This is a genomic window from Bradyrhizobium sp. S3.3.6 (assembly GCF_040546905.1).
In the GTDB taxonomy this organism is placed as follows: domain Bacteria; phylum Pseudomonadota; class Alphaproteobacteria; order Rhizobiales; family Xanthobacteraceae; genus Bradyrhizobium; species Bradyrhizobium cytisi.
The window spans coordinates 115,344-229,902 of the sequence record NZ_JBEPOT010000006.1 but is presented as its reverse complement, the minus strand read 5'-3'; the positions used below and the strand labels follow the sequence as shown (position 1 = coordinate 229,902).

Genomic DNA, 114,559 nt, shown 5'->3' with positions numbered 1-114,559 from the left:
GACATGTCTGGATTTGGACTGTTCATCCGCTACATACTTCGGTTGAGGGCCGCTTCGTCAACTGAAAACGGTCAGCAAACGGAAAAGGGTCTGTGCGGCCTTTTGCCCTTTTTCGGACCATCTTCGCAAGCACAGCTTTAGACCATGTTGCACTGCCAAGGAACACTCATGCGTTTGGCCCTTTACACCGGAATAATACTGGCAGGCGGTTACGCCGGCCTGACACCGGCGCTCGCCGCCGATCCCACCGGCGACTGGCGGGTCGCCGACGGCGTCGCCAATATCCGCGTCGCCCAATGCAACGGCAGCATGTGGGGCGCGGTTTCCTGGGAAAAGCAGCCCGGAGGCCGCGACGAGAACAACCCGGATGTCTCAAAAAAGAACAGGCCGACGCTGGGCATGGCGACCCTGATCGACATGAAGAAAACGGCCGGTGCCGAGCAGTGGGAAGGTCAGGTCTACAACGCCAAGGATGGTCAGATGTATAGTGCGACCATCACGCCTGTCGGCACCGATCAGCTCGAGATCAAGGGCTGCGTGCTCGGCTTCCTGTGCGGCGGCGAGACCTGGACCCGCGTCGGTCCGCCGATTCCCTTGAGCACCGCCAGCGCCACGGCGAAGGGTGCGCCCAAGACGACAGGTGCGGCGCCCAAGGCAGCAGCGCCGGGTGCCGCGGCACCTGCGCCGACGGCGGCGGCTCCGAAGAGCGTCACCGCGGCCAAGCCCGGTCAGAAAGGTGCCGCCGATCCAGTCGGCGACATCTGCCTACTCCCGGAGATTGCGGGGTTTGCCCATTAGGGCCGGCTGAAACAGCAGCACTGCGGCAAGCGTCGTCACCAGAGAAAGTGCGAGCAGCTTGCCCATGCTGGAAGTGCCCGGATGGCTCGACAGCCACAGGCTGCCGAACGCGGTCGCCGTCGTCAGTGCGCTGAAAAAGATCGCACGCGTCAGGCTGGTCTGAAGCAGGTTTGTTCTGCCGGACCGCCACGCCACGACATAATAGATCTTGAACGCGACGCCCACGCCGAGCAGCAGCGGGAACGCGACGATGTTGGCGAAGTTGAGCGGCAGGCCAATCAGCACGCAGATCTCAAGCGTCACCGCGCCGGCGACCAGAAGCGGCACCAGCGTCATCAGCACGTCGACGATCCGGCGCAACGTGATCCACAGCAACAGGCCGATCACAAGCAACGCATAGATGCCGGCATGGATGAATGCATTCACCACGGTGTCGCCGGACTTCAGGATCGAGACCGGTCCGCCGATTGCGGTCGGCTCGGCCTCGAGCACCGCTGCCGCAAACTTGCGCAGCGTATCGTTGTCGTTGGGATCGCCCTTCGGCTGAGCTTCGACCCGGATGATTCCGTCCTTGCTCTTCCAGGCGTTCACGAGATCGGGCGGCAGTGATTTCAGGGTGACCGGCTCGGCCTGCATCGCGTTCCTGAGCTGGTCGAACACGATCTTCATCGGGGTGACGAACACGTCCTGCGCCTTGTTGCGGGTCGCCTCGTCCGAATTGGCGAGCTTCTCGAGCGCGTCCGCGAGCCGACGCGAGGCGACTGCGCCCGGGCCCTTGGCGTCACCGGCGGTGCGGCGCAGATTGTCGACCGAGGATTTCAACGAATCGACGTTCTCCTGATCCGACGGCGCCGGGTCGATCTGGTCGGGGTTGAGTGCGGGGTTCAGCACCTTGGCGCCCTGCGCGATCAGCTTCAGCTTCGGCTGCTGGTCCTCCGGCACGAAGCTGTCGAGCGACATCACGCGCAACACCTCCGGCACCTTCTCCAGCTTCGCTTCAACCTGCCTGGCCTGCTCCTCCGACCTGGTCATCACGTTGATGGCATTGGCGCCGGTGTTGGGATCCTTGCGCAGATCGAGGAACGTCGCGATCGACTGGGCCTTCGGGTTGCGCAGGTTCATCGGGTTGAAGTCGAACTTCAGGAAATAGAGCAGCGGCAGGCCGGCCACCGCGAGCAGCAGCGTGCCACCCACGACCAGCACCCGGTGCTTCTCGAGGAAGTAATCGAGTGGCGCCAGGAAGGCATAGCCGACCGGCTCCCTCTCGCCCGGCGGGTTCAGCAGCTTCAGCATCGCGGGCAGTACCGTGATGCTCGAGAGGAACGCCACCAGCATGCCGACGCCGGCGATCTGGCCGAGCTCGGAAATGCCTTTGTAGTCGGTCGGCAGGAAACAAAGGAAGCCGGCGGCCGTCGCCATCGCCGCCAGCGACAGCGGCACCGCGGAGCGCTTGGCGGCAAGCACCAGGGCATTGGAGAGATCGTCGTGCTTATAGCGCTCCGAGCGGTAGCGGACGCTGTACTGGATACCGAAGTCGACGCCCAGTCCCACGAACAGCACGGCGAACGCGATCGATAGCAGGTTGAACGAGCCGACCATCATCAGGCCGCCAGCGGTCGTCAGCGCAAGGCCGACGAACAGATTGACGAACACTGCGAAGATGATCTTCGAGGAATGCAGCGCGAGCCAGAGGATCAGGAGCACGACGACGACGGTGCCGACGCCGTTGACGACAGCACCTTCCTGGACGGTGGCGTATTCCTCGTTGGCGATCGGGACAGGGCCGGTCAGCCGCACCCGCGCCTGATATTTGGTCGCAAAATCGAGATCGACCGCGGCCTTGCGGATCGCGTCGGTCGCGCCCTTGCCGGGCTCCAGCGCATTGTAGTCGAGGACCGGCTTGAACTCGATGAAGGCACGCTTGTCCGAATCCGACAGCGGCTGATCGCTGACGAGCTCGCGCCAGGAGAAGCTCGCATTGCCCTTGTTGAGCACGGTCTCGACCGTCTGCGCGATCTGGTTGAACGGCCGCTCGGTGCTGTCGAGCTTGACCTGGCCGCGCTTGACGCCGGCGAGCCCGGTCTCCAGCGCGCCGGTCAGTCCGCGAATCGACGGATCGCCGGCCATGATCTCGATCAGGGGCGCCGCGGATTCGAACTGGCCGGTGATCTTGCCGACTTCCTCGGTCGGCAGGAACAACAGGCCGTTCTTCTCGAAGAACTCACCGGTGCCGAGCTGCTGGATCGACTGGAATTCGGTCTTGTTGTCCTTCAGCTTGGCAAACAGCGCGTCCGCGGCTGCGGTCGCCATCTCCGGCGTCCTGGCCTCGACGACCGCGAGAATCGTCGCGTCGCGGTCGAAAGCGCGGTCGAACTGCTGGTCGCGCTGGCGCCAGTCCAGATTCTGGGCAATCAGCGAATTGATGTCGGTGTTGATGGCGAAGTGCCGGGACGCGTAATAGCCCGCCCCCACTGCCAACAGGAGCCCGACAACGACGACGAGGGAGGCAAACCGGGTACAGGCCCTGACGATGGCAACGACTACGCTCTGCAGCACTTCTTTTCTTTCTAGTGTTAACAGCCTGCCGGAAACGCCCGCTGTTTATCGGAGTTCCCACGCGAAACCTATTGCTGTTTGAGTGGCTCTCGCGGGAACCAGGTTCGAAGTAAACTGCGGGAGACCATGGCAAAACCATGCGGAGCGGCCGGTATAGCCGTCGAGTTGAGGCGGTAAAGTGACGAAGGGGTGAGCACAAATCTCGCAGTCTTGCTCACGCGAAATGAAGTATTATAGTACCTCGAATTGGCCTAACGGGGAACCCTTAGACTCGTTCCGTCTTTCCTTAATGCCGATTTTTTGACACAAAGCGCTGTGCCTGCATGCGCCTGGGCAGAGATGGGGTGGGCGGTTACCGCGGTCGCGACACCAATGGTGCGGATATTGCAGCATTGGCCCGTATCGGGGTGCCGCCTGGGACAATTGAGCGGATTGGTGCAACTTGCGTGATGGGCGTCCAATGGAAGTTTATCTAGCGCAGCCGCGCGGCTTTTGCGCGGGTGTGGTGCGCGCGATCGAGATCGTGGAGCGGGCCCTGGAGAAATACGGCCCGCCGGTCTACGTGCGCCATGAGATCGTGCACAACAAATACGTCGTCGAGAGCCTGAAGAACAAAGGCGCGATCTTCGTCGAGGAATTGTCCGAAGTTCCACCGAAGGCTGTTACCGTCTTCAGTGCCCATGGCGTCGCCCGCAGCGTCGAGGAAGAGGCCGCCGCGCGCGACCTTCCGGTGTTGAACGCCACCTGCCCCCTGGTCACGAAAGTTCACAACCAGGGGAAGCGCTACATCACCAGGGGTCGCACCCTGATCCTGATCGGCCATTCCGGCCACCCCGAGGTCGAGGGCACGATGGGCCAGGTTGCCGGCCCCGTTCTGCTGGTCCAGAGCGTTGAAGAGGCCAGGGCCCTGGCGCTGCCGGCGGATACGCCAGTGGCCTACATCACCCAGACAACGCTATCGGTCGACGACACCAAGGACATTATCGGGGCCCTTCAGGCCCGATTTACAGATATTCAAGGCCCCGACATCCGGGATATCTGCTATGCGACACAGAACCGCCAATCTGCGGTAAGGGAATTGGGCAAACTGGTTGACGTGATTTTGGTGGTGGGCGCTGCCAATAGCTCGAACTCGAACAGGCTCCGCGAAATCGGCACCGAAGCCGGCGTCGCGAGTTATCTGATCGCCGATGGCCGCGAGCTCAATCCGGAGTGGTTGAAGGGTGCCAGAACCGTCGGCCTCACGGCCGGCGCCTCGGCGCCTGAGGTGCTGGTGGATGACGTGATCGAAGCGCTGCGGCGGATCGGACCGGTGACGGTCTCGGTGCTCCCGGGCCGCGAGGAAAACTCGAATTCAGGCTTCCGGCCCAACTGGCTGCAAGCTGACCTATCCGAATTTCAAGCCCAGAAAGAAACTTGTAATGGCAATCCCCTTCTTCAAGGAAATGCGTATCGGCGGCTATTTGCTCAAGCAGAAACTGCTTGGCCGCAAACGCTATCCGCTCGTGCTGATGCTGGAGCCGCTGTTCCGCTGCAACCTCGCCTGCGTCGGCTGCGGCAAGATCGACTATCCGGATGCGATCCTCAACCGCCGCATGACCGCACAGGAGTGCTGGGACGCGGCCGACGAGTGCGGCGCGCCGATGGTGGCGATCCCCGGCGGCGAGCCGCTGATCCACAAGGAGATCGGCGAGATCGTGCGCGGCCTCGTCGCCCGCAAGAAGTTCGTCTCGCTCTGCACCAACGCGCTGCTGCTCGAGAAGAAGCTCGACCTGTTCGAGCCCTCGCCCTATTTGTTCTTCTCCGTGCATCTCGACGGCCTGAAGGAGCACCACGACAAGGCCGTGTCGCAGCAGGGCGTGTTCGACCGCGCCGTCTCCGCGATCCAGGCGGCGAAGGCGCGCGGCTTCACCGTCAACGTCAACGCCACCATCTTCGACGGCCATCCGGCCGAGGAGATCGCGAAGTTCCTCGACCTCACCGTCGAGCTCGGCGTCGGCGTCTCGATGTCGCCTGGCTACGCCTATGAGCGTGCGCCGGACCAGGCGCACTTCCTCAACCGCACCAAGACCAAGAAGCTGTTCCGCGACGTCTTTGCGATGGGCAAGGGCAAGAAGTGGAACTTCATGCATTCCGGCCTGTTCCTGGACTTCCTCGCCGGCAACCAGGAATACGAGTGCACGCCGTGGGGCATGCCCGCGCGCAACATCTTCGGCTGGCAGAAGCCCTGCTACCTGCTCGGCGAAGGCTACGCAAAAACCTTCAAGGAGCTGATGGACACCACCGACTGGGAGACCTACGGCACCGGCAAGTACGAGAAGTGCGCCGACTGTATGGCCCATTGCGGCTACGAGCCGACGGCGGCGACCGCCGCTCTCAACAACCCGATCAAGGCGATGTGGGTGTCGCTGCGCGGCATCAGGACCACGGGCCCGATGGCGCCGGAGATCGACATGTCGAACCAGCGCCCGGCGCAGTACATCTTCTCGGAGCAGGTCCAGAAGAAGCTCTCCGAGATCCGCAAGGACGAGGCCGCCGCGGCGCAGGAGAAGGCCGCGCGGAAGGCTTCGACTGCCGCGTAAGCGCGCTGGGCTGCACCGAACAGAAAAGGCCCGATCGCCAATGGCGATCGGGCCTTTTGCTTTGTTCAGCTCAAGCACTTGGCACGACCAGAAAGCCGCCCCGCCTCTGCAACTATGTCTTTGGGCGTGCGTTTCGCTCTGCAATGGAGCGTCGATGCTTCAGAAAGGTGCTGTTCGGGACCCTCGCCCGTCAACCGCGACATTAAGCTCGGCCGCGGCACCTACCTGATGCATCTCGAGGAGACGCGTTACGCGCTCTACAGCCAAAGTATCGCGTTCCTCGCCTCCGAAACTCCGGCGTACCCGGCTGGCACAATCGCTCACCCATCAAAGCAGGAGCAAGCAAGGAGTTACACACAATGGATGAGGTGAAAGAGAAACAGAAGATCCCTGGATACGACTACGGAACCGACAAGGTCGCTAAATCGCCGATCACATTGGAGGAATGGGAGGAGTTAAAGAAATCGGCGCTCTTTTCCGAGGAAGATGTCGTCTACCTCCGAATGTCGGAGGAGATACTTGCCAATCAGGTTGATGATTTGCTGAAGGTTTGGCGGGGTGTCATTTTTGATCACCCTCATCTGCGCGCCTACGACGAAGATCCCAAGACGCATAAGGTCGATTCCGAATATGCAGGCGCCGTCGCAAAGCGATTCGGGCGGTGGGTGACCGATACGGCCCGTGCCAAGTACGATCAGGCCTGGCTCGATTACCAATTCGAGATCGGGCTGCGGCACCATCGGACAAAGAAGAACAAGACGGACCACGGGCACACGCTTGGCCACATTCGTGCACGTGATCTACTGGCATTTTGTTCCACCATCGTCGTGCCGATGCGGCCGTTTCTCGCCAAGCGCGGCCATCCACCGGACATTGTCAACCGAATGTACGATGCGTGGTGGAAGTCGGTGATCCTTCAGGCGACGCTTTGGGTGCAGCCATATATCCGGGAAGGCGACTTCTGATCGGCAAGCAGATCGAAATCCACTCCACAATGCGGGGGCGTGGTCAGCTAGACGGAGTGACGCAATGGACGAGAAGACACTGCCGAGGAACCTCGTTACCGCCGGGTCGACGCCGGTCGAACGGATGTACTTTGCCTGGAACGATGCGCTGTCGCATAACGATGCGGACGGATTGCTCGCGCTCTATGCCGATGACGCCTGGTTCGAAAGCCCGCTCGTGCCGCACCTTCTGGGCATCGACCGGGGTTATCTTCACGGGCGCAAGGAAATCCGGCCGCTGTTCGACATTCTCGCGATCCGCAAGCCGCCTGTACGCCAATATTTTCGGACTGGCTATCTCACCGACGGCAAGCGCCTGATTTGGGAATACCCGCGCGATGCCGGCAAGGGCGAGCAAATGGACTTCGTCGAGGCGATGGATCTCAACGACGATGGTCTCATTCAGCGCCATTGTGTGTACTGGGGTTGGTTCGGCTTCCGCGTCCTCCAGCGCAATGAATATCACAGCGGCCCCGGTGCATGAGAGTTGTACGGGACAAAGGCGAGAGCGGTAATCGACACGAGATGGGTTTCGCAAGGGCGCAATCCATCCTGCGGGCGGAGACCGTTTCAGTGCCGTCGCGTAGTTTCACCGCGATGACCGTGCTTCGCGCACTCCCTCATGGCCGGCCGCTTTCGCGGCCCTGACGAGCTTGCGATCGAAGGTGACGAAGCTCTCGCAATGTCCGGATCTTGTCAGACGCAGAGCATCCGCGAAATCCATTCCCTTCCCGGCAAGGTCGAGCGCCGCCGCAACCATCTGGCCGTCCTCGACTGTGACAGTCGGAAGCCCCGAGAAGAGGCGAAGCGCGCGCACGACGTCCGCGGCCTGATACTCGTACGCGCTTCGAAGCACCCATTCGACTTCGAGGAGCACCGTGATAGCGGCGAAGACTTTCTCGCCGTCGATTAAGGCGCGGGCAAGTGCGGATTGCGTGACGTGGTCCCCGGTCAGGTAGCGGACGATCAGGTTGGCATCAATCGCGATCATGCCGCCGCCTGGCTTCGGCAAGCACGCTTTCGTCCATCTCTTCCAGTGTTTTCGGCTTGCCGCGGTGGGCCAAGACGCCGAATACGTCCTCCGGCCGTGTCTCAGCAAAGGCCGGGGCCGGCTTCAACAGCACGCCCTCCGGGGTGTCCTCGACCGTGAGCCGCGTTCCCGCCTTCCATTCCCGCCGCTGGCGAATGGCGCTGGGCAGGATGACCTGTCCCTTGGTGGAAACGGTGGTGGTGAGCTTTTCCGCGCCGGCCATTGGCCTGACCTTCTTGATGTAAGACGAACGTAAGATAGGCGCGGGCTCACATTCAAGCCGTTCGGTGGCGGCGGTGCCGAGACCTCATTGAGTGATTGCGACCTCACCTGTGATGACGATTGCGGCAGCTCAAATAAAAAGCCCGATCGCCAATCGCGACCGGGCTCTTTCTCTTGTCAGCTCGAAGCACCCGCTCAGATCGTCTCTGCCACCAACGCCTCGCTGTCGACGAGCTCCGTGCCGATCAGGAAGTCGCGGCAGCCGCGCAACGAGCGCAGCGCGCGGTTGAAGTCGATGCCGGTCGAGACCAGCGCATGCAGCGTTGCCGGATTGCGCACGATGCCACGCAGGACCGCGGCGAGGTCGATCTGGCCGTTCGGCTTGATCGCGGCACGCGCGAGCGCCGGCAGCGCGCGGTGGGCGGGGTCGCTGATGACGCGGACCGCGGCGAACGGCAGGCCGGCCTCGGCGGCGTAGGCGGCCGCGATGTGGCTTTCCATGTCGACGGCGGAGGCGCCGGTCACGGAATGCAGCGCCGCCTTGCACGAGCTGCCCGTGACCACTTCCTCGGCGCCGGCAAGGGAACCGCGCACGACGCGGCGGCGGCCGGAGGTCAGCTTGTCGATGAGGTCGTCGCTGAGCGAAAGGCCCGCGGCCCAGCGGGTATCGCCCGAGAGCACCTCGGTCGCCACCACGACGTCGCCGGAGCGCAGCGTCGGGTCGAGCCCGCCGGCCACGCCGAACGAGATGACGCCACGAATCGTTTCGGGATCCACCACCGTCAGAAGCGCCCGCAATTGCGTCGGGCTGCTGGACGAGCAAATGACCGCCATCCCGGGCCCGGCAGCAATGCGGGCCTCCTGAACCAGACCGGTCACGATCAGTATCGGTCGCGGGTCAACGGCTTGACCCGCGGTAACATAGTCCCCCGTCCCCAAAGTCACATTCCGACCCCTACCACCCTGCTGTTGGTGTTCCGCAAGTTCCGATACCGCGCGAGCGCCCACAGCGGGAAGAACTTAGGGTAACCATGGTACCGCAGATAGAACACGCGGGGGAAGCCTGTGGCGGTGTAACGGCTCTCGTCCCACAGTCCTTTTTCGTTCTGTGTTGCAATCAGGTACTCCACCCCGCGGGCGACGGCCGGGTGATCAACCTCGCCAGCAGCCATCAGGGCAAGCAAGGCCCATGCCGTTTGCGAGGCGGTCGACGGGGCGGGTTCCCAGCCCTTGTAGTCCAACCGGTAGCTGACGGCGTCCTCGCCCCAGCCGCCGTCCTCGTTCTGGATCGAGGCCAGCCAGCCGGCCGCCTTGCGCATCATGGGATCGGTGTGGGAAATTCCGGCCATATTGAGGGCGCATAGCACCGACCAGGTTCCGTAGATGAAGTTCATGCCCCAGCGGCCGTACCAGGACCCTTCCGGGTGCTGGGTCTTCCTGAGGTAGGCCACGCCGTCGGCGACGTGCTTGCTGGTCTTCGCGGTCTCGCCAAGCTGGGCCAGCATCGAGATGCAGCGCGCGGTGACGTCCTCGGTCGGCGGATCGAGCAGCGCGCCGTGGTCCGAGAACGGGATGTTGTTCAGGTAATATTCGAGGTTGTCGACGTCGAAGGCCGCCCAGCCGCCGTCGTCGCTCTGCATGCCCTCGATCCACTCCCGGCCGCGGTCGATCGCCGCGTCATAGCCGGTCGCACCGTGTTCCCGGCGCATGCGATCCATCGACATCACCACCACGGCGGTGTCGTCGAGATCGGGGTAATGGGCATTGTTGTACTGGAACGCCCAGCCGCCCGGACGCACGCCGGGCCGTTTCACCGCCCAGTCGCCCTTCACCTCGAGCTCCTGCTTCGGGATCAGCCAGTCGAGGCCCTGCTTCGCAGCAGGCACCGCCTTGTCACCGCCGGCCTCAAGCAGCGCATGCGCGGTCAGGGTCGTGTCCCACACCGGCGAGACGCAGGGCTGGCAGTAGGCCTCCTCGCTCTTGATCACGAGCAGCTTGTCGATGCCCCGGCGCGTGATCGCACGCGGCGGAAAATTCTCGTCCTTGCCGAGCGCGTCATACATCATGACGATGTTGGCCATTGGCGGATAGATCGCGCCCATGCCGTCCTCGCCGTTGAGCCGCTCCTCGGTGAAAGCGAGCGCGGCATCGATCGCGCGCTGGCGCAGGCGCTTCGGAAACATCGGCTCGACGACACGCAGGATCGCGTCGAGCGCGCGGAACAGCAGGAACCAGGCCATGCTCTGATGCGGCGCCTTGGCGGTCATGCCGATCGAGCGCGGATCCTGCAAGAACAGCTCGTCGATGCCGACGCCCTTCGGATTCTTCGCGCGCGGCTTCAGCGCGGCGATGACCATCAGCGGCACCATGGTGGTGCGCGCCCAGTAGGAGATCTTGTTGAGGTGGAACGGCGACCAGAACGGCAGTAGCACGATCTCGATCGGCAGCACCGGCACCGCGCGCCAGCTCACCACGCCGAACGTCGCGAGCAGGAAGCGGGTGAAGACGTTGCTGTTGATCGCGCCACCGCGTGCGTGGATCGCCTCGCGCGCACGTACCATGTGCGGGCTGTCTGTGGAATCGCCGATCATCTTGAGCGCGAAGTAGGCCTTCACGCTGGCGCTCATGTCGAACTCGCCGTCATGCACCAGCGGCCAGCCGCCATGGGCGCCCTGGACGCGGCGCAGATAGTTGCCGATCTTGGCCTCGAGCACGGTGTCGACGGGCTCTGCGAGGTAATGGCGCAGCAGGATGTATTCGGCCGGGATCGTGCAGTCGGCCTCGAGCTCGAACACCCAATGGCCGTCGGATTGCTGCAAGCCGAGAACGCCTTGCGTGGCTGACGCAATGCTCGATTCCAGGGTGCTCGATTCCAAAGCTTCGCGGCTGGTCGCGTTCACCGAATCCATGTCGCTCGATTGCTCCGATAGTCGATTGAAAGTGACGGGGACATTGCCCGTCAGGGCCGCTTTTCAGGATCCTTTGGCGGCCAAAACCAGATCGGCGGCGCGATCGCCGGACCTGACCGATCCCTCGATCGTTGCTGGCAATCCCGTAGCAGTCCAGTCGCCGGCAAGGAACAGGTTTTTCAGTGCGGTGACCGGCCCCGGACGCAGGGCATTCTGCGCCGGCGTGGCCGCAAATGTGGCACGACGCTCGCGTACGATCTGCCAAGGAGGCAGTTCACCGGAGACGCCGCCGGCCTCGCAGACGTCGTTCCAGATCACCTGCGCGAGTTCCTCGCGCGGCATGTCGACGAGACGGTCGCCGTTGCTGATGGTCACCGAGAGCCGGTTCGGGAACGCAAACAGCCATTCCACAACGCCGCCGATCACACCCAGGATTGGCGCCGAACCCGGAGGCGGCTCAATGCGGAAATGCGCGTTGACGATGGCGCGGAATTCGGTCGGCGTCTTCAGGCCGGGCAGCAGGCTCGCAGCGGAGCGCGGCGGCACCGCCATCACGATGACATCGCCGACGCCAAGCTGGATCACGTCCTCACCGCCAAAATTGAGCGCGGTCACCTTGCCGTCATTGCTGACGAAGGACCGCAACTCATGGCCGAGCTGAACGGAGTGACCGCGCTCAGCCAAGAACTTCACGGCAGGCTCGATCAGCACGGCGCTGAGGCCGTCGCGCGCGATCAGCGGACGACAGGCCTGCCCGCCCGCCAGCAGCGTCTCGCGCACGATTGCGCCGGCAAGCCCCGCCGAACCCTCGGGGGGATCGACATTGAGCGCCGCGAGCAACAGCGGCTGCACCAGGCGCTGATAGAGAATGCCTTCGCAAGGAATGGATTTACCGACCAGCGTCGCTTCCGAGGCCCAGATCAGCGGCGCCAGCTTGAGGTAGTCGGTCAGACCGGTGTCGGGAACGCGGCGGCCCTCGTCGAGCACCCAGGTCGGCAGCCGGCCGGAACCGAGATCGATCTGCCAGCGCTGCCCGGTCTTGATATCGACGAAGGGAAACTGCGCGGTTTCAGGGCCGACCAGGCCTGCCTCGGTGCCGATCGAGCGCGCATAGGCGCGCGCGTGGCTGTTGCCCGACAGCAGCAGATGATTGCCGTTGTCGATGGTGAGATTGGTGGCGCCGTCGAAATAGGAGCGGCAGCGGCCGCCGGCCTGCTGCGTCGCCTCATGCACGGCGACCTTGAAGCCGGCATTGGCGAGCCGCACGGCGGCGGAGAGGCCGGAAATTCCGGCGCCGATGATGTGAGCTGTGTTTTGCATCAGATGAAAGCGTAGCGGAACAGGATCGCGAAGCGTGTGACCTTCGACACACGCACCGGCTCGCGCGGTGCGTCGAAGCCGCGCGCGATCAGGAGGTCCAGAATGGCGTGATAGTACTTCGACATGATCCGCGGCGCGCGCACCGCGCGGCGCTTGTTGCGGCTCATGATCTCGTCCGATTTCTCGAAATGCATCTTCGCGCGCTGCGTCAGCGGCAGGCAGACTTTCGGCAGAGCGCGCTCGGCGATCACACGGTCCGGATCGTTGGACGTGATGCCGGCATGCAGCAGCGCCTCGCGCGGCAGATAGAGCCGGCCGAGGCCTGCGTCCTCGTCGATGTCGCGCAGGATGTTGGTGAGCTGCAGCGCGCGGCCGAGGTGATGGGCGAGCAGGATGCCATCCTCTTCCGGCAGGCCGAACACCCGCACCGACAGCCGCCCGACGGCGCTGGCAACGCGATCGCAGTAGAGATCGAGCGTCGCCATGTCGGGGGCACGGATGTCCTGCGGCACGTCCATCTCCATGCCGTCGACAATGGCGAGGAAATCCTCACGCTTCAGCCCGAAGGTCTTCACCGAGGCGGCATAGTCCTTCAGCCGGGGCGGCGGATTGCCCTGGTAGAGCGCGTCGATGTCGTTGCGCCATTCCTGGAGCGCGGCGAGCCGCTCGTCGCGCGGGCCGTCGGAATCGGCGATGTCGTCGACCTGGCGACAAAAGCTGTAGATCTGGAACATCGCCTCGCGCTGGTCGCGCGGCAGGATGCGCATCGCGGCATAGAAGGAGCTGCCGGATGCGGTCGAGCCATAATTGGCGCCGGGCGTGGTCGCCTCAAGCGTCATGGGCAGTCCCAGGTCTGGAGATGGCCTTGCGGCCGATCGCGCGGCGGCCGATTTCGCCGATCATGCCGGCGAGGCTGAAGGTGAGCAGCTCAAGCTTGTTCAGATGCACGCGTTCGCGCAGGGGATCGCGCACCTTCAAGAGGCGCACGATGCGGTCCGCATAGGCCTGGATCACCGCGACGTCGACGCCGAGCCGGACATCCCTGATCTCCGCGCTCAGCGACCTGCCCTCGTTGAGCAGCGCTTCGTTGCGCACGGCGAGCCCCTGGAGGCAGGCCAGCATCGCCGGCGGCGAGTGCGCAAGTCCGAGCTGCTCGACCGCGGCGCCGCTTGCGGCCAGTGCATCGCGCGGCAGATAGACGCGATTGAGCTGGCGGAAATCCTTGCCGCAATCCTGGAGGTGGTTGTTGATCTGAAGGCCCGCGCAGAGCGCATCCGACGCGGCCCAGGTCGAGGTGCTCTCGCCATGGACGTCGAGCATGAAGCGGCCGACCGGCATCGCCGAATAGCGGCAATAGTGGATGACCTCGTCCCAGCTCTCGTAGCGCAGTTTTGTCACGTCCATGCGGAACGCGATGAGCACGTCCAGCGCGTGGCGCGGTGCCATGCCCCGCTCGGCCAGCGCGCGCCGCAGCGCGACGGCTTCAGCCTGGGTGTCGCCGCTGCCGAGCAGTTCCGCCTCGAGCAGGTCGAGATAGCGAAGCTTTTCGTCCGCCGGCAGGGTCGCGTGGTCGGCGATGTCGTCGGCCGTGCGGACGAAATTGTAATACGCCAGGATCAGCGCGCGATGACGCGGATGAATGATCCAGGACGCGACGGGAAAATTCTCGTCGCGGTCACCCTTGCCGGATCGCAATTCGCTCGCAGAGGTCATCGAGGGCTGATCAACAATCGTTTGGACAGGAAAGGCTTTTGCGCTCGCGCAGGCTCATGCCGGCGACGCCGCCGCGGCCCCCATATAGGGGAATACGGCCGCAAAACCAATCCTGTCTCTCGATGGCAGCCCCGCGGATCCGGCGTGAAAAAGGCGGCCCCACGGCCGCCTTTGTGGGCCAGCGGCCGAGCTTACTGATTGTGGTTCTTCAGGACCTGGTCGCAGGCCTGCGAGATCTTGGCCCGGTTCTCCTTGAGGCAGGCCAGAACGGTGAAATCGCCCTGGTCGATGACCGGACGGCAGAACTTCTGCACGTCGCGCGTGCAGGCCTTCTGCTCGGCGTCCGTGCCACGCCCCTGCTGGGCGAACGCAGCCGTGGACAGGGTTGCCGACAGCACGGTGAGAGCGACGAGAAGCTTACGCATTGTATTCCTTCATTCTGACGGCAGAATCGCACCAGTCCCGGACAGCACAGGGCGGACGACGGGAACGGATTGTTCTGATGGCAAGTTGCCGCGGAAGGGCGGCACCGGAGAAGGCACAAGCGCTGGCAAATGCGGCCAAATTGGCGCCACCCCTACCAAATCAGGTCTTCCCTAGGCCTTCATTGGCAGATGTAAGAGGTTGATACTACGTCATAATTCGGGCAGGTCACGTTTTGGACGGCACCTGTTGCAGAGCTGCATCTGTCCGATCCGCTTTTTCGACTGGAAACACATGGAAACAGAGGGAATCCGGGCTCGGACCAACGCGAGAGCGCTTTGCGCACCTGACATCGTGGGCGGTTAGGCTTGAACCTGACACGGGTTCGGAACACTAAACTTTCGATGTGGCGAGACGTCCTGCCATGAGCGGCGTCGTTCCAAAACGGGATATTTGAGATGAAGTTCTTTGGACGATCTGGACAGGCGATCAAGGCGGCCGGCATTGGCGCGGCGCTGCTCTTCTCGGTTTCGGCAAGCCACGCTCAGTCGTCCGGACCGTTCGCCGGTTTCGATGGCGCCTGGACCGGTACCGGCACTGTGGCGCTGTCCGACGGTTCCACCGAGCACATCCGCTGCAAGGCGGACTACAAGGTTGGCGGCACCGGCCTCAACCTGAAGCAAGCCCTGCACTGCGCCTCCGACAGCTACAAATTCGACCTCACCAGCGACGTGACCAGCCAGGGCGACCGCATCTCCGGCAATTGGAGCGAGTCCAGTCGCAACATCTTCGGCAATCTCCAGGGGACCGCCGGCGGCGGCCAGATCGACGTGTTCGTCGAGGCCAACGGCTTTGCCGCCAATTTGACGCTGCGCACCAACGGCACCAAGCAGACGGTGCAGATCTCGTCCAAGGGCGAGATCCGCGGCGTCAATATCACGATGACGAAGAGCTGATCGCTCTTCCCGCTTCCAAGAGGAACACGCCCCCGGTTTTTCGCGAGCCGGGGGCTTTTTACTGAATGAACCGATTTCGCAGACAGCTGCTTTGGGGACTAGGTTGGGGATTTGGGCTCCTCGCAACTCACCGGGCCTGGGCTAGCGATCAATCGCCAGCCCAAGGAGGACCGCAGATGCCGTCTTCGGCAATCAAGCCACGCCACGTGCTCTGTTTCCTCGGTAAGAATGAGAGCCTGTTGCATCCGCCGAAAGCGGCCGCAAACACGATCGCCGATTTCGGTTTCGAGATCGACCGCACCTATTCGCAAGCGCAGCCCGATCCGCATATGGCACGATCGTTCGCCGTGTGTTGGGACCGGGTCTTTCCCAATGCGTGGTCCACCGCCGATGAGGCCGCCGTCGCCAACCACAAATCCGTGCTCTACGTGCTGAGCCCGCCGATGGAGCAGCAGAAGGCGGTCGCCTATTCGGCCGCAGCCTTGCGCATCGTGGAGGAGATGATCGACGCCGGCGCGACCGCCGTGAAAGGCGAAAGCGCGGGCGTCGCCCACGGCCTCGAGCGGTGGATGCAACTCGCGGCCGAATGCAAGACGGCGGCGAAGACGAATCGGGGCCTCGCCGTCACGGCAGCCATGAGCCGGGCCTGCCGCCTCGCCCTTGCCAAGCGTCCGCTCGACGGCACGACTTACAATGAAAGCGTCGGCTTTCATCTGGTCGGGCTGCCGGAGATTTATGTCGCAAAATCCCGCGGCAGCGACCGCGATGCGGCGCGTCTCATCGACGAGATCGCCGACGCCATGACCGAACGCGGCATCGATGCGGCGCTGGCTGATCGCGGGCTTAGCCTTTCGCGACAATCGGACTACCCGGAGGACGATTTCAAGTTCAACCCTTACGGGATCGTCCGCATCGGTGCGTGAGACAGCCGGATCAATCCCTGCGCGCGACGCATTCGCATCGGCATCTGAAGTAGACCGCATCGGGATCGCGCCCCCAGGCGTCCCATCCGGCAAGGGCCGCCCCGATCTCGTCGTCGGTGGCCAGCCGCCTGCCCAGGAGCTGCGGCCCGAGGCCGAGAAGGCTCCGCCTGGCATCCGCGACTGCCTCGGCGCGGCTTGCCGCATCGGCGCTGTGGTTGACATAGCTTGCGCCGGCCCAGAGCGGCGTGAACCCGTGCGCGCGCAGGATCGAGCTCTGCCTGCGGCCGAAGCGAAGTGTCTTGGAATCGTCGTGACCGTACCAGCGTTGCCAGAGGTCGAGCGCGAGGCGCACGCCGTCGAGTTCGGGATGGAGAATATTGCCGCCGACATCGGCGTCACGTGTGCCCAGCACCCCGCCCGGCTTCAGCACCCGTTGCGCCTCCGCCAGCGTTCGCATCAACATCGCCTCGCTCTGATGGTAGAGCACGGCGTGAAAGAACACCGCGTCGAACGCGGCATCCTCGAACGGAAGCGCCGTCATGTCGGCTTCGACAAAGGCCAGATTGGTCAGGCCGGCACGCGCGGCCAGCTGATGCGCGGCCGCGATCGCGTTCGGCTCGATGTCGACGCCGATCGCCTTGGCAACGATCCCGGCAAGCGCAGCCGTGATGGTCCCCGGGCCGCAGCCCACGTCAAGCAGGGTCATCTTCGGCTTGAGAAACGGGACAAGGAAGGCGGCCGAATCGCCGCCCCGCTTCTGTTGAAACGTCGTGATGGAGCTGTCGTGTCGCACGTCACGCATGGCGCCTCCGAATAGCAGCCAGAGTGCTTGCGATTCGGTGGCAGCGTGATGACCCCGCTCAGATCGCCGGCTTGTCGGGCCCCTGAAGCTTGGCGTGCAGGTTGATCAACCACATCGCCGTCGGCCGGAGGATGAAGAGGTCGGCCACCAGCGCCGCCACCATCGAGAAGGCGCTGAGCCAGCCGAACAGCCGCAGCGAGGGCAGGTCCGAGAACACGGTGACGACGAGGCCGCAGGCCAGCACCAGCGTGGTCAGGATCAGCGCGGGGCCGACCAGCACGGTCGCCCGCTCCACCGCGATCGCCGAACCGACGCCGGGCTTACTCTCCAATCGCAGGCGATTGAGGAAGTGGATGGTGGCGCTCAAGCCCAGGCCGAACGAGACGGTGAGCGCGACGACACTGGCGAATTGCAAGCCCTCGCCCATTGCCCACAGCACCGTTCCCGACATCACCACCGGGAAAATGCCCGGCAGGATACAGGCGAACATCACCACCCAGGAGCGGAAGGCCAGCCCAATGAAGATCGCGACCATCGCGAATTCGACGGTGAGACCGCGGTTCAGCTTCTCGATCATGCCGGCCGAATTGCGCGCGGCGATGGCGGCAAGACCGGTGACGGCAACCTCGTAGCCGGGATGCTTTTTGCGGACGGCGTCGAGCTCGGTGTCGAGCTTGTCGACAATCGGCAGGAGCTGGCTGGAGTCCTTGTCCGGCACGCGGCCGGCCACGACCACCGCATCCTGCTCGGCATCGATGAACCTTCGCACCAGATGCTCGGGGATGACGTTGACATATTCCTTCAGCGTCGCGACATCGTCGCTGCCGGCCTTTTCCGCCAGCCAGCGACGCAGCGTCTCCAGCGACCAGACGTTACCGACGCCGGCCGCCTTCTCCACAGTCGCGTGCACGTCGGCGATGGTTTGCAGCGTCTCCGGCGAGTAGAGCGTTTCGCCCTTGGGGAATTGGATCAGCACGTTGACCGGATTGGCGCCGGTCAGCTTGGCATCGAGCCGGTTGCTGGCGGCCACCGCCTGGCGCTTGTCCGGCACCTGGTCGGCGAGCCGGTAGCGCGGCTGCAGATTGGCGTAGACGACGCCGAGGCTGGCAACGAACAGCAGTGCGATCAGGCTGAACAGGCCGGGCCGGCCGACCATGCGCACCGCGATCCAGTAGCAGAAATTACGCAGCGCCTGCACGCCTGCATCCGCGGTCTGGAACTTGACGGCAAAGAGCTTCTCGTTGCGCACGAACAGCACGCCGAACACCGGCACCAGCGATAGCACCGTGACCAGCGCGATGATGGTTGCGGCAAGGCCCGCCTCGCCGAATTTGCGGATCAGGTCGGAGTCCGAGAACTGAAGTGCGATGAAGGAAATGCCAGCGGTGCCGTGCGTCAGCACGCAGGCCGGGCCCACCACCAGCACCGCATTCCTGAACGCGGTGAACTTGTCCTGGCCCGCGATCAGCCGGTCGCGTGCGGCGAAGGTGAGCTGCATCGAGTCCGAGAACGAGATCACCATGATGAGCGGGGTCATCACGTTCAGGAACATGTTCAGGTTGAAATTGGCCCAGCCGAGCGCGCCGAGTGCGATCAAAATCGCGATCATCGGCGGGAACGCCGCCACCACCATGAACGAGATCTTGCGGAAGAAGATGATGGCGATGACGCAGCCGGCGAGAATGCCGAGGACGTTGTAGGTGAGGCCGTCGCGCTCGACCGCGTTGCGGATCTCGAGCTGCATCACCGGCACGCCGGAGAGCTGTACGCTGAGGCCGGTCTCGCCGAGATCCTCCTTCATCAGCGCGCGGATGTCGCCGACGGTCTTCGTGAGCTTGCTGGAGGCGACCACCTCGGGATCGAGCGACAGCACGATCAGCGCGAGCGTGCCGTCCTCAGACAAGAGCTTGCCGCGGATGATCTCGTTGTTTTTGACGGTCTCGATGAACTGGTCATAGGCCGCGCCTTCGGGCAGCTCGGCCGGGAACAGCGCGGCCGGCAGCTTGCCCGGCGCCGGCGCCTGGCGCGCGGAGAACAGCGAGACCAAACCGCGGGTGCCCTCGACCAGCTGCATGTCAGTGATGAAGTCGCGCAGCTTCTCAAGATTGTTTCGCGCCAGGAGGTTCTTGCCCTCGACCACGACGAGAACGTCGAATTCCTCGGCCGGGAATTTCTTCGTCACCGCCTCATACTGGCGGAATTCCGGCGTGTTGGAGCGGAACAGCTGGGACAGCGAATCGTCGATCTTGATCCGGTAGATGCCGAACACCGCGCCGACGATCAGCACGACCAGGATGATGCAGGAGACGATCGGCGCCCGGACCGCAATCAGCCCGATGCGCTCCAGCCCGAAGGCGATGGAGGACGCAGGCCCTTGCTCGACCTTGTCGACATGAACCTCATTCTCACGGTGCTTTTCGAGCATGCCTTGTCCAGTTCCTAAATCGGCTCGGTCAGTGAGCTTATTGCGCCCCGCGAACGGCTTGAAAATGCCATACGAATGGGAGGCTTGCCCTTTGAAAATGCGCGTAAAATCGCCGGCAGCGGTTTAGCAGGTCATGAGCCCGCCTCGCAAGCACGCCAAGGGTCTCCAAATCGATCAAGATGCGGCGATTTTACCGGAATGCCCGTCATTCGGGCAAAGCCGAGCCAATTCGACGCGGCGCCCGGTCGGCGCTCTCGTCCTTGAGCGCCACGCCCGTGACCTCCCGCGCCAGTCCCTCGCGGACCAGCCAGACGAGCTTGAGGGCGGCCTCACGATAGCTCAACCCGGCCCTGTGGATATTCGACACGCAGTTGCGCGCGGCATCGGTCAGCCCGGGCTTCGGTGCGAAGGTCAGATAGGCACCGAGGCTGTCGGGCGCGGACAGGCCCGGCCGTTCGCCGATCAGCATCAAAACCATGCGGGCGCCGAGGATGGCCCCGATCTCGTCGCCCAGCGCAACCCGCGCGCCTGAGGCGACGACGACATGGCCGATCGCGACAGCGTCGCCTTCGCGGAGCAGCGGTAGCAGGCTTTGCAGCAGCGCGACTGCATGGGCATGGATCGCCGCCGCCGACAATCCATCACCGATGACGATCGCAAGCTGGCACGGCGCAGTGGCACCGTCCGCCAGCGCCGCGGCAGAACCGGCATCGAGTTGCCGTCCAAGATCCGGCCGGCGCAGATAATCGCTGCGATCGGCGGCCCGGCTCGTCACCTCGGTGGCGTCAAGACCGAGCGCCCTCACCCCGGCAACCAGACCCGGTGCGTCGAAGGCGGCGTGCACGGCATCGCGGGCGCGGGCATGCGCCAGCGTGAAATCGAGCAGCGGTTTTGTCGGCAGGCTCGCGCCGCTGCGCCCGAGCGCGACGCGCGCAGGCGTGAACGATCTCAGGTCGACGGTCGGGCGTGCCGGAACGGGCTTGTCGCTCATTCGGCGGGAACGGACGCTTCGCGCAGCCGGATCGAATAGTTCGACGCGTTCTGCTTGCCGCTCGATGCCGCGCGCGCAAAGGTGATGAGATGATGCGCGATCATGGTGCAGCCGATCAGGCCTTCGATTTCACCACGGCGGATCCGCTCCAGCGCAAACTTCCAGAACACGCGCCTGTAGTCGCCGAGCACGCCGACCTTCCAGAAGATGTTGCGCAGCATGACGAGGCCGCGCCGGATATTGGTCCAGGTCTTCATCTCGTCCGGCACCGGCATCTTGAGGCGATGGGGATAAACCTCGTCGCATTGATACTGGAAGCGCGCGTAGACCTTCTCGGGCTCGTAGGCGACGCTCATGGCGTGCTTCCAGGATGCGACGACGTCGTCATAGGGCAACAGGAAGTTGACATTGGAATCGCGCCCCTCGTCATCGACCAGGCGCCCTTCCTTCTCCAGCCGGTCCCACAGCGGCGTCTTCGGCAGCGCCTGAAGCAGGTTGATGGTCAGCAGCGGAATGTGCGACTCCTCGACGAAGGCGAGCAGCGCCTCCGAGGTGTTCGGCTTGTCGGTGTCGAGCCCCATGATGATTCCCGACACCACCTCCATCCCGTAGGAGTTGATGGTGCGTACGCCCTCGAGGATCGGAACCATCATGTTGTGGTCCTTGTGCATCGCCTTCAGCGCGTCGGGGTCCGGCGTCTCGATGCCGCAGAAGATGGTGATGAAATAGGCCTCGCGCATCTTCTCGAGGATTTCGGGGCGCTTTGCGATGTTGAGCGTCGCTTCGCAGGCGAGCCGCACCACATAGCCGGTCTTCTTCTGCCACTCGATCAGATGCGGCAGCAGATCCAGCGCCGCTTTGCGGTTACCGATGAAATTGTCGTCGACGAAATAGACCGTGTCGGTCATGCCGCATTCGCGCAGGCGGTCGAGCTCGGCGATGATCTGCTCGGGCGATTTGATGCGCGGATTGCGGCCGTAGAGGCCGGGGATGTCGCAGAACTCGCACTGATAGGGACAGCCGCTGGAATACTGGATGCTGCCGAGGAAATACCGCTTCACATCGGCGAGCTCATAGGCCGGGATCGGAAACTCCGTCATCGGCACGCGGTCTTTGGTCGTCAGCACGACCTGTTGCTCGGGGCGAGACGTATCGCGCGACAGGATTTCGAGCAGCTGATTGGTGGCGTCGCCGAGTTCGCCGACATGGAGATAGTCGAATGACGGGTAATAGTCCGGGCAAGCGCTGACCGAGGGACCGCCGAGCGCAACCGGCAGGTCGAACTCATGGGCGCGGCGGCAGATGTCGTTCATCTGCTGGCGCTGGATGTGCATGCCGCTGACGAAGACCGCCTCCGCCCATTCGAACTCTTCCTTTGTCGCGCGGCGAAGATTCTCGTCGACGAATTTGACCTGCCACTCCTTCGGCAGATAGGCCGCGAGCAACAGCAGGCCCTGCGGCGGCATGAAGGCGCGGACGCCGTCGGTCAGCGGATAGGCATACTCGAAGGTGCCGAAAGACGACGTGTAACGCGGGAAGACACAGAGAATATGCCGGCTCGTTCCGTTGCTTTCAGCGCGCATCGAACTTCCCCCAACCACGTTCTACGAACGGTACTGACGAGGTCTCCAGAAACATAGCGTAACGCTGCGACCGGAATTCCTCAATATTGTGGCACCGAACTAATTCATGAGACGCACCAATGGTTTCCCCGGTTCACGCCGTCGGATGATGTTTTTTGCGGGACTTTCGCGTCACGCGATCAACCGGGAGGCGAAATCGGGCAACAGGCCTGCATCACCGGCAAGCCGGAAGTCGGCGCCCGCAATTCCGGTCTGGACCAGCCAGTCGTCGAACTCCGGCGCTCGGGCCGCGCCGAAGACGTCGCGCACATAGAGCGCATCGTGGAAGGAGGTGGACTGGTAGTTCAGCATGACGTCGTCGGCGCCGGGCACCCCCATGATGAAGGTGACGCCGGCGGCGGCAAGCAACGTCAGCAGATTGTCCATGTCGTCCTGGTCCGCCTCGGCATGGTTGGTGTAGCAGATGTCGGTGCCGAGCGGCAGGCCGAGCAGCTTGCCGCAAAAATGATCCTCCAGCCCCGCCCGGATGATCTCCTTGCCGTCATAGAGATATTCCGGACCGATGAAGCCGACCACGCTATTGACCAGTAATGGCGCATAGGCACGGGCCACCGCATAGGCACGCGCCTCGCAGGTCTGCTGGTCGACACCGTGATGGGCGTTGGCCGACAGCGCGGAGCCCTGGCCGGTCTCGAAATACATCACGTTCTCGCCCACCGTGCCGCGCTTCTGCGACAGCCCGGCTGCCTGCGCCTCCTTCAGCAGCGCGAGGTCGATGCCAAAGCTTCGATTGGCGGCCTCGGTGCCGGCGACCGACTGGAAGACGAGGTCGACCGGCACGCCCTGCCCGATCAGCGCCAGCGTCGTGGTGACATGGGTCAGCACGCAGCCTTGGGTCGGGATCTTCAGCCGCGCGATGATCTCGTCCAATAGCCGCAGCAATTGCGCGATGACAGCCGGATCGTCGCTTGCCGGATTGATGCCGATGCAGGCATCGCCGGCTCCTAGCAGCAGGCCGTCGAGGATCGAGGCGGTGATGCCCCTGGCATCGTCGAAGGGATGGTTGGGCTGCAGCCGCGTGCTCATCCGGCCCTTCAGGCCGATGGTGTTGCGGAAGGCGGTGATGACCTCGCATTTCCGCGCCGCCAGGATCAGGTCCTGGTTGCGCATCAGCTTCGATACCGCCGCCGCCATCTCCGGCGTGATGCCGGGCGCGAGCTTGCGCAAGACCTCCGCCGTGGCCGCGTCCGACAGAAGCCAGTCGCGGAAGGCTCCGACCGTCAGCGAGGCCACGGGGGCAAACGCCTTGGCGTCATGGCTGTCGATGACGAGCCGGGTCACCTCGTCGGCCTCATAGGGGATGACGGCCTCGTTAAGGATTTGACCGAGTGGGACGTCCGCCAGCGCCATCCGCGCGGCGATCATCTGCTCGGCGCTCCCTGCGGCAATGCCGGCCAGCCGGTCGCCGGAGCGCGGCGGCGTCGCCTTGGCGAGGAGGTCGCGCAGGTCGGGAAAGGTGTAGGTCGTGGCGTCGATGGCGTGGCGGTAGACCAAAGGCCCCTCCGGGGTTCGTCGGCCAGTGACCGACTCCAAAGCGATCTTGAAACTATACCTTTGGATCAAGGCGCTGAAATATCTTACCTTTCTTTCGACCTGGGGCGAAGGGGGCCAACGGCCGCGTTAACGCTGCGTCCATCTTCATTCTGCATAGTTTTGCATCAATTTTAGAAGACCGCGCAGTCCGGCCACTCCTGGCCATTCGGGCCCCCGCACCATGACATCAGACCGATCTGGGAATACCGCCGGCCTGGCAGGCCGTTTCTCGCTGGCCACCAAGCTCTATGCGATCTTCGCGCTGTTCGCCCTGCTCATCGCGGCGATCGCTATGCTGTCGGACTACAACAGCCGCCGCGGCGCCGAGTTGACCAGCGCGATCGAGACGGCGAATGCGGCGGCGCTGAACGTCGAGCGCGTCAACTCGCTGGTCTATGCGGTCGTGATGGAATCGCGCGGCGTCTACATGTCGACCGAACCGGCGGTCGTGAAGAAATACGGCGATGGCCTGCTCAAGTTCAACGGGCAAATCCTGAATGTCGTGAAGGGATGGGAGAGCATCGTCAAGGCTGACGACGCCGAGCAGTTCGCCACCTTCAAGAAGCGCATCGAGCAGTTCGTCGACTTCCGCAAGGAGTTGGTCCGCCGCGGCGTCGAGATCAATGCAGCCGCGGGCCGCGAATGGGGCGACAATGACGCCAACCGCGCCGTGCGCTCGGCGCTGAACAAGGATCTCGAGGCGCTCTCCAAGGTCTATGCCGAGCGCGCCAGGCAGATCGCGCGCGAGACCGAGACCAACCGTACGCTGTCCTTCGTGCTGACCTGCCTCGCCGGCGTGGCGCTGGCGCTGGTCGTGATCGGCATCATCATCATCGCCCGCTCGATCGCGCGGCCACTCGCCGCGATCACCGCGACCATCAAGCAGGTCGCCGACGGCGCCGAGAATGTCGTGGTGCCGCACGCCGGCCGCGCCGACGAGATCGGCGCGCTCGCGCGCGCCATCGAAGTGTTCCAGGACGCGATGGGGCGCAACCGCAACCTCGCCTCGCAGGTCTCGCAGGATTCTGCGGCACGCGAGCAGCGCGCGCACCACATCGAGCAGTCGGTCGAAGCGTTCCGCGAGGCGATCGGCGCGATCATGCGCGGCCTCAGCGACAACGCCACCGTCATGCGCGAGACCGCACAGACCATCACCCGTGTCACCGCGGATGCGAGCAGCCGCGCCGGCACGGCGGCGAACGCCACCGAGCAGGCCTCGCACAACGTCAGTGCGGTGGCAGGTGCGGCCGAGGAGCTGTCGGCATCGGTCGAGGAGATCGGCCGCCAGGTGCGGCAATCCGCGGGCGCGGTCGAGCAGACCGGCCAGCGCACCGAGAAATCGATCGCCGAGATCGAGAGCCTCGCCGCTGCCACGCAGCGCATCGACGGCGTGCTGACCCTCATTCAGACGATCGCCGAGCAGACCAATTTGCTCGCGCTCAACGCCACCATCGAGGCTGCGCGCGCCGGTGACGCCGGCCGCGGCTTTGCGGTCGTCGCGCACGAAGTGAAGGCGCTGGCGGGACAGACCGCGAAGGCGACCGCCGACATCGGCGAGAACGTCGCGATGATCCAGTCCTCCACCCGCAGCGCGGTCGATGCCGTCCGCGAGATCGGCGGCGCGGTGCGCGAGATCAACGAGGTCACCTCCGCGATTGCCGGCGCCGTCGGCCAGCAGGACCAGGCCACGCGCGAGATCTCCTCCAACGCGCAGAGCGCAGCCCAGGGCAACGAGACGCTGGTCGCCAGCATCACCTCGCTCCGCGACGCCATCGGCGAGACCGACACGGCGGCCTCCTCGGTGCTGACGGCCGCAAGCAGCGTGAGCGCGACGGCGGACACGCTGTCGCGCGAGGTGGAAAAGTTCTTCCAGAACTTGCGCTCGGACAGCCGCGTTGCCAAGGCGGGGTGATCGAGCGGCCGCCGTCCACAGAGCAGGCCCGCCTAAACCCAACACGCGAAAACAACCCCATGCACAGTAGGCAGGGTGAGCCTTGTCAATGGCCTGACCGCCAGCGTCACACGGCTGCTGATTTTACGAAATTTGTTTGACACGTCGGGCAAAACACCGGCATGATGTCACCATGGCGATGCTCCCCGAACCGAACCCCAGGGGGCGCCCAGAGACAACCGGGGACACGCGTTCCCAGGATGCCATCTGGTACGGCCCGGGCCGCATCACCCATGCTCGAACGGGCCGACTTCGCGGATGACCTGGCAGATCTGCAAAAATCCGCTGGCGTAGAATTCGGCATGGCCTCGCTTCATGGCTTCGACATGGTCGGGATGGGTCCGCCAGCCTTCGAGCGCCTGCTCCGAGGCGAAGCGAAAGACGGTGATCTCCTCCCCGTCATCCGCCTTGAATGATTTCACAGACAGAAATCCGGGAAGGCCGCTGACTATTCCATACATGCGCTCGCCCAGGCGATCGTACGCCTCGCCCGATGCGCCGTCCCGCAGCTTGAGATCTCCAATCACGATCACCTCACCGAGCATTTCGTCCTCCGCATTCAATTCCAACCCGAGAGAGAGTTCGCGGGCGCCCGGCCATTATTACGTTTCGGGATCAATAATTCCCATGTCCAACGACAATTTTCGTGATCCGAGCCCGGCCGCGCCGCACACAATCGTGAACTGAGACGCTTCCGGCCGCGCGTAACGAGCCCGGGAGTGCGGCCGTACTGCCAACAATGCATCGTCAAGGGCCGGTCAAATGAAAGAGCTAGCGAGAGCAACCTTCCATATCGCAGAGGATGGGGCGGGGTCCTATCGACCGCTGGCGATCCTGCGCTGGGTCATGGTCGTGATCTTCGTGTCGTTCGGCATGCAGAAGTTCACGCTGCAGTCGGCCCAGGGCATCGCGCAATTCATCAGCAACAGCCCGCTTGTCTCGTGGCTATCGGTCTTCGGATTGAGGGGCGAAGCCTATGTCCTCGGTGTCACTGAATTCGTGATTGCGGCCCTGTTGGTTGCCGGTGCATTCAGCCCGATCCTCTCGGCGCTGGGATCATTGATGGGAGTGGTCACTTTCGCCGTCACCTGGTCGTTCTTTTTCACCACGCCTGGCGTCGTGACATGGAGCATCTCAACCGACCCGATGGCCTGGAATCTGGCAGGCGAGTTCCTGTTCAAGGACATTGTGCTGTTTTGCGTCTGCGTCGTGCTGCTGCTGGCGTCACTGCCACAGGTCGTTACGCGGCTGCGCTGTTGAGAAGCCACGTGTCTTTCGGCACGAACACGTGTTAGCTTCTTCGAATTGCGGGACCACATGACATCCCCATGGCATGTGGCAGATCGTTGATGGACATACGACTTGATGAACAAGACCAATCGCGTGCTGTTTCTCTGCACGGGCAACTACTATCGAAGCCGCTATGCCGAGGAGATTTTCAACCATCAGGCCGGGCTCGAAGGGCTGGGTTGGCAGGCCTTCTCGCGCGGCGTCGCCGAAGATCTTCTCTTTCCTGAAAACGTGGGGCCGATGTCGCCCTACACGGTGAATGCCTTGCAAGCCAAAGGCATTGTGCCTGAAGGCGCTGCGCGCGATCCGGTGCTCTGCACGGACGACGACTTTGCGCAAGCGGCCCTTGTGGTCGCACTGAAGGATGCCGAGCATCGCCCCATGATCGAGCGCCGCTTTGCCGGTGTCGCCCATCGCGTCGAATACTGGAACGTGGACGATATCGAGTTCCTCGATCCGCCAACGGCGCTGGGCAAAATCGATGAGCTGGTTGGGCGGCTGATCGGGAGCCTGCAGAGCCGCCAGCGATAGTGCGAATATCCGCGTTCATGCGCGCTTCAAAATGAAGAGCCCCGATGCATCATCTTCGGATAGAGGTCGCCGAAGCCAGTGACGGAATCGCCGATGCTGTCGGTTCACACCAAGCCGAAGGGCGGCAGCGAAACGGATAGTGTCCCGTTGACGGTGGCGCCGTTGCGCCCGACGATCGCTGCCATCTGTACCGCCAACTGACCACCTAAAACCGGAGTTGCGAACGTGTAGCTCGGGACGAGCAATGCGAGGTCAGCATCGGCTTTCAGGGTCGCATTCAAATTGACGTTCAGGTTCGGATTCAGGCTGCCGATCTGAAGTCCGCGGGAACGCGCGACATCGGCACCAGCACTGACCGATGTATGATAATAAACCGTCGCGAACGCCCATCCCGGCTGCCCCGGCGCGGTCGCGAGACTGCCAAATATGCCCGGAAGCTAAAAACTGGTGCCGCTTTCATCGGCCCTCGAAACCGTCGCGGTGGTCGAAAGAAAGCCGGCGCATAAAAGGGCGATGGCTGCGGGAGTTCGCAGCGGCAACTAATTCATAACGACTCCTCTGTGTCGCTCAGGCTACACAGGCCACTGCAGGTTTCTTCGCAAGCATCGCTCGTCGATCGTGGACCAAGCTCTCGAGCCTATGGGCGGCGACATTCAGCGTCGCGTCGTCCACCGCACTCTCGTCTCCGCGCGCTGCTTTGGCGCGTTGCGCGCTGAGGATACCGTCGATCTCTTCCTCGATGTCGGAGAGTTCGGCTTCGGTGCCGGCCTTTCGGATACGGCGCCCCAGCGCATAAAGGGAATCCAGCGGACCCTCGCTTTTCGGGCTCCCAAGTCCCAGGAATTTCCAGGCCGCGGCGAGGACGGTCGCAGCGCCTCCCAGGATCATCGGCGTGAGGTAAATCCAGTTGCCGTACTCATCCATGAAACTCTGTTGGGTGGCGTTGTAGACGGCCGCCGCCCCGGGGTGCAGCGGAAGGTAGGCATCCTGGTCGGTGCTGGGCGCTGTGATCTGCGCGAAAATCGGATCCTCGGCCAAAAGGTCCCTGCGGACGCTCATGATCGTCTGGGTGAGCGTGGCGACCAGATCGGAACCAAGCTTCTTGTTCGCAACCAGATAGAGTGAAGTCCTCAAGGTTGTCAGGTCATCGTCCGGGACTGGCGGCGCTCCTCGCAGGGTGCCCTTTGGGACGTCGAAGCTCTCATAGGCACGCTCGGTTTCCGCGATTGCCGCGGCGGAATCGATCGCGATCAGGATCGGCAACGCTTTTGGCCCTTGCTGGGAGAAGCCTCGCACCAGTGACAAATATTTCTGGGCCAAAGGGATCACGACGAGCACTGCCGCAACCTCCTTGGACTGGATGGCTCGCCGGGCATCTGTCAAAGGGATATCCTTGAACACCTTCTGTCGATCCAGTCCGTATTCCTTGCTCAGCAGATCGGCGATTTTGGCATTGGTGTCTCCGCCGATCACCCCGATGCGCCGGCCTTTCAATTTGTCGATGCTGTCGATGGTCGATCCCGGCGGAGCAACGATGAGGACGACCATGTGGCTCACGACCACCACGGCTTTCGCTTGTGACAGGTCACCGACATCGCCGCGAACCACGGCAAGGTCCACCTTGCCGGCCGAAAACGCATTGGCCGCCTCGAGCGCCGTGCCGCTGTCGACAACCTTCAGCCGGACCGGCGCGTTGGTCGCGACGAGTCGGCTTGCCATGGCGGACATCATCTTGGCCGCTTCGCCATCAATGGAGCCGACCGCCACGCTCAGGGTCACCGGGCGCGTGTAGTATCGATAAGCGAACAGGCTCGCGCCTGCCGCAAGACCAACTGCTCCGACCAGCAGGACAAAACGAAGCCAGAGCGGCAAATTCGGCGAAGTCATGCCTGTCATCCCAAACACGTCGATCGATTGCCGCCGCTACGCGGCTGACTTTCGTTGTGTCCTTTTTCACGGCCAGACGGTTTTCAGGCCATTGGGCGTCTCATTTTCCTTCAAACGCGAATACGCGCTTCCAGTCATTCTTCCTGTCGACAATGGTCCAGCCCTCCGCCTGAGCGACATCGAGCGCCTTGTCGAGCTTGCCCACGGAAGAGTTGCGGTCGCGGAGATCGACGGGATGATCGGGTGGATTGAAAACGAGCGAACCCGCTTTCAGCATGTGGGGCAATGCACCCGGATAATCGTTCGGATCGGGAGCGATCTCGGCAAAGGTGACGTATCCCGTCACTTCAATGAATGCACGAAACTGCTGGTTCGTCACTGGCGTTCGATCGATCCGGAAGCTGTCGACCGCGACGCGATGGGCCGGCTTCTCCTCGGGATAATGCTTGTCCGATCCCATCCGGAACATGCCGCCGGGAACGAGCAGCATGTCGGCGTGTCGCTCAGCAACTGCCCACGTGCCTGCTTCGGAGAGACTCATGATACGCACAATCCTGCCAAGGCACACAAAACTACGCTCGTCCTGACGGCGCGCCAGGAAGCGGCCGTCGATCAATCACATGGCCGGCGCCTCAATGCGCGCCAGACGTCAATTGAACATCGAAGAATGCTAGAGCGATTTGAATCATCGTCCGATAGACATCAATGGTCCGGACGATTGTCTGCTACCGCACATTGCGCCTAACACGCTGTGGAAGCAAGCATGTTTGTCCTCGCACTCACGCGTGCGGCGGTCAGTGGAAATTCCGCGTGTTGATTTAAATCAAACCGGACGGCCGAAGTTCGGAGCAGTCGCGATGCAGTACGATCAGTTCTTGGGAAGCTTTCGCGCAAATTGTTGATCCTGAAGACAGGTCAACAATTCGACGTAACTGGGCGGCATCGCATTGTCGTCTGCCTTCTCGCCAACGGCCACCGACATACACATAGCGCGGTCAGACGCCAAAAAACCCGGCCATTGGGTCTGAAGCTGATCCTTCGCCCGCTGCTCGTCGTCCACACACCGCTTGATTGTTGCGGCCATACCGGCATTGGGATCGGAAGCCGACGCGCTGTCGACTTTGCAGCCCCGTTGAATGTTGAAGTTCGGCACGGTGTCGGCGACGTTGAAAATCAGCGGCAACGTAAGCAATACTGTCGGGATGTGCGCGAACATTTTGGTCCTCCTCGCAAGAGTTAAGAGTCAGAGACCTCAATTTCACGTCGTCGTACGAGCTGGCAGCGTGATCGACAGGACCCTACGCTTATGCGATCGCGAAACAATCGGATTCGTAAAATCATTCCGGAGGAATTCCTCGATCCGCCAACGGCGCTGGGCGAAATCGATGAGCTGGTTGGGCGGCTGATCGGGAGCCTGCAGAGTCGCTCCCGATAGACAGCGCCCTGCCCCGCCGTCACACCGTCAGCATCGTCTTGATCGCGCGGCGCTGGTCCATCGCCTTGTAGCCTTCGGCAACCTGGTCGATCGGCAGCGTGAGATCGAACACCTTGCCCGGCTGAATCCGTCCATTGAGCACCCGATCCATGAGATCGGGCAGGAACCGCCGCACCGGAGCGGGACCGCCCAGCATGCGCCGCTGCCCGAAGAACAACGCCTGGCCATCGAAGGTCACGCCATGGGGAACGCCGACATAGCCGATCGTGCCGCCCGGACGCGTGCATTCGAGCGCTTGTGACATGGCTTCCTGCGTGCCGACGCATTCGAGCACCGAGTCGGCACCGACGCCCCGGGTCAGCTCCTTGACGCGCGCGATGCCCTCGAGGCCGCGCTCGACGACGATATCGGTGGCGCCGAACTCCCGGGCCAGATCCTGCCGCGTCTTGTGGCGGCTCATGGCGATGATGCGCTCCGCGCCCATCCCTTTCGCTGCAAGCACACCCATGAGGCCGACCGCACCGTCGCCGACCACCGCGACCACGGAGCCTTGCTTCACATTCGCGGCGTCCGCGGCGTACCAGCCGGTCCCGAGCACGTCGGAGGTCGCAAGCAGATGCGGGATGAGATCGCGTCCCGGCATCTCGCTGGTCGCGACCAGCGTGCCATCAGCGAGCGCGACGCGCGCGTAAGGCGCCTGCGCGCCCGACATGAACTCACGCTGCTCGCACGACGACTGGAAACCGAATTTGCAATGCGGGCAGGTATTGTCCGAAAGGCAGAACGAGCCGACGACGAACTGGCCGGGCTTGATCGTCCGCACCGCGCCGCCGATCTCGACGACCACGCCGCAATATTCATGCCCCATATGCGCAGGGCCCTCACTGGGCTGTAGTCCACGATAGGGCCAGAGATCGGAACCGCAGATGCAGGTGGCCGACAGCTTGATGATGGCATCGGTCGGGCGAATGATCCTGGGGTCGTCGACGCTTTCGTAACGGACATCGCCGGGCCCGTAGAGGACGGTTGCCTTCATGGCTGGTCTCCGTTGGCGGCAGCCGCGCCATACTGTTCGTCTGTTACCTTTTCCATCCACGCGACCGGGCTGCCGTCGAGCGCTTCCTGGATGGCGATATGGCTCATGGCCGTGTTCGCTGACGCGCCATGCCAGTGCTTCTCACCGGGCTCGAACGAGACCACGTCGCCCGGTCGGATGTCCTCGATCGGACCGCCCCAGCGCTGCACGTGGCCGCGGCCGGACGTGACGATCAGCGTCTGGCCGAAAGGATGCGTGTGCCATGCAGTGCGCGCGCCGGGCTCAAAGGTGACGTGATTGCCGGCGACGCGAGATGGATCGATGGCCGGAAACAAGGGATCGATACGGACCGTGCCGGTGAAATACTCTGCCGGAGCCCGGGCCGACGCTTGCGAGCCTGCTTGCCGAATTTGCATGTCATGCCTCCGTTACTGCCAGTGTTTCAAACATTACGCGCGAAACCGCGTCACAAGGCACAAGCCGCGCATTGCGAGTTGGTTCTTGCCCTGCGACGAAAGATTCCAAACAAGATGACCGAGGACGAGAGCGCGAGGATGACGGCGCTGAACAGAAAGGTGGCCCGATAACCGCCACCGTCGAACAGCACGCCGCCGCCGGCGGCTCCGATCGTGATGGCAAACTGAACCACCGCGACCATCAAGCCTCCGCCTGCTTCCGCGTCGTCAGGCAATGCGCTGCTCAGCCACGTCCACCAGCCGACGGGCGCCGCCGTACCGACGAAGCCCCACAGGAACATCAGTGCAGCCGTTGCGCCGAGTGAGGAACCATAAGCCGTCAATGCGACCGCCACGACGGCCATTGCGAACGGCATCAAGACGAGAGACGAATAAAGGCGCTGGCGGATGACGAGCCCAATCAGTGACGTGCCGACAAGACCGGCCACGCCCATGACGAGCAGCAGAACCGAAATGGTCGTGGCGTCGACGCGCGTCACCATTTCGAAGAACGGCCGCAGATAGGTGAAGAGTGAGAACTGCCCGAGGAAGAACAGCGCCGCTGCGAGCATGCCGTAGGGAACTTCAGGGCTGCGCAGAACCTTGAACGCCGCCGCCGCGCTTGCCCGCTGCTGACTCGGCATGCGCGGCAACGTGAAGAATTGCCAAAGCAGGGTCAGCGCTGCAATCGGCACGACGCAAAAGAACGCGCCGCGCCAACCGATGTACTGGCCGAGGAAGCTGCCGAGAGGCGCGGCAATCGTCGTCGCGAGGGCATTGCCGCCATTGAGAAGCGCAAGTGCACGCGGCACATCCTTGTCCGGCGCGAGGCGGATCATCGTCGCGGCGGACATCGACCAGAAGCCACCGACGGCCATGCCGACCAGCGCGCGTCCGACCATGAAGACCGCATAACTGGGCGCAAAAGCAACGAGGATGCCGGAGACGAGGGTGATGCCGGTCAGCCACAACAAGACGGACCGACGATCGACACCGCGCGTAGCTGCCGAGATGAAGAGACTGGTGAGGATCGCGAACAGGCCGGATACGGAAATGGCTTGCCCCGCCTGGCCTTCGGTCAAATGCAGACTGTCCGCGATCGGCGTCAGCAGACTGACGGGCATCCATTCGGCTGCGACCAGCGTCGAGGCGCAGAGCGACAGTGCAAAAACTGCACTCCACGCGGCCACTGGCTGCATCGTCTTCTGATTTGTCGTGACGTCCATCGGGGATCCATATGTCGCGAAGCGCCCACACCGGCGCTGGTCACGGCAACACATAGCGCCGCCGACGGCATTCGATTAGCCGATATAATTTGCTTGCATTAATCGATGTGAGCCATGAATAGTGGCGGCCCATGGCCGCTCAGGATTTCAACGATCTGCTGGCTTTCGTGGCTGTCGCCCGCGAGCGCAGCTTCACGAAGGCCGCCGCGAAACTGGGCGTCGTGCAGTCGACGCTGAGCCACACGATCAAGCGCCTGGAATCGCAGATGGGCCTGCGGCTTCTCACGCGCACGACACGAAGCGTCGGCCTGACCGAGGCCGGCGAGCGGCTTCAGCAATCGGTTGCGCCGCGCATCGAGGAGATCGAACGCGATATCGCCGCACTGATGTCCCTGCGCGACAAGCCGTCGGGCACCATCCGGATTACGCTCTCGGACCATGCCCTGGAAAAAGCCGTCTGGCCGAAGCTGGCGCCGGTCCTGACGAAATATCCCGACATCAAGGTCGAGTTCAGCCTCGACACGGCCTTCCGCAACATCGTCGAGGACGGCTTCGATGCCGGCATCCGCCTCGGCGAGAGCGTCGAGAAGGACATGATCGCGGTGCGCATCGGTCCGGACTGGCGGCTCGTCGCCGTCGCCTCGCCCGCCTATCTGAAAGAGCATCCGAAGCCGAAGCATCCACAGGACCTCCTGAAGCATGTCTGCATCAAGCGGCGCGCGGCGGCCGGCGGTCATTATGTATGGGAGTTCGCCAAGAACGGTCCCGACCTCCGGGTACGGGTCGAGGGGCAACTGACCTTCAACGACTCCCGCGCCATGATCGAAGCCGCTGTCAAAGGCTTCGGCATCGCCTATCTTCCCGAAGATATGGTGACGCGGCACGTCCGGTCCGGCGAGCTCGTCATCGTGCTCGACGACTGGTCGCCGAAATTCGACGGCTATTACATCTACTATCCGACCTCACGGCAGAACTCGGCTGCATTCAAGGTGATCGTCGACGCGCTCCGCTACAACGAAGCGCGAAGAAAGCGCGGCTAGTCGCGCTGATATGCGTCCAAACGAAAAGCCCCGGCACGAGGGCCGAGGCTTGCGATGCAGTCCGCGTACATCCGGCGAACCAATCGTCACGTGGGAGACTAGCAACGGATTTTGAACAGATGATGACGGGGTTGGCGCGGACAAAATGTCGCCGTGGGGCGGAACCCAGCTCAACCGGTTTCGTCGCGAAGATAGATCTCCATCCGTTCGAGCAGATGATCGATCGAATCACTGGCGGTATCGAGCACCAGATGATCGCGATCCCATGGTTCATAATGGCGACTGACGATGTCGTGCCAGCTCGGCAGCTTGAGGCCGGCGATGTCGGACGTGCGCGCTTCCGCGCGCTGCCGGTGCAGAGCCACGTCGCTGCAGATCACTTCGATCTCGGCGATGCGCGCTGATGCTTGCATGGCCGTTTGCCGCCAACCATCACGGCTCGCCGGCACCGGATTGACGCAATCCGCGACAACCACGCGGCCGAGCCGCAGGTTCTCGGCCGCCAGTGCATTGGCGATGACGTAGCCCATCGGGCCGACATCATGGCCCGCCGCGCGCAGCGTCTGCTCGATCGCATCGACGCGGATGTAGCTCGCTGCAAACCGTCTCGTCAGCTCGCGTGAGAGCGTGGTCTTCCCGGTGCCGGGAAGGCCGCCGAAAACGATGAGGGTGGGTTGCCGGCTTGCCATGCCTCATCATCCATCGGCATGCTGCGGCCTGCAATGGGCGACGCAGAGCAACGGTCTCAAAGAAAGCAAAGCCCACGGCGGCATGATTCCAACCCGTTGTGCTGCGTCTCCTTCGGCTACAACGTTCAGCCGACCGGCCCAGGAGTCCAATCGTCGCCGGACAGCGGCCTGACTGTGACGTGAGGAAGGACTCCAAGCTCCATGCTCGGGTCGAAATGGCGCATCGTCCGCTCGTTGAGATCGATGATGCGGCCGGGCCTGAGCGGCCCCACGTCATTGATCTTGACGATGACCTTCTTGCCGACGGCCTCGACGAGCGCAAATTTCGGTCTCGCGCCGAACTGAACCCCGCCAAATTTCTGACGCAAGCCCGTCTTGATGGCGGCTGTCCAGACTGAGGGATCATAACGCTCGCCGGAGGCCGTTCTCGGGCCACCCTCCTCCTTGCCAGGCTTGAACGGATTATATGTCGATGCTGCGCCAACGATCACATCTCCACGGGCGGCATCGACGACGGTGCTTGAATGAACCCCACTTGTTTCACTGCGGGCAACGGTCACAGAAACGGCAAGCGCAACCAGGGCGCCGCAAATTGCGGCGCTCGAGCGGAACACCATTATATCTCCTTTGATTTTTCGTGCGGTTCCCGATGCCGCAGAACATGGCCAAGCGAACGCGTCAGCGTTTTTCGACTTGCGCCAGTCTCTTGCGGATTCGTGCCACCCCTGGCTTGCGGAACCGTTGCGAGAACCTGAGCGGTTCCGCATCGACTTTCGTTATCGCTGTCTAAGACAGGGAATGAGTCAGCAACATGACACCTGGAGCGATGAGTCTTGATCCCCGGAGTCTTACGTGCTCAGCGGTGAGGGCTCATCGCGCAACGCCCGTGAGAACGGCAATGGCGCGGAACTTCGGGACATCTGCATATCACCCCGCCGCGCTTTGATCAGCTCCTTGCCGATTGCGGCGAGGTGGTCCGGACCGTCGCCGATGCGGATGAAGCGGCTGCGGACTCGTACGGAATTCTACAAGCTGCGCGTTAGAACCCGCTCTCCGTTTGCGAGCATCGCATCAGTCTCAACGAATCCGATCGAACGATAGAAGTCTAGCGGACCGCCATCGCCGAGCACGACGCTCGTCTGCATTCGTCGGTAGCTGGCATCGCGGAGAAGATTGATCAGCTGCGTAATCGCCTGTTTTGCGTAGCCCATCTTTTGGTGGTTATGGTCGATCATCAACCGCCAAAGATAGGCAACTTCCGTCTCATCGGCTGGCTTCCACATCACGAAGCCAACCGGCACTTCGTCTGCGTAGACTGCCCTGAAGATGGCTCGCGGCTCGAAATATGCTTGCGCTATTGAGAGTGCGTTGGGGGCGACAAAGCGCTTCTGCTCCTCGCTCGTTTCCAAGGCGCAAATCACCCGCACGGTTGCAGCGGTTATCTCGCGGAGGGTTATCATGGACATCACGATGCGGATTTCCGGTTTGTTGCGATTAGCCGACAGGACAACGCACCATGGGCCGTTAGGCTTGGGGCCAAGCGCAGCCCATATGTCGTCGGCTCGACAGATGTCCGAAAAGTCCGCTGAGTGACGCCCCGGGCCGTGTAACAACGCAGCAACAGAGTTTCAAATACGTCTCCTGATGGGAGAATGAAAAGACGTGCGCTCGGTGGGATCTGGTATATCCAATAGCTGGATTTTTACTTCGAGCGTTTTTGATGAATGGAGGCTGCATGTCTTTTCGGATTTTCAGCGGTATTGCGCTGGTTGCACTCGCGGTATCCGCCACGGCGGCCCAGAGCGCCGATCTTGGCACGCGGGCTTACACCAAGGCACCGATGGCGCCGGCTCCAATTTCTGTTTGGAGTGGCTGCTACATCGGCGGAAATGTCGGCGGAGGCTGGGACCGCCAAGACTATACCAATGTCAATCCCCATCGGCTGCCAAACTTCGACTTAGGGTCAGAGCGCAATTCCGGCGTGCTCGGCGGCGGTCAGGTGGGTTGCGATTACCAGGTTGGATCATGGGTGATCGGCGCCCAAGGCATGTTTGAAGCTGCTGACCTTCGCGGCAGCAACCATGTGGTGCCTGGAGCCGCCGATCCCCAATTCCCGAACGTTTTCGACCTCAGCGCAAAGACGTCCTGGATTACGACTGCGACCATGCGCGTCGGCTATGCGGTGCTCCCGCAGGCCCTCATCTATGTCAAGGGCGGCGCTGCTTGGACCCATGCAAAACTTGACTACACGATCACCGGAATGGGTGTCTCAAATAACTCGGGTGCGGAGACACGGTCAGGTTGGGACATCGGAGGCGGTCTCGAATATCTCTTTGCGCCGAACTGGTCGGTATTCGTGGAATACAATCACATGGATTTCGGTACGCAGACGCTGAACACGCAAGATGCGTTTGGTTTCATCGAGCCTATTCGCGTTAGCCGCCGGATCGATACCGTCATGGCGGGCGTGAATTTTAGGTTCGGGCCGTGGGGTAGGTAAGCAGCACGGCGCGAAGAGCGCGCGCCTTTGCCCACCCTACGATTCCACCCCTGATGTCCCGCGCAGCAATTCGCTCGCCACGATCCAGTCGTTGCCGTCGAACTGGAGCATATAGCGGGCGGAAATCCTGCGGCGTGGTGTTGAGCGTGATGCCGCGCAAGAGCAGCGACAGCGGCACGCTCTTCAGGCTGGAGGCCTGCGCCATGATGTTTTCGCGTCGCGTTGCTGACGAGCTAGTGGCGCCGCCGCAGGCTGAGGCCCAGGCTGATCCAGCCGGCACCGGCCATGATGAGATCGATGCCGAGGAACAGGCCGAGGATATAGACGCTGTTGACCGGCCAGCGTGCCAGGATCAACAGCCCGAGCAGCAGCGTGACGATGGCCGACAGCGCCACCCAGACCCACGGGCTTTCGCGCTTCATGCTGAAGGCGAGAAACAGCCGCACCGCGCCCGAGGCCAATAGCGAGGCGCCGAGGAACAGGGTCAGCAGCGCTGCTGCAAACAACGGGTTCTCGAAGGTCAGGAAGCCCGCGATGATGTAGAGCGCGCCGAGCAAGGCCCAGAGCACGAACTTGCCCCAGCTCTTCATCTGGAAGGCGCCGATCACCTCGGTGAACCCTGCGACGATCATCATGGCGCCGACCACGATCACGCTTGCGACCGTCGCCATCACCATGCTGCCGAGCGCGACGAAGCCTGTGACGAGATAGACGACACCGAGGGCGACGATCCAGCCCCATTTGGCGTGCAGCGCGGCAATGCCCGAGCCCAGGCCGAGGTTGGGAGAGGTATCCGAAGCGCTTGTCATGACGGCCACTCCTGCATGTGAAGCCCCAGCGCACAGCGCAGGATAGCACCGATCGCGCCGGGACGACAGCCAGCCGAGCGGCCCCTGCGGGAGCCAACATTGAGGTAAATCAACCTCAAATGCGGCGCCTCACCCGCGCGCCCGCTCCATCTCGAGCTCGGCCTTGAGATCGTCGAGATCGCGGTTGATCGAGGCGACGGCCAGCACGCGGCCGGCCTTGATATATCGCAGCATGCAATCCCGTTTGGAGATGCTGCCGTCGATCTCAATGTGGTCGTAGCTGTCGGCGTGGCCCAGATAATTGATGACGACGTCAAAATGCTGGCTCCAGAAGAACGGCACGGCGTCGAAGCGCTCGCGCTTGCCCATCATGTTGCGCGCCGCGGTCTGGCCCTGCCGCTCCGCCACCACCCAGTGCTCGACGCGGATGGTTTGCCGCGAATGCGGATCGGGCCAGCGCGCGATATCGCCGGCGGCGAAGATTCCGGCGACGCTGGTCTCCAGATATTCGCTCACGCTGACGCCCCGATCGGCTGCGAGCCCTGCGTGCTCTGCCAGCGCAAGGCGCGGCTTGACGCCGATGCCGACCACGACGAGGTCGGCCTCGATCACGGCGCCGCTCTTCAGCGTGGCGCGGGTACCGTCGATTTTCTCCACGGTGTCGTTCAAGTGGAAGCTGACGCCGTTCTCCTCGTGAACCTTGCGGATGAAATCGCCCATCTCGGGACCGAGCACCTTCTGCATCGGCCGCTCCTCCGGCGCGACCACATGGACCTCGAGCTTGCGCGCACGAAGCGACGCCGCGACCTCGAGGCCGATGAAGCTCGCGCCGATCACGAGCACGCGCTTCGCGCTGCCCGCCGCCTTGATGATGGCACGGCTGTCGGCCACGGAGCGTAAGGTGTGGACATGCGGCTGATCGGCGCCGGGGATCTGGAGCTTGACCGGCTCTGCGCCGGTCGCGAGCAGCAGCCGGTCGAACGGCAGCTTGTCGCCATTGCCGAGCGTCACGCTGCGCGTCTTCGGATCGATCGCCGAGACGTTGGTGTTGAGCCGGAGATCGATGCTGGCATCCCCATAGTAGTCCTCGGGGCGCAACGGCAGATATTCTTCCGGCGCATTGCCGGCGAGATAGTCCTTGGACAGGTTCGGCCGGTCGGTCGGCATCGCGCCGTCACTGCTGAGCATCGTGATGCTGCCGGCAAAACCCTCGCGCCGGAGCATCTCGGCCGCCGCAAAACCGGCCCCGCCGCCGCCGACGATGACGAATTTTTCCGGAGTTGGTGCGGTGCGGTGGGATGCCGAAGGCTTCGGCATATCGCGCTTGCGCTGGACCATGATCCTGTCCTGATCGCGCGTCACCTCCCACACTGTCAGCGTATTGAGTGCCGGCGCACGCGTCGCCTCGCCGCTGCGAAGTGAGAAGCAGGCGTGATGCCAGGGACAGCGGATAGTGTCGCCGACCACCAGCCCTTCGGCCAGCGGACCATGCCAATGGCTGCATTCGGGCTCGATTGCAAACACATCGCCGGCGGCGTGCACCAGCAGGACGTCCTCCTCGCCGACATGCCCGAGCAGCTTACCATCCTTGAACTCGCGCAACGACACGCCCCTGGTCAGGTCGGGTCCGCCCGGCTTCTTGTCCTCGGTCATGGTCATCTCCCTGGCACCTCAACGCGCAGCTCAGGATTGGACGACGGCGACAGCGAAAAGTTCCTGCGATCGCGAAAATCAGGCTTTGGCCGCTCAGGATTCAGAAGCGCCGGCGGCGGCGCTTTCCGCTTCGCTCCATGCGGGCTACAAGAGCCCTACTTCTGCGGTCCGGATAGCGATATCTCGCGTTCGGCCCGGAACACGTTGCTGTAGAGATTGGCGATCCACTGCCGGCCGATCTCGGTCTTGTTGAGATAGCCGATCTCGGTCTGGATGTGCGGCGCGACGCTGTTCCAATAGAATTGCGGATAGCGGTTCACGATGTCGGCGGGCGAGTCGTAGCCGAGTTGGCGGTTCATGCCGACCTCCTCGAACTCGTAATAGAGTGCATTTGCCTTGCGCAGATAGTTGGGATCGCCGAGCTGCCCGATGAAGTCGGCGGCGCGCAGGATCGACGCCTCGTCGTCGTATTCCTGGCCCTCGCGGGCCGGGAAGCGCGTCCCCTCGATGGCGCGGGCGATGCGTTCAGGATCAAGCCCCGGAATGTGCCGCAACCGCCGCGTCACATAGAGCTTCGAGCGGTCGACGTGATACGTCATCAAGCTGGCGTCCGACGCACCGCGCGGCAACGAGATCTTGGTGTCGGCAGCATCGATCACGAAGCCGTCGATGTCATCCTCCTCGAACAGGCCGCGCACATAGCCGATATCGTGGGCGAGGCAGGCGATCAGGACGTGGACGTAGTCCTCAGCCGTCAGGTGGGTATGGAGGCTTCGGCCGCTGAGGATGGAATGGCCCGCCAGCGTCACCAGCATCGTATGCTCGATGTTATGGTAAAGGGCATCGCTGTTGCCGATGCATTCCATCGCCGTGCGGGTTGCGCTCTCGACTATACTCGCAGCGCTCTCGTCATACCGACGCCGCATGAACGTGCCCAGCAGCTTCTCCAGGGATTCAGCTGCCAGTCGCGGTAACGTCATCATGGATGCAGCCCCGTCCGTCGGTGGTGTCCCACGCTAGCCTCCTGACGCCTCATACTCGCCCTCGACGCAGGCTCAGCATAGCCCAATCTGGGGCGACTGGCCAAACCCGGGAGTGAAAACACGGAAATATGTTGCAGTTGTGCTCCGCGATATCGCGGTTGCGGTGAATGCTCGACACATCCCTGGCGGGCGTCGCCGGGACGGCAAAACCGCAATCAGTCCACCAGCTGCACGTCCACGGCGACGCCGAGCTTCTGCTTCGGGGAGCCGACGATGATGCCGTCCACCGGGGACACATCGGAGAAGTCGCGACCGACCGCCAGCACGATGTGGTCATTGGCGACCAGGAGATCGTTGGTCGGATCGAAATCGACCCAGCCGAGCTCCGCGCCGCACCACAGCGACACCCAGGCGTGCGTGGCATCCGCGCCCTGCAAGCGCGGCTGCCCTGCCGGCGGAATGGTGCGTAAGTAGCCGCTGACATAGGCGGCAGGCAGGCCGAGCCCGCGCAGCCCCGCGATCATCACATGGGCAAAATCCTGGCAGACGCCGTGGCGCTTGTCGAAGACCTCGTCGAGCGGCGTCGAGATCGCCGTCGCCTTGGGGTCATAGCGAAACCCGGTGCGGATGCGATGCATGAGATCGACCGCACCCGCGAGGATGCCCTTTTCAGGCACGAAGCTCTCGGCAGCATAGGCACTGACGGGACGCAGCACCGGCACCAGCGGGCTCGCAAAGACATAACCGACCGGCGAGGACGGCCCGAGGCTTGTCGCTTCAAACGCGAGGTCGCGGATGCTCTCCCAGGATGGGCTCGCGGCATCGCGCGCCGGCGGCTTCCGCGCGACGGAGACGCGCGAGCGCGAGTCGATGCGTAAATTGCGATGCGCGGCCTCGATCACGATGCTCTCGGTCAGCGTGCCGAAGAAATCGCGGCGGACGTGGCGCTCGGACGGACGCGGACGGATCTCGATCTTGTGCGAGATCAGCTCCTGGCCGTTGCCGTCCCTCGGCTCAAGCCGCAGCGTGCAGCGGGCGAAGCTGACCGGGCTCTCGTACCCGTAAGTCGTGACGTGCCGGATGTCGTAGATCACGCCAGCCCCGTCAGCTTTTCCGGCCGGCTCGCATTGGTGCCGTGCGGGAAATAATGCAACCCGATCGCTTCGGCGAGGCTGAGCAGATCCTGCTCCAGCGCGAACAAAGTCTTGACCTCGAGCTTCTCGGCTTCGGCGGTCGCCAGCATGGACTGCACCGCCACCGCAAGCCGCTGCGGCTGCTCGATCAGGCCATGCTCCTTCAGGCTCGGCAGTGCCGCGATATGCTCGTTCAGCGTCGTCACCTGGAACGCCACCGACCGCGGATTGTAGGGATCGAGCACGGCGAGGTCGCGCACCGGCGCCAGGATCGGCGCCAGCAGGTAGCGCGAGCGGTAGGTGATCTGGGAATCCACCAGCGTCAGCAGGATGTCGAGGTCCTCGTCGCCAGCCTCGTCATAGGCAAACTGTCGGGCAAAACGCGCGGTGTTGATGGCGCGCTCGGTGCGGCGGCCGATATCGAGGAAGCGCCAGCCGGCGGCGCGGTTCATGTTCTCCTGCGCGAGGCCTGCGAAGCTCGCAAGCTCCTGCAAGGTCAGCTCGGCCGCGCTCAACACGCTGTCGTCGTCCTCGACCTCGTAGGAGAGCCGATCGGCCATCTCGGTGATGACCTGCCAGGCATCGGGCGACAGCCGCTCGCGCAAGGAGGTTGCGGTGCGCTGCGCCGCGCGCACCAGCGACAGCGCCGAGCCGAAACGCGCCTCGCTCTGCAAGGCTTCGGCGACGATGCGCCCCGGTGCCGTGCGCGAGGTCTGCGAGATCGCACCCCAGGTCACCAGCAGGCGCTGGATCCGTTCGGCCGATTGCAGCGAGGCCGCGGTGCCCTTGTTGGGTCCGCTCGGCGAGCCCAGCGCGCGCACCAGCCGCAGCGTCGCTTCGGCGCGTTCGAGATAGCGGCCGAGCCAGAACAGATTGTCGGCAGCGCGGCTCGGCAGCACGCCGGCGATCCGGCGAATCCGGACCTTGTCTGTCGCCGGCAGCAGCGACGCGGTCGAGACCTTCTTGTCCGAGACCACCCAGACGTCGGCGGCACGCGCGCCGTCCCCCATCGACACCGCACGCGCATCGGCCTGCTCGGCGATCCGGCAGAACCCGCCGGGCATGATGGCCCAGCCGTCGGGCGTTGCCGCAGCAAACACGCGCAGCACGAAGGGGCGCGGCATGATCTGCCCCTGCTCCCACACCGGCATGGTGGACAAGCGCACCACCTCCTGGCCGACATAATCCATGCCGCGGGCGCTGATGGCATCGACCAGGCGCTGACGTCCGGCGGCATCGAGCCCGCTCGCCAGCACCGGGCCGTTGCTGTCGAAGCCGGGCACGCCGCGCCGGTAGGCACCTTCGATCGCGACCTCGTCGAGCCGCGACAGCACCTCGTCGCGCGCCGAGCGCTGGCCGCACCACCAGGTCGCGATGTGCGGCATCTTCAGCTCTTCGCCGAGCAAACGGCGGCTCAAGGCCGGCAGGAAGCCGAGCAGCGCCCTCGCCTCCAGCACACCGGAGCCCGGCATGTTGGCAACGACGATGCCGTCCTTGCGCAGCACATCGATCAGGCCGGGCACGCCGAGATGCGAGGAGGCATCGAGCTCGAGCGGATCGAGCGAGTTGGAATCGACACGGCGGAGCAATACGTCGAGCCGCTTCAGCCCCGCGACGGTGCGAATGTGGATGCGATTGTCACTGACGGCGAGATCGTCGCCCTCGACCAAGAGGAAGCCGAGATAGCGCGCCAGCGTCGCGTGCTCGAAATAGGTTTCGCTGAAACTGCCGGGCGAGAGCACGCCGATCCGCGGCTCGTCGCGATCGGCGCGCGCGCGAAGGCTATCGCGAAACGCCTCGAAGAACGGCGCGACGCGCGGCACATTCATCGACTTGTAGAGATCGGAGAAGGCGCGCGACAGCACCAGGCGGTTCTCCAGCGCATAGCCCGCGCCTGACGGCGCCTGCGTGCGGTCGCCGAGCACCCACCAGCGGCCATCGGGCCCACGGCCGACATCGGCGGCATAGAGCGAGAGGTAGCGCCCGCCCGGCGGCGGCACGCCGCAGACGGGACGGAGGTATTCGGGACTGCCGGCAATCGCGCCGGCCGGCAGCGCACCTTCCGCGACCAGCCGGCCTTCGCCATAGATGTCGCGCAGCACCAGCTCCAAAAGCTCGGCGCGCTGGGTGATGCCGGCGGAGAGCTGCTTCCAGTCGGCCTCGTCGATCAGCAGCGGCAGATGGCTGAGCGACCACGGCCGGTCGGCGCTGTCGCCGGGCGCGCGGTAGGTGACGCCGGCCTCGCGGAGATGGCGGTCGGCCATGCCGAAGCGCCGCTCGACCTCGTCGGGCGCCAGCGTGCCGAAGGCATCGAAGAAGCGGCTCCAGACCGCGCGCGGGGCGCCGTCGGGCCCCAGAAACTCGTCGGGGATGCCGGGCAGGCGGCGATAGTCGCGGACCCATTGCGCGAGGCGGCGCTGACCTTCTCGCTGACCCTGCGCCTTACCCGCCTTGTCCTGTTCGGCTGCGCCCTCGCCCATGCGCCTCTCCCTGCCCCACCATCATACTCATTGCAGGAGCGGTGTCCGCAAGTCGAGGGTCAGCGGGAATTCATTTGTGCGTTCCTCGGGCGGGGGCTGCATGGGGCCGGGCGTATGGCCGTGGTCCTGGAAGCGCGCCAGCCGCCGCGCCTCGGCCTCGTAGGTGTTGACCGGCTTGGTGTCGTAGCTGCGGCCGCCGGGATGGGCGACGTGATAGACGCAGCCGCCGAGCGAGCGGCCGTTCCAGGTATCGATCAGGTCAAACGTCAGCGGCGCATGGACCGGAATGGTCGGGTGCAGGCCGGAGGCCGGCTGCCAGGCCTTGAAGCGGACACCCGCCACGGCTTCCCCCGAGCGTCCGGTCGACGTCATCGGCAGGCGGCGGCCGTTGCAGGTCACGACATGGCGGCCCTCGACGAAGCCGTCGGCCTTGACCTGGAGCCGTTCGACGGACGAGTCGACATAGCGCACCGTGCCGCCGGCCGAGCCCTCCTCGCCCAGCACGTGCCAAGGCTCCAATGCCTGGCGCAGCTCCAGCGTCACGCCGCCATGATGGATGCGGCCGAAGGCGGGGAAGCGGAATTCGAGCTGGGCCAGATACCATTCCGGCTCGAACGGATAGCCCGAGCTCTTGAGCTCGGAGAGCACGTCCTGAAAATCTTCCCAGATGAAATGCGGCAGCATGAAGCGGTCATGCAGCGCGGTGCCCCAGCGCACGAACTTGCCTTGTTGCGGCTCGCGCCAGAATTTTGCGATCAGCGCCCGGATCAGGAGCTGCTGCGCCAGCGACATCCGCGGATCCGGCGGCATTTCGAGCGCGCGGAATTCGACCAGGCCGAGCCGGCCGGTGGGGCTATCCGGCGAATAGAGCTTGTCGATGCAGATCTCGGCGCGGTGGGTGTTGCCGGTGATGTCGACCAGCAGATGCCGGAACAGCCGGTCAACCAGCCACAGCGGCGTCTGATAGCCCGGCGGCGGCACGTGCGAGAGCGCGATCTCGAGCTCGTAGATGCTGTCGTGGCGGGCCTCGTCGATGCGCGGCGCCTGGCTGGTCGGGCCGATGAACAGGCCGGAGAAGAAATAGGACAGCGACGGATGCCGCTGCCAGTACAGCACCAGGCTCTTCAAAAGATCGGGGCGGCGCAGGAACGGCGAATCCTGCGGGCTGGAGCCGCCGACCACGACGTGGTTGCCGCCGCCGGTGCCGGTGTGGCGGCCATCGACCAGGAAGCGGTTGGCGCCGAGGCGTATCTTGCCGGCATCCTCATAGAGCCCGACGGTGATGTCGACCGCCTCGCGCCAGTTCTTTGCGGGCTGAACGTTGACCTCGATGACGCCGGGGTCAGGCGTCACCTTGATGACCTCGATGCGCGGATCGAACGGCGGCGCATAGCCCTCGACATGGACCTGGAGCTGCATCTCCTCGGCGGTGGCTTCGACCGCCGCGATCATCTCGAGATAATCCTCGATACGCTCGACCGGCGGCATGAAGGCGCAGATCACGCCGTCGCGGACCTCGATCGACAGTGCCGTGCGGACGGGGACGGACGTATTGAGCTTCTCGGGCGCGACCCGCGGCGACGCTGTCGGGCGCTCCGGGAGTGTGAACACCGGCAGCTTGCCGCGCGCCTCCAGCGGGTCCTGCTCGACGATGTAGGGATATTCACTGGGCGGGACGTAGCCGAGCGAACCGATCGGCAGGCGCAGGCCGAGCGGCGAATCGCCCGGCATCAGGAACAGATGATTGCGCCGGAGCTGCCAGCGCTCGCTGCGCCAGCGTGGCGGCGCGTTCCAGCGCTGCACCGGCAGCACGAAACCGCGTGGCTTGCGGAGGCCCTCATCGAACACCCGCGCCATGCGCGCGCGTTCCTCCGGATTGGACAATTTGGAGTCGGACGGATCGACGTTGACGGGAAGATCGGCCTCCTTCTGAAGCCAGTAGACGGTGTCCTCATAGGCCGGAATGACATAGCCGGGATCGAGCCCGAGCCGTGCCGCCGTGCCCTCCATGAAGTCTTCGGCGTCCTCGGTCACGGCGAGCTTGGGCTTCTCGATCCTGGCGATGAGGTCGCCATTCTTCCAGATCGGCACGCCGTCCTTGCGCCAGTACAGGCCAAAGGCCCAGCGCGGCAGGCTTTCGCCGGGATACCATTTGCCCTGGCCGTAATGCAGCAGGCCGCCCGGCGCGAATCGATTGCGCAGACGGCGGATCAGATCGTCGCCGAGCGCGCGCTTGGTCGGGCCGACCGCTTCCGTATTCCACTCCGCCGCTTCGAGATCGTCGACCGAGACGAAGGTCGGCTCGCCGCCCATGGTGAGCCGCACGTCCTGCGCAGCGAGATCGCCGTCGACCTGCTCGCCGAGATCGTTGAGCCGCGTCCAGGAGTCATCGGAGAACGGCTTTGTGATGCGCGGCGCCTCGCGGATGCGGCGGACGCTCATGTCGAAGGCAAATTCGACCTCGGCAAAGCCCGCGCCACCGGAGATCGGCGCGGCCGAACGATAATGCGGCGTGGCGGCAACTGGGATGTGCCCCTCGCCCGCGAGCATGCCCGAGGTCCCATCAAACCCGATCCAGCCCGCGCCCGGCAGATAGACCTCGGCCCAGGCGTGCAGATCGGTGAAGTCGTTCTCCACCTCCGGCGGCCCCTCGATCGGATCGATGTCGGGGCGGATCTGGATGAGATAGCCGGACACGAAGCGCGCGGCGAGGCCAAGATGGCGGAAGGTCTGGATCAACAGCCAGGCGGAGTCGCGGCAGGAGCCGGCGCAGGATGTGAGCGTCTCCTCCGGCGTCTGCACGCCGGGCTCCATGCGAATGACGTAGTTGATCTTCTGTTGCAGTTCCCTGTTCAGATCGACCAGGAAATTGACGGTATTCGGGGCCTCGCGCGGGATCGAGGCGAGATATTTTGCGAATGCGGGATCGGGCTTGATGATCTCGAGATACGGCGCCAGCTCGGCCTTGAGGTCTTTCGGGTATTCGAACGGAAAGCTGTCGGCGTAAGGTTCGACGAAGAAGTCGAACGGATTGACCGTGGTCATCTGTGCCGTGAAATCGACTTCGATCTTCAGCTCGGTCGTTTTCTCCGGGAAGACGTAACGCGCGATCCAGTTACCTAGCGGATCTTGCTGCCAGTTCACGAAGTGATTGGCCGGCGTGACCTTGAGCGAATAGCTCAGGATCGGCGTGCGCGTGTGCGGCGCCGGCCGCAGACGGATGGTCTGCGGTCCCAGATCGATCGGGCGGTCGTATTTGTAGTGCGTGACGTGGTGTAATGCGACGTAGATCGACACGGGGTGCGGTGCTCCAGCAGCTTTTTTGAGCAGAACACCGCTGGTGACCTCGATCAAGCATTAACAACGGGCAGACCGTGCCTATGGTAAGGGCGAATGGTGAGTGGCGAATGGCGAATTGCCGGGGGATCGCTCTATTCGCTACTCCCTATTCGCTATTCGCCCCTCACATCGTCGCGCCCAGCACCCAGGGCGCGAACTCGGCACCGCCGAAATCAAAGCTTTCGCTCTTGGTCGGCTGGCCGGATGCGGTCTTGAGGATGAGATCGAAGATACGCTGACCGCACTCCTGCACGCTCTCCTCGCCTTCGAGGATGGTGCCACAATTGACGTCCATGTCCTCTTCCATGCGCTTGTACATGGGCGTGTTGGTGGCGAGCTTGATCGAGGGCGCGGGCTTGCAGCCGAACACGCTGCCGCGGCCGGTGGTGAAGCAGACGAGGTTGGCGCCGCCGGCGACCTGGCCGGTGGCGGCGACCGGATCGTAGCCGGGCGTGTCCATGAACACGAAGCCGCGCTTGGTCACCGGTTCGGCGTAACGCACCACGTCGACCAGATTGGTGGTGCCGGCCTTCGCCATCGCGCCGAGCGACTTTTCCAGAATCGTGGTGAGGCCGCCAGCCTTGTTGCCGGGGCTCGGATTGGCGTTCATCTCGGCGCCCTCGCGCTCGGTGTATTCGTCCCACCAGCGCATGAGATCGACCAGCTTCTCGCCGACCTCGCGGCTGACCGCGCGGCGCGTGAGCAGATGCTCGGCGCCGTAGGTCTCGGGTGTCTCCGACAGGATCACGGTGCCACCGTGACGGACGATGAGGTCGCTCGCCGCGCCCAGCGCCGGATTGGCCGACACGCCGGAATAGCCGTCCGAGCCGCCGCATTGCAGCGCCACGGTCAATTCACTCACCGGCACGGACTCGCGCTTGACCTTGTTGGAATCCGCAAGAGCTTCGCGCACGAAGGCGATGCCGGCCTCCACCGTCTTGCGGGTGCCGCCGACCTCCTGGATGTCCATCGCGCGCAGGCGGCCGGCGAGCTTCTGCTCTTCCATGAGCCCACCGATCTGGTTCACCTCGCAACCGAGGCCAAGCACGATGACGTGGGAGAAATTAACGTGCCGCGCGTAGCCGCCGAGCGTGCGGCGGAGCAGCGCCAGCGGCTCGTTCTGCGTCATGCCGCAGCCGGTCTTGTGCGTCAGCGCGACGACGCCGTCGACATTGGGGAAATCGGCCAGCGGATTGTCGCCGGTGAAAGGATTCTTCTTGAAGACGTCGGCAACGAGACCCGCGACATGCGCGCTGCAATTCACCGAGGTGAGGATGCCGATATAGTTGCGCGTGGCGACGCGGCCGTCCGGGCGGCGGATGCCCTCGAAGGTCGCCGGCAGGTCGAAATTCGGCGTCGGCTTGACGTCGGCGCAATAGGCATAGTCCTTGGCGAAATCGCCCATGCCGATGTTCTGCACGTGCACGTGCTGGCCCGGCGCGATCGGAATGGTCGCAAAGCCGATGATCTGACCGTAGCGGATGACAGGCTCGCCCACTGCGATCGGCTTGATCGCGACCTTGTGGCCGGAGGGAATGCGCTCGACCGTGGTCACGCCGTCAGCCACCAGTGTCCCCGGCGGCAGGCTCGCGCGCGCGATCAGCACGCCATCAGCGGGATGCAGGCGGATGACGGGGCTGATGGTCATGGGTATCTCCTGTATCGAAACTATCGTGCCCCGGATGCTGCGCAGCGCGAAAGCGGTGCGCTGCTAAGCCGGGGCCCATGCGTGAGGTTGGCTTCTGGGTCCCGGCTCTGCGGAGCGGCACTGCGTGCCGCACCGCGTCCGGGACACAGAGAGTCATCAAGCCTTGCCGCCGGAATCCTTGCGGGTCGCATTCACCTGCATCTTGGCAAAGGTCGTCATCAGGCCGACCTCGTTCGAGAGGGTCACCAGCTTGAAGCCCATGTTGATGGCGCGCGCAGCACCCTCGGCGCCGCTGCAATGGATGCCCGCGTTGAGGCCGCGCTTGGCGCACTCCTTGATGATCTTGTCGTAGATCGCGAGGATCTCGGGCTCGCTGCGGTCGAGCTTCGGCTCGAGGCCGTAGGAGAAGCCGAGGTCGGACGGGCCGATATAGACGCCGTCGATGCCCTCGACGTCGAAGATCGCTTCCATGTTCTCGACTGCGGTCTTGGTCTCCATCATCGGCAGCAGCACGATGTCGTCGTTGGCCGTCTTCTGGTAGGAACCCGCGGTGCCGTACATGCCGGCGCGGATCGGGCCGTTGGAGCGGACGCCCTTCGGCGGGTATTTCGAATAGGACACAAGGTTCCTGGCTTCCTGCGGCGTGTTGACCATCGGGCAGATCACGCCATAGGCGCCGCCGTCGAGCACCTTGCCGATGATGCCGGGCTCGTTCCAGGGCACGCGGACCATCGGGGTGACCGGATGCTTGTCCATGGCCTGGAAGCACTGCACCATCGACTGATAGTCCTGCACGCCGTGCTGGATGTCGACGGTGACGCTGTCGAAGCCGCATTGCGCGATCATCTCAGCGGAGAAGCCGGAGGGAATAGCCAGCCACGCGTTGACCACGGCCTTGCCCGACTTCCAGATTTCCTTGACCTTGTTCGCCACGTTGCCTTCCTTCTCAGTTGTTCTCGCTCGCCGTCGTGCCGGCGAGCTGTTCGCCGAAGCTCAAGCGAAGCACTCCGGAACTTCTCTATTCTGACGCTCTGGATCGCCTCGCCTTTGTGCGTCTCGCGGCACTTTGAGCGAAAAAACGCGCGGATGTCCATGGTTCTCGCTGCGCGGGCGCGCATATCTGGTCTCACTCCTCGGCTGTTGTCTCGTCCGCGGCGCCAGGTGCGGCAAGACTGCGCTCGAGCTCGCCCAGCATCTCCTGCAACTCCGCGAGCTTGCGCGCGCCGAAGCGCTGCGTGATCTCGGCATAGATCGCTTCCGAGGACGGCGCCACGGAGGCCATCAGCCTCACGCCCTCCCTGGAGATCGAGACCATGCTGCGGCGCTGGTCCGCCTTCGCGGTCTTGCGCTCGATCAGGTTGCGCGCCTCGAGATCGCGCAGGATGCGTGACAGGCTCGGCCCAAGGAGAAACGCGGTGCGCGCGAGTTCCGTGACCTCGGCGGCCTCGATGGACGCGAGCGCACGCAGGATGCGCCATTGCTGCTCGGTCAGGCCGTGCTCGCGCAGCGATGGGCGAAATTGCCGCATCACCGCCTCGCGTGCCCGCAACAGCGACATCGGCAACGATCGCGAGAAATCGCGCATCGGCACCTGCCGCGCGGCAGGCGCGCTTGCGTTCGCGGAATCAGCCGGTCTCTTCGTCATGACGCCCTTTCAGACTGCAAAACGTTTGCAGTGCAGCAAGCCCGAATTGTGATTGACGCATTCACTTAACATGTTAAGTATCTCCGGGCACCACGATTTTGGTCGATCACCGATGGCGCTTTCCAAAGACGATATCCAAGCTTGCGCGAACCGTCTGCACCAGGCGGAGAAGACGCGCGTGCAGATCCGGCAGCTCTCGCAGGACTTCCCCGACATCACCATCGCCCATGCCTACGCGATTCAGAAGGCCTGGGTCGACATCAAGATCGCCGAGGGTCGCCGCGTCAAAGGCCACAAGATCGGCCTGACCTCGAAGGCGATGCAGAGCGCGCTCAATATCGACGAGCCGGATTCGGGCGTGCTGCTCGACGACATGTTCTTCGCCGATGGCGGCATGGTCCCGACCGAGCGCTTCATCGCAACCCGCGTCGAGGCCGAGCTCGCCTTCGTCATGAGCAAGCGGCTCGAAGGTCCCAACTGCACGATGTTCGACGTGCTCAATGCCACCGACTTCGTGGTTCCGGCGCTGGAGATTCTGGACACGCGGATCGAGCGCGTCGATCCCAAGACGAAAGCCACGCGAAAAATCTACGATACCATCGCCGACAACGCGGCGAATGCCGGCATCGTGCTTGGCGGCCGGCCGATCCGTCCGCTCGATGCCGATTTGCGCTGGATCGGCGCGCTTTGCTTCAAGAACGGCCAGCTCGAAGAAACCGGCCTCGCCGCCGGCGTGCTCAATCACCCCGCGACTGCAGTTGCGTGGCTTGCGAACAAGATCGCGCCGCTTGGGCTCGCGCTCGAGCCCGGCCAAATCGTGCTCGCCGGCTCCTTCATCCGTCCGATCGAGACCCGTAAGGGCGACACAATTCAAGCCGATTATGGCGCCTACGGCTCGGTCAGCTGCTACTTCGCTTAAGGCAATTAGACGACCCAGGGAGTGAAACCGCCATGCCGCATTTCACGATCGAATATTCGGCCAATCTCGATCACCGTGTCGACATCGGCGCCGTCTGCGAGATCGTGCGCAAGGCGGCAGTCGAGACCGGCATCTTCCCGCTCGGCGGCATCCGTGTTCGTGCCATCCGCTGCGAGCACTATGCGGTCGCCGATAACAGGCACGATTACGGCTTTCTCGACATGGTGCTGCGCATCGGTGAAGGCCGCGATCTCGCCACGCGGCAGAAGGCCGGCGAGCATGTCTTTGAGGCGCTCTCGAAACATCTCGATCCCGTCTTCGCCGCCAGCAAGTTCGCCTTGTCGTTCGACATGCAGATCAACGACAAGGACACGAGCTGGAAGCGCAACAACATCCACGACGCATTGAAAGTGGTGGCCGCCCATGGATAAGCCCACGCCGAAAGCCGATGTATTCCAGGCCAACCGCGACCGCGCAGCACCGCTGCTTAAAAGGCTGCAGGCGGACGGCATCGGCCACATGATCGACGGCAAGATTGTCCCGTCGATCTCGGGCAGGACCTTTGAGACAAAGTCGCCGGTCGATGGCGCAACGCTCGCGAGCGTCGCCCGCGGCAATGCCGAGGACATCGACGCCGCAGCAACGGCTGCTGCGCTGGCCTTCAAATCATGGCGCGACATGGGCCCCGTCACGCGGAAGAAGCTGCTGCATCGCGTTGCAGACGCGATCGAGGACAATGCTGAAGACATCGCCGTGCTCGAATGCATCGACACCGGCCAGGCCTATCGCTTCATGGCCAAGGCCGCGATTCGCGCCGCGGAAAACTTTCGGTTCTTCGCCGACAAATGCGCCGAGGCGCGCGACGGCCAGAACACGCCGAGCGACGAGCACTGGAATATCTCCACCCGCGTGCCGATCGGCCCGGTCGGCGTGATTACGCCGTGGAACACGCCATTCATGCTCTCGACCTGGAAGATTGCCCCTGCGCTGGCGGCGGGCTGCACCGTCGTGCACAAGCCGGCCGAGTGGTCGCCGGTGACGGCATCCATTCTGGCCAGGCTCGTCAAGGAAGCCGGCGTACCCGATGGCGTGTTCAACACCGTGCACGGTTTTGGCGAACAGGCCGGCAAGGCTTTGACAGAACATCCCGCCATCAAGGCGATCGGCTTCGTCGGCGAGAGCGCGACGGGATCGGCGATCATGATTCAGGGCGCGCCGACCTTGAAGCGCGTGCATTTCGAGCTCGGCGGCAAGAACCCCGTGATCGTGTTCGACGACGCCGATCTCGACCGCGCGCTCGATGCCGTCGTGTTCATGATCTACTCGCTCAACGGCGAGCGCTGCACGTCATCGAGCCGCCTGCTGATCCAGCAAAGCATCGCGGACAAGTTCATCGAACGGCTGACCGCGCGCGTGAGGGCGCTGAAGGTCGGCCACCCCCTCGATCCCGCGACCGAAATCGGGCCGCTGATCCACGAGCGGCACCTCGCAAAAGTCTGCTCCTATTTCGACGTGGCGCGCCAGGACGGCGCCACCATCGCCGTCGGCGGCAAGGCCTTTGACGGCCCGGGCGGCGGGCATTATGTCGAGCCTACTCTGGTGACCGGCGCGAGCGGCAAGATGCGCGTGGCGCAGGAAGAGGTGTTCGGCCCCTTCCTGACCGTGCTGTCGTTCAAGGACGAGGCGGAGGCGATCGAAATCGCCAACGACATCCGCTATGGCCTCACCGGTTATGTCTGGACCAACGATGTCGGCCGGAGCTTGCGCGTTGCCGACGCACTGGAGGCCGGCATGATCTGGCTGAACTCGGAGAACGTCCGCCATCTGCCAACCCCGTTCGGCGGCATGAAGGCCTCCGGCATCGGCCGCGACGGTGGCGACTATTCGTTCGACTTCTACATGGAAACCAAGCATGTCTCGCTGGCGCGGGGCACGCACAAGATTCAGAAACTGGGAATTTGATTGTCATTTCCGGGACGGCTCGAAGAGCCGAACCCGGAATCCATCGCGCAGCAGAGATCGTGGAAGAATGGATTCCGGGCTCGCGCTCCGCGCGCCCCGGAATGACAAATCCGAGGGGAAACGCAATGCCCGTACCGCAGCATATCTTCGAGCCGCCATTCAACATCATCCGCTCCAGCCACGTCGTGCTCGACGTGACCGATCTGAAGCTGAGCCGCGAATTCTACGAGACCGTTGTCGGCCTGCATGTCGAGGATGCGGACGACAAGTTCGTGTACCTTCGCGCCGCCGAGGAGCATCAGCATCACTCGCTGGTGCTGCGCAAGGCAGCCGTGCCCGCCTGTAACAGGCTCGGCTTCAAGGTCGGCAATGACGGCGACCTCGACAAGGCCGCAAAGTTTCTTTCCGAGAACGGTCTTGGCTACGCCTTCGGCGACCAGCCGTTCCAGGGCCGCACGCTGCAATTCACCGATCCCTTCGGCTTCCAGATCGAGCTCTATGCGTCGATGGACCGCAGACCGCATCTGCTCCGCCGCTACGACCTCTACAAGGGATGCCATCCGCAGCGGCTCGATCATTTCAACGTCTTCGCCGCCGAGGTGCAGGATACGGTCGACTTCTATGCGCGGCTGGGCTTCCGCCTCACCGAATATGCCGAAGAGGACGGACCGAACGGTCGTATCGCAGCGGCCTGGATGCATCGCAAGGGCAACGTCCACGATTTCGCGATCACCAACGGCAAGGGCCCGCGGCTGCACCATTTCGCCTATTGGACGCCGACGGCGATGAACATCATCCATCTCTGCGACGTCATGGCTTCCGCAGGTTTCGTGAAGAATATCGAGCGCGGACCGGGGCGCCACGGCATCTCGAATGCGTTCTTCCTCTACGTTCGCGATCCTGATGGACACCGCCTCGAGCTCTACACCTGCGACTACTTTACAGGCGATCACGACCACGAGCCGCTGCGCTGGTCGCTGCGCGATCCGCGCCGCCAGACCCTGTGGGGCGCGCCGGCGCCACGCTCCTGGTTCGAGCAGGGCTCGTCGTTCTCAGGCCAAGCCGTGCGTGAGCCAAAGTTCGTGGCCGACGTGCTGGTGGCGGATTAAGCGATGAAGCTCCCTCGCCTCGCCACCTATTCCGTCAAGGGTGCAACCCGGTACGGCGCCGTCCTGGAGGGCGGCATCGTCGATCTCTCCCCGCGCCACGCCAAGGACTATCCGACGCTGCGCGAGGTGATTGCGGCAGGAAAGCTCGCGGGCCTTGCCGAAGCGGCCGCCAGCCTTACGCCCGATCACGCGCTTGGTGACGTCATCTGGCTGCCGCCGGTGCCTGCGCCGGAAAAGATCATCTGCATCGGCGTCAACTATCCCGACCGCAATGCTGAGTACAAGGACGGCCAGGACGCGCCGAAATATCCGAGCATGTTCATGCGCTCGCCCCGCTCCTTTGTCGGCCACGACACGCCGCTGGTGCGCCCGCGCGCATCCGCGCAGCTCGATTACGAGGGCGAGATCGTGCTGGTGATCGGCAAGCCCGGCCGGCACATTGCGGAAGACGCCGCGCTCGATCACATCGCAGCCCTCACGCTCTGCAACGAAGGCTCGGTGCGCGACTGGCTGCGCCACGCCAAATTCAACGTCACGCAGGGCAAGAACTTCGATTCCAGCGGCAGCCTCGGGCCTTGGCTCGTGCCCTACACCAGGGAAGCGCAAATCGCAGACATTCGCCTCACCACGCACGTCAACGGCGAGCTGCGGCAGGACGACCGTACCAGCCGGCTGATGTTTCCGTTCCGCTATCTCATCAGCTATATCTCGACCTTCGCGACGCTGGTCCCCGGCGACATCATCGTGACGGGCACGCCGACCGGCGCCGGTGCGCGGTTCGATCCGCCGCGCTATTTGAAGCCCGGCGATGTCATCGAGGTCGCGGCCGAGGGCATCGGATCCTTGCGCAACGGCGTCGTCGACGAAGCCTGAACAACACCACGAATGGAATGATGCAATGACCACCCTCACCGGCGGCGAAGCGATCGTAAGCGGGCTCGTCGCCCACGGCATCGACACCGTGTTCGGCCTGCCCGGCGCACAGGTCTATGGCCTGTTCGACGCCTTCCACCAGGCTCAGCTCAAGGTGATCGGCGCGCGGCACGAGCAGGCCTGCGGCTACATGGCGTTCGGCTATGCCCGCTCCAGCGGCAGACCCGGCGTGTTCAGCGTGGTGCCCGGCCCCGGCGTGCTCAATGCCAGCGCGGCGCTGCTCACCGCTTACGGCTGCAACGAGCCGGTGCTGTGCGTGACGGGCCAGGTGCCGACGCAGTTTCTCGGCAAGGGCCGTGGTCATCTGCACGAGATGCCGGACCAGCTCGCCACCTTGCGCACCTATGTGAAGTGGGCGGACCGCATCGAGCATCCCGGCAATGCGCCGACGACCGTGGCGCGTGCGTTCCAGGAGATGACATCGGGACGGCGCGGTCCGGCGTCGGTCGAGATGCCCTGGGACATTTTTACCCAGCGCGCCGACACGGCCGCCGCGCAGGTGCTGGAGCCGCTGCCTGCGCCACAGCCGGATCCTGACATGATCAGGCAGGCCGCAGCACTCATCAAGAGCAGCAAGGCGCCGATGATCTTCGTCGGCAGCGGCGCGATCGAGGCGCGAGAGGAAATCCTCGAGCTTGCCGAGATGATCGACGCGCCTGTGGTCGCCTTCCGCAGCGGCCGCGGCATCGTCTCCAATGCGCACGAGCTTGGCCTCACCATGGCCGCCGCCTACAAGCTGTGGCCGAAGACGGATCTGATGATCGGCATCGGCTCGCGGCTGGAGCTGCCGACCATGTCACGCTGGCCCTATCGTCCCGACGGGCTGAAGAGCATCCGCACCGACATCGATCCTGTCGAGATGCGGCGCTTCATCTCTGATACCGCCATCGTCGCCGACGCCAAGACCGCGACCTCCGATCTCACTGCCGCCGTCAGCAAGGCGGGCTACAGCAAGACCGCCGGCCGCCGCGCCGCGATCCGCGAGGCCAGTGCAACCGCGCTGGCGGAGATCCAGCGCATCCAGCCGCAGATGGCGTATCTGAACATCCTGCGCGAGGTGCTGCCAGCGAATGCGATCGTCACCGACGAACTCTCGCAGTTCGGCTTTGCCTCCTGGTACGGCTTTCCGATCTACGAGCCGCGCACCTTCATCACCTCAGGCTATCAGGGAACGCTCGGGTCGGGCTTCCCGACTGCGCTCGGCGCCAAGGTCGCCAATCCCGACAGGCCGGTGGTGGCGATCACCGGCGACGGCGGCTTCATGTTCGGCGTGCAGGAGCTCGCCACCGCCGTGCAATTCAATATCGGCGTGGTGACGCTGGTGTTCAACAACAACGCCTACGGCAATGTCCGCCGCGACCAGCGCGAACGTTTCGACGGCCGCGTGGTGGCAGCCGATCTGGTCAATCCGGACTTCGTCAAGCTCGCGGAGTCCTTTGGCGTGGCGGCCGCGCGCGTGACCTCGCCGGATCAGTTCAAGGCCGCGATGGAGAGGGCGCTCGCGCATGGCGGACCGCATCTGATCTCGGTCGAGGTGACGCGGGACTCCGAAGTCAGCCCGTGGGCGTTCATTCACCCGCCGAAGCCGTAGGCGTCAGCGCGTCCTTCGAAACGTCAAGTTGATCCGCTTCCGGCCGAGCAGTGCGTGCTCGCCGTCGGCGAGCGGCGCCACGCCGTGATAGGCGAGCCTGGACGGACCGCCCCAGACCACGACGTCGCCATGGACCAGCCGGAAGCGGCGCGGCTTGTCGGCGCGCGCCATGCCGCCGAACAGGAAGGTGGCGGGCAGGCCGAGCGAGACCGAGACGATCGGTGCCGAATAATCCAGCTCGTCCTTGTCCTGATGCAGCGACAGTCGCGTGCCGGGCTCGTAGCGGTTGACGAGGCATGCATCAGGCGCAAAGTTCTGGAAGCCGCCCTGCTCCGCGGTGCGGCGAGCGAGATCGCGGAGCACTGGCGGCATCGCCGGCCATGGAGCGCCGGTTCGCCGATCGATGGGATCATAGCGATAGCCGGTGTGGTCGGCGATCCAGCCGCGCTCGCCGCAATTGGTCATCGCCACCGACATCAGATGACCGCCGGGCGTGGTCATGCGGCGGAACGGCGACTGCGCCACGATGGCGCGCACGGTTTCGATCAGCTCGCTCTCGATCGGCTTGACGAAGCCGCGCAGCAGCACCGCACCGTCCGCGATCTCCTCGCGTGACGGCTGCGCCTCGGCAACGCTGTCGAACAAATCAGCCGTCAATCGCCGCACTCATTTGGCATCGTGAAAGATCACACCCAGGGTGTGGCGCTGGCCGGACCTGATCCGGCTGACGCCATGACGCAGGTTAACGCGGTACGTGCCGCGTGTCCCCTGCACGGGGCGATGATGCACAGCGAACGCGACCGCATCGCCTTGAGCGAGCGGAACCACCTCGGCGCGGGACTGCATGCGCGGGCGCTGCTCGGTCAGCACGAACTCGCCGCCGGTGAAGTCGCGGCCGGGCTCGGAGAGCAGGATCGCGACCTGGAGCGGGAACACGTGCTCGCCATAGAGATCCTGATGCAGGCAATTGTAGTCGCCGGCTTCATACTGCAGCAGTAGCGGCGTCGGCCGCGCCTGCCCCGCCTCGTGGCAGCGCTTCAGGAAGGCCGCATGCGCTGTGGGATAGCGGATGTCGATGCCCATCGCCTCGTTCCAGCGGTTGGCGACGCCCTGGAGATGCGCATAGAGCGCCGGCCGCAGCTGCGTGATGAGATCGGGCAGCGGATAGGAGAAATATTTGTACTCGCCGCGGCCAAAGCCATGGCGGCCCATGACGATGCGGCTGCGGAAGTTCGCGTCGTCGGGATAGAGGGCGGCGACGGCACGGCACTGATCCGGCGTCAGCAGGTCCTTGAGGACAGCGCAGCCTTGGGAGTCGAGTTCGGCGGTGATCTGGGACCAGTCGAGGGCATCGACGTGGGCGGTGAGGTCCACCGACTGGGACCGAGGTGGTTTGCGTGCCGTTGCTGTCATGGCATTGACTCTCGCAGGACCGCCCCGCCCTCTGCCACCCGATTTCCGACTCTCTCCCCGTCATTGCGAGCGGAGCGAAGCAATCCAGTGTCTTTCCGCGGAGGGATTCTGGATTGCTTCGTCGCAAGGGCTCCTCGCAATGACGCCGAGAGAGCGTCGCTCGCAATGACGGCGGAGAGACTTTAGCCCCGCACCGGTAGCGTCATCACATTGTAGCCGTGCTTGATCGTGCGCTTCAGCACGGGGTCCTCCAGCTCGAACTCGAACCGATCCGCGGGGCGGATGCCGCCCTTGGCTGCAAAGGTGCCGCCGAACATGGCGCAACCGTCGGGGAACTTGCCGCCTTCAAAACCACGCGCGATGAGGTCGGCGACGGGCAGCATCGCGTCCAGCGTGCCCTCCTGGTAGAGCACGCGTTCGCCCTTGATCGTGGCGTAGGAGCGCAAAATCATCCTGTCCCAATGGCCGATGACGTCCTCGAGCTCCCACAGCGTGGACGCAACCGGCTTGTCGCACATCTGCTTGGAGACGGTGACGTTGTAGGCCTCGACCTTGCGGTCGGTGTGATCCGAGCCGCAGCCGACGAAGACGCGGCCCTGCCAGCCGATCAGCACGAACTCGACCTCGCCTGAGGAATCGCCGCCGCAGCATTCGATGCTGTCTTCCTGGGTCAGCCGCCGCGCCGAGGCGCGGTAGTAGATCGGCGTCGAGGCCGGCCGGGCGATGCCCATCGCCTCCAGCTCGGCGATGTGCTTGTCGCGCGCGATCGCGTCGCGGCCGGTCCAGCCCGCGATGACCATCTGGTCGACCGCCAGTGTCAGCGGCGTGGTGGTGTCCCGGGCGTCGACGGTGAAAGTCAGGTCAAACACGAATTACGGCCTCCATGCCGGCAGCAAGCTCAAAGATACGACGATCGGATCCACCCGCGCCTGCAAGCATCAGACCGACCGGGACGTCGCCCTTGCGATGTGCCGGCAGCGAGATGGCGCAGCCGTCGATCATGTTGATCAGGGTGCAATTCCGCAGCGCGCGCAGGTTCTGGGTGGTGAACGCCTTGTCGTCGGCGAGAGCTGAAATCTTCGGCGGCGTGTTGGCGGTGGTCGGCAGCACCAGGGCATCATAGGGCGCGATGCGCGCATTGACGCGGGCGATCAGCGAGCGGCGCTCGTTGAGGAGATCGATATAGTCGGCCGCGCTCTGCGCCTCGCCGCGCATGATGCGGACGGAGACACGGGGGTCGTAAACGTCGCCCTTGGACGTGATGAGGTAGCGATGCCAGGCATAGCTTTCGGACGCGGCAAAGCCGCCCTTGGCGTTCATCGGGCCGATGTCGTGGAATTCGGCCATCTCGATGCGGTCGATGATGGCGCCATGGTCGGCGAGCGATTTCAGCGCGCGCTCGAAGGTATCAGCCACGGGCGCGTCGAGATCGTCGAGCGCGATCGTGGTCGGCACCGCAAGCCGCATGCCTTTCACGGGGCGCGGCTTCAGGGGCACGATCGGCTCGTTCGCGAGCACGGCGTCGAGAATGGCACAGCAGCTGACCGATCGCGCCAAAGGCCCGATGCTGTCGAGCGAGAACGAGAGCGGCACCGCGCCGTCGAGCGGTACACGGCGCTGCGTCGGCTTATAGCCGACGATACCGTTAAAGGCCGCCGGAATGCGGCAGGAGCCGCCGGTGTCGGTGCCGAGCGCGCCGTGCGCCATGCCGTCGAGCACGGACACCGCCGCGCCCGAGGACGAGCCGCCGGGCACATGGCCCTCGGCCCGGTTCCAGGCGCCCTTCGGCGTGCCGTAATGCGGATTGATGCCGATGCCGGAATAGGCGAACTCGGTCATGTTGGTGCGGCCGATCACGACAAATCCGGCCCTGCGCAGCCGCGCCACGGTGGCGGCATCCTGCTCGGCCGGCGGGGAATCGTCGAGCGCGCGGGAGCCGGCACGCGTCACCTGGCCCTTGATGTCGAACAGATCCTTGATCGAGACCGGGATGCCGGCATAGCGCGACGGCGCGGCCTTGGCCTTGCGCAAACCGTCCATCGCATCCGCGGTCGCAAGCGCGGCGTCCTTGGCGACATGGACGAAGGTGCGCTGCCCCTCGCCGGCGGGATCGGCGATTTTGGCGATGCACGCCTCGACCAGTTTTCGGGAGGTGGTGCGACCGCTTTCGAGGTCGTCGGCGAGCTTCGCCAGTGTCGGAAAATCGGGCATGTCTGTCTCACGGAATATTGCGCGCGCAATCTATAGCGCCGGCTCAGTTCGACACAAGCATTGTGCGCATGATGGCATGCATGCTGCCTGCTGGACCGTTGACGCGCTATAGCCGATTGTCGCATCAAGATTGAAACAGGCGGGCATGAAGCCTGTCCCTGAGGAGGGCGTTCCGAGATGGCCGAACCGCAGCGCGCGCGACCGAAACCGACGCCGGAAACCCAGCATTTCTGGGACGGCACCAAGGCGGGCGAGCTGCGCCTGCAGCGTTGCGACGCCTGCGCGCATGTCTACTTCCCGCCGCGCCCGTTCTGCCCGTCCTGCGCCTCGCGCAAGGTTTCGATGTTCAAGGCGAGCGGCAAGGGCTTTCTCTACAGCTACGTGATCAATCACCGTCCCGCCGCGCCCGGCTTCACGCCGCCTTACGCGATCGCAGTGGTGGAGCTCGCCGAAGGGCCGCGGATGATGAGCAACATCATCGATTGTCCGCAGACCCCGGAGGCGCTTGAGCTCGACATGAAGCTCGAGGTCGCCTTCGAGGCACTCGACGACAAGATCACCCTCCCCGTGTTCCGTCCGGCGAAGGGGTAAACCATGCGCAAGAACCAGGTTGCCGTCGTCGGCGCGGCCGAGACCACCGAGCTCGGTGTCATCCCCAACGTCTCGCAGCTCCAGCTTCACGCGGATGCGGCGCTCAATGCCATCGCCGATGCCGGGCTAAAACTGTCCGACATCGACGGCTTCGCCACCGCGGTCGAGACGCCGCAGCAGGTCTGCCATTATCTCGGAATCAAGCCCACTTGGGTCGACGGCACCTCGGTCGGCGGCTGCTCGTTCATGCTGCACGTCCGCCACGCGGCCGCGGCGATCGAGGCCGGCTTGTGCAAGACCGTCCTGATCACGCATGCCGAGAGCGGCAAGTCGATGATCGGCAAGGCGCCGCGCTCGATCTCCGCCGACAGCCTGCAAGGCCAGTTCGAGGCACCCTACGGCGTCTACGGCCCGCCCAGCATGTTTCCGATCCCCGTGCTGCGTTTCATGAAGACCTACGGCATCACCCACGAGCAGCTCGCTTCGGTCGCGGTCGTCCAGCGCGAATGGGCGGCGAAGAATCCGCGGGCGATGATGAAGGACCCGATCACGGTTGCCGACGTCCTCAACTCGCGCATGATCGCCTATCCGTTCCGGCTCTTGCAATGCTGCCTCGTCACCGACGGCGGCGGCGCGCTGATCCTGACCTCGGCCGACCGCGCCAGGGATTTTCCGCGCAAGCCCGTCTACATCATGGGCACCGGCGAGAGCGTCGAGACGCCGATGGTCAGCCAGATGGAGACGTTCAACTCCTCGCGCGCGTTCAAGACCGCGGGGCCGTTGGCGTTCAGGGAGGCCGGCATCGCGCACAAGGACGTCGATCACCTCATGATCTACGATGCTTTCGCGCATCTGCCGCTGTTCGGCCTCGGCGACCTCGGCTTCATGCCGCATGAGGAGACCGGCCAATTCATCGCCGACGGCAACACGCGCCCCGGCGGCAAGCTTCCGCTCAACACCAATGGCGGCGGTTTGAGCTACATGCATTCGGGCATGTACGGCATGTATGCGCTCCAGGAGAGCGTGCGCCAGATGCGCGGCATCGCGCCGGCACAGGTGCCCAACGCGAAGATTTCGGTGTGCCACGGCGTCGGCGGCATGTTCGCCGCAAGTGGCACGATCGTGTTTACGAACGAGAGGTAGCGCACCGTCATTCCGGGGCGGCGCGCAAGCGACGAACCCGGAATCCATCGTGCAGCAGCCGAGGCGGAGAAATGGATTCCGGGCTCGCGCCGAGAGGCGCGCCCCGGAATGACAGCGGAAATTGGAACGGACAGCGGAGACACCCACATGAGCAAATCACTGCAGGACAAGGTCATCATCGTTACCGGCGCAGGCCGTGGCATCGGGCGCGAGATCGCGCTGCTCTGCGCGGCGGAAGGCGCCAAGGTCGTGGTCAACGACCCCGGTGTTGCCGCCGACGGCGCCGGCTCGAGCGCATCCCCCGCCGAAGAGGTGGTCGACGAGATCAAGAAGCGCGGCGGCATCGCCGTCCCCAATTTCGAATCGGTCGCGGAAGCCGTGCCGGCGAGTAAGATCGTGAAGACCGCGACCGATCATTTCGGCCGGCTCGACGGCGTCGTCAACAATGCCGGCATCTTGCGGGACATGATCTTCCACAAGATGAGCGTGGAAGCGTTCGAGGCCGTCATCAAGGTACATCTGATGGGCTCGTTCTACGTCAGCCACGCCGCAGCGCGCATCTTCCGCGAGCAGGAGTCCGGCTCCTTCGTGCACTTCACATCGACCTCAGGCCTGATCGGCAACTTTGGCCAGGCCAACTACGCCGCCGCCAAGCTCGGCATCATCGGGCTCTCCAAATCGATCGCGCTCGACATGGGCCGCTTCAACGTCCGCTCGAACTGCGTCTCGCCGTTCGCCTGGACCCGCATGATCGGCACCATCCCGACCGAAACCGACGCCGAGAAGGCGCGTGTCGAGAAGATCAAGCAGATGGGTCCGGAGAAGATCGCGCCGATCTGCGCCTATCTGCTCTCCGATGCCGCCAAGGATGTCTCGGGCCAGATTTTTGGCGCGCGCATGAACGAGCTGTTCCTGTTCAGCCAGAACCGTCCGCTGCGCTCGGTGCATCGCAGCGAAGGCTGGACCCCGCAGACGATCGCGGAACATGGCATGCCGGCGCTGAAGGGCTCGTTCTACAAGCTCGATCGCTCCGCCGACATCTTCCCGTGGGATCCCGTCTAGCCATATTTTTGGCATCCCTGCGCCGCGAACTCTGGTTGTCTTGTCCAGAGATCGCCCCGCTTTACGCCCGAATGCGGGCGAATGGTGTCCTCCCAACACAACTTTGGGAGGAAACCATGACAAGAATACTGACCAACTCCGACGACATCATTGCAAGCGAGCGCGGCGGTCTCGGCCGCCGCACGCTCCTCAAGGGCGCCGCGACCGTCGTCGCATCCACCCTGCTCGCCTCCAAGGCCGACGCCCGCGACTATGGCGCCAATGCCGAGCCGCAGCGCTATCCCGACCCCGACATCGTCGTCATCGATCCCAAGCGCTTCAAGGCCAAGGTGGGCAACACCTCGATCAAGCGGCTCTATACCGGCTGCCTCTGGGCGGAGGGACCGGCGTGGAATGCGCAGGGGCAATATCTCGTCTGGAGCGACATCCCCGCCAACCGGCAGTTGCGCTACCTCGACGATGACGGCCATATCTCCGAGCAGTTCCACAAGCCGTCGAACGAGGCCAACGGCAATTCGTTCGACACCGAGGGACGCCAGATCAGCGCCGAGCGCACCCGCCTCGTCCGCTACGAGCACGATGGCTCGGTGACGACGCTGGCCGAGCAGGCCAACGGCAAGCCGCTCAACGGCCCGAACGACATGGTCGTGCATCCCAACGACAAGTCGATCTGGTTCACCGATCCCGGCTACGGCGCGATCAGCATCTACGAGGGCAAGCTCGCCAATACCGGCTCGCTGCAGCCCTACCAGAAGGAAGCCGTCTATCGCCTCGATGCGCAGTCCGGCCAGCTGACGAAGGTCGCGGACGACCCGTTCAAGCCGAACGGCATCGCCTTCTCACACGACTACAAGAAGGTCTATGTCTGCGACACCGGGATCACGCATTATCCGCAGGCGGAAAACGTGGTGTGGTCCTACGACCTCGACGGTCAAAAGTTATCGAACCCGAAGCGGTTGATCGACATGAAGCTCGACGGCAAGTCGGGCTTCCCCGACGGAATGCGCGTCGACACCGAAGGCAATATCTGGGTCGGCGCCGGCTGGGTCGGCCCGGGCTATGACGGCGTGCAGGTGTTCGCATCGACCGACGGCGCACGGATCGGCCAGATCATGCTGCCGGAGACCTGCGCCAATCTGTGCTTCGGCGGCAAGAAGCGCAACCGACTGTTCATGACCGCGAGCCAGTCGCTGTACTCGGTCTATGTGGAGACGCAGGGCGCGCATTTCTGTTGAGAGCCCCGCTCCTCGTCATGGCCGGGCTTGTCCCGGCCATCCACGCGTTGACACACGGCACGAAGAACGTGGTTGCCCGGGACAAGCCCGGGCATGACGACAGAGTGCGAGGCGACCGCGTGGCTCCTGAACCTACCCCGTATTCCTCAGCCCCGCCGAGATGCCGTTGATCGTCAGCTGAATCCCGCGCAGCACCTGCTCATCCGGGTTCTGCGCGCGGTGCTCCCTCAAGAGCTCGACCTGCACGTGGTTGAGCGGATCGAGATAGGGGAATCGGTGACGCACCGAGCGCTCCAGCAGCGGGTTGCCCTGCAGCAGCCGGTCCTGATCCATGATGTCGAGCAACGTCTCGATGCAGGAATGCCACTCGCGGCGGATGCGGCCGAAGATCTTTTCACGCAGGGCTTCGTCCGGCACCAGCTCGGCATAGCGCGATGCGATCGCGATCGAGCTTTTCGCGAGCACCATGTCCATGTTCGACAACAGCATGCGGAAGAACGGCCATTCCTTGTAGAGTTCTTTCAGGAACGGCATGCCCTTGTCGGGATGCTCCGCGATCCATTGCTCCACTGCGCTGCCAAAGCCGTACCACCCCGGCAGCATCAGGCGGCACTGCGCCCAGGAGAACACCCAGGGGATCGCACGCAAATCCTCGATCGCGCGGGTCTTCTTGCGCGACGCCGGACGGCTGCCGATGTTGAGCGTCGCGATCTCGTTGATGACGGTCGAACCCCAGAAATAATCGACAAAACCGTCGGTCTCGTAGACGAGGCCGCGATAGGCCTTGAAGGCCAGATTTGAAAGCTCGTCCATCGCAGTGAGATATTCGCGGCGCGGCGCGCTCTGGCTCGGCTGCAACAGGCTGGCATCCAGCGTCGCCGCCGCCAGGATTTCGAGATTGTTGCGGCCGACCTCTGCGTTGGAATATTTCGACGAGATGATCTCGCCCTGCTCGGTGATGCGGATCTGGCCGTTCACCGCCCCGCCCGGCTGCGCAACGATGGCGTCATAGCTCGGCCCGCCGCCACGGCCGACCGAGCCGCCGCGGCCGTGGAACAGACGCAGGCGAACGTGGTGGCGCTCGAACACCTCGACGAGGCCGATCTCGGCCTTGTAGAGCTCCCAGCCCGAGGTGACGAAGCCGCCGTCCTTGTTCGAGTCGGAATAGCCGAGCATGACCTCCTGCACGCTGCCGCGGCTGTCGACGAGGCGGCGGTAATCGTGCAGCGACAGCATGCGATCCATGATGCCGCTGGAGGCCTGCAGATCCTCGATGGTCTCGAACAGCGGCACGATGTTGATGGCGCTGCGCCCGGAGGGATGGACCAGGCCCACCTCCTTCAACAGCACCGCGACCTCGAGCATGTCAGACATGCCCTTGCACATCGAGATGATGCATTGGGGAATCGCGTCCGAGCCGAACTTCGCATGCGCCTCCGCAGCCGCATGGAAGACGTTGAGCTCACCCATGGTCTCGTCGCTGTACTTGACGAATGGCGAAACCAGTGAGCGGATGCTGCGCAATTCGTTGGTGAGCAGCGAGATGCGCGCCTCCTCGCCGAGCGCGAGATAGGACATGCCGGGGTTTGCCGCGTCCATCAGCTCGGCGATGGTGCGTTCGTGTACTGCCGAGTTCTGGCGAATATCGAGCCGCGCCAGATGGAAGCCGAAGCAATCCACCGCGCGACGCAACAGCCGCAGCCGGCCGCGGGCGATGACGCGGGCGTTATTGGAGATCAGCGAGCGGTGCAGCACGTCGAGATCGGCTTGCAACTCCCTGACGCTCTCATAGGGCGCGCCCTTGCCGACGGGACGGCGGGTGATCTCGACCTCGAGCTTTTCGGCCGTGGCCGTCAGGCGGGCATAGATGCCGGAGACCGCGAGACGATAGGGCTCGCCGCTCCGGTGCGGCGAGGTATCGGGCGAACGCTCCGCCAGTGTGCGCAGCTCCCCCGAGACGTCGGCGAGATGCGCTGCGATCGACAGCTCCGAGCCGAGCACGTGCAGCTCATTCAGATAGAACTGCATGACCCGGCTCGACTGGAGCCGCAGCGTGCCGCGCATCACGTCGGCGGTCACGAACGGATTGCCGTCGCGGTCGCCGCCGATCCAGCTTCCCATGCGCAGGAACGAGGCGAGCTCGCTGGCGGCCTGCTCGCCGCCCTCCTCCAGCCGGTCTTCCAGTGCGTTGACCAACCGCGGCACTTCACGAAGGAAGGTGTAATCGTAGAACGACAGGCCGTTGGCGACCTCGTCGAGCACGGTGAGCTTGGTCCGGCGCAACAGATTGGTCTGCCACAGCGTCAGCACCTCGCGGCGAAGCTGCTCGTCGCTGGCGGCGGCCTCGTCCTCCGTCAGCGCAACCCGCTCGCGGCGGTCGAGCAGGCGAGCGACCTCCATCTCGCGGTCCATGGTGCTCTTGCGGCGGACTTCAGTCGGGTGCGCCGTCAGCACCGGACTGACCAGCGCGCTCTTGAAGAAATTGCGTAGCGTATCCGCGCCAATGCCCGCGGCCTTGGCTTTGGCGAGCGTCTCCGCCAGCACGCCGGAGCCGCCGCCCTTGCCCGCGCGCATCTGGCGGATGTTGTTCTGGTCCTCGGCGATGTTGGCGAGGTGGGAGAAATAGCTGAAGGCACGGACGATTCGCACTGTCTCCGAGGTCGACATGCCGTCGAGGATCTGCTCGAGCTCGCGGCGCGCAGGCCGGTCCTCGTCGCGGTGGAACCGGATCGAGGTCTGCCGGATGCGTTCGACCAGGTCGAACACATCTGCGCCCTCCTGGTCGCGCACCGTGTCGCCCAGGATACGCCCGAGCAGGCGGATATCATCGCGCAGCCGCGCATCAGCCTCCAGCGCCTGGGCGTCCTCAGGCCTGTTCGGGCGAAGATCGGCAGCGTCGGATGGTAGGGTCTGGAGGGACATGGCTCGCTCCTTTTGCAGAGCTCCCAATGGCTCCCCGGCCTACCAAGTGTGCAAGTTTTTTGCCGCAGCGCAAGATGAAGTTGGGGGCGGCGCACACAGGCCCGCGCCGGGCTCGAAGTGTGCCGGCAAGGTCAGGCTGGCACGATCACCTTGCCGATTGGCCAGAGCGCGATGCCTGCGAGCTTCAGATGGGCCCACGCAAAGGGAATGCCGATGATGGTGATGGCAAAGATCACGGCCGTCAGGACGTGGCCGAGCGCCAGCCACCAGCCGGCCAGCACGAACCAGATGATGTTGCCTATCACTCCGAGCGGGCCGGTTCCGATATCGCCAGCACCAGTGACCTCGTCGCGGCTGACCGCCCGCGAACCGAACGGCAAGAGCGCATAGACGGCGATGTTGAACGCCGCCCGCGCCCAAGGCAGGCCGATGATGGTGATGGCCATGATGATGGACGCCACCAGCCAGCCGAATGCCATCCAGGCACCGCCGATGAGAATCCAGATGACGTTGAGCAGAATGGAAACGGGGGCCATTAGATTCAGGAACCTTGGGATGATCCGGGGTCAATGATCGCGTTTGTATAACACAAATCCGAGCTAGATCTTCCGTCCCGCCTGCTCCCAATAGGGATCGCGCAGGCGGCGCTTGAAGATTTTTCCCGAGTCTTCGCGCGGCAGTCCCGAGCGGACCTCGATATGCTTCGGCACCTTGTAGTCGGCAAGCGAGCTCTTCAGCCGCGCGCGGATATCGGCTGCATTGAGCGTGGCGCCCGGCTGCGGCTCGACCACGGCCATCAGCGCCTCGCCGAATTCGGCGTCGGGGATGCCGAACACGGCGCAATCATGCACGCCCGGCACGGCGTGCAGCACGGATTCGATCTCGGCCGGATAGATATTGACGCCGCCCGAGATCACCATGTCGCGCTTGCGGTCGCAGATGAAGACGTAACCGTCCGCGTCGATGTAGCCGACGTCACCCGAGGTGATGAAGCCGTCGCGGTCGATCTCGGCGCGCTTCTCCGGCTTGTTGTGGTAGGTGAAGTCGGCCATCGCGGCCATGCGCGAATAGATCTCGCCGATCTCGCCGACACCAAGCACGCGGCCGTCATCGCCGATGAAGCGCAGCTCGGCGCCGGGCGAGATCTTGCCGACGGTGCCGGGCTTCTTCAGTGCGTCCTCGGAGGTCGCAAACGTGACCGCGCTGGATTCGGTCGAGCCGTAGAATTCGTAGATCACCGGACGCCACCATTCGATCATGGCGCGCTTGACATCGGCCGGACATGGCGCCGCAGCGTGAATGATGTGGCGCAGCGAGGAGACGTCGTATTTGCTGCGCACCTCCTCCGGCAGCTTCATCAGGCGGATGAACATGGTCGGCACCATGAAGATGGTGTCGATCCTGTACTGCTCGATCAGCTCCAGAAATTCTTCCGGCTCGAAGCGCGGCATCAGCGCCAATACGCCGCCGAGCTTGCCGGCGCGGATGCCGAACGAGTTCGGCGCGGAATGATAAAGCGGGCCCGGCAGGATCGCGCGAGCGCCGGGCTTCAAGCCATAGATCATCGCGCGAATGCGCTCGCCGGCGGCCTGCTGCTCCAGCGTCGGCGCATTGCGGCGCACGCCCTTGGGATGGCCGGTGGTGCCTGAGGTGTAGATCATGTTCATGGGCTGCGGCACGACCGGGCCGTCATAGGGCTGGAATTGCGCGAGCCAGGATTCGAAATCGATCGCGAATTCAGGAGCCGTCAGGTGATCGGGATCGATCTTGTAGTTGGACAGGATCTCCGGCGGTGTCGGCACGCTGAGCACCGTCACGCCTTTCGGGATCGCATCGCGCAAGGCGTGCAGCATGTCGGCATGTCCGATCAGCACGGACGTGCCGGTATCGCCAAGGATGTAGTTGATCTCCTCCGGCTTGAAATGCCAGTTGATCGGCACGCCATAGGCCCCGAGCCGCATCGCGGCGTAAGCGGCTTCGAGAAAGGCGATATCGTTGCGCATCAGCATGCAGACGCAATCGCCCTGCTTGACGCCGATTTTGGCGAGGCCGGACGCGATGCAGTCGGCGCGATTGGCGACCTCGGCATGGGCGCGACGGCGATCGCCGGAGACGATGCCGAGGAATTGAGACGCTTCGCTCATTTTTGTTTTCCGATGTTTCGTCGGGTTGAGAGAGGTGGGCATCACTCAGGCCGTCATTCCGGGGCGATGCGAAGCATCGAACCCGGAATCCATTTCACAGCGGACGATGAGGTGCGATGGATTCCGGGCCTGCGCCTGCGGCGCATCCCGGAATGACGAACTCAATCCGCAAACCTCGCCGCGCGCTTCTCCAGATTCGACCGCACCGCTTCGGTCTGGTTCGCGCTGCCGATCAGCTTCTGCTGCTCGACCGACTCTGCAAGCAACGCAGGGCCGGAATCGACCGAGAGATTGTTGAGCAGGCGCTTGGCGGCGCGGATCGCATCGGGGCTCTTGCCAGCAATCTCGCGCGCGACTTCGAGCGCTGCGACGCGCGGGTCGTCGCAGATGCGCGTGGCGAGGCCATACGTCATCGCCTCCTGCGCGGAGAAGATGCGGCCGGTGTAAGTAAGATCGCGCAAGATGTCATCGCGCACGAGCGAGGCCAGGATCGGCGTGCCCGCCATGTCGGGCACGAGGCTCCATTTGATCTCCATCACCGACATCCGCGCATCGGGGGAGAGGAAGCGCATGTCGGCGCCGAGCGAGAGCTGGAAGCCACCGCCAAAGGCAACGCCGTGCACGGCCGCAATCACGGGAACCGGAAGCTGGCGCCATCCCCATACCGCCTGTTGCGGAAAGTTCGCCTGGCCATGCGTGCGCTTGGTGAGATCGCGATTTTCGCCACCCGGAATTCCGTTGCCGCCATTCTCCTTCATGGCGGCAAAACGCCCCATGTCGAGACCGGCGCAGAAGGCGCGGCCCTGGCCGGACAGCACGACGACGCGCACGCCTTTTTCCTTCGAAAGCCGCTCGGTTGCCGCAACAAGGGCCTCGAACATGGCCTGATCGAGCGCATTCATCTTATCCGCGCGCACCAGGCGCACGTCGGCGACGCCTTCCGAGATCGAGATCGAGACGCGCTCTTCCATGGATGAATTCTCCCCTAGTTCTTGCCTGTTCTTGTTCGGTGCCGCTTTACAGAAAGCTGACCGCCGGATTTAGTCAATCGACCAATTAACTGACAATCCGTAAGGGAGAAACAGCCATGTTCAAGGAAAATCTTCTGGCTGGACGGCGCATTCTCGTGACCGGCGGCGGCACGGGCCTCGGCAAATCGATGGCGGCACGCTTTCTCCAGCTCGGCGCCGAGGTGCACATCTGCGGCCGGCGCAAGATCGTCTGCGACGAGACCGCGACAGAACTGATGGATCAGTATGGCGGCCGCGTCACCAGCCACGGCGTCGACATCCGCAATGCGCTCGCCGTCGAGGAGATGATCGAGAGTATCTTTCGCGACGCGCCGCTGACCGACCTCATCAACAACGCCGCCGGCAACTTTATCTCGCGCAGCGAGGAGCTCTCGCCGCGCGGCTTCGACGCGGTCGCCAACATCGTCATGCACGGCACGTTCTATGTGACGCATGCGGTCGGCAAGCGCTGGATCGCCTTGAAGCAGCCCGGCAATGTCGTCTCGATCACGGTGACCTGGGTGCGCAACGGCTCGCCTTACGTGGTGCCATCGGCGATGAGCAAGTCGGCGATCCATGCGATGACGATGTCGCTTGCGACCGAATGGGGCCGACACGGCATCCGTCTCAACACCATCGCGCCGGGCGAGATCCCGACCGAGGGCATGAGCAAGCGCATCAAGCCCGGCGACGAGGCCGGCGCACGCACCAAGGCGATGAACCCGATGGGCCGCGTCGGCACCATGGAGGAATTGCAGAACCTCGCGGTGTTCCTGATCTCCGGCGGCTGCGACTGGATCACCGGCGAGACCATCGCCATGGACGGTGCACAGGCGCTGGCCATGGGCGGCAATTTCTACCAGCTCCGGGACTGGAGCGACGACGACTGGAAGACCGCGCGCGAGAGCATCATGGCGCAGAACGAGAAGGACCGGGCGAAGCGGGGATAATCTCGTGCCCCGGACGCAGCGTAGCGCGCCGCCTTCGGCGTGGTGCGGGCGACAATTGAGGGAGCCGTATTGGGCGGGCAAGGATCGACGGGTGAATTGATTTCGTAGGGTGGGCAAAGGTGCGCTCTTCGCGCGCCGTGCCCACCGTCTTACTACGCTAGCCGGAAGCATGGTGGGCACGCTTCGCTTTGCCCACCCTACGAGTGCACAGATTGACGCTCAATGCTTCCCCGTCCCCATATACCCAAACAAAAACCCCGCCACCTTGCGCATCTGGATCTCCTCGCTGCCCTCGGTGATCCGGTAGCGGCGGTGGTGGCGGTAGATGTGCTCGAAGGGCTTGTGGCGTGAATAGCCCATGCCGCCGTGGACCTGCATGGCGCGGTCGGCGGATTCGCAAGCGAGGCGGTTTGCCCAGTAGTTGCACATGGAGACGCGATCGGAGAGCGTGCGCTCGATCTGCTCCTCATTGAGCTGGTCCATCTCCCAGGCGGTCTTGCGGATCAACAGGCGCAGCATCTCGGCCTGCGTGGCAAGCTCGACCAGCGGGAACTGGATCGCCTGGTTCTCTGCCAGCGCCCTGCCGAACGGCTTTCGCTCGCGCGCATATTTCACGCTTTCGTTGATGCAGTAAACGGCCGCGCCGAGCGAGCTCGCGGCCTGGCGGATGCGGTTCTGGTGCACGAAGCACTGCGCCAGCGACAGGCCGCGGCCGACCTCGCCGAACAGCGCATCCTCAGGCACGAACACGTCCGTAAAGCTGACGCGGGGATGATCGGTCGGCATGTTGAAGGTCCACATGTACTCCTCGACCTTCACGCCATGGCTCTTGGCCGGCACCAGGAAGCAGGTGATGCCGCGGGCATCGCCGTCATTGCCCGAGGTGCGCGCGAACAACGCGCAATGCGTGGCAACGTGCATGCCGGTGGTCCACATCTTCTCGCCGTTGATGATCCAGCCCTTGACGTTGTCGCGGGTCGCCGGCACAGCGCGCGTCTCCATGTGGGTGGCGTCCGAGCCGTGATTTGGCTCGGTCAGGCCGAAGGTGATGCGGTACTTGCCCCTGATCGAGCCGTCGATCATCGCCTTCTGGTCGTCGCGGCCGTAGCGATCGAGCATGGTGACGACGGGAAAGTTGCCGACGATGGAGTGCTCGTTCTGGAGGTCGTTGTGCAGGCCGAGACCCTTCGCGGCAAAATGCTCGCGGATCACGGCCATCCAAAGGTTGGAGCCATCCTTGCCGCCATACTGCTTCGAGACCGGAAAGCGCAGATGGCCGGCGGCGTCCGCGAGATCCTTCGCCTTTCGCAGCAGCGCTTCCCATTCGCGACGCGGCAGGCCGCCATTCTCGAAATCGGTGCGCGCCCATTCGCGGCGATGATCGAAGAAGCGGATGTTGTCGTCGGCCTGTTCCAGCGGCTTGATCTCGCGTTCGATGAAACGATCGAGCTCTCCGAGATAGGCAACGAGATCGGCAGGCAATGAGAAATCCACGGTTCTCTCCCGGATTTGATTCTATCGTTTTGCGTTAAGGCGCTAGGCGCGTTTTGCTTCGCACGATTAGGGTGAGAAGAGCGCGCTCAAGTCAAGCAAAGCGAGGCGCGCCAGACGCGCAAGGCACATTGCGCAATTCGATGGTGTTGAACGATGCCTCCGCGGTACTATGACGCCAATATTCCTTCACGAGAAAATGCGGGAGCGCGCGATGGAGCTGAAATTCTCAAAAGTGGAACGCAAGGGGCCGATCACGATCATCACGCTGTCGCGGCCCGAGGTCTACAACGCGCTGCACACCGATGCGCATTTCGAGCTGCAAAAGGTGTTTGACGATTTCGCCGCCGACCCTGCGCAGTGGGTTGCGATCGTCACCGGCGCCGGCGACAAGGCGTTCTGCGCCGGCAACGATCTGAAGTGGCAGGCGGCGGGAGGCAAGCGCGGCTGGGACAAGGGCGGTTTTGCCGGCCTCACCGCGCGATTCGACTGCGACAAGCCGATCATCGCCGCGGTCAACGGCGTCGCCATGGGCGGCGGCTTCGAGATCGCGCTCGCCTGCGACCTCATCATCGCCTCGGAGAACGCGACCTTCGCCCTGCCCGAGCCGCGCGTCGGCCTCGCTGCGCTTGCTGGCGGTTTGCACCGGCTGCCGCGCCAGATCGGATTGAAGCGCGCCATGGGCATGATCCTCACCGCGCGTCATGTCAGCGCCAAGGAGGGTTTTGAGCTCGGCTTCGTCAACGAGGTGGTGCCGCAGGGCGAAGCGCTTGCTGGCGCGCTGCGCTGGGCCGAGATGATCACCAAGAACTCGCCGATGTCGATTCGGGCGTCGAAGCAGACCATCCGGAAGGGCCTTGCCGTGTCGCTGGAGCAGGCAATCGAGGAGCAGCGCGAATATCCGGCGGTGAAGGCGATGGTCGCGTCGCAGGATTACATCGAGGGCCCGAAAGCGTTCTCGGAGAAGCGGCCGCCGAACTGGGTGGGGAAGTAGCTCAACGCGTCATTGCGAGCGGAGCGAAGCAATCCAGAATCTTCCCGCGGAGACAGTCTGGATTGCTTCGTCGCAAGGGCTCCTCGCAATGACGGAGGATGGGGCCACTGCCTACCCGCCCCGCCCCAGCTCGCGCTTGTATGACGCATAGTTCGGCTGATCCACCGCGAGCTTGTCCATCGTAGTCGCCCACAGATGCTCGGCCAGCCCCGGCGTTGCGAGATCCACCTCGCCCTTGGCGATACGATCCGCGAGTGCGCGGTTGAGGTCAGTTACCGCGCCGTCCATGCCAAGTAGCGCGCGCAGGCGCTCCACCTCCGCAGCATCGCCCCCCTCCTCCTGCGTCAACTGCCGAGTCACGAGGTCGAGGATGTTGACCGCCACCCGCAACTTGAAGGCCTGATGGCCCGAGACCAGCGGCGTAATGTCGTTGCGGAGGAAATCGGCGACTGCCTTGGTCAGCTCGATCGGTGTCGGTTCGTCCTGCATGCCTAACCTCCCCGCGGCGCGAGCAGCCGCAGCAGATCGATCTCGGTCTCCGAGGCGCGGCGGCCGATCATGCCGCGCTCCATCGAATGATCCGGACCCTCGCGGAACCGCTGCATCATGCCGCCGCACATGATGCCCCAGCGCAGCGTGCCCATCACTTCCCAAAATTTCACGCGCGACGGATCGACCTTGCGGCCGGCAGCCTCGTAACCGGCGAACAGCTCTTCGCGCGAGCCGAAACCGCCGACGGGCTTGTCGATCTCACCAAAGCGCCAGGAGTTCACGCAGACCCAGCCGAGATCCTCCATGGGATCGCCGAGATGGGCGAGCTCCCAGTCCAGCACCGCGCGAACGCCGTCGGCGTCGATGACGAGATTGCCGTTGCGGAAGTCGCCGTGCACCAGCGTGGTCTCGGCGGACGGACCGGGATCGTGGTCACGCAGCCAGCGCAGCGCCAGCTCGAACACCGGCTTTGGCCAATTCAGGCTGCGATAGTCGCGCTCGAACTCGGATATCTCCTGCGTCCCGGACCGGCTGCGCAACTCGGGCAGCTTGTCCTGCGGCAGCCTGTGCAGGCCCGCAAGCACGACGCCGATCTGCCGCGCGAGAAGCGGCCGCGCCGCCGCGAACTCCTCGTCGCGCAGGATCTTGCGCGCGATGGTCTCGCCCTCGACCCGCTGCATGATGAAACCGGTGCCGAGATTCTCGTCCGGCGTCAGCACGTGCATCACACGCGGCGACGGCACACCCGCCTCATAGGCGAGCTGCATCAGCTGCGCTTCCGCCGCAAGACCCGCTGCACGCGTTGGCGCTGCGCCATAGCCTTTCGGCGAGCGGCGCAGGATCGCGCCGATCGGCCCATCGGGATGGGTAATGTCGAAGCGCCAGGTCTCCTGACTGGCGCCGCCGGACAGCTTTGCCGCGCCGGTAACGCCGGTCGCTCCCTTGCACCAGCGCGCAACGCTGCGGGAGAGCTCCGCCTCGATCATTTGCCTTTGAACTGCGCCGGACGCTTCTCCAGGAAGGCGCCGACACCTTCGCGAAAATCCTGCGTATCGCCGGCGCGGAGCTGGCACTGGAATTCGAGATTGAGCTGGTCCTCGAAGGAGTTTTCCGGGCTGTCCCAATACAGCTTGCGGATCAGCGACAGCGCGACCGTCGGGCCGCTGGCGAGATCGCGCGCGAGCTTCATCGCCTCCTCCATCAGCACGCCGTCATCGTAGACGCGGTTGATGAGGCCCCATTCCAGCGCCTTTTCGGCCGGCAGCCGCTCGCCCATCAGCGACAATTCGACCGAGCGCGCCTTGCCGATCAGGCGCGGCAGCAGCCAGGTCGAGCCGCAATCCGGCACGAGGCCGATGCGGCGGAAGGCTTGAAGAAAGTAAGACGACCGCGCGCATAAAATCATGTCGCCGAGCAACGCGAAGCTCATGCCGGCGCCCGCCGCCGGGCCGTTGACCGCCGTGACGATCGGGCAATGCAGATTGCGGACGCGGCGCAGGAACGGATGAAAGCCGGTCTCGAGCGTCAGGCCGGCCTTGGTCTTCTTCGACTGGTTGTTGCGGCCCTGAAGATTCGCACCGGTGCAGAACGCCCGCCCGGCGCCGGTCAGCACGACGCAGCGCACCTCATCCTTTTTCTCCTCGATCGCGTCGAGCGCATCGGAGAGCCCGCCCAGCATGTCCACGGAGACTGCGTTCATCACCTCCTGATGATCGAGCCTGATGATCGCAACCGAACCATCGATTTCGAGCGTGACGTGTTTGAACTGCATCGTTTCCTCGTCGGTTGCGGCCCGCGTCAGTTTCGCAGACCGGAATTTGTTTGCCGGGGCGCATATTTGATTTTTGGCGCGGTCTTGTCCATGGTGACGAAAGCATACCCCACCGTCATATCGCATGATCTTGCGCGCACCGGCTGACGCGCGGCACACCAAGAAGCCTTGCCAAAAACAGGAAACGCGCCATGAATCTTTTCGACCTCTCCGGCCGCGTCGCGGTGATCACCGGCGGCAATGGCGGTATCGGACTCGGCATCGCGCAGGCGCTCGCCGGCCAAGGCTGCAACGTCTCGATCTGGGGCCGCAATGCTGACAAGAACAAGGCTGCTGCCGCGAGCATGGCGGGCCTCACCGGCAAGGTCGATACCCGCGTCTGCGACGTCACCGATCCAGCCTCCGTCAATGCCGCTATGAACGCGACGCTCGACAGCTTCGGCCGGGTCGACGGCTGCTTCGCCAATGCCGGCATCGGCGGTGGCGGCCGCAGGTCCTTCATCGAGCGCACCGAGGCGGAATGGCGCGCGATGTTTGCGACCAATCTCGATGGTGTGTTCCACGCCTTCCAGGCGGCCGCAAAGCACATGACCGACCGCGCCAATGCCGGCGATCCCTTTGGCCGGCTGGTTGCGACCTCGAGCCTCGCCTCGATCTTCGGCACTGCGCGCAACGAGCATTATGCGGCGACCAAGGCCGCCATCAACGCGCTGGTGCGCGCGCTCGGCGTCGAGCTGGCGCGCCACGGCGTCACCGCGAACGCGATCCTGCCGGGCTGGATCAAGAGCGACATGACATCAAGCATCATGGCCAACGAAAAATTCGTCGCCAACGTGATGCCGCGCATTCCGGTGCGGCGCTTCGGCGAGGCATCCGATTTCGGCGGCATCGCGGTGTATCTGATGAGCAAGGCGTCGTCGTATCACACCGCGGATACGTTCGTGATCGACGGCGGCTATACGGCGTTTTGAGATCTCGTGGGGTGGGCAAAGGCGCATCTGCGCCATGCCCACCATGAGCGCTTTCGACTACCGTGGTGGGCACGCTGCGCTTTGCCCACCTACGGTCTCTGGTTTTGCAAGCGCTGAGGGGATAGGGCAAATGTTTTCGCACATCATGATTGGCACCAACGATCTCGACAAGGCGAAGGTCTTCTACGACAATTTGCTGAACACGCTCGAAGTACGTCCGGCGAAGGTCGACGGCCATCGCATTTTCTACTTCACCAGGACCGGCGTATTCTCGGTGTCGAAGCCGATCAACGGCGAGCCGGCGACCTGTGCGAATGGTGGCACCATCGGCTTTGCCGCCAACTCGCCTGAGCAGGTCGACAAGTGGCACGCCGCCGGCGTCGCCGCTGGCGGAACGCCGATCGAAAATCCGCCCGGCATTCGCGAGGGCGCGGGAAACAAGCTGTATATCGCCTATTTGCGCGATCTCGACGGCAACAAGATCTGCGCGATGCACCGGATGCCGAACTGATTGAAGCCGCGGCTTCTCGGTTCAATCACTTCCGTCTCTGGAATACTGGATCGCCCGATTGAATCGGGCGATGACAGCGGAGAGCGCGGCGAGCACATCGAAACAGCGCTCCTCGATTCAAACAACATTTCAAACGCCCTTGCGAAATTCCATCGCATGGCATGGCTTGCGTGAGAAAATACGCGCTCGCGCTTTGGCCGTGCTGCGACTATTCTCCGGCCCAACGCGATCTCAGTGACCCCGGGAGGAACAATGACAAAGCACGCCTACATTCCCCGCACCACCAACTACACGCTCAATCCCGGCGACGAGCTCAACGATCTCCGCATGTCGGACCAGGTGCGGTCGCTCTACGATCACGTCAGGAAATTCATTCGCGAGACGGTCGAGCCGATGTCGATCGAGTTCGCCAAGGCCGGCGAAGGCAAACAGGATCGCTGGAGCTTCACACCGAAGCAGATCGAGGTGCTTGAGGTCGCCAAGAACAAGGCCAAGAAGGAAGGCCTCTGGAACTTCTTCCTGCCCGATGACGAGACCGGCCAGGGCCTGAAGAATCTCGACTACGCCTATATCGCCTCCGAGCTCGGCAAGAGCCCGCTCGCGTCGGAGACCATGAACTGCTCGGCGCCCGACACCGGCAACATGGAGGTGCTGGAGCGCGTCGGCACCAAGGAGCAGAAAGAGAAGTGGCTGAAGCCGCTGATGAACGGCGAGATCCGCTCGGCCTATGTCATGACCGAGCCGAACGTCGCCTCCTCCGATGCCAAGAACATCTCGACGACTGCAAAGCTCGTCGGTGACGAGTGGGTCATCAACGGCGAGAAGTATTACATCTCCGGCGTCGGCGATCCCCGCTGCAAGATACTCATCGTGATGGTGAAGACCAATCCGGACGCGGCGCCGAGCAAGCAGCAGTCGCAGATCCTGGTGCCGCGCGACACGCCCGGCGTCGAGGTGCTCGGGCCCATGTATGTGTTCGGTCAGGACCACGCGCCGCGCGGTCACATGCACATGCGATTCAACAATGTCCGCGTGCCCAAGGAGAACATGCTGCTCGGCGAAGGCCGCGGCTTCGAGATCTCGCAGCTCCGCCTCGGACCCGGCCGCATCCATCACTGCATGCGCACCATCGGCAAGGCCGAGAAGGCGCTCGACCTGATGGTGCAGCGCGGCCTCACCCGCGAAGCCTTCGGCAAGAAGATCGCCCATCTCGGCGGCAACATGCAGATCATCGCGCAGGCGCGCTGCGAGATCGAAGCGATGCGCTTGATGGTGCTGAAGGCCGCGAAGGCGATGGACGTGCTCGGCAACAAGGAAGCCCGCGTCTGGGTCTCCATGGTCAAGGCCATGGTGCCGGAGCGGGCCTGCAAGATCATCGACCAATCGATCCAGATGCACGGCGCCACCGGCATCTCGCACTGGACGCCGCTGGCCGAGATGTACCAGGACGTCCGCCACCTGCGCTTTGCGGACGGTCCGGACGAGGTGCACTGGATGGTGGTGGGTCGCCACGAGTTGAGCATGGCGTGAGGTCTTTCTTCCCCTTCTCCCCGCTTGCGGGGAGAAGGTCGGGATGAGGGGGAGTCTCCGCGAGGGACGATGGCAATTGGACTCGCGGAGACTCCCCCTCATCCGGATTGCATCTTCGATGCAATCGGACCTCTCCCCGCAAGCGGGGCGAGGTGAAGTGAGCACCGCCCTACGACGCAGCAGCCACTTCGCCGATCTTGTCCTGGGTCCTGGTCTCGAAATCGCTCGCGTCGTGGCGTTCGTGAAGCTGGCTGGCGGGGTCGCCTGAGACGCGGTTGACCATGCGGCCGCGCTTCACCGCGGGGCGTTTTGCGATCTGGTCGGTCCAGCGCTGCACGTTCTTGTAGTCCTGCACCGACAGGAACTCGCCGGCGCCGTAGACCAGCCCCTTTGCGAGCGCGCCGTACCAGGGCCACACCGCCATATCCGCGATGGTGTAGTCCTTGCCCGCGAGATATTCGTTATCGGCAAGGCGCCGGTCGAGCACGTCGAGCTGGCGCTTGGTCTCCATCGCAAAGCGATCGATGGCGTATTCGATCTTGAACGGCGCATAGGCGTAGAAGTGGCCGAAGCCGCCGCCGAGATAGGGTGCGCTGCCCATCTGCCAGAAGAGCCAGGACATGGCTTCGGTGCGGACCTTGATGTCCTTCGGCAGGAAGGCACCGAACTTCTCGGCGAGATAGAACAGGATCGAGCCGGACTCGAACACCCGGATCGGCTCCGGACCCGAGCGGTCCATCAGCGCCGGGATTTTCGAGTTCGGGTTGATGTCGACAAAGCCGCTGCCGAACTGGTCGCCATTGCCTATTCTGATCAGCCAGGCGTCGTATTCGGCGCCCTTGTGGCCGAGCGCCAGAAGCTCCTCCAGCATCACCGTCACCTTCACCCCGTTCGGCGTCGCTAGCGAATAGAGCTGGAAGGGATGCTTGCCGACCGGCAGCTCCTTGTCGTGGGTGGCCCCGGCAATCGGCCGATTGATGCTGGCGAACTGGCCGCCATTCTCCTTGTTCCAGGTCCAGACTTTTGGCGGCACGTAAGGGGTATCGGTCATGCGAGGGCTCCGGCGAAAAGATGCGCATGCATTAATTAGCCCGCTGACGGCCGATGACAAGCCCTGCCGGGTCTGCACGAGGCGCGGAGCTCACGTCCGGGTCATGCAACTTGACCTTGCCGAGGAAGGCCTGGAAATGGAGGCCGCCCTGCCGAGCCCCCGCGTGCGGCCTGGCACGCAGCACGGCGTGTGCACGCAAGATGCGTTGCCAAATCCGGATTGGCATTGCGCAAGACGATGGCCTAGCTTCGATGGCCTTCGCCCGAGAGACAACAACAGCAACGTGAAGGCCGCCGGGAGAGGATCATGAAATCGCCGATCTGCGACATGCTGGGCATCGAGTTTCCGCTGCTCGCCTTCAGCCATTGCCGCGACGTCGTTGCTGCCGTCAGCCGTGCCGGCGGCTTTGGCGTGCTCGGCGCCACCGTGCACACGCCCGATACGCTCGAACGCGAGCTGAAATGGATCGACGACCACATCGACGGCAAGCCCTACGGCATCGATGTGCTGATTCCCGAAAACATCTCGACCGCGGGCGAGAAGGACGTCACCTGGAAGAGCCTGGAGGCGCGCGTGCCGCCAGAGCACCGCAAATACACCAGCGATCTCCTGAAGAAGTACGACATCGAGCTGATGACAACCGATGTGGCCGACGACGAGCCGCAGCCGTTCGATGCCAAGACCGCGCTGGATCTGTTAAAAGTCTCCTTCAATCATCCGATCCGGCTGATCGCGAACGCACTGGGCGTGCCGCCGAAAGCGATGATCGAGATGGGCAAGAGGCACAACGTGCCCGTGGCCGCCCTTGTCGGCGCCAAGGAGCACGCGTTGCGCCAGGTCGCGGCCGGTGTCGATATCCTCGTGGTGCAGGGCACCGAAGCCGGCGGCCATTGCGGCGAGGTCTCGACCATGGTGCTGGTGCCCGAGGTGATCAAGGCGATCAAGAAGGTCCGCGACGTGCCGGTGCTGGCGGCTGGCGGCATCATGACTGGCCGGCAGATGGCAGCCTGCATGGCGATGGGTGCAGCCGGCGCCTGGACCGGCTCGGTGTGGCTTGCCACCGTCGAGTCCGAGACCAGTGAGATCTTTCGCGAGAAGATGATCGCTGCGTCGTCCCGTGACGCAATCCGCTCGAAGGGCCGCACCGGAAAGCCGGCGCGACAGCTCCGTTCGGTCTGGACCGATGCCTGGGACCGCGCGCCGGAAAGTCCCGGCGCGCTGCCGATGCCGCTTCAAAGCATCATCAGCCGCGATGCCTTCAACTCGATCGACCGAGCCGCGGCCGCCGGCAACGCCAAAGCGCGCGACCTCGTCAGCTATTTCGTCGGCCAGGGCGTCGGCCTGATCGACAGCGTGAAATCGGCCGGCGCCGTGGTGCAGGAGTTCAAGGAAGAGTTTGCCGAAGCCGTCGAGCACATGAATGCGCTGGTGGCGGAGTAACAACCACCTGTCATTGCGAGCGTAGCGAAGCAATCCAGACCGTCATCGCGGAAAGATTCTGGATTGCTTCGCTACGCTCGCAATGACGAAAACAATCGATATCGTGAATTGAGGCCATGACCGAAAAGACCATTGTTCCCGAAGACCGCATCCCCGTCATCGTCGGCATCGGCGAGATCGTCGACCGCCCCAAGGAGATCGCCGAGGGCCTCGAGCCGCTCGATCTGCTCGAACAGGCGCTGCGACGCGCCGAAGCTGACGCCGGCGCGAAGCTGCTCGGTGAGGTGCAATCGCTCGACGTCGTCAACTTCCTGAGCTGGCGCTATCGCGATCCGGAGAAGCTGCTTGCGCAACGGCTCGGCGTCTCGCCGGCGCATTGCTATTACGGTCCGGTCGGCGGCGAGAGCCCGATCCGCTTCATTCACGAGGCAGCCAAACGCATCGCGCGCGGCGAATGCACCGTCGCCGCGGTCTGCGGCGCGGAAGCGCAATCGACGGCAACCAAGGCCGAGCGCGCCGGCGTCAAACTGCCATGGACGCCGTTCGCCCACGATGTCCCGGAGCCGAAGCGCGGCGCTGCGTTTCAGAAGCCACTGGCTATCAAGCTCGGCGTGTTCCGGCCCGTGACCGTCTATCCGTTCTATGAAGCGGCATCGTCCGCGCATTGGGGCCAGACACCGCGCGAGGCGATGGCGGAATCAGGCACGCTGTGGTCGCGCTATTCGGACGCTGCCGCGCAAAATCCCAACTCCTGGCTGAAGCGGCGCTATGCGCCCGAGGAGATCACGACGCCGACCGCGGACAACCGGTTGATCGCCTGGCCCTACAACAAGCTGATGGTCGCCAACCCAAGCGTCAACATGGGCGGCGCGCTGTTGCTCACCAGCCTTGCCAGGGCGCGTGCGGCTGGCATTGCTGAGGACAAGCTGGTCTATCCGCTCGGCGGCGCGTCTGCCGAGGAGCCGCCCGACTATCTCGTGCGCGACCAGTTTTACGAGAGCCATCCGCAGAACGCGGTGCTGACGGCCGTGATGGATATCGCCGGCGGCGACGGTAAAAATTTCGACGCGATCGAGCTGTACAGCTGCTTCCCTTGCGTGCCGAAGATGGCGCGGCGGACGCTGGGGCTGGGCGCCGACGTGCAGCCCACGGTAACCGGCGGGCTCACCTTCTTCGGCGCGCCGCTCAACACCTACATGACGCATGCAGCCTGCGCGATGGTGCGGCGCCTGCGCGACGGCGACAAGCTCGGCCTGCTGTACGGCCAGGGCGGCTTCGTCACCAAGCATCACGCTCTGGTGGTGTCGAAGACGCCACCGCGCGAAGCGCTGGCGCAGGAGACCAGCGTGCAAGATGAGGCCGACCGCAACAGGCGCGCGGTGCCGGAGTTCGTCACGGAGGCGAGCGGAAAAGGCAAGGTGGAGAGCTTTACCGTGCTCTACGGCCGTGACAGCGATGCCGAGCACGGTGTGGTGATGTTGCGCACGGCGGATGACCGGCGCACGCTGGCACGGATTCCGGCGAGCGATAGTGCGACGCTGGCGCATCTATCGAACATGGATAAGACGCCAGTCGGCTCAATTGGCGAGATCACCCTGGCAGCCGATGGCACACCGGAGTGGCGGGTGGCGTAGCTAGCTCTCGTGTCCCGGACGCGGTGCGGCATGCAATGCCGCTCCGCTGAGCCGGGACCCATAAAGCAACACGGTACTTTGAGGAGAGATGGGCCCCGGCTCAGCAGCGCACCACTTCGTGCTGCGCTGCGTCCGGGGCACGAGACCGCCCTTAACTAGCTCTTCGGCGCCTGCTTTTCCGACGCAGTTGCCGGCTTGCCGCCGGCACCAACGACGCGAACCGCATCGCCATCAGACAAACCGTCCGGCGGGGCAGTGATGACGCGGTCGTCCGGTGTGATGCCCGAGGCTAGCTCAATCTCCTTGCCGAGATCACGGGCGATGGTCACGGTCTTGAACTGCACCTTCTCGTCCGCACCGACGGTCGCAACACGCAGGCCGCTGCCGTTGAAGATCAGGGCGCTGGCGGGAATGCTGAGCGGCGCGGTGTCGCGCTGGAGGTTGAGCTTCACGCTCGCATAGCCGCCGGGCATCAGCTCGCCGTTGGAATTGTCCAGCCCAAGCTGCATCCGCGTGGTGCCCGATGCGACGTCGACGGCCTGGGAAGAAGCTTCCACCGTCGCCTGGAAGGTCCGGTTCGGATATTCCGGCATCACGATGGAGGCCTTTGCGCCGATCTTGATCGCCGGCACGTAGTTCTGGGGAACGTTGACGTAGACGCGCAGCTTGGTGATGTCGGAGACCACGAACATCGCCGGCCCCGAGCCGCCGCCCGCGTTGATCAGCGCGCCAACGTCGGTGTCGCGCGCCGTGACCACGCCATCGAATGGCACCGTGATCTTCTTGTAGCCGGCCAGCGCCTCGAGACGCTCGACATTGGCCTGGCCGGAATGGACCGCGGCATTCTTGTTGGAGAGATCGGCGGTGCGCTCGTCGATTTCCTGCGCCGAGACGAAGTTGGAGGCGACCAGCGTCTTGCGCCGATTCAGGGTTGCTTCCGACAGCCTGGCGCTGGCTTGCTGGCTGGCGAGGTCGGCGCGGGCCTGCAGGAGCTGCTGGTCGAGGTCTGGCGCCTCGATCTCGGCGATCACCTGGCCGGCCTTGACGCGGGCGCCGATGTCCGCGCTCCAGCTTTTGAGATAGCCGGAGACGCGCGCGAAGATCGGAGCGCGGTAATAGGCCTCGAGCCGGCCCGGCAGATCGATGGTGGAATTGAGCGCCTTGGCGTTTGGCAGCGTCACCGCAACGCTGGGAACGGCCTGGTCGTCGGTCCATTCCTTCAGCTTGGAGCCTTGCTCCTCGCGGGCCCGGATGCCGGTGCCAACCACGAGGCCTGCCGCAATCAGCGCCACCACGCCGAAAATGCCCAGTTTCCGGTGCGACACCGGGGAGCGGGGTTCAGTGGGCGACATGCGGAGTCTCCGATCGGGCGGCGGCTTTGGCGCCTTGTTTCTTGTGTACCATACTGAACACCACGGGAACAAAGATCAGCGTTGCGAAGGTTGCAAAGATCAGGCCGCCGATCACGGCGCGGCCAAGCGGCGCATTCTGCTCGCCGCCCTCGCCCAGCCCGAGCGCCATCGGCGCCATGCCGATGATCATGGCAAGCGCAGTCATCAGCACCGGGCGGAACCGGACGAAGCCGGCTTCCAGCGCGGCCGCAATGGGATCGCCGAGCTCCTCATAGCGCTCGCGGGCGAAGGAGATCACTAGCACGCTGTTGGCGGTGGCCACGCCCATGCACATGATCGCGCCGGTCAGCGCCGGCACGGACAGCGTGGTCTGGGTCGTGAACAGCATCCAAATGATGCCGGCAAGGGCTGCCGGCAGCGCCGTGATGATCACGAACGGATCGGACCAGGACTGGAAGTTCACGACGATCAAGAAGTAGATCAGCACGACGGCGCCGAGCAGGCCGAACAGAAGGCCGGTGAAGGCGCTGTTCATGGTCTGCACCTGACCAAGCAACGCCACGGAGGAGCCCTTCGGCACCTCCTTGGCGGTGTCGGCGATGGCCTGGCGGATGTCGGTTGCGACCGCGCCGAGATCGCGGCCCGACGTCGTGGCAAAGATCTGCACGAGGTTTTGAATGTCGTACTGCGACACCACCGCGCTCGAGGTTGCACGCTTGATGTCGGCGATGCCGCCGAGGATTGGCGACTGCGAGGCGCCGGCCGCGGTGATCGGCAGCGTCTGCAACGCGCCGAGCGAATCGATCTGGTATTGCGGCGTCTGCATCACGATCGAGTAGGACACGCCGTTGTCCGGGTTGAGATAGTAGGTCGGCGCGACCTGTGAGGAGCCGGCGAGATTGACCACGAGGCTATTGGTGACATCGCGCTCGGTCAGGCCGACATATTGCGCACGGGTGCGATCGACATCGATATTGAAGGTCGGCAGGTTCGGTGATTGCTGGATGCGGGCATCGGCAATGCCTGGAATCCGGCGGACCCTGGCGAGCAACTTGTTGGCGTAGGCAAAGTTGCCGTCGAGATTGGCGCCGCGGATCTGGAGATCGATCGGCGCCGGCGCACCGAAATTCAGGATCTGGCTGACGATGTCGGCCGGCAGGAAGGCGAAGCTGACGCCTGGGAACAGCCGCGGCAATTGCTCGCGCAGCACCCGCACATGTTCCTCGGTCCGCTTGTGACCTTCCTTCAGCTTGATCTGGATGTCGCCGTCCTGCGGACCGATCACGCCGGTGTTGTTGTAGGTCATGTTGATACCGGAGATCGGCATGCCGATGTTGTCGGTCATGGTCTCGATCTCGCTGGGAATCAGCTTGCGCACCGCCTTCTGCACATCCGCGAGCTGGTTGGCGGCCTCCTCGACGCGAGTGCCGACCTGGGTGCGCACATGCATCAGGATGTTGCCGGCATCGACGGCGGGGAAGAAATTGCGCCCCAGGAACGGCACCAGCGCGAAGGAGGCACCGACCACGCAGAGGAAGCCGATCACGAACACCGCGCGATGCGCCAGCGCCATGCCGAGCAGACCGCGGTAACCGCCGCGAATACGCTCGAACCGCGCCTCGAATCCGCGCTGGAACCAGACGAAGGGATTGCGCGACTTCGGTGGCTCGCCCTCATGATGGACGTGCGCATGCAGCAGATAGTTCGCCATGGTCGGCACCAGCGTGCGCGACAGGATGAACGACCAGATCATCGCGAACATCACCGCTTCAGCCATCGGCACGAACAGGAAGCGCGCGACGCCGGTGAGGAAGAACATCGGCACGAACACGATACAGATACAGAGCAGCGAGACGAAGGCCGGCGTCACGATCTGGTTGGCGCCGTCGAGGATCGACTGCTCGACCGGCTTGCCCTGCTCGAGATGGTAATTGATATTCTCGATGGTCACCGTGGCGTCGTCGACCAGGATGCCGACCGCGAGCGCAAGGCCGCCGAGCGTCATGATATTGAGCGTCTCGCCGATCGCCGAGAGCATGACGATGGCACCGAGCACGGACAGCGGGATCGAGACCGCGATGATGAGGGTCGAGCGCCAGCTGCCGAGGAACAGCAGGATCATGACGCTGGTGAGCAGCGCCGCGATCACACCTTCGAAGGCGACGCCTTGAATCGCACCGCGGACGAACACCGACTGGTCGCCGATGAAGCCGATCTTCAGCGCATCCGGCAACTGATCCTTGACGTCGATGACCTTCTGCTTGATGCCGGCGATGATATCGAGCGTCGAGGTCGCGCCCGCCTTCAGCACCATCATCAGCACCGAGCGGTTGCCGTCGACGTGGACGATGTTGGTCTGCGGCGGATTGCCGTCGCGCACGGTGGCGACGTCGCGCACATAGACCATCGCGCCGTTGACGGTCTTGATCGGCAGATTGCCGAGCTCGTCGATCTTGAGCGGCGAGTTGTTGAGCTGGATGCTGTATTCGAAGGTGCCGATCTTCTGGGTGCCCACCGGCGTGATCAGGTTTTGGGCTGCGAGCGCATTGGCGACGTCCTGGCCCGAAAGGCCGCGGGCCTGAAGCGCGGTCGGGTCGAGGTCGATCTGGACCTGGCGCTGCTTGCCGCCGAACGGGTACGGGATCGCCGCACCGGGCACGGTGACGAGCGGCGTGCGGAGCTGGTTGATGCCGATGTCGGCGAGGTTCTGCTCAGTCAGGCCATCGCCCGACAGCGCCACCTGGATGATCGGGACGGTCGAGGCGGAGTAGTTCAGGATCAAGGGCGGCGTCGCGCCCGGCGGCATCTGCTTGATCAGCGTCTGCGAGATCGCGGTGACCTGCGCATTGGCGGTGCGGATGTCGACATTGGGCTGGAAGAATATCTTGATGATGCCAAAGCCGTTATAGGAATTGGCGGTGATGTGCTCGATGTCGTTGACCGTCGTCGTCAGCGCCCGCTGGAACGGCGTGGTGATACGGCCGGACATCTGGTCCGGCGGCAGGCCCGTGTACTGCCAGACCACGCCGATCACGGGGATGCGGATGTCCGGAAAGATGTCGGTCGGCGTCCGCAGCGCCGCGAGCGGTCCGATGATCAGAAGCAGGAGCGCCAGCACGACAAACGTATAGGGCCGGCTCAGGGCAATACGGACCAGAGCAATCATTCGTCAGGCAATTCCAAATACGGGGGACAAGTCCAAATACGGGGGACAAGGAACACGCCCCACCGGTTCCTCGGCTGATTTACCCGAACACCGCCGAAATGGCCAACGACAGCGTGTCACGCGCGGTCAATTCCCTGCTATCGCACAGCGAAATCGCATTCCAGATATGCAGCCTCTCGTCGAAAGATTACAGGAAGGGCCTTCAACCACGCAAAAAAGCGGCGCCCGGAGGCACCGCTTTCAGAACTGACATCTTCTTGAGGTCTACGCCGCCCGAACGTTGGTCAGGAACTTGCTGACCTCGGTTTTCAACCGGGTCGAGTCGTTCGACAGCATCTGCGCCGCCGAGAGTACTTGCGAGGAAGCTGTGCCGGTTTCGGTGGCGCCGCGCTGCACGTCGGTGATGTTGGACGAGACCTGCTGGGTGCCCTGCGCCGCCTGCTGGACGTTGCGGGCGATTTCCTGGGTCGCGGCACCCTGCTCTTCCACCGCGGCCGCAATCGCGGAGGAGATTTCCGAGAGACGCTCGATGGTCGAGGAGATCTCCTTGATCGCGCCGACCGAGTCGTTGGTCGCCGCCTGGATGCCGGAGATCTGCTGGCCGATCTCGCCGGTCGCCTTCGCGGTCTGTTCGGCCAGCGCCTTCACTTCGGAGGCGACCACCGCGAAGCCGCGGCCGGCTTCACCGGCGCGCGCCGCCTCGATGGTGGCGTTCAGCGCCAGCAGGTTGGTCTGGCCGGCGATGGTGTTGATGAGCTCGACGACATCGCCAATGCGCGAAGCGGCTTTCGACAGCTCGCTGACGCGCTCGGTAGTGGCGCGGGCCTGGCCGACGGCGTCACCCGCCATCCGCGCCGATTCCTGCACCTGACGGCTGATCTCGCCGACCGAGGAGGCCATCTCTTCCGTCGCCGAAGCCACCGACTGGACGTTGGTGGAAGCCTCTTCCGAAGCGGCGGCAACAGTGGTCGCCAGCCGCTGCGAACGATCGGCGGTCGAAGTCAGGGTCGAGGCGGAGGATTCGAGCTGGGTCGAGGCCGACGACACGGTCTGGACGATCTCGCCGATCATCGTTTCGAATTCGCGGGTGACATTGTCGACGCGGCGGCCGCGCTCGATCTTGGCTTCGGCGTCGGCCGCAGCAGCCTCGTCGGCAGCCTTCTTGGCGATCAGCGCTTCCTTGAAGACCTGGAGCACGTCGGCCATGGCGCCGATCTCGGTCTTCTCGCCACGGTGCGGGACCTCGGCGGAAAGGTCGCCTTTGCCGAGCGCCTGCATCGGCTGGATGATGGAGTTGATGCCGCTGGAGACGTCCTGGACGAGATAGAAGCCGACGCCAATGCCAATGACGACGGCGGCGCCGAGGATGATCGCGACGAGTACGAAGGCGTAGTAATAGGTGTCGGAGGCATCGGCGGAGGCCTGATCGCCGCCCGTGGTGTTCAGCTCGATGTCCTTGGCCAGAATCGCGTCGGCCTCAAGCCCGATCTTGTTGACTGTCTTGGTGTTCAACTCGTGCGCCTCGTGCGGAATCTTGCCGGCCTCCTTGCGCGATAACGCCATGACTTCCTGGGTGCCCTTCTTGTAGTCCTCCCAGATCTTGGACCACTGGCTGTAAAGCGCGCGCTCCTCGGGCGAGGTAATCATCGCCTCGTATGCCTTGCGGAATTTGGTATTGGCCTCGACCACCGTCGCGAGGGTCTTCTCCGCCGCGAGCTTCTCCTCCAGCGTTTCCGCCAGCATATGCTCGCGGATAACGTTGCGGTAGGTGATGACGCCGGCGCGCAGATCGCCGATCACCCGCACGCTGGGCATCCAGTTCGTGGTGATATCGACCGTGTTCGCGTTGATCGACCGCATCTTCATGACGGCGAGCAGGCCCATGCCTGTCATCGCGACCAGCAGGAACGCCACGACACTGATGATCTTGGCGCGGATGGAGAGGGAGGCGAACATAATCGGATCTCTTTGCTGGGCGCGGTCGCGTCCGGGAATTTACCAATCAACCGAGGGGAGCAGTGCCGACATCACCAACAAAGCATCTGGGCAGATGTGAACTCTGATTCCTCACGGGTAAGGAACCCGAAAGAGATGAACAGGGGGATAAGAATGCCCTGCGCTCAGCGCATGAGCCCGATCGCATCCGAAAAAAACTGCGCTCCACCGAAATTTCCGGACTTGAGAGCGAGCAACATGCCGGCTTTTTCAGCACCGACAGCGCGCAGCACGGGGACACCCGCAGCGATCTCCACTCCAACGAGAAATCCGGGAATCTTCAACCGATCGACCACGGCGCCAGAGGTCTCGCCGCCGGCGACGATCAAGCGCCGCACCCCTGCTTTCACAAGGCTTTCGGCGATGTCGGCCATCGTCTGCTCGATGGCGTGCCCTGCGGCGTCGCGGCCGTGACGCGCCTGGAGCGCAGCAACGTCAGCCGGCGTCGCGCTCGATGCAATCAGCACGGGCCCCTGGGCCAATCGCTCCTTCGCCCAGTCCAGCGCACGCTGCGTTTCGTTCGCGCCCGTAAGAATACGGTCAGGATCGAGACGGAGCACCGGCATGACCCGTTCGGCATTGGCGATCTGCTGCAAGGTGGCTTGCGAGCAGCTTCCGGCGAGGCACGCCACCTGTCCACCGACGGCGGCGCGCTGGTCGCCGCTTGTGGTGGCCGATTTGACCTTGCCGGTCGACACCAGCGCGCGGGCGAGCCCGAGGCCGATACCGGAGGCGCCGACCGACAGCCGGTGCTCTGCGGCGACGAGGCCGATGGTCTCGAGGTCGCGGTCGAACACGGCGTCAATGATGGCGGCGCCGATACCCTTGCCTGATAGTTCGGCAAGCCGGCCGTGCACGGCCTCCGCCCCGCGCGCGAGGGTCGCGAGATCGACGAGACCGATCTGCGTCTTGCTCTGGCGCGCCAGCACGCGCACCAGATTGGAATCATGCATCGGGTTGAGCGGATGGTCCTTCAAAGGGCTCTCGTTCAGCGGCACGGCGCCGACGAACAGATTGCCCTGGTAGACGGTGCGGCCGGTTTCGGGGAAAGCCGGCGTCACCAGCACGACCGCCTCGCCGCAATCGGCGCGCAGCGCGTCCATCACCGGCCCGATATTGCCGGCATCGGTGGAATCGAAGGTCGAGCAGATCTTGAACAGCACGTGGCTCGCGCCGCGACCACGCAGCCATTTCTCCGCCGCGCGCGAGCGCGACACCGCAAGCCCCGCCTCGATCGAGCGGCTCTTCAGCGACACCACGACGGCGTCGACTTCCGGCAGCTTCAGATCGTCAGCAGGCACGCCGATGGTCTGCACCGTGCGCAAGCCGGCGCGCGTGAGCGTGTTGGCGAGATCGGAGGCGCCGGTGTAGTCATCGGCGATGCAACCCAGCGCAAGTGTCACGACTTCACTCCAGCATAGGGCTTGAACCAGGCCAGGCCATCGGTGGTCTTGCCGCGCGGATTGTATTCGCAGCCGACGAATCCAGCGTAGCCGAGGCGGTCGAGCTCATCGAACAGGAACGGATAATTGAGCTCCTCGCCGTCGGGCTCGTTGCGCGAGGGAATGCTGGCGATCTGGATGTGGCCGATGATCGGCATCATCTCGCGCAGCCGCATGGTGACGTCGCCATGGATGATCCCGCAATGATAGATGTCGAACTGGAGCTTCAAATTGGGAAGCCTCAACTCCTGGATCAAATCGCGCGCGAAGCCGAAATCGTTGAGGAAGTAACCTGGGACGTTGCGAGCGTTGATCGGCTCGAGCACGATGTCGATGCCATGCGGCGCGAAGAATTCCGCAGCCCACGTCACCGATTTGTAGAAGGCCTCGATCGCCACCCGTTCGCCGCGGTTGGCGATGCCCGCCATCAAATGCAGCCGCTTGACGCCGGTCGCTTTGGCGTAAGGCAGCGCCGTCTCCAGGCTCGCCTTGAGGTCGGCAAAGCGCGCCGGCAACGCAGCAAAACCTTTCTCGCCGGCATTCCAGTCGCCCGGCGGCAGGTTGAACAGCGCCTGTGCCAGGCCGTTGCGCTTGAGCCGCTCGCCGATCGCCTCGACCGGATGCTCATAGGGAAAGAGAAATTCGACGGCGGTGAAGCCGGCTGCCGCGGCGGCGTCAAACCGGTCGAGAAACGGCACCTCGGTGAACATCATCGAGAGGTTGGCGGCGAAACGGGGCATTGGAATCCTCTTCTACTTGTCGCCGGGAAGTTTTACGCCGGTGACCTGCGCATACATTCGCGCCACCGACGCATCATCGTCACGCCCCATGCCGGCAGCTGACGTCATCAGGAACATCTGGAGGGCTGCGGCGGAAACCGGCACCGGGAATCTGGCGCTGCGCGCCATGTCCTGGATGATGCCGAGATCCTTGACGAAGATCTCCACCGCGCTCCGCGGCGTGTAGTCGCCGTCGAGCACGTGCGGCATACGGTTCTCGAACATCCACGAATTGCCGGCAGACGCCGTGATCACCTCATAGACCTTGCGGATGTCGAGGCCCTGCTTGGCCGCGAACGCTATCGCTTCGCTGGCGGCAGCGATATGCACGCCGGCCAGCAGCTGGTTGATCATCTTGAAGGCCGCGCCTTCGCCAGCGGCATCGCCGAGCTCGTAGAGCTTTGCTGCCATGGCATCGAGCGCCGGGCGCGCCTTGGCGAAGGCGGCGGGACTGCCCGAAGCAAGGATCGTCAGCTCGCCTTGCGCGGCGCGTTGCGCGCCGCCGGAGATCGGCGCATCCAGGTAATTTCGGCCGGTCGCTTCCAGCTCTTTTGCCAGGCGCCGGGCCACGTCGGGATCCATGGTCGCAGAGGAGATGAAGACGCTGTCCTTCGGCAGGGTCTCGGCCACGCCGTCCTTGCCGAACAGGATCGCTTCGGTCTGCGCGGCATTGACGACGACGCTGACGACGATGTCCGCGCCCTTGGCCGCCTCGGCCGGCGTTGTGGCGCCGGCGCCGCCGTCCTTGACAAAACGCGCCACCGCATCAGCCGAAACGTCGCAGCCGGTGACCGTATGGCCGGCGCGCTTCAGCGAGGTCGCCATGCCGTACCCCATCGAGCCGAGCCCGATGACCGCGATGCGCTGATTTTGTGACGTGGAGGCGGACATGCAACTAACCCTTGCGAACGTTTCCCGGACGGCCGCCTTTGCGGCGGCTCGTGATCTCGAATAACACGGCTTGGCCGCGCTGCCAAAGCGTGAGACAAGCGAGCATGACGGCCATGAAAACTGAAACAAGCAACGAGACAAGGCTGCGTGAGGATATCTGCCGCTTCGGACGGTCCCTGTTCGAGCGCGGGCTGACGCCGGGCTCCTCCGGCAATATCAGTGTCAGGCTGGATAGCGGCGGCTGGCTGGTGACGCCGACCAACGCCTCGCTCGGCTTCCTCGATCCTGCAAAACTGTCGCGGCTGGACGATCAGGGCCGGCTCATGTCCGGCGATGCGCCGACCAAGGAAGTTCCGCTGCACACCGCGCTCTACGATACGCGCGGAAGCGCGCGGGCAATCGTGCATCTGCACTCCACTCATTCGGTCGCGCTCTCGATGCTGCCCGAGATCGACCCGCACGCCGCGCTGCCGCCGATGACGGCCTATTATCTGATGAAATGCGGCGCCACCGCGCTCGTGCCCTATTACCGCCCGGGCGATCCCGCGGTCGCGGATGCGATCAAGGGACTGGCCGGAAAATATTCATCCGTGCTGCTCGCCAATCACGGGCCGGTGGTCGCCGGCGAGACACTGGAATCGGCGGTGTTCGCGACCGAGGAGCTGGAGGAGACGGCGAAGCTCTATCTGCTGCTGCGCGGAATGAACCCGCGGTATCTCTCGCCGGAGCAGGTGGCGGATCTGGTGAAAGTGTTCGGGGTGACGCTGCCGGAGCATGGGCACGAGCACGGGCATTGAGCCCAGCTTTAACCTCGTCATTGCGAGCGCAGCGAAGCAATCCAGAGTCTTTCCGCGGAGGGATTCTGGATTGCTTCGCTGCGCTCGCAATGACGGTTGGCGCTAGAGCCCCAGATACGCCTTCCTCACGTCCGGATTGCCCCTGATCTCCGCCGCCGGACCCTGCATCAGCACACGGCCGGTTTGCAGGATGTACGCGCGGTCGGCGATCTCCAGGCACTCGGCCATGCGCTGTTCGACGATCAGCACGGTCATGCCGGCTTCGCGGATGGTTTTCACCGCCTGGAAGATTTCGTCGACCAGCTTCGGCATGATGCCCTGCGAGGGCTCGTCGAGCATCAGAAGCCGCGGACGCGTCATCAGGGCGCGGCCGATCGCGAGCATCTGCTGCTCGCCGCCGGAGAGCGTTTCGGCGCGCTGCTCGAGGCGTTCGGACAGTCGCGGGAACAGCTTGAAGACGAGATCGAGCGGTCCCTCGCGATCCGCCTCGCCGCGATAGAGATAGCTGCCGAGGCGGAGATTGTCGCGCACCGACAAGCGTGGGAACAGGCGGCGGTTCTCCGGCACATAGGCGATGCCGGTGGCGGTGATATGATGCTGCGCCATGCCGTCGAGGCGTTTGCCGTCGAAGGTCACCGTACCCGAGCGCGGACGCTCGGCACCGGCAATGGACTTGAGCAGCGTCGACTTGCCCGCACCGTTGGCGCCGGCGACACAGACGATCTCACCCTTCTGGACCTCGATCGAGACCGCGGAGATCGCGACCAGGCCCTGATAGGCGGTCGTGACTTCATGCACCGACAGCATGACGATCTCCCAGATATGCGCTGATCACCTTGGGATCGCGGACCACGTCGGCGGGCTTGCCCTCGACCAGGACCTTGCCGAGGTCGAGCACGATGGCGCGATCGACCAACGGCATCACGATCTCCATGACATGCTCGACCATCAGAACGGTGATGCCGGCATCGCGTACTTTTCGCACCAGCGCCACGCCGGTCTGTGCCTCGGTCGGCGTAAGGCCGGTGAGCACTTCATCGAGCAGCAACAGCTTCGGTTCGGTCGCAAGCGCACGGGCAACTTCGAGGCGGCGCTTTTCGGCCGGCACGAGGTCGCTTGCGAGCACGTCGGCGCGCGCCGCAAGGCCGGTGAATTCCAGCACCTGATGCGCCTTGCGGCGAGCCTCGCGCATCACCGTGTTGCGCACGAGTGCGCCGACGATGACGTTGTCGATCACCGTCATGGTCTCAAAGCTCTTGACGACCTGGAAGGTGCGCCCGACGCCACGCTGGCAGCGCGCGGCCGCCGGCAACTTTGTCACGTCCTCGCCGTCGAACCAGATCGAGCCTTGCGTCGGCGGCAGAACGCCGGCGATGAGGTTGAACAGCGTCGACTTGCCGGCGCCATTCGGACCGATCAGCCCGACGATCTCGCCGCGGCCGACCGAGATCGAGACGTCGCTGTTGGCGACGAGGCCGCCAAACCGCTGCCAGACGCCGCGGGTTTCAAGGAGCGCGGTCATCGCGTCGCTCCTTTTGCCTTGGAACGGGAGAACAGGCTGACCAGGCCTTGCGGCAAAGCGAGCGAGATCGCCACGATCAGCGCGCCATAGACGATGAGGTCGACGCCGCGGCCGGAGCCGCCGATATAGGAGCGCGTCAGCTCCGTCATCGGGATCAGGATGGCCGCTCCTAACACCGGACCCCAGAGGGTGCCGATGCCACCGAGCACGGCCGGGAGTGCCATCAGAAGCGAGAACTGGAAACCCATGACGCTTTCGGGATCGATATAAGCGAGGAATTGCGCATAGAAGGCGCCGCCGACGGCAACGAGGAATGCAGAGACCGCTGCCGCACCCATCTTGGAGTTGAACACGACGACGCCCAGGCTTTCAGCGGCTTCCGGATTGTCCTTTACCGCGCGCCACCAAAAACCCCATTTGGAGTCCTCGAGCCACCAGGTGACGAACCAGGCGACGCAGCAAAGCGCCAGCGCGAAATAGAAGTACGGCAGCTTGCTGCGCATGAACTGGAATTTCAGCCAGCTGTCGCCGCGCACCGGAATGGTAATTCCCATCGCAGCCCCCGCCCATTCCCAGTTCTGGAACAGCAGCAGCCCGATCTCGGCGATGACGATGGTCGCGATCACGAAGTAATGGCCACGCAGACGGAAGAAGGGATAGCCGAGCCCCATCGCGATCACGGCAGCGATCACGCCGCCGGCAAGCATGCCGAACCAGGGCAGCACGCCGAACTTGGTGAACAGCAGCTCCGTGGTGTAGGCGCCGATGCCGAAATAGAGCGCGTGTCCGAGCGAGATCTGTCCGCAATAGCCGGACAGGATGTTCCAGCTCTGCGACAGCGCCGCATACATCAAGGTCAGCACTAGGATATTCTGGATGTAGACGTTCTTGACGAACAGCGGCGCGAGCGCGGCCAGTGCGGCCAGCACTGCGGCAACGATGAGATCGCGGCGGCGCCGCGCGGCAAAATTCTTGTCCATCACATTGACCCGAACAGGCCACGCGGCCGGATGAAGACAACGAGCAAGTACACCGCATAGATGCCGACCGACTTCAGTGAGGGCGGCAGCATCAGGGCGGTCACCGCTTCAACCAGGCCGACAATGATGCCGCCGGCAAAGGCGCCGAACACACTACCAAAGCCGCCGAGCGCCACCGTGACATAGGCAATCAACGCAAAGGACGCGCCAACGTCGGGATAGATGTAGAAAAACACCGCCATGATCGCGCCGGCGAGACCGACGAGCGCAGCACCAAGGCCCCAACCGAACGCGAACACGCGGTTCTTGTCGATACCGACGAGCGCGACCGCGCCGGGATCTTCACGGGTGGCTTCCAGCGCGCGGCCGAAATCGGTGCGGTGGATGAAGAAGTAGAGGCCGGCAAAGGCCGCGATCGAGACCAGCGCACCGACCAGCTGCGGCTCCGGCAGGAAAATGCCCACAACCGAGATGGTTTTGCCACCGAGCCAGGATTGCGGAATGCTGCGATAGTCCGGCGTGAAGAACAGCTGGGCCAGTCCGCGCATCACGATGGCCAGGCCGAAGGTGGTGAAGATCTGCACCATGCCGGCATTGGCCTTGGCGCGCATGGCGAAGCGCACGATCAACAGGTAGATCACCGCTCCGAACACGAACATCGCTGCCGCGACGAGCGGCGCCGAAAGCAAGGGGTCGATGGCGAAGAACGTGAACAGGAAGAAGGACGCGTACATCGCGATCATCAGGAACTCGCCATGGGCGAAGTTCGTGACGTCCATCAGGCCGAAGATCAGCGCGAGGCCGACGGCGATCAGTCCGTAGAGCAGGCCCATCAGCAGGCCGCTCGCGAGACTTTGGAGAACGGTTTCGACTGTCAGCAACTTGTCCCCCAGAAAAAGCCCTCACTCCGAGGGGCGTCATCGAACGCGCATCGCAAAGGACGGGCCGCCCTCGTCTTTCCCGACGCGGGCTCCGTCTTACTCCGCAGGATCAGGAGCTATCGTCCGGGCTCCCGATTTCGTCCTCACTTCATCGGCCAGACTGCTTCGGCCACGGCCGCCTGCGACGGGAAGATAGTGACAAACTTGCCGCCGATATATTGCAGCAGCACCGGATCGGCGTCGTTGTTCTGGCCCATGTCGTCGAACTTGACCCGCTTCCAGGGCATGATGGTCTGCTCGCCCGGGATGTCGGTTGCGGCCATCGCGTCGCGGATCTTCTCGCCGTCGGTCGACTTGGCGCGGTTGATGGCGTCCGCGATCACGATCATCGCCATGAACTGCCGCGACGTGTTGTCGTTGAGATCCTTGCCCGATTTCGCCTTGAACAGATCGTTGATCTTGCCGACCATCGGCCGCTTGGCGGCGAGATCGAGCGAGAAGCTGCCGCGGGTGATCGCACCTTCGAGCTTGTCGCCGACGGCGTCGTAAAGCGCCTTTTCGGAGAAGCCCGCTGCCTGGGCCAGGATCGCGTTCGGCTTGTAGCCGAGCTCCGCCATCGTCTTGACCAGCAGGATGCCGTCCGTGGTGTAGCTCGAGGGCAGCAGCACATCGGCATTGGCGGCCTTGAGCTGCTGGACTTCGGCAGACAAGGACGGCGAGTTGGCGCGGTACTTGATGTCGGCGACGATCTTGTAGCCGCGCTCGGTTGCGAACTTGGTCTGGGCGTTGGCGGAGTCGGTGCCGAAGATCGTATCTTCGTGGAACAGCGCCAGCGTCTCGGCCTTGACGCCCTTCTTCTTCATCGAGTCGAGGAAATCGAACATCCCGGCCGAAAACATCTCGTCATGCGGCGAGGCGCGGAAATAGTACTTCAGTCCGCGGCGATGCAGGCTCGGCGAGGAATTGTCCGCCGACAAGAACGGGATCTGGTAACGCTCGCAAATCTGACTGACCGTGACCGCGACTGCGCTCTGATAGGAGCCGAGCACCGCGCAGACTTTTTCCTGGGTGATCAGCCGCTCGGCTTCGGCGCGCCCCTTTTGCGGGTCGCCCTGGTGGTCGGCGTACACCATGCGGATCTTGGCGCCACCGAGACCGGGCAAGCCGACACCCTTCGCCAGCGGAAGGTCGAAGTCCTGGTCGTTGTTGATGATATCGATCGCGGTCTCGAATGCACGCTGCGCGTCGACCCCTACCTGGGCGCCGGCGCCGGACAAGGGATAGGTCGCGCCGATCACCACCTCAGAGGTTTGCGCGCGCGCCGCTAGCGGCAACAGCGCGGCAGCGGCGGTGGCTCCGAGCAGAACGTCGCGGCGAGTGATCGTCATTGGCAAAGTCCTCTGTATTTTGTGCGTATCGAATGAAGCGATTGGCAAACTGCGTAAAGCCTGAAGAAGCAGCAAATGCTGCCCACTAAATCACGGCCATGTTCCTGTTCTTCAGATCGGTCACCAACATCAGGCCGGGCGAATGCGTGATCGCGAAAGGGACCTTGGCCGCATTGATGACCGATTGCGGCGTCACGCCGCAGGCCCAGAACACCGGGATCTCGTCATCGGCAACAGCTACGGGATCACCATAGTCGGGCTTGGCGATGTCCTTGATGCCGATCAGATGCGGATGGCCGAGGTGCACGGGCGCGCCGTGCACGGCGGGATAGCGCGAGGTGATCTGCACCGCGCGGATCGCATCGGCCGCCTTGAACGGGCGCATCGACACCACCATCGGACCCGCGAACGGGCCGGCCTCGCCGCAGGCGATGTTGGTGCGGTACATCGGCACCCGCACGTTCTGCTCGATGTGGCGGATCGGCATGCCCTCGTCGAGCAGCGCCTCCTCGAATGAGAACGAGCACCCGAGCACGAAAGTCACGAGGTCATCGCGCCAATACTTGGTCACATCGGTTGGCTCATCGACGACTTCGCCGTCGCGCCAGACACGGTAGCGCGGCACGTCGGTGCGAATATCGAGATCGGCGCCAAGCGCAGGGATGTACGGGCTGCCGACATCGGACATCCCGATGATCGGGCACGGTTTCGGATTGAGCTGGCAGAAGCGGTGGAAGGCGCCGGCGTATTCCGCCGGCAGGATCGCCAGATTGCCCTGGACGAAGCCGGGCGCGACCCCGGCGGTGGAACCGACCTCGCCGCCACGATAGGCGAGCCGCGCCTGACGGCTCGGGAGGGTGTCGGGTGTTTCAGTTTGCTGCGCTGCCACCAAAACAGTCATGTGATCGACCTGCCTATAAACTCGACAAAGACAGCCAACACCAAGCATGCTATAAAGTCTAATCGTCCTTTCTAATCGATATCGATAAATCTATTTTATCGATCAGGAAAATCCTTTCAATGCTGGACTTCAGGTCGATCGAAACCTTCCTCTGGGTTGTGAAGCTCGGCAGCTTCCGCGGCGCCGCAGCACGACTCAATACGACCCAGCCGGCGATCTCCCAGCGCATTGCCCAGCTCGAGCGCGAGATGGGCGTCAAACTCCTGAACCGCGATCATCGCGTGGCGTCGCCCACCCCGAGCGGCCGGCAGATGATGGTCTATGCGGAAAAGCTGATCGGCCTGCGCGCTCAGATGATGGCCGAGATCGGCGATCGCTCGGCGATGCGCGGCGTGATGCGGCTTGGCGTCGCCGAGACCATCGTGCACACCTGGCTGCCGCGGCTGGTGAAGAGCATGAACGGGATCTATCCGAACCTGTCGCTGGAGATCGAGGTCGACATCACGCCGAACCTCACCGCGCGCCTGCTCGCGCAGGAGATCGAGCTGGCCTTCGTTGTCGGACCGCTGTCGGCCTCCGGCGTGCACAATCGCGTGCTCGCCGACTATCCGATCGGCTTCCTCGCAAGCCCCTCACTCGGGCTCGGCCACGGCCCGGTGACGCCCGCCGATCTCGCACGGTTTCCGATCATCACTTTTCCGCGTAAGACCAGACCCTACGAGGTCGTGCGCGAGGTGTTCGACCGGCCCGACTTGCCGCCGATCCGTCTCCACGCCTCTGCCTCGCTTGCCACCGTGATCCACATGGCAGTGGAAGGACTCGGCATCGCCGTGATCCCCGACGCCATCGTCGAAAACGAGCTCGCCGACGGCCGGCTGCAATTGCTCGACACCGATCTGGAGATCGCACCGCTGACGTTCACCGCAAGCTGGCTCGCCTCGCCCGACGTCGTCGCGGTCGAGCGCGTCGCCGAGCTTGCATGTCAGATTGCGCAGAGCAGCCTCGCGGTTGACGCGCCCGCGCTGGCGCGTCATTGAAACAGGCGCCGGACAAATGAGAGACTGATGCATGAGCCGAGCCGCCACCAATTTGCAGATCGATTCCGCCCGCCTCTGGGGCTCCATCCACGAGACCGCGCAATTCGGCGCGACGGCCAAAGGCGGCGTACGGCGGCTGACGCTCAGCGGCGAAGACAAGCAGGTTCGCGACTGGTTCCGAAAGGCCTGTGAGGAAGCCGGCCTCGACGTGCATGTCGATGCGCTCGGATCTCAGTTCGGCCTGCGCAAGGGCCGCGACATGTCGAAGCTTCCCGTCGGCATCGGTTCGCATCTCGACACCCAGCCGACCGGCGGGAAGTATGACGGCATTCTGGGAACGCTCGGCGCGCTCGAAGTGATCCGCACGCTGAACGATGCCGGCATCGAGACCGAGGTGCCGATCTGCATCGTCAACTGGACCAACGAGGAAGGCTCGCGCTTCGCGCCGGCGATGATGGCGTCCGCGGCCTACGTCGGCGATTTCACGGCCGACGACCTCCTGTCGCGCAAGGATATCGAGGGCACGACCGTCGGCCAGGCGCTCGACAGCATCGGCTATCGCGGCGACAAGCCGGTCGGTTTCCAGAAGCTCGGCTGCTTTGTCGAGCTGCACATCGAGCAAGGCCCGATCCTGGAGGCCGAAGGCAAGACCATCGGCGTGGTCGACTCCGGCCAGGGCGTACTCTGGTATGACGGCAAGATCTCCGGCTTCGAAAGCCATGCGGGATCGACCCCGATGCCGTTGCGGCGCGACGCGCTGGCGACACTGTCCGAGATCGTGCTGGCGATGGAGGCCATTGCCAGGAAGCACGGACCGAATGCAGTCGGCACCATCGGCGAAGCCGTGATCGCTAATCCCTCGCGCAACGTCATTCCCGGCGAGATCGCCTTTACGATGGATTGCCGCAGCGCAGATGGCACGATCATGGATGCCCTCGATCGTGACCTGCACACTACGATTGCCGAGATCGCCGCGCGCCGCAAGGTCGAGGTCAAGATCGATCTGGTCTGGCGCAAGCCGCCGACGCATTTCGATCCCAAGCTGATCGCCGCAGTCGAGAATGCAGCCAAGACGCTCGGTTATTCCTCCCGCCGCATCACCTCCGGCGCCGGCCACGATGCCTGCAACCTCAATACGGTCATGCCGGCGGCGATGGTGTTCGTGCCCTGCAAGGACGGCATCAGCCACAACGAGCTGGAAGATGCCACGCAGCCCGACTGCGCCGCGGGCACCAACGTGCTGATGCACACCGTGCTGGCGATCGCCGGCGTCGCATCCTGATCGGAGACAGACATGCGCGGAGTTTTCGTCGACGCCAATGAAGCCCTCGCCGTGATCATGGAGCGGCTTGAGAAGCCGGGCGATCCCAAGGTGCGGATCCACCGGGATCCCGACATCAAGCCCGAGCAATATCCTCAGATCCTCGACGGCGCCGAGATCGCCATCGTCGACCACACCGCGCTTCCCACCGAGGTCGCAAAACAATGCGCGGGGCTGAAGCACGTCGTGTTTCTCGGCACCGGCGCGCGCAGCTACATGAATCCGGAGGAGCTTAGCCAGCTCGGCATCTCCGTGCATCTGATCAAGGGCTATGGCGACACGGCCGTGGCGGAGTCCGCGATCGCGCTGATGTGGTCCTCGGCCCGCGTCATCGCGATGATGGATCGCGAGATGCGCGCCGGCAACTGGCTGCGCGAGGACGGCATGCAGCTCACCGGCAAGACGCTGGGTCTGATCGGCTTCGGCGGTATTGCGGCCGAAGTCGCGCGCATAGCGTCCGGCAGCGGCATGAAGGTGATCGCCTGGAACCGCTCGCCAAGGACCCATCCCGGCGTCGAGTTTACCGATCTCGACACGCTGCTGGCGAGAAGCGACGTGGTGTCGCTGCATCTGCTGCTCAACGACGAGACGCGCGGCATGATCACGCGCGAGACAATCGCGAAGATGAAGCCGGGCGTCGTCTTCATCAACACCGCGCGTGGCGCGATCGTCGACGAGCAGGCGATGATCGACGCGTTGACGTCGGGCCACATCCGCCATGCCGGCCTCGATGTCTTCAATATCGAGCCGTTGCCCGCGGACCATCCGCTGACCAGGATACCGAACGTAACGCTGTCGGCGCATTCGGCGTTCCGCACACCGGAAGCCAGCGAGAATCTGATCGAAGCGGCATGGGTCCATTGCCGCCGGATCGTGAAAGGATAAGAGCAACGACAATGGCCGACACTCGCACCATCAAGGCGGAACCGCTCACCAATGTCATCCGCGCCATCGTCAAGGCGGGCGGGTCTACGGACCGCGAAGCCGAGCTTGTCTCCACCAACTTAGTCGAGGCCAATCTGAAGGGACACGATTCGCACGGAGTCGGCATGATCCCGCGCTATGTCTCGAGCGTCACCAACGGCGGCCTCGCCGTGAACCAGCACGTCAAGATCGTGCTCGACACTGGTCCGCTTCTCACCCTCGACGGTCTCACCGGCTACGGCCAGGTGATCGGCCATGAAGCGATGGAGCTGGCGGCAGAGCGCGCCAAGAGCAACGGCGTCTGCCTCGTCGGCCTTTCCAACGCGCACCACATCGGCCGCATCGGCCATTGGGCCGAGCAGTGCATCGACCACGGGCTGGTCTCGATCCACTTCGTCAATGTGATTTCGCGCCCCATCGTGGCGCCCTGGGGCGGCAGCGATGCGCGCCACGGCACCAACCCGTTCTGCGTCGGCATCCCGCGCAGGGGCAAAGAGCCGATCGTGCTCGACTTCGCCACCAGCAGGATCGCACAGGGCAAGACCCGCGTCGCCCACAACAAGGGCGTCGAACTCGAGCCCGGCACCATCATCGACAACGAAGGCAAGCCCACGGTCAATCCACGCTACACCGTGATCCCGCCGCACGGTGCCATCCTGCCGTTCGGCGAGCACAAGGGCTCGGGTCTCGCTCTGGTGTGTGAAATCCTCGGCGGTGCGCTCTCCGGCGGTCAGGTGGTCAAGGGCCCGTCCGACGGCAAGCACAACGTCCTCAACGGCATGCTCTCGATCATCATCGACCCGGGCAAGCTCGGCACCGGCGAAAACCTCGCGCGCGAAGTCGAGAGCTTCGTCGCCTGGCACACCGGCTCGCCGCCCGCCCTCGGCGTCGACAAGGTCAAGATCGCCGGCGAGCCCGAGCGTGAGACCAAGAAGAAGCGGCTCGCGGAAGGTATCCCAGTCGATCCGACCACCTGGCAGGAAATTTTGACGGCCGGGAAGAAGTTCGGACTGGATGAAGCGGTGATCGAGAAGATCGTGGGCTGACTGCCAGCATTAATGTCGTCCCGACCCCCGAGCGCAATTGCGCACTAGGCCGGAAACGACATTTCGTTTAGCAGCCTACTTTAATCCACCATATCTGCGACCGCCTTGCCGCAGGCTGTGGTATCGGCGTTACCGCCGAGATCCTTGGTGCGGAGCGTGCGCTCGGCCAACGTGCGCTCGATCGCATCGACGATCGACTTGCCGGCAACCTTCTCGCCAAGATGCTCGAGCATCATCGCGCCCGACCAGATCGCGCCGATCGGGTTCGCTATGCCCTGCCCTGCGATGTCAGGCGCCGAACCGTGCACGGGCTCGAACACAGAGGGGAAATCGCCCTCGGGATTGATGTTGCCTGACGGTGCGATGCCGATGGTGCCGGTGCAGGCCGGGCCGAGATCGGACAGGATGTCGCCGAACAGGTTGGAGCCGACCACGACGTCGAACCAGTCCGGATGCAGCACGAAGTTCGCCGTGAGAATGTCGATGTGGTACTTGTCCCACTTCACGCCCGGAAACTTCTTCGCCATCGCCTCCACGCGCTCGTCCCAATAGGGCATGGTGATGGAGATGCCATTGGACTTCGTCGCCGACGTCAGGTGCTGCTTCGGCCGCGACTGTGCGAGCTCGAAGGCGAACTTGAGGATGCGATCGACGCCGGTGCGGGTCATCACCGTCTGCTGCGTCACGAACTCGCGGTCGGTGTCGGGGAACATGCGGCCGCCGACGGAGGAATATTCGCCTTCGGTGTTCTCGCGCACGACCCAGAAATCGATATCACCGGGCTTGCGGCCCGCCAGCGGCGACGGCACGCCGGGCATCAGCCGCACTGGGCGCAGATTCACATACTGGTCGAACTCGCGGCGGAATTTGATCAGCGAGCCCCACAGCGAAACGTGATCCGGAATCTTGGCCGGCCAGCCGACCGCGCCGAAATAGATCGCGTCGTGCTTGCCGATCTTCTCTTTCCAGTCGTCCGGCATCATCTGCCCGTGCTTCTCGTAGTAGTCCCAGGACGAGAAGTCGAAATGATCAAAATGCAGGGAGACCCCGTGCCTCTTCGCGGCCACCTCCAAAACGCGCAGGCCCTCGGGCATCACTTCCTTGCCGATGCCGTCGCCGGGAATGACTGCGATCCGGTATTGTTTCTTGCTCATCGAGAACGTCCTTTTTTGGTCCGGCAGCCGCCGCCTTTTTGACCGCACTGCAATGGACCAAAGTCAACGGCAGTGCAACGCTGCACTGCAATGTTGACCATGGCGCAGCCGTGCGCCTACTGATTTCATCCCTGTTCCCACCCTGCGAGTACCTCTCATGGATCTGCATCTGCGTGGCAAGCGCGTCCTCATCACAGGCGCGTCCAAGGGCATTGGCGCAGCCGCCGCCGAGGCGTTTGCCGAGGAAGGCGCTCATCTCCTGCTCGCCGCGCGCAACGGCGAGCAGCTCGAGGCGCTGGCCGACCGCTTGCGCTCGGCGCATCAGATCGATGCCGCGACCAGCATCGTCGATTTACGCAACGCCGTGGATTTGGCGCGGCTCGCCAGGGAGGCCGCCGACATCGACGTGCTCGTCAACAATGCCGGCGACATCCCCGGCGGCTCCATCGACAAGATCGATGAAGCCATCTGGCGCCACGCCTGGGAATTGAAAGTGTTCGGCTATATCAACCTGACGCGGCAGATCTACGCGCAGATGAAGGCCCGGGGCGGCGGCGTCATCGTCAACGACATTGGTGCTGCCGGCGAAAAATTCGACGCCCATTACATCTGCGGCAGCGCCGGCAATGCCGCGCTGATGGCTTTCACCCGCGCGCTCGGGGGAAAAAGTCTCGCCGACAACATCCGCGTGGTCGGCATCAATCCTGGTCCTGTTGGTACCGATCGTCACGTCACGCTGCTGAAGACGCGCGCAAAGCACCAGTTCGGCGACGAGAACCGTTACAAGGAATTCCAGAAGAGCCTGCCACTCGGCCGCCCCGCACATCCGCGCGAGATCGGCGACCTCATGGCGTTCCTGGCGTCGGATCGCGCCGGCTATACGTCGGGCGTGATCTATACGGTCGACGGCGGCATCAGCGCAGGATGGGGTTAACTCTATCCGCGTCATCGCGAGCGAAGCGAAGCAATCAAGACCGTCCCCGCAGATGCATTTCTCGATTGCTTCGCTGCGCTCGCAATGACGAAGCCTTTTCATGAGCAGGAGCAAAATAGTTGTCTCAAGACCTGATCCACGAAACCGCCTGCACCATCGTCGACAAGCTGCGCTCCGGCGATGTCTCCCCACTCGAACTGCTGGATGTCGTGGAGAGGCGCATCAGTGCGGTCGATAGCACGGTCAACGCGCTGCCGACGCTGTGCTTCGATCGGGCGCGAGATAGCGCAAAGGCGCTGATGCAGAAGCCGGCCGGCGCGCGCGGGCTGCTCGCGGGCTTGCCGGTGCCGATCAAGGATCTGACCGATGTCGCCGGCGTGTTGAACACGCAGGGCTCGCCCATCTTCAAGGACAACGTTGCAGCGAAATCCGACCTGATGGTCGAGAACCTCGAGGCAAATGGCGCGGTCGTCTACGCCAAGTCCAACACGCCCGAATTCGGCGCCGGCGCCAACACCTTCAACGAAGTGTTTGGCGCGACGCTCAATCCCTGGGATACGTCGAAGTCGGCGGCGGGTTCCTCCGGCGGCGCCGCTGTGGCGCTCGCCACCGGCATGGCCTGGCTCGCACAGGGCTCCGACATGGGCGGCTCCTTGCGCAGCCCCGCGGCCTTCTGCGGCGTGGTCGGCATGCGGCCGAGCATCGGCCGCGTCGCCCACACTCCCAAATCGGGCATCGATCGCAATCTCGGCGTCGTCGGCCCGATGGCGCGCAATGTCGAGGACCTCGCGCTGCTGCTGGACGCCATGAGCGGCGACTATGCGGACGATCCGCTGTCGCTGCCGGCGCCTGCGACCTCTTTCCTGTCAGCGGCGCGCTCGGGCACGAAGCCGAAGCGTATCGCCTACTCGCCCGATCTCGGCATCACGCCGGTCGATCCCGAGGTCAAGGCGATCACGCGCAAGGCGGCGGAGCGCTTCGCGGAAGCCGGCGCCATCGTCGAGGAGGCGCATCCCGACTGGCGCGAGGCGCATGAATGCTTCCACGTGCTGCGCGCCTTCGATTTCGCGATCACCAAGGCCAATCTGCTGCGTACCAAGCGCAACCTACTCAAGCCCGAGGTGATCTGGAACATCGAGGAGGGCCTTAAGCTCACCGTCGAACAGCTCGCACGCGCCGAAGCACAGCGCGTCGGCATGACCGCGCGCGCAATCGAGTTTTTCAAGACCTATGACCTGTTGCTGACGCCGACCACGATCGTGCCGCCGTTCCCGATCGAGAACCGCTATGTCGCGGAATGCGCCGGCAAGACCTTCGAGAATTATGTCGAATGGCTCGGCATCGTCTATGCGATCACGCTGGCCTGCTGCCCGTCGCTGTCGCTGCCCTGCGGCTTCACCGCCTCCGGCCTGCCGGTCGGCGTGCAGGTCGTCGGCGCACCCCGCGCGGACGCGCAAGTGATCGCGGGTGCGAAGGTGCTGGAGGACATTTTGGGCCTGCGCGGGCAGACCCCGATCGATCCGCGGGTGAAGAGGCAAGGCACTCTCTTGCCCCGGACGTAGCGCAGCGCGCCTTCGCGGTGCGCTGCAGAGCCGGGGCCCATCTCTCCGGGACCTCCTGTGCGATCCTGGGTCCCGGCTCTGCGGCACAGCGCTCGCGCGCTGCACCTTGTCCGGGACACCGGACCTCACCTCGCGCTCGTCGCCTCCAGGCTGCGGCTATAGCGCGACATCGCGAAGCAGAAGACGAAATAGATCGCGGCAACGAAGATATAGACTTCCACCGAGAACTGCTGCCAGGCAGGATCGATGATCGCGGTCTTCGCCGTCGTCAGCAGGTCGAAGATACCGATGATCAGGACCAGGCTGGTATCCTTGAAGAAGGCGATGAAGGTGTTGACCAGCGGCGGGATGACATGGCGGATCGCCTGCGGCAGGACGATCAGCCGGTGCTTGCGCCAGTAGGACAGCCCGAGCGCGTCGGCCGCCTCATATTGCCCGCGCGGCACGGCCTGGAGGCCACCTCGGATCACCTCGGCAAGATAGGCGCCCGCGAAGAGAATGATCGCGATCTGCGCACGCAACAGCTTGTCGATGTTGAATCCGCTGGGCATGAACAGCGGAAACATCACGCTCGCCATGAAGAGAAGGCTCACCAGCGGCACACCGCGGATCAACTCGACATAGAGCACCGAGAGCGAGCGGATCGCCGGCAGCTTTGAGCGCCGGCCGAGCGCGACCAAAATGCCGAGCGGGAAGCCGAACGCCAATCCGAATGTCGCCAGGATCAATGTCACCGGCAGCCCACCCCAACGATCCTGCGAGACGAAGGACAGCCCGAACACGCCGCCCCACATCAGCACGCTGATCAGCGCGAGCGCGCCGATCCAGAGATAGGCCAATTCGCGCCGCCATAGCGCGCGGCGCGTGGAGAGAAAGAACAGCGCGATGAACAGCACGACGGAGAGCGCAGGCCGCCATTGCTCGTCGAACGGATAGGTGCCGAACAGGATGAAGCGGTACTTCTCGGGGATGATGGCCCAACAGGCGCCGAGGCCGCGCGCGGCCTTGCAGGCGCTGGAATCATTGGCTGGTGCGAGCCAGACCGCGTTCGCGATGCCCCATTGCACGAAGCTGATCACGCCTTTCGCCAGCACCGCCAGCAGGACGACCGTCAGGATGCCGTTGGGGATCGACGAGAACAGATTGGTGCGCAGCCAGCGCAGCACCGGGTTGCCGATTTGGGGACGGCGGGCGGCGCGCGGCACGTCTGGCATGTCAGTGATCGCGGTCATGCTCAGCGCTCCGCCAGCGCGATGCGCGCATTGTACCAGTTCATGAAGAAGCTGATGCCGAGACTGATGGTCAGGAACACGGCCATGATCAGCGCGATCGCCTCGATCGCCTGTCCGGTCTGGTTCAGCGTGGTGTTGGCGATCGAGACCACGTCCTGATAGCCGATCGCGACCGCGAGCGAGGAGTTCTTGGTCAAATTGAGATACTGGCTGGTCATCGGCGGCACGATCACGCGCAGCGCCTGCGGCAGAATGATCTGCCGCAGCATGAAGCTGCGGCGCAGGCCGAGCGCGCTGGCGGCATCCCACTGCCCGCGTGGCACCGACTGGATGCCGCTGCGCACGATCTCGGCGATGAAGGCGGACGTGTAGGTCACGAGCGCGATCAGCAGCGCGAAATATTCAGGCGCGAGCGTCAGCCCGCCGACGAAGTTGAAGCCGCGCAGCGCAGGCCATTCGATGGTCCAGGACACGCCAAGCGACAACGACACCGCTACCGGCAGCACGGCAATGAGACCAAGCGCAAAGGGCCAAGCCGGCCGCGGCTTGCCATCGCGCACCTGCTGAGCGACCAGCCATCGCTGAATGACAAGGAATGCAGCGCAGCCCAGCACGGCCGTGCCGAGCACCCAGAGCTGTGGTGAGCCAACCGGGATCGCCGGCAGGATCAGGCCGCGGTTGGATAGGAAGACGCCCTCGACCGGCCGCCACGCCGCACGCGCAGCCGGCAACGCCTGCATCAGCACGTACCAGAACAGGAGTTGAAGCAGCAGCGGGATGTCGCGCAGGACCTCGACATAGACGGCCGCAAACCGGGATAGCAGCCAGTTCGTAGACAGCCGCGAGATGCCGATCAGTGTGCCGAGGATCGTCGCGAGCACGATGCCGATCACGGCGACGCGCAGCGTGTTGGCGACGCCGACGACGAAAGCCCAGAGGTAGCTGTCTCTCGGATTGTACGCGAGCAGGCTGTCGGAGATCGGCATCCCGGCCTCGCGGCCGAGAAAGGCAAAGCCGGTGGTGATGCGGCGAGCCGAGAGGTTGGTGACAGTGTTGGACCAGAGGAAGACGATGACGGCGACCGCGATGCCGACCACCAGCACCTGCCAGAACAAGCCCTTCAATTCGTTCGGCCCGAGCGCGCCGAAAAAGCTGCGGCGCGGCGGCGGCCTGGGGTCATCTGAGGTCACGGGCGCAAAAATCCTTCCTGACAGCAGCGATTTCCGGCGGCGCACGTCAACTGTTGCACCAATCCAAGAACCGTGCAACAAATGTTTCATGGCCGAGCCCGCGAAATTCTCGCCCCTGAGCGAACTCCGCATTGCGTTGCCATCGCTCCCCCTGCGCTTGCAGGAGGTCGGGCGTTTTGTCGCGGCCAATGATTACGACGCCACCACCCGTTCGATGCGCGACCTCGCGGCCGAAGCCGGTGCCGATCCCGCCGCATTCACGCGCCTTGCGAAGGCGATCGGCTATTCCGGCTGGGACGAATTGCGCGCCGCGCTGACCGAGGCACGGCGGCCGTCGCAGACCTCGCCCTTTTCGGCTCGCGCCAAGAGCCGCCGCCACGGCCCGAACGCCGATGTCGCGCTTATCTCCGACAAGCTCGAGGCCGAAGCCGCGGGCCTGCCGCGCATATCCGCCCACGCGATCGCGGACGCGGCCCGCACGCTGCACGACGCGAAACGGATCTGGATCACCGGCTATCGCAGCTGCCGCAGCGTCGCGGAATTGCTCAACTACGAGCTAAGGCTGTTCCGCCCCGAGCAGGTGCAGATCGTCGGCGCGTCCGGCCCTGACGATCTCGATCTCGGCGCATTCCGGCCCGACGAGGCCGTGATCGTCATCGGCTTCATGCCCTATACCAATGCCAGCGTCCGGGTCGCGCAGGCCGCCTATCGCGCCGGCGCGACGCTGATCGCGATCGCCGACAGCGTGGCCGCGCCGATGGCCGAGGGCGCCGACCACGTCCTGCTGTTCGAAGCCGCCTCCTCGCCCGGATTCTTCCCGAGCCTCACCGGCGCGATCGCGATCGCGCAGTCGCTAGCCGCCGCGACGTTCTTGCTCGGCGGCACGGCTGCGAAGAAGCGCCTCCAGGATACCGAGGCGCGGCTTGCCGCCACCTCTACCTACGTCTCAGAGAAAGGTTGACCATGAGCACTCGCACCAGCCGCGTGCTGCACCGTTCGCTGCGCGAAACGCCGCCCAAGGCGATCGGCGGCGCGGGCGTCTATCTCTTCGCCGAAGACGGCCGCCGCGTGATCGACGCGTCCGGCGGCGCGGCGGTGTCCTGCCTCGGGCATCAGCATCCCCGCGTGATCGCGGCAATGGCGAAGCAGGCCTCGACGCTCGCCTATGCGCACACCGCGTTTTTCTCCTCCGAGCCGGCCGAGGCGCTTGCTCAAACGCTGGTCGGGCATGAGCCCGGCGGTCTCGCCTACGCCTATTTCGTCAGCGGCGGATCGGAGGCGATCGAGGCCAGCATCAAGCTCGCGCGGCAATATTTCATCGAGCGCGGCGAGTCGCAGCGGCAGCATTTCATCGCGCGGCGGCAGAGCTATCACGGCAACACGCTCGGCGCGCTCGCAGCCGGCGGCAACGCCTGGCGCCGCGCACCCTATGCACCCCTGCTCTCGGCCGCATTCAGCCACGTGACGCCGGCCTTTGCCTATCACGAGGAGCACGACGGTGAATCCGATGCGCAGTTCGTGGCGCGGCTCGCCGCGGAGCTTGAAGCCGAGTTTCAACGGCTTGGCCCTGACACTGTTGCGGCGTTCCTCGCCGAGCCCGTCGTCGGCGCCACAGCCGGCGCGGTGACGGCGCCGGACGGCTACTTCAGGGCCGTGCGTGAGATCTGCGACCGGCACGGCGCTCTTCTCATTCTCGATGAGGTCATGTGCGGCATGGGCCGCACCGGCACGACGCATGCATGGCAGCAAGAAGGCATCGCCCCTGATATCCAGGCGATCGCAAAGGGGCTTGGCGGCGGCTACCAGCCGATCGGTGCAATGCTCGCGAGCGGCAAGATCATCGACACAATCCGTGCAGGGTCGGGCGCGTTCCAGCACGGCCACACTTATCTCGCCCACCCCCTCGCCTGCGCGGCGGCGCTTGCGGTGCAGGACGTGATCCGCGAAGACAATCTGCTCGACCGGGTCAAGGAGCGCGGCAAGCAGCTCGAGCAGCGGCTGACCGAACGCTTCGGCAATCATCGCCATGTCGGCGACATCAGGGGACGCGGGCTGTTCTGGGCGATCGAGCTCGTCGCTGATCGTGCCAGCCGCACCTCGTTCGATCCAGCACTCAAGCTGAACCAGAAGATCAAGGCTGAAGCCTTCGCCAACGGACTCGGCTGCTATCCCGGCGGCGGCACCGTGGATGGTATCCGCGGCGACCATGTGCTGCTGGCGCCGCCCTATATCGCTTCGGCCGACGAGATCGATCTGATCGTCGACAAGCTCGGCACGGCCGTGGACAACGTATTGCGTAGTGTCAATCACTGAGGGGAGAGTAGCATGATGAGGACAATAGTTATCGCGGCGAGCGTGCTCACCGCATCGACGGTCGTCGCGTCGGCGGCGACGCTCGACACGGTCAAGAGCCGCGGCACGCTGGTGTGCGGCGTCAGCGCGGGCTTTGCCGGTTTCTCGGCGCCGGACTCGCAAGGCAATTACAAGGGCCTCGACGTCGACTATTGCCGCGCGCTCGCGGCCGGCGTGCTCGGTGATGCCAACAAGGTGCGTTACGTCTCGCTGACCGCGCAGAACCGCTTCACCGCGCTGCAATCGGGCGAGATCGACGTGCTCTACCGCAACTCCACGCAGACATACTTGCGCGGCGTCACGCTGGGCCTGCGGCAGGGACCGATCAACTTCTACGACGGCCAGGGTTTTGTCGTGAAGAAGGACCTCGGCGTGAAAGAGCTGAAGGACCTCAAGGGCGCCACCGTTTGCGTCGCGCAGGGCACGACCCATGAGGTCACGCTTGGCGATTACGGCCGCGCCAACGGCATCGACTGGAAGCCGCTGGTGTTCGACCGCGTCGACACCATGTACCAGACCTTCTTCGGCGGCCGCTGCGATGCCATGACCCAGGACGCCTCCGCGCTTGCCGGTGCCGTGACGACCGCGGCGCCGAACCCGGCCGACTACGTCGTGCTGCCGCAGACCATCAGCAAGGAGCCGCTCGGGCCCTTTACCCGCAATGGCGACGAGGTCTGGAGCGACATCATCACCTGGCTGCATTACGGCCTGATCGAGGCTGAGGAGCTCGGCGTCACCCAGGCCAATGCCGACGAGATGACGAAGTCGCAGACCCCCGCGATCCAGCGGCTGCTCGGCTCCTCGGGCGATCTCGGCTCGCGGCTTGGTCTCGACAACAAATGGCTGGTCACCGCGATCAAGGCCACCGGCAATTACGGCGAGATCTATGAGCGCAATGTCGGCAAGGCGAGCCCGCTCAAGCTCGAGCGCGGCCTCAACGGCCTCTGGAGCAAGGGCGGCTTGATGTACGCGGTGCCGTTCAAGTAAGGAGTCCACCTCTCCCCGCCCTTGCGGGGAGAGGTCGGATTGCGGAGCAATCCGGGTGAGGGGCCGCCTCCTCGAGTCCGTTTCTC

100 protein-coding genes and 3 pseudogenes (1 of these 103 running past the window's edge) are annotated in these 114,559 nt (G+C 64.0%); 39 read left to right on the top strand and 64 right to left on the bottom strand.

Going from position 1 to position 114,559, the window contains the following annotated elements:
- Positions 1–26: the 5' end (the start) of an aminobacteriohopanetriol synthase HpnO gene (hpnO, locus tag ABID59_RS19670; protein WP_354084442.1), read on the bottom strand. The gene continues 1,366 nt to the left of window position 1, outside the view; 26 of the gene's 1,392 nt are visible here — the first part of the coding sequence; it begins with the start codon at positions 24–26; its stop codon lies off the left edge, out of view.
- Between the two features lie 142 nt (positions 27–168).
- Between hpnO and ABID59_RS19665 the strand changes: the two genes are divergently transcribed.
- Positions 169–798, top strand: coding sequence for a DUF2147 domain-containing protein (locus ABID59_RS19665; protein WP_187434943.1), 630 nt, complete (start codon positions 169–171; stop codon positions 796–798).
- On the opposite strand, the gene hpnN is transcribed toward ABID59_RS19665, so the two are convergent.
- A complete protein-coding gene (gene hpnN / locus ABID59_RS19660; protein ID WP_354084441.1) occupies positions 766–3,354 on the bottom strand; it encodes a hopanoid transporter HpnN in 2,589 nt (862 codons plus the stop codon). The genes ABID59_RS19665 and hpnN overlap by 33 nt on opposite strands.
- 460 nt (positions 3,355–3,814) lie before the next feature.
- Here hpnN and ispH point away from each other — a divergent pair.
- From ispH to ABID59_RS19640, 4 genes and pseudogenes are all read left to right on the top strand, one after another.
- Positions 3,815–4,740 (top strand): annotated as a pseudogene (ispH, locus tag ABID59_RS19655) (4-hydroxy-3-methylbut-2-enyl diphosphate reductase).
- A gap of 35 nt (positions 4,741–4,775) precedes the next feature.
- Positions 4,776–5,936 (top strand): adenosyl-hopene transferase HpnH, encoded by a 1,161-nt coding sequence (gene hpnH / locus ABID59_RS19650; RefSeq protein WP_354084440.1) that lies wholly within the window; start codon positions 4,776–4,778, stop codon positions 5,934–5,936.
- Between the two features lie 359 nt (positions 5,937–6,295).
- Positions 6,296–6,901, top strand: a complete 606-nt coding sequence (locus tag ABID59_RS19645) for a protoglobin domain-containing protein (RefSeq protein ID WP_354084439.1) — start codon at positions 6,296–6,298, stop codon at positions 6,899–6,901.
- A 64-nt stretch (positions 6,902–6,965) separates the two neighbouring features.
- The gene (locus ABID59_RS19640; RefSeq protein ID WP_354031847.1) at positions 6,966–7,424 is read left to right on the top strand and encodes a nuclear transport factor 2 family protein; all 459 of its coding nucleotides are present in this window, start codon (positions 6,966–6,968) and stop codon (positions 7,422–7,424) included.
- Positions 7,425–7,529: 105 nt separating this feature from the next.
- Here ABID59_RS19640 and ABID59_RS19635 read toward each other — a convergent pair whose 3' ends face one another.
- The 8 genes from ABID59_RS19635 to ABID59_RS19600 all read right to left on the bottom strand — a co-directional run bounded on the left by ABID59_RS19635 (position 7,530) and on the right by ABID59_RS19600 (position 14,559).
- On the bottom strand, positions 7,530–7,931 hold the full coding sequence (locus tag ABID59_RS19635) for a type II toxin-antitoxin system VapC family toxin (RefSeq protein WP_354084438.1): 402 nt from the start codon (positions 7,929–7,931) through the stop codon (positions 7,530–7,532).
- Positions 7,918–8,193 (bottom strand): AbrB/MazE/SpoVT family DNA-binding domain-containing protein, encoded by a 276-nt coding sequence (locus ABID59_RS19630; RefSeq protein WP_148752088.1) that lies wholly within the window; start codon positions 8,191–8,193, stop codon positions 7,918–7,920. The genes ABID59_RS19635 and ABID59_RS19630 overlap by 14 nt, the downstream gene beginning before the upstream one ends.
- A 194-nt stretch (positions 8,194–8,387) precedes the next feature.
- Positions 8,388–9,137, bottom strand: coding sequence for a phosphorylase (locus ABID59_RS19625; protein WP_187434944.1), 750 nt, complete (start codon positions 9,135–9,137; stop codon positions 8,388–8,390).
- Positions 9,134–11,101 carry a squalene--hopene cyclase gene (shc, locus tag ABID59_RS19620; protein ID WP_354084437.1) on the bottom strand — a complete coding sequence of 656 codons (1,968 nt, stop codon included), beginning with the start codon at positions 11,099–11,101 and terminating at the stop codon, positions 9,134–9,136. Before shc ends, ABID59_RS19625 begins: the two co-directional genes overlap by 4 nt.
- Positions 11,102–11,164: 63 nt before the next feature.
- The gene (hpnE, locus tag ABID59_RS19615) at positions 11,165–12,421 is read right to left on the bottom strand and encodes a hydroxysqualene dehydroxylase HpnE (protein WP_354084436.1); all 1,257 of its coding nucleotides are present in this window, start codon (positions 12,419–12,421) and stop codon (positions 11,165–11,167) included.
- Positions 12,421–13,260 (bottom strand): presqualene diphosphate synthase HpnD, encoded by an 840-nt coding sequence (gene hpnD, locus ABID59_RS19610; RefSeq protein WP_148752092.1) that lies wholly within the window; start codon positions 13,258–13,260, stop codon positions 12,421–12,423. The genes hpnE and hpnD overlap by 1 nt, the downstream gene beginning before the upstream one ends.
- Positions 13,250–14,134 carry a squalene synthase HpnC gene (hpnC, locus tag ABID59_RS19605; RefSeq protein ID WP_354084435.1) on the bottom strand — a complete coding sequence of 295 codons (885 nt, stop codon included), beginning with the start codon at positions 14,132–14,134 and terminating at the stop codon, positions 13,250–13,252. The genes hpnD and hpnC overlap by 11 nt, the downstream gene beginning before the upstream one ends.
- Before the next feature lie 191 nt (positions 14,135–14,325).
- The gene (locus ABID59_RS19600) at positions 14,326–14,559 is read right to left on the bottom strand and encodes a hypothetical protein (protein ID WP_027533949.1); all 234 of its coding nucleotides are present in this window, start codon (positions 14,557–14,559) and stop codon (positions 14,326–14,328) included.
- A gap of 456 nt (positions 14,560–15,015) precedes the next feature.
- Between ABID59_RS19600 and ABID59_RS19595 the strand changes: the two genes are divergently transcribed.
- Both ABID59_RS19595 and ABID59_RS19590 read left to right on the top strand, forming a co-directional pair.
- A complete protein-coding gene (locus ABID59_RS19595; RefSeq protein ID WP_148752094.1) occupies positions 15,016–15,513 on the top strand; it encodes a hypothetical protein in 498 nt (165 codons plus the stop codon).
- A gap of 65 nt (positions 15,514–15,578) precedes the next feature.
- Positions 15,579–16,436 carry a hypothetical protein gene (locus ABID59_RS19590; protein ID WP_502916811.1) on the top strand — a complete coding sequence of 286 codons (858 nt, stop codon included), beginning with the start codon at positions 15,579–15,581 and terminating at the stop codon, positions 16,434–16,436.
- Positions 16,437–16,446: 10 nt separating this feature from the next.
- On the opposite strand, the gene ABID59_RS19585 is transcribed toward ABID59_RS19590, so the two are convergent.
- From ABID59_RS19585 to ABID59_RS19565, 5 genes are all read right to left on the bottom strand, one after another.
- Positions 16,447–17,238: a class I SAM-dependent methyltransferase gene (locus ABID59_RS19585; protein ID WP_354084433.1), complete on the bottom strand. Its 792-nt coding sequence runs from the start codon at positions 17,236–17,238 to the stop codon at positions 16,447–16,449.
- Positions 17,239–17,296: 58 nt separating this feature from the next.
- A complete protein-coding gene (locus ABID59_RS19580) occupies positions 17,297–19,663 on the bottom strand; it encodes an efflux RND transporter permease subunit (RefSeq protein WP_148752095.1) in 2,367 nt (788 codons plus the stop codon).
- Between the two features lie 205 nt (positions 19,664–19,868).
- The gene (gene eutC, locus ABID59_RS19575; RefSeq protein WP_354084432.1) at positions 19,869–20,654 is read right to left on the bottom strand and encodes an ethanolamine ammonia-lyase subunit EutC; all 786 of its coding nucleotides are present in this window, start codon (positions 20,652–20,654) and stop codon (positions 19,869–19,871) included.
- Positions 20,651–22,237: a B12-binding domain-containing radical SAM protein gene (locus ABID59_RS19570; protein WP_354084431.1), complete on the bottom strand. Its 1,587-nt coding sequence runs from the start codon at positions 22,235–22,237 to the stop codon at positions 20,651–20,653. The genes eutC and ABID59_RS19570 overlap by 4 nt, the downstream gene beginning before the upstream one ends.
- Before the next feature lie 171 nt (positions 22,238–22,408).
- Entirely contained in the window at positions 22,409–23,791 is a 1,383-nt protein-coding gene (locus ABID59_RS19565) for an ethanolamine ammonia-lyase subunit EutB (protein WP_354084430.1), read from the bottom strand.
- 220 nt (positions 23,792–24,011) lie between these two features.
- Between ABID59_RS19565 and ABID59_RS19560 the strand changes: the two genes are divergently transcribed.
- On the top strand, positions 24,012–25,742 hold the full coding sequence (locus tag ABID59_RS19560) for a methyl-accepting chemotaxis protein (RefSeq protein WP_148752099.1): 1,731 nt from the start codon (positions 24,012–24,014) through the stop codon (positions 25,740–25,742).
- 266 nt (positions 25,743–26,008) lie between these two features.
- On the opposite strand, the gene ABID59_RS19555 is transcribed toward ABID59_RS19560, so the two are convergent.
- The gene (locus ABID59_RS19555) at positions 26,009–26,326 is read right to left on the bottom strand and encodes an antibiotic biosynthesis monooxygenase family protein (protein ID WP_354084429.1); all 318 of its coding nucleotides are present in this window, start codon (positions 26,324–26,326) and stop codon (positions 26,009–26,011) included.
- 217 nt (positions 26,327–26,543) lie between these two features.
- Here ABID59_RS19555 and ABID59_RS19550 point away from each other — a divergent pair, with 217 nt between their 5' ends.
- The gene (locus ABID59_RS19550) at positions 26,544–27,041 is read left to right on the top strand and encodes a YkgB family protein (RefSeq protein WP_354084428.1); all 498 of its coding nucleotides are present in this window, start codon (positions 26,544–26,546) and stop codon (positions 27,039–27,041) included.
- 105 nt (positions 27,042–27,146) lie between these two features.
- Positions 27,147–27,602, top strand: a complete 456-nt coding sequence (locus ABID59_RS19545) for an arsenate-mycothiol transferase ArsC (RefSeq protein WP_354032173.1) — start codon at positions 27,147–27,149, stop codon at positions 27,600–27,602.
- A 104-nt stretch (positions 27,603–27,706) separates the two neighbouring features.
- On the opposite strand, the gene ABID59_RS19540 is transcribed toward ABID59_RS19545, so the two are convergent.
- From ABID59_RS19540 to ABID59_RS19510, 7 genes and pseudogenes are all read right to left on the bottom strand, one after another.
- Positions 27,707–27,883, bottom strand: coding sequence for a hypothetical protein (locus ABID59_RS19540; protein WP_187434946.1), 177 nt, complete (start codon positions 27,881–27,883; stop codon positions 27,707–27,709).
- Between the two features lie 286 nt (positions 27,884–28,169).
- On the bottom strand, positions 28,170–29,489 hold the full coding sequence (locus tag ABID59_RS19535; RefSeq protein WP_354084427.1) for a TAXI family TRAP transporter solute-binding subunit: 1,320 nt from the start codon (positions 29,487–29,489) through the stop codon (positions 28,170–28,172).
- A 217-nt stretch (positions 29,490–29,706) separates the two neighbouring features.
- Positions 29,707–29,979, bottom strand: a pseudogene (locus ABID59_RS19530) (SUMF1/EgtB/PvdO family nonheme iron enzyme); the annotation flags it as partial.
- Between the two features lie 378 nt (positions 29,980–30,357).
- Positions 30,358–30,705 carry a hypothetical protein gene (locus ABID59_RS19525; RefSeq protein WP_148752104.1) on the bottom strand — a complete coding sequence of 116 codons (348 nt, stop codon included), beginning with the start codon at positions 30,703–30,705 and terminating at the stop codon, positions 30,358–30,360.
- A 238-nt stretch (positions 30,706–30,943) separates the two neighbouring features.
- The gene (locus tag ABID59_RS19520) at positions 30,944–31,960 is read right to left on the bottom strand and encodes a zinc-dependent alcohol dehydrogenase family protein (RefSeq protein ID WP_354084426.1); all 1,017 of its coding nucleotides are present in this window, start codon (positions 31,958–31,960) and stop codon (positions 30,944–30,946) included.
- The gene (locus tag ABID59_RS19515; protein ID WP_354031833.1) at positions 31,957–32,376 is read right to left on the bottom strand and encodes a (R)-mandelonitrile lyase; all 420 of its coding nucleotides are present in this window, start codon (positions 32,374–32,376) and stop codon (positions 31,957–31,959) included. Before ABID59_RS19515 ends, ABID59_RS19520 begins: the two co-directional genes overlap by 4 nt.
- A gap of 50 nt (positions 32,377–32,426) precedes the next feature.
- Positions 32,427–33,641 (bottom strand): MFS transporter, encoded by a 1,215-nt coding sequence (locus tag ABID59_RS19510; protein ID WP_354084425.1) that lies wholly within the window; start codon positions 33,639–33,641, stop codon positions 32,427–32,429.
- Positions 33,642–33,772: 131 nt separating this feature from the next.
- On the opposite strand from ABID59_RS19510, the gene ABID59_RS19505 reads away from it, so the two are divergent.
- A complete protein-coding gene (locus ABID59_RS19505; protein ID WP_354084424.1) occupies positions 33,773–34,681 on the top strand; it encodes a LysR family transcriptional regulator in 909 nt (302 codons plus the stop codon).
- A 170-nt stretch (positions 34,682–34,851) separates the two neighbouring features.
- On the opposite strand, the gene ABID59_RS19500 is transcribed toward ABID59_RS19505, so the two are convergent.
- The 3 genes from ABID59_RS19500 to ABID59_RS19490 all read right to left on the bottom strand — a co-directional run bounded on the left by ABID59_RS19500 (position 34,852) and on the right by ABID59_RS19490 (position 36,836).
- Positions 34,852–35,370 carry a P-loop nucleotide/nucleoside kinase family protein gene (locus ABID59_RS19500; RefSeq protein WP_354031830.1) on the bottom strand — a complete coding sequence of 173 codons (519 nt, stop codon included), beginning with the start codon at positions 35,368–35,370 and terminating at the stop codon, positions 34,852–34,854.
- 125 nt (positions 35,371–35,495) lie between these two features.
- Complete coding sequence (locus ABID59_RS19495; RefSeq protein WP_354031829.1) at positions 35,496–35,987, bottom strand: septal ring lytic transglycosylase RlpA family protein; 492 nt, start codon at positions 35,985–35,987, stop codon at positions 35,496–35,498.
- Positions 35,988–36,395: 408 nt separating this feature from the next.
- Positions 36,396–36,836 (bottom strand): GNAT family N-acetyltransferase, encoded by a 441-nt coding sequence (locus ABID59_RS19490; protein WP_354084423.1) that lies wholly within the window; start codon positions 36,834–36,836, stop codon positions 36,396–36,398.
- A 269-nt stretch (positions 36,837–37,105) separates the two neighbouring features.
- On the opposite strand from ABID59_RS19490, the gene ABID59_RS19485 reads away from it, so the two are divergent.
- Positions 37,106–37,870 carry an outer membrane protein gene (locus tag ABID59_RS19485; RefSeq protein ID WP_354084422.1) on the top strand — a complete coding sequence of 255 codons (765 nt, stop codon included), beginning with the start codon at positions 37,106–37,108 and terminating at the stop codon, positions 37,868–37,870.
- Positions 37,871–37,906: 36 nt separating this feature from the next.
- On the opposite strand, the pseudogene ABID59_RS19480 reads toward ABID59_RS19485, so the two are convergent.
- The 10 genes and pseudogenes from ABID59_RS19480 to hpaR all read right to left on the bottom strand — a co-directional run.
- Positions 37,907–38,087 (bottom strand): annotated as a pseudogene (locus tag ABID59_RS19480) (ABC transporter substrate-binding protein); the annotation flags it as partial.
- Positions 38,088–38,103: 16 nt separating this feature from the next.
- Positions 38,104–38,679, bottom strand: a complete 576-nt coding sequence (locus ABID59_RS19475) for an HdeD family acid-resistance protein (RefSeq protein ID WP_354084421.1) — start codon at positions 38,677–38,679, stop codon at positions 38,104–38,106.
- A 129-nt stretch (positions 38,680–38,808) separates the two neighbouring features.
- Positions 38,809–40,332, bottom strand: a complete 1,524-nt coding sequence (locus ABID59_RS19470; protein ID WP_354084420.1) for an FAD-dependent oxidoreductase — start codon at positions 40,330–40,332, stop codon at positions 38,809–38,811.
- 155 nt (positions 40,333–40,487) lie between these two features.
- Complete coding sequence (locus ABID59_RS19465) at positions 40,488–41,315, bottom strand: 3',5'-cyclic nucleotide phosphodiesterase (protein ID WP_148752115.1); 828 nt, start codon at positions 41,313–41,315, stop codon at positions 40,488–40,490.
- A 215-nt stretch (positions 41,316–41,530) separates the two neighbouring features.
- The gene (locus tag ABID59_RS19460) at positions 41,531–42,409 is read right to left on the bottom strand and encodes a transglutaminase family protein (RefSeq protein ID WP_354084419.1); all 879 of its coding nucleotides are present in this window, start codon (positions 42,407–42,409) and stop codon (positions 41,531–41,533) included.
- Positions 42,406–44,928, bottom strand: coding sequence for a circularly permuted type 2 ATP-grasp protein (locus ABID59_RS19455; RefSeq protein WP_354084418.1), 2,523 nt, complete (start codon positions 44,926–44,928; stop codon positions 42,406–42,408). Before ABID59_RS19455 ends, ABID59_RS19460 begins: the two co-directional genes overlap by 4 nt.
- Positions 44,929–44,955: 27 nt before the next feature.
- Positions 44,956–48,225 (bottom strand): transglutaminase family protein, encoded by a 3,270-nt coding sequence (locus ABID59_RS19450; RefSeq protein WP_148752118.1) that lies wholly within the window; start codon positions 48,223–48,225, stop codon positions 44,956–44,958.
- Positions 48,226–48,391: 166 nt separating this feature from the next.
- Complete coding sequence (locus tag ABID59_RS19445) at positions 48,392–49,915, bottom strand: UxaA family hydrolase (RefSeq protein ID WP_354084417.1); 1,524 nt, start codon at positions 49,913–49,915, stop codon at positions 48,392–48,394.
- A gap of 156 nt (positions 49,916–50,071) precedes the next feature.
- Positions 50,072–50,848, bottom strand: coding sequence for an HpcH/HpaI aldolase family protein (locus ABID59_RS19440; protein WP_354084416.1), 777 nt, complete (start codon positions 50,846–50,848; stop codon positions 50,072–50,074).
- 193 nt (positions 50,849–51,041) lie between these two features.
- Positions 51,042–51,560, bottom strand: a complete 519-nt coding sequence (gene hpaR / locus ABID59_RS19435; protein WP_354084415.1) for a homoprotocatechuate degradation operon regulator HpaR — start codon at positions 51,558–51,560, stop codon at positions 51,042–51,044.
- Between the two features lie 112 nt (positions 51,561–51,672).
- Here hpaR and hpaH point away from each other — a divergent pair, with 112 nt between their 5' ends.
- The 6 genes from hpaH to ABID59_RS19405 all read left to right on the top strand — a co-directional run bounded on the left by hpaH (position 51,673) and on the right by ABID59_RS19405 (position 58,074).
- Complete coding sequence (gene hpaH / locus ABID59_RS19430; protein ID WP_148752122.1) at positions 51,673–52,479, top strand: 2-oxo-hept-4-ene-1,7-dioate hydratase; 807 nt, start codon at positions 51,673–51,675, stop codon at positions 52,477–52,479.
- Positions 52,480–52,511: 32 nt separating this feature from the next.
- Positions 52,512–52,910: a 5-carboxymethyl-2-hydroxymuconate Delta-isomerase gene (locus ABID59_RS19425; protein WP_148752123.1), complete on the top strand. Its 399-nt coding sequence runs from the start codon at positions 52,512–52,514 to the stop codon at positions 52,908–52,910.
- Positions 52,903–54,441 (top strand): 5-carboxymethyl-2-hydroxymuconate semialdehyde dehydrogenase, encoded by a 1,539-nt coding sequence (gene hpaE / locus ABID59_RS19420; protein WP_354084414.1) that lies wholly within the window; start codon positions 52,903–52,905, stop codon positions 54,439–54,441. Before ABID59_RS19425 ends, hpaE begins: the two co-directional genes overlap by 8 nt.
- A gap of 125 nt (positions 54,442–54,566) precedes the next feature.
- A complete protein-coding gene (hpaD, locus tag ABID59_RS19415) occupies positions 54,567–55,550 on the top strand; it encodes a 3,4-dihydroxyphenylacetate 2,3-dioxygenase (protein ID WP_354084413.1) in 984 nt (327 codons plus the stop codon).
- Positions 55,551–55,553: 3 nt separating this feature from the next.
- Positions 55,554–56,423, top strand: a complete 870-nt coding sequence (locus tag ABID59_RS19410) for a fumarylacetoacetate hydrolase family protein (protein WP_148752126.1) — start codon at positions 55,554–55,556, stop codon at positions 56,421–56,423.
- Positions 56,424–56,448: 25 nt separating this feature from the next.
- Positions 56,449–58,074: a thiamine pyrophosphate-dependent enzyme gene (locus ABID59_RS19405; protein WP_354084412.1), complete on the top strand. Its 1,626-nt coding sequence runs from the start codon at positions 56,449–56,451 to the stop codon at positions 58,072–58,074.
- Positions 58,075–58,077: 3 nt separating this feature from the next.
- Here the strand turns inward: ABID59_RS19405 and alkB are convergent, their stop codons facing one another.
- From alkB to ABID59_RS19385, 4 genes are all read right to left on the bottom strand, one after another.
- Positions 58,078–58,731, bottom strand: coding sequence for a DNA oxidative demethylase AlkB (alkB, locus tag ABID59_RS19400; RefSeq protein ID WP_354084411.1), 654 nt, complete (start codon positions 58,729–58,731; stop codon positions 58,078–58,080).
- A 9-nt stretch (positions 58,732–58,740) separates the two neighbouring features.
- On the bottom strand, positions 58,741–59,487 hold the full coding sequence (locus ABID59_RS19395) for a 2OG-Fe(II) oxygenase (RefSeq protein WP_354084410.1): 747 nt from the start codon (positions 59,485–59,487) through the stop codon (positions 58,741–58,743).
- A 182-nt stretch (positions 59,488–59,669) separates the two neighbouring features.
- Positions 59,670–60,356: a DUF2848 domain-containing protein gene (locus ABID59_RS19390; RefSeq protein WP_354084409.1), complete on the bottom strand. Its 687-nt coding sequence runs from the start codon at positions 60,354–60,356 to the stop codon at positions 59,670–59,672.
- Positions 60,349–61,698, bottom strand: coding sequence for an amidase (locus tag ABID59_RS19385; RefSeq protein WP_354084408.1), 1,350 nt, complete (start codon positions 61,696–61,698; stop codon positions 60,349–60,351). Before ABID59_RS19385 ends, ABID59_RS19390 begins: the two co-directional genes overlap by 8 nt.
- Before the next feature lie 177 nt (positions 61,699–61,875).
- On the opposite strand from ABID59_RS19385, the gene ABID59_RS19380 reads away from it, so the two are divergent.
- From ABID59_RS19380 to ABID59_RS19365, 4 genes are all read left to right on the top strand, one after another.
- A complete protein-coding gene (locus ABID59_RS19380; RefSeq protein WP_148748862.1) occupies positions 61,876–62,289 on the top strand; it encodes a Zn-ribbon domain-containing OB-fold protein in 414 nt (137 codons plus the stop codon).
- Between the two features lie 3 nt (positions 62,290–62,292).
- Positions 62,293–63,432, top strand: coding sequence for a thiolase C-terminal domain-containing protein (locus tag ABID59_RS19375; protein WP_148748863.1), 1,140 nt, complete (start codon positions 62,293–62,295; stop codon positions 63,430–63,432).
- A 147-nt stretch (positions 63,433–63,579) separates the two neighbouring features.
- The gene (locus tag ABID59_RS19370; protein ID WP_354084407.1) at positions 63,580–64,494 is read left to right on the top strand and encodes an SDR family oxidoreductase; all 915 of its coding nucleotides are present in this window, start codon (positions 63,580–63,582) and stop codon (positions 64,492–64,494) included.
- Positions 64,495–64,610: 116 nt separating this feature from the next.
- Entirely contained in the window at positions 64,611–65,729 is a 1,119-nt protein-coding gene (locus tag ABID59_RS19365; RefSeq protein WP_354084406.1) for an SMP-30/gluconolactonase/LRE family protein, read from the top strand.
- Positions 65,730–65,861: 132 nt separating this feature from the next.
- On the opposite strand, the gene ppc is transcribed toward ABID59_RS19365, so the two are convergent.
- From ppc to ABID59_RS19345, 4 genes are all read right to left on the bottom strand, one after another.
- Positions 65,862–68,651 carry a phosphoenolpyruvate carboxylase gene (ppc, locus tag ABID59_RS19360; protein ID WP_148748866.1) on the bottom strand — a complete coding sequence of 930 codons (2,790 nt, stop codon included), beginning with the start codon at positions 68,649–68,651 and terminating at the stop codon, positions 65,862–65,864.
- A gap of 131 nt (positions 68,652–68,782) precedes the next feature.
- A complete protein-coding gene (locus tag ABID59_RS19355; protein ID WP_148748867.1) occupies positions 68,783–69,187 on the bottom strand; it encodes a YccF domain-containing protein in 405 nt (134 codons plus the stop codon).
- Between the two features lie 63 nt (positions 69,188–69,250).
- Complete coding sequence (locus ABID59_RS19350) at positions 69,251–70,795, bottom strand: acyl-CoA synthetase (RefSeq protein ID WP_354084405.1); 1,545 nt, start codon at positions 70,793–70,795, stop codon at positions 69,251–69,253.
- 161 nt (positions 70,796–70,956) lie between these two features.
- Complete coding sequence (locus tag ABID59_RS19345) at positions 70,957–71,766, bottom strand: crotonase/enoyl-CoA hydratase family protein (protein WP_354084404.1); 810 nt, start codon at positions 71,764–71,766, stop codon at positions 70,957–70,959.
- Between the two features lie 116 nt (positions 71,767–71,882).
- Between ABID59_RS19345 and ABID59_RS19340 the strand changes: the two genes are divergently transcribed.
- A complete protein-coding gene (locus tag ABID59_RS19340) occupies positions 71,883–72,755 on the top strand; it encodes an SDR family oxidoreductase (protein WP_354031802.1) in 873 nt (290 codons plus the stop codon).
- 219 nt (positions 72,756–72,974) lie between these two features.
- Here the strand turns inward: ABID59_RS19340 and ABID59_RS19335 are convergent, their stop codons facing one another.
- Entirely contained in the window at positions 72,975–74,249 is a 1,275-nt protein-coding gene (locus ABID59_RS19335; protein WP_354084403.1) for an acyl-CoA dehydrogenase family protein, read from the bottom strand.
- A gap of 211 nt (positions 74,250–74,460) precedes the next feature.
- On the opposite strand from ABID59_RS19335, the gene ABID59_RS19330 reads away from it, so the two are divergent.
- A complete protein-coding gene (locus tag ABID59_RS19330) occupies positions 74,461–75,240 on the top strand; it encodes an enoyl-CoA hydratase-related protein (protein ID WP_354084402.1) in 780 nt (259 codons plus the stop codon).
- A gap of 111 nt (positions 75,241–75,351) precedes the next feature.
- Here the strand turns inward: ABID59_RS19330 and ABID59_RS19325 are convergent, their stop codons facing one another.
- From ABID59_RS19325 to ABID59_RS19315, 3 genes are read right to left on the bottom strand one after another with little or no spacing between them, the layout of a single operon-like run.
- Entirely contained in the window at positions 75,352–75,729 is a 378-nt protein-coding gene (locus ABID59_RS19325) for a DUF6285 domain-containing protein (protein WP_354031799.1), read from the bottom strand.
- A gap of 2 nt (positions 75,730–75,731) precedes the next feature.
- Positions 75,732–76,718 (bottom strand): phosphotransferase family protein, encoded by a 987-nt coding sequence (locus tag ABID59_RS19320; protein ID WP_354084401.1) that lies wholly within the window; start codon positions 76,716–76,718, stop codon positions 75,732–75,734.
- Positions 76,715–77,503 carry an enoyl-CoA hydratase/isomerase gene (locus ABID59_RS19315; protein WP_354084400.1) on the bottom strand — a complete coding sequence of 263 codons (789 nt, stop codon included), beginning with the start codon at positions 77,501–77,503 and terminating at the stop codon, positions 76,715–76,717. Before ABID59_RS19315 ends, ABID59_RS19320 begins: the two co-directional genes overlap by 4 nt.
- A gap of 191 nt (positions 77,504–77,694) precedes the next feature.
- On the opposite strand from ABID59_RS19315, the gene ABID59_RS19310 reads away from it, so the two are divergent.
- From ABID59_RS19310 to ABID59_RS19300, 3 genes are all read left to right on the top strand, one after another.
- Positions 77,695–78,474, top strand: coding sequence for an SDR family NAD(P)-dependent oxidoreductase (locus ABID59_RS19310; RefSeq protein ID WP_148748876.1), 780 nt, complete (start codon positions 77,695–77,697; stop codon positions 78,472–78,474).
- A 130-nt stretch (positions 78,475–78,604) separates the two neighbouring features.
- Entirely contained in the window at positions 78,605–78,985 is a 381-nt protein-coding gene (locus tag ABID59_RS19305) for a VOC family protein (RefSeq protein WP_148748877.1), read from the top strand.
- A gap of 252 nt (positions 78,986–79,237) precedes the next feature.
- Positions 79,238–80,515 (top strand): acyl-CoA dehydrogenase family protein, encoded by a 1,278-nt coding sequence (locus tag ABID59_RS19300; protein WP_148748878.1) that lies wholly within the window; start codon positions 79,238–79,240, stop codon positions 80,513–80,515.
- A gap of 169 nt (positions 80,516–80,684) precedes the next feature.
- Here ABID59_RS19300 and yghU read toward each other — a convergent pair whose 3' ends face one another.
- The gene (yghU, locus tag ABID59_RS19295; protein ID WP_148748879.1) at positions 80,685–81,566 is read right to left on the bottom strand and encodes a glutathione-dependent disulfide-bond oxidoreductase; all 882 of its coding nucleotides are present in this window, start codon (positions 81,564–81,566) and stop codon (positions 80,685–80,687) included.
- Between the two features lie 306 nt (positions 81,567–81,872).
- Between yghU and ABID59_RS19290 the strand changes: the two genes are divergently transcribed.
- Both ABID59_RS19290 and ABID59_RS19285 read left to right on the top strand, forming a co-directional pair.
- Positions 81,873–83,006 (top strand): nitronate monooxygenase, encoded by a 1,134-nt coding sequence (locus tag ABID59_RS19290; protein WP_354084399.1) that lies wholly within the window; start codon positions 81,873–81,875, stop codon positions 83,004–83,006.
- A 116-nt stretch (positions 83,007–83,122) separates the two neighbouring features.
- Complete coding sequence (locus ABID59_RS19285; RefSeq protein ID WP_354084398.1) at positions 83,123–84,640, top strand: acetyl-CoA acetyltransferase; 1,518 nt, start codon at positions 83,123–83,125, stop codon at positions 84,638–84,640.
- Positions 84,641–84,795: 155 nt separating this feature from the next.
- Here the strand turns inward: ABID59_RS19285 and ABID59_RS19280 are convergent, their stop codons facing one another.
- The 6 genes from ABID59_RS19280 to ltnD form a co-directional block, all read right to left on the bottom strand.
- Positions 84,796–85,992, bottom strand: coding sequence for an efflux RND transporter periplasmic adaptor subunit (locus ABID59_RS19280; RefSeq protein ID WP_354084397.1), 1,197 nt, complete (start codon positions 85,990–85,992; stop codon positions 84,796–84,798).
- Positions 85,979–89,158, bottom strand: coding sequence for an efflux RND transporter permease subunit (locus tag ABID59_RS19275; protein ID WP_354084396.1), 3,180 nt, complete (start codon positions 89,156–89,158; stop codon positions 85,979–85,981). Before ABID59_RS19275 ends, ABID59_RS19280 begins: the two co-directional genes overlap by 14 nt.
- A gap of 264 nt (positions 89,159–89,422) precedes the next feature.
- The gene (locus ABID59_RS19270; protein ID WP_354084395.1) at positions 89,423–91,114 is read right to left on the bottom strand and encodes a methyl-accepting chemotaxis protein; all 1,692 of its coding nucleotides are present in this window, start codon (positions 91,112–91,114) and stop codon (positions 89,423–89,425) included.
- Positions 91,115–91,278: 164 nt separating this feature from the next.
- Positions 91,279–92,556: a 3-oxo-tetronate kinase gene (otnK, locus tag ABID59_RS19265; protein WP_354084394.1), complete on the bottom strand. Its 1,278-nt coding sequence runs from the start codon at positions 92,554–92,556 to the stop codon at positions 91,279–91,281.
- Complete coding sequence (gene otnI / locus ABID59_RS19260) at positions 92,553–93,335, bottom strand: 2-oxo-tetronate isomerase (RefSeq protein WP_354084393.1); 783 nt, start codon at positions 93,333–93,335, stop codon at positions 92,553–92,555. Before otnI ends, otnK begins: the two co-directional genes overlap by 4 nt.
- 12 nt (positions 93,336–93,347) lie before the next feature.
- Entirely contained in the window at positions 93,348–94,394 is a 1,047-nt protein-coding gene (gene ltnD / locus ABID59_RS19255) for an L-threonate dehydrogenase (RefSeq protein ID WP_354084392.1), read from the bottom strand.
- Between ltnD and otnC the strand changes: the two genes are divergently transcribed.
- Positions 94,370–95,062, top strand: coding sequence for a 3-oxo-tetronate 4-phosphate decarboxylase (gene otnC / locus ABID59_RS19250; protein WP_354084391.1), 693 nt, complete (start codon positions 94,370–94,372; stop codon positions 95,060–95,062). The genes ltnD and otnC overlap by 25 nt on opposite strands.
- 102 nt (positions 95,063–95,164) lie before the next feature.
- Here the strand turns inward: otnC and ABID59_RS19245 are convergent, their stop codons facing one another.
- The 6 genes from ABID59_RS19245 to ABID59_RS19220 form a co-directional block, all read right to left on the bottom strand.
- Positions 95,165–95,869 (bottom strand): ABC transporter ATP-binding protein, encoded by a 705-nt coding sequence (locus ABID59_RS19245; RefSeq protein WP_148748889.1) that lies wholly within the window; start codon positions 95,867–95,869, stop codon positions 95,165–95,167.
- A complete protein-coding gene (locus ABID59_RS19240) occupies positions 95,853–96,584 on the bottom strand; it encodes an ABC transporter ATP-binding protein (RefSeq protein WP_354031785.1) in 732 nt (243 codons plus the stop codon). Before ABID59_RS19240 ends, ABID59_RS19245 begins: the two co-directional genes overlap by 17 nt.
- Positions 96,581–97,564 carry a branched-chain amino acid ABC transporter permease gene (locus ABID59_RS19235; RefSeq protein WP_354031784.1) on the bottom strand — a complete coding sequence of 328 codons (984 nt, stop codon included), beginning with the start codon at positions 97,562–97,564 and terminating at the stop codon, positions 96,581–96,583. The genes ABID59_RS19240 and ABID59_RS19235 overlap by 4 nt, the downstream gene beginning before the upstream one ends.
- Positions 97,564–98,442: a branched-chain amino acid ABC transporter permease gene (locus tag ABID59_RS19230; protein WP_354084581.1), complete on the bottom strand. Its 879-nt coding sequence runs from the start codon at positions 98,440–98,442 to the stop codon at positions 97,564–97,566. Before ABID59_RS19230 ends, ABID59_RS19235 begins: the two co-directional genes overlap by 1 nt.
- Before the next feature lie 146 nt (positions 98,443–98,588).
- Positions 98,589–99,833, bottom strand: a complete 1,245-nt coding sequence (locus ABID59_RS19225; RefSeq protein ID WP_354031783.1) for an ABC transporter substrate-binding protein — start codon at positions 99,831–99,833, stop codon at positions 98,589–98,591.
- An 85-nt stretch (positions 99,834–99,918) separates the two neighbouring features.
- A complete protein-coding gene (locus tag ABID59_RS19220; protein WP_354084390.1) occupies positions 99,919–100,734 on the bottom strand; it encodes a putative hydro-lyase in 816 nt (271 codons plus the stop codon).
- Positions 100,735–100,853: 119 nt separating this feature from the next.
- Here ABID59_RS19220 and ABID59_RS19215 point away from each other — a divergent pair, with 119 nt between their 5' ends.
- Genes ABID59_RS19215 through ABID59_RS19200 form a run of 4 tightly spaced genes read left to right on the top strand, consistent with a single transcriptional unit; the run spans position 100,854 to position 105,062 of the window.
- A complete protein-coding gene (locus ABID59_RS19215; protein WP_148748894.1) occupies positions 100,854–101,771 on the top strand; it encodes a LysR family transcriptional regulator in 918 nt (305 codons plus the stop codon).
- A gap of 31 nt (positions 101,772–101,802) precedes the next feature.
- The gene (locus tag ABID59_RS19210) at positions 101,803–103,053 is read left to right on the top strand and encodes a Zn-dependent hydrolase (RefSeq protein WP_354084389.1); all 1,251 of its coding nucleotides are present in this window, start codon (positions 101,803–101,805) and stop codon (positions 103,051–103,053) included.
- Positions 103,054–103,065: 12 nt separating this feature from the next.
- On the top strand, positions 103,066–103,977 hold the full coding sequence (locus ABID59_RS19205; protein ID WP_354084388.1) for an NAD(P)-dependent oxidoreductase: 912 nt from the start codon (positions 103,066–103,068) through the stop codon (positions 103,975–103,977).
- A gap of 11 nt (positions 103,978–103,988) precedes the next feature.
- Positions 103,989–105,062, top strand: a complete 1,074-nt coding sequence (locus ABID59_RS19200) for a malate/lactate/ureidoglycolate dehydrogenase (protein WP_354084387.1) — start codon at positions 103,989–103,991, stop codon at positions 105,060–105,062.
- A gap of 80 nt (positions 105,063–105,142) precedes the next feature.
- Here the strand turns inward: ABID59_RS19200 and ABID59_RS19195 are convergent, their stop codons facing one another.
- Positions 105,143–106,216 (bottom strand): tartrate dehydrogenase, encoded by a 1,074-nt coding sequence (locus ABID59_RS19195; protein ID WP_354084386.1) that lies wholly within the window; start codon positions 106,214–106,216, stop codon positions 105,143–105,145.
- A gap of 157 nt (positions 106,217–106,373) precedes the next feature.
- Here ABID59_RS19195 and ABID59_RS19190 point away from each other — a divergent pair, with 157 nt between their 5' ends.
- Together ABID59_RS19190 and ABID59_RS19185 are read left to right on the top strand one after the other, a co-directional pair.
- Positions 106,374–107,150 (top strand): SDR family oxidoreductase, encoded by a 777-nt coding sequence (locus tag ABID59_RS19190; RefSeq protein WP_354084385.1) that lies wholly within the window; start codon positions 106,374–106,376, stop codon positions 107,148–107,150.
- A gap of 119 nt (positions 107,151–107,269) precedes the next feature.
- On the top strand, positions 107,270–108,712 hold the full coding sequence (locus ABID59_RS19185) for an amidase (RefSeq protein ID WP_354084384.1): 1,443 nt from the start codon (positions 107,270–107,272) through the stop codon (positions 108,710–108,712).
- A 125-nt stretch (positions 108,713–108,837) separates the two neighbouring features.
- Here the strand turns inward: ABID59_RS19185 and ABID59_RS19180 are convergent, their stop codons facing one another.
- Both ABID59_RS19180 and ABID59_RS19175 read right to left on the bottom strand, forming a co-directional pair.
- On the bottom strand, positions 108,838–109,944 hold the full coding sequence (locus ABID59_RS19180) for an amino acid ABC transporter permease (protein ID WP_148748901.1): 1,107 nt from the start codon (positions 109,942–109,944) through the stop codon (positions 108,838–108,840).
- A gap of 2 nt (positions 109,945–109,946) precedes the next feature.
- On the bottom strand, positions 109,947–111,134 hold the full coding sequence (locus ABID59_RS19175) for an amino acid ABC transporter permease (protein ID WP_148748902.1): 1,188 nt from the start codon (positions 111,132–111,134) through the stop codon (positions 109,947–109,949).
- 88 nt (positions 111,135–111,222) lie between these two features.
- Between ABID59_RS19175 and ABID59_RS19170 the strand changes: the two genes are divergently transcribed.
- From ABID59_RS19170 to ABID59_RS19160, 3 genes are read left to right on the top strand one after another with little or no spacing between them, the layout of a single operon-like run.
- Positions 111,223–112,095, top strand: coding sequence for a MurR/RpiR family transcriptional regulator (locus tag ABID59_RS19170; RefSeq protein ID WP_148748903.1), 873 nt, complete (start codon positions 111,223–111,225; stop codon positions 112,093–112,095).
- A gap of 2 nt (positions 112,096–112,097) precedes the next feature.
- Positions 112,098–113,447: an aspartate aminotransferase family protein gene (locus tag ABID59_RS19165; RefSeq protein ID WP_354084383.1), complete on the top strand. Its 1,350-nt coding sequence runs from the start codon at positions 112,098–112,100 to the stop codon at positions 113,445–113,447.
- A gap of 12 nt (positions 113,448–113,459) precedes the next feature.
- Positions 113,460–114,473 (top strand): amino acid ABC transporter substrate-binding protein, encoded by a 1,014-nt coding sequence (locus tag ABID59_RS19160; protein ID WP_354084382.1) that lies wholly within the window; start codon positions 113,460–113,462, stop codon positions 114,471–114,473.
- The last annotated feature ends 86 nt before the right edge of the window (positions 114,474–114,559 follow it).

Bases quoted from the DNA above. Each gene is read 5' to 3' on its own strand.
- ABID59_RS19665 (WP_187434943.1), top strand. From the start codon at position 169: ATGCGTTTGGCCCTTTACACCGGAATAATACTGGCAGGCGGTTACGCC.
- hpnH (WP_354084440.1), top strand. From the start codon at position 4,776: ATGGCAATCCCCTTCTTCAAGGAAATGCGTATCGGCGGCTATTTGCTC.
- ABID59_RS19645 (WP_354084439.1), top strand. From the start codon at position 6,296: ATGGATGAGGTGAAAGAGAAACAGAAGATCCCTGGATACGACTACGGA.
- ABID59_RS19640 (WP_354031847.1), top strand. From the start codon at position 6,966: ATGGACGAGAAGACACTGCCGAGGAACCTCGTTACCGCCGGGTCGACG.
- ABID59_RS19635 (WP_354084438.1), bottom strand. From the start codon at position 7,931: ATGATCGCGATTGATGCCAACCTGATCGTCCGCTACCTGACCGGGGAC.
- ABID59_RS19630 (WP_148752088.1), bottom strand. From the start codon at position 8,193: ATGGCCGGCGCGGAAAAGCTCACCACCACCGTTTCCACCAAGGGACAG.
- shc (WP_354084437.1), bottom strand. From the start codon at position 11,101: ATGGATTCGGTGAACGCGACCAGCCGCGAAGCTTTGGAATCGAGCACC.
- hpnE (WP_354084436.1), bottom strand. From the start codon at position 12,421: ATGCAAAACACAGCTCACATCATCGGCGCCGGAATTTCCGGCCTCTCC.
- hpnD (WP_148752092.1), bottom strand. From the start codon at position 13,260: ATGACGCTTGAGGCGACCACGCCCGGCGCCAATTATGGCTCGACCGCA.
- hpnC (WP_354084435.1), bottom strand. From the start codon at position 14,134: ATGACCTCTGCGAGCGAATTGCGATCCGGCAAGGGTGACCGCGACGAG.
- ABID59_RS19600 (WP_027533949.1), bottom strand. From the start codon at position 14,559: ATGCGTAAGCTTCTCGTCGCTCTCACCGTGCTGTCGGCAACCCTGTCC.
- ABID59_RS19595 (WP_148752094.1), top strand. From the start codon at position 15,016: ATGAAGTTCTTTGGACGATCTGGACAGGCGATCAAGGCGGCCGGCATT.
- ABID59_RS19590 (WP_502916811.1), top strand. From the start codon at position 15,579: ATGAACCGATTTCGCAGACAGCTGCTTTGGGGACTAGGTTGGGGATTT.
- ABID59_RS19585 (WP_354084433.1), bottom strand. From the start codon at position 17,238: ATGCGTGACGTGCGACACGACAGCTCCATCACGACGTTTCAACAGAAG.
- ABID59_RS19580 (WP_148752095.1), bottom strand. From the start codon at position 19,663: ATGCTCGAAAAGCACCGTGAGAATGAGGTTCATGTCGACAAGGTCGAG.
- eutC (WP_354084432.1), bottom strand. From the start codon at position 20,654: ATGAGCGACAAGCCCGTTCCGGCACGCCCGACCGTCGACCTGAGATCG.
- ABID59_RS19570 (WP_354084431.1), bottom strand. From the start codon at position 22,237: ATGCGCGCTGAAAGCAACGGAACGAGCCGGCATATTCTCTGTGTCTTC.
- ABID59_RS19560 (WP_148752099.1), top strand. From the start codon at position 24,012: ATGACATCAGACCGATCTGGGAATACCGCCGGCCTGGCAGGCCGTTTC.
- ABID59_RS19555 (WP_354084429.1), bottom strand. From the start codon at position 26,326: ATGCTCGGTGAGGTGATCGTGATTGGAGATCTCAAGCTGCGGGACGGC.
- ABID59_RS19550 (WP_354084428.1), top strand. From the start codon at position 26,544: ATGAAAGAGCTAGCGAGAGCAACCTTCCATATCGCAGAGGATGGGGCG.
- ABID59_RS19545 (WP_354032173.1), top strand. From the start codon at position 27,147: ATGAACAAGACCAATCGCGTGCTGTTTCTCTGCACGGGCAACTACTAT.
- ABID59_RS19535 (WP_354084427.1), bottom strand. From the start codon at position 29,489: ATGACTTCGCCGAATTTGCCGCTCTGGCTTCGTTTTGTCCTGCTGGTC.
- ABID59_RS19525 (WP_148752104.1), bottom strand. From the start codon at position 30,705: ATGTTCGCGCACATCCCGACAGTATTGCTTACGTTGCCGCTGATTTTC.
- ABID59_RS19520 (WP_354084426.1), bottom strand. From the start codon at position 31,960: ATGAAGGCAACCGTCCTCTACGGGCCCGGCGATGTCCGTTACGAAAGC.
- ABID59_RS19515 (WP_354031833.1), bottom strand. From the start codon at position 32,376: ATGCAAATTCGGCAAGCAGGCTCGCAAGCGTCGGCCCGGGCTCCGGCA.
- ABID59_RS19510 (WP_354084425.1), bottom strand. From the start codon at position 33,641: ATGGACGTCACGACAAATCAGAAGACGATGCAGCCAGTGGCCGCGTGG.
- ABID59_RS19505 (WP_354084424.1), top strand. From the start codon at position 33,773: ATGGCCGCTCAGGATTTCAACGATCTGCTGGCTTTCGTGGCTGTCGCC.
- ABID59_RS19500 (WP_354031830.1), bottom strand. From the start codon at position 35,370: ATGGCAAGCCGGCAACCCACCCTCATCGTTTTCGGCGGCCTTCCCGGC.
- ABID59_RS19495 (WP_354031829.1), bottom strand. From the start codon at position 35,987: ATGGTGTTCCGCTCGAGCGCCGCAATTTGCGGCGCCCTGGTTGCGCTT.
- ABID59_RS19490 (WP_354084423.1), bottom strand. From the start codon at position 36,836: ATGTCCATGATAACCCTCCGCGAGATAACCGCTGCAACCGTGCGGGTG.
- ABID59_RS19485 (WP_354084422.1), top strand. From the start codon at position 37,106: ATGTCTTTTCGGATTTTCAGCGGTATTGCGCTGGTTGCACTCGCGGTA.
- ABID59_RS19475 (WP_354084421.1), bottom strand. From the start codon at position 38,679: ATGACAAGCGCTTCGGATACCTCTCCCAACCTCGGCCTGGGCTCGGGC.
- ABID59_RS19470 (WP_354084420.1), bottom strand. From the start codon at position 40,332: ATGACCGAGGACAAGAAGCCGGGCGGACCCGACCTGACCAGGGGCGTG.
- ABID59_RS19465 (WP_148752115.1), bottom strand. From the start codon at position 41,315: ATGATGACGTTACCGCGACTGGCAGCTGAATCCCTGGAGAAGCTGCTG.
- ABID59_RS19455 (WP_354084418.1), bottom strand. From the start codon at position 44,928: ATGGGCGAGGGCGCAGCCGAACAGGACAAGGCGGGTAAGGCGCAGGGT.
- ABID59_RS19445 (WP_354084417.1), bottom strand. From the start codon at position 49,915: ATGACCATCAGCCCCGTCATCCGCCTGCATCCCGCTGATGGCGTGCTG.
- hpaR (WP_354084415.1), bottom strand. From the start codon at position 51,560: ATGACGAAGAGACCGGCTGATTCCGCGAACGCAAGCGCGCCTGCCGCG.
- hpaH (WP_148752122.1), top strand. From the start codon at position 51,673: ATGGCGCTTTCCAAAGACGATATCCAAGCTTGCGCGAACCGTCTGCAC.
- ABID59_RS19425 (WP_148752123.1), top strand. From the start codon at position 52,512: ATGCCGCATTTCACGATCGAATATTCGGCCAATCTCGATCACCGTGTC.
- hpaE (WP_354084414.1), top strand. From the start codon at position 52,903: ATGGATAAGCCCACGCCGAAAGCCGATGTATTCCAGGCCAACCGCGAC.
- hpaD (WP_354084413.1), top strand. From the start codon at position 54,567: ATGCCCGTACCGCAGCATATCTTCGAGCCGCCATTCAACATCATCCGC.
- ABID59_RS19410 (WP_148752126.1), top strand. From the start codon at position 55,554: ATGAAGCTCCCTCGCCTCGCCACCTATTCCGTCAAGGGTGCAACCCGG.
- ABID59_RS19405 (WP_354084412.1), top strand. From the start codon at position 56,449: ATGACCACCCTCACCGGCGGCGAAGCGATCGTAAGCGGGCTCGTCGCC.
- ABID59_RS19395 (WP_354084410.1), bottom strand. From the start codon at position 59,487: ATGACAGCAACGGCACGCAAACCACCTCGGTCCCAGTCGGTGGACCTC.
- ABID59_RS19385 (WP_354084408.1), bottom strand. From the start codon at position 61,698: ATGCCCGATTTTCCGACACTGGCGAAGCTCGCCGACGACCTCGAAAGC.
- ABID59_RS19380 (WP_148748862.1), top strand. From the start codon at position 61,876: ATGGCCGAACCGCAGCGCGCGCGACCGAAACCGACGCCGGAAACCCAG.
- ABID59_RS19375 (WP_148748863.1), top strand. From the start codon at position 62,293: ATGCGCAAGAACCAGGTTGCCGTCGTCGGCGCGGCCGAGACCACCGAG.
- ABID59_RS19370 (WP_354084407.1), top strand. From the start codon at position 63,580: ATGAGCAAATCACTGCAGGACAAGGTCATCATCGTTACCGGCGCAGGC.
- ABID59_RS19365 (WP_354084406.1), top strand. From the start codon at position 64,611: ATGACAAGAATACTGACCAACTCCGACGACATCATTGCAAGCGAGCGC.
- ppc (WP_148748866.1), bottom strand. From the start codon at position 68,651: ATGTCCCTCCAGACCCTACCATCCGACGCTGCCGATCTTCGCCCGAAC.
- ABID59_RS19355 (WP_148748867.1), bottom strand. From the start codon at position 69,187: ATGGCCCCCGTTTCCATTCTGCTCAACGTCATCTGGATTCTCATCGGC.
- ABID59_RS19350 (WP_354084405.1), bottom strand. From the start codon at position 70,795: ATGAGCGAAGCGTCTCAATTCCTCGGCATCGTCTCCGGCGATCGCCGT.
- ABID59_RS19345 (WP_354084404.1), bottom strand. From the start codon at position 71,766: ATGGAAGAGCGCGTCTCGATCTCGATCTCGGAAGGCGTCGCCGACGTG.
- ABID59_RS19340 (WP_354031802.1), top strand. From the start codon at position 71,883: ATGTTCAAGGAAAATCTTCTGGCTGGACGGCGCATTCTCGTGACCGGC.
- ABID59_RS19330 (WP_354084402.1), top strand. From the start codon at position 74,461: ATGGAGCTGAAATTCTCAAAAGTGGAACGCAAGGGGCCGATCACGATC.
- ABID59_RS19325 (WP_354031799.1), bottom strand. From the start codon at position 75,729: ATGCAGGACGAACCGACACCGATCGAGCTGACCAAGGCAGTCGCCGAT.
- ABID59_RS19320 (WP_354084401.1), bottom strand. From the start codon at position 76,718: ATGATCGAGGCGGAGCTCTCCCGCAGCGTTGCGCGCTGGTGCAAGGGA.
- ABID59_RS19315 (WP_354084400.1), bottom strand. From the start codon at position 77,503: ATGCAGTTCAAACACGTCACGCTCGAAATCGATGGTTCGGTTGCGATC.
- ABID59_RS19310 (WP_148748876.1), top strand. From the start codon at position 77,695: ATGAATCTTTTCGACCTCTCCGGCCGCGTCGCGGTGATCACCGGCGGC.
- ABID59_RS19305 (WP_148748877.1), top strand. From the start codon at position 78,605: ATGTTTTCGCACATCATGATTGGCACCAACGATCTCGACAAGGCGAAG.
- ABID59_RS19300 (WP_148748878.1), top strand. From the start codon at position 79,238: ATGACAAAGCACGCCTACATTCCCCGCACCACCAACTACACGCTCAAT.
- yghU (WP_148748879.1), bottom strand. From the start codon at position 81,566: ATGACCGATACCCCTTACGTGCCGCCAAAAGTCTGGACCTGGAACAAG.
- ABID59_RS19290 (WP_354084399.1), top strand. From the start codon at position 81,873: ATGAAATCGCCGATCTGCGACATGCTGGGCATCGAGTTTCCGCTGCTC.
- ABID59_RS19285 (WP_354084398.1), top strand. From the start codon at position 83,123: ATGACCGAAAAGACCATTGTTCCCGAAGACCGCATCCCCGTCATCGTC.
- ABID59_RS19280 (WP_354084397.1), bottom strand. From the start codon at position 85,992: ATGTCGCCCACTGAACCCCGCTCCCCGGTGTCGCACCGGAAACTGGGC.
- ABID59_RS19275 (WP_354084396.1), bottom strand. From the start codon at position 89,158: ATGATTGCTCTGGTCCGTATTGCCCTGAGCCGGCCCTATACGTTTGTC.
- ABID59_RS19270 (WP_354084395.1), bottom strand. From the start codon at position 91,114: ATGTTCGCCTCCCTCTCCATCCGCGCCAAGATCATCAGTGTCGTGGCG.
- otnI (WP_354084393.1), bottom strand. From the start codon at position 93,335: ATGCCCCGTTTCGCCGCCAACCTCTCGATGATGTTCACCGAGGTGCCG.
- otnC (WP_354084391.1), top strand. From the start codon at position 94,370: ATGACGGCCATGAAAACTGAAACAAGCAACGAGACAAGGCTGCGTGAG.
- ABID59_RS19245 (WP_148748889.1), bottom strand. From the start codon at position 95,869: ATGCTGTCGGTGCATGAAGTCACGACCGCCTATCAGGGCCTGGTCGCG.
- ABID59_RS19240 (WP_354031785.1), bottom strand. From the start codon at position 96,584: ATGACCGCGCTCCTTGAAACCCGCGGCGTCTGGCAGCGGTTTGGCGGC.
- ABID59_RS19235 (WP_354031784.1), bottom strand. From the start codon at position 97,564: ATGGACAAGAATTTTGCCGCGCGGCGCCGCCGCGATCTCATCGTTGCC.
- ABID59_RS19225 (WP_354031783.1), bottom strand. From the start codon at position 99,833: ATGACGATCACTCGCCGCGACGTTCTGCTCGGAGCCACCGCCGCTGCC.
- ABID59_RS19220 (WP_354084390.1), bottom strand. From the start codon at position 100,734: ATGACTGTTTTGGTGGCAGCGCAGCAAACTGAAACACCCGACACCCTC.
- ABID59_RS19215 (WP_148748894.1), top strand. From the start codon at position 100,854: ATGCTGGACTTCAGGTCGATCGAAACCTTCCTCTGGGTTGTGAAGCTC.
- ABID59_RS19210 (WP_354084389.1), top strand. From the start codon at position 101,803: ATGAGCCGAGCCGCCACCAATTTGCAGATCGATTCCGCCCGCCTCTGG.
- ABID59_RS19205 (WP_354084388.1), top strand. From the start codon at position 103,066: ATGCGCGGAGTTTTCGTCGACGCCAATGAAGCCCTCGCCGTGATCATG.
- ABID59_RS19200 (WP_354084387.1), top strand. From the start codon at position 103,989: ATGGCCGACACTCGCACCATCAAGGCGGAACCGCTCACCAATGTCATC.
- ABID59_RS19195 (WP_354084386.1), bottom strand. From the start codon at position 106,216: ATGAGCAAGAAACAATACCGGATCGCAGTCATTCCCGGCGACGGCATC.
- ABID59_RS19190 (WP_354084385.1), top strand. From the start codon at position 106,374: ATGGATCTGCATCTGCGTGGCAAGCGCGTCCTCATCACAGGCGCGTCC.
- ABID59_RS19180 (WP_148748901.1), bottom strand. From the start codon at position 109,944: ATGACCGCGATCACTGACATGCCAGACGTGCCGCGCGCCGCCCGCCGT.
- ABID59_RS19170 (WP_148748903.1), top strand. From the start codon at position 111,223: ATGGCCGAGCCCGCGAAATTCTCGCCCCTGAGCGAACTCCGCATTGCG.
- ABID59_RS19165 (WP_354084383.1), top strand. From the start codon at position 112,098: ATGAGCACTCGCACCAGCCGCGTGCTGCACCGTTCGCTGCGCGAAACG.
- ABID59_RS19160 (WP_354084382.1), top strand. From the start codon at position 113,460: ATGATGAGGACAATAGTTATCGCGGCGAGCGTGCTCACCGCATCGACG.